Source organism: Vibrio sp. Evd11, assembly GCF_900382755.1.
In the GTDB taxonomy this organism is placed as follows: Bacteria; Pseudomonadota; Gammaproteobacteria; order Enterobacterales; family Vibrionaceae; genus Vibrio; species Vibrio lentus.
In genome coordinates, this window is record NZ_OSDX01000005.1 from 1 (window position 1) to 115,343 (window position 115,343).

General features: G+C 44.6%; 90 protein-coding genes and 8 tRNA genes. 60 read left to right on the forward strand and 38 right to left on the reverse strand.

What is annotated here, in order from left to right; genetic code table 11:
* Positions 1-155: 155 nt before the first annotated feature.
* Both pncC and recA read left to right on the forward strand, forming a co-directional pair.
* Positions 156-650, forward strand: a complete 495-nt coding sequence (gene pncC, locus ED652_RS02945; protein WP_029223239.1) for a nicotinamide-nucleotide amidase — start codon at positions 156-158, stop codon at positions 648-650.
* Between the two features lie 139 nt (positions 651-789).
* Positions 790-1,830 carry a recombinase RecA gene (gene recA / locus ED652_RS02950; protein WP_029223240.1) on the forward strand — a complete coding sequence of 347 codons (1,041 nt, stop codon included), beginning with the start codon at positions 790-792 and terminating at the stop codon, positions 1,828-1,830.
* A 149-nt stretch (positions 1,831-1,979) separates the two neighbouring features.
* On the opposite strand, the gene ED652_RS02955 is transcribed toward recA, so the two are convergent.
* Positions 1,980-2,960: a winged helix-turn-helix domain-containing protein gene (locus ED652_RS02955; RefSeq protein ID WP_254051678.1), complete on the reverse strand. Its 981-nt coding sequence runs from the start codon at positions 2,958-2,960 to the stop codon at positions 1,980-1,982.
* 179 nt (positions 2,961-3,139) lie between these two features.
* Between ED652_RS02955 and ED652_RS02960 the strand changes: the two genes are divergently transcribed.
* From ED652_RS02960 to luxS, 21 genes are all read left to right on the forward strand, one after another.
* Entirely contained in the window at positions 3,140-3,418 is a 279-nt protein-coding gene (locus ED652_RS02960) for a hypothetical protein (protein WP_017108701.1), read from the forward strand.
* Between the two features lie 170 nt (positions 3,419-3,588).
* Positions 3,589-4,095: a thiol peroxidase gene (gene tpx, locus ED652_RS02965; RefSeq protein WP_122053466.1), complete on the forward strand. Its 507-nt coding sequence runs from the start codon at positions 3,589-3,591 to the stop codon at positions 4,093-4,095.
* 184 nt (positions 4,096-4,279) lie between these two features.
* The gene (locus ED652_RS02970) at positions 4,280-4,768 is read left to right on the forward strand and encodes a hypothetical protein (RefSeq protein ID WP_122053467.1); all 489 of its coding nucleotides are present in this window, start codon (positions 4,280-4,282) and stop codon (positions 4,766-4,768) included.
* A gap of 230 nt (positions 4,769-4,998) precedes the next feature.
* The gene (gene alaS, locus ED652_RS02975) at positions 4,999-7,581 is read left to right on the forward strand and encodes an alanine--tRNA ligase (RefSeq protein WP_122053468.1); all 2,583 of its coding nucleotides are present in this window, start codon (positions 4,999-5,001) and stop codon (positions 7,579-7,581) included.
* Positions 7,582-7,801: 220 nt separating this feature from the next.
* Positions 7,802-8,983, forward strand: a complete 1,182-nt coding sequence (locus ED652_RS02980; RefSeq protein ID WP_080585220.1) for an aspartate kinase — start codon at positions 7,802-7,804, stop codon at positions 8,981-8,983.
* A 92-nt stretch (positions 8,984-9,075) separates the two neighbouring features.
* The gene (gene csrA / locus ED652_RS02985; protein ID WP_004415691.1) at positions 9,076-9,273 is read left to right on the forward strand and encodes a carbon storage regulator CsrA; all 198 of its coding nucleotides are present in this window, start codon (positions 9,076-9,078) and stop codon (positions 9,271-9,273) included.
* 476 nt (positions 9,274-9,749) lie between these two features.
* Positions 9,750-9,842: transfer RNA gene (locus ED652_RS02990), tRNA-Ser, on the forward strand.
* 46 nt (positions 9,843-9,888) lie between these two features.
* Positions 9,889-9,965: transfer RNA gene (locus ED652_RS02995), tRNA-Arg, on the forward strand.
* Positions 9,966-10,013: 48 nt separating this feature from the next.
* Positions 10,014-10,106: transfer RNA gene (locus tag ED652_RS03000), tRNA-Ser, on the forward strand.
* 85 nt (positions 10,107-10,191) lie between these two features.
* Positions 10,192-10,268: transfer RNA gene (locus ED652_RS03005), tRNA-Arg, on the forward strand.
* Between the two features lie 87 nt (positions 10,269-10,355).
* Positions 10,356-10,432 (forward strand) — tRNA-Arg (locus tag ED652_RS03010).
* Between the two features lie 88 nt (positions 10,433-10,520).
* Positions 10,521-10,597: transfer RNA gene (locus ED652_RS03015), tRNA-Arg, on the forward strand.
* Between the two features lie 375 nt (positions 10,598-10,972).
* On the forward strand, positions 10,973-11,230 hold the full coding sequence (locus ED652_RS03020) for an oxaloacetate decarboxylase subunit gamma (protein WP_010435831.1): 258 nt from the start codon (positions 10,973-10,975) through the stop codon (positions 11,228-11,230).
* Positions 11,231-11,261: 31 nt separating this feature from the next.
* Positions 11,262-13,046 carry a sodium-extruding oxaloacetate decarboxylase subunit alpha gene (oadA, locus tag ED652_RS03025; protein ID WP_122053469.1) on the forward strand — a complete coding sequence of 595 codons (1,785 nt, stop codon included), beginning with the start codon at positions 11,262-11,264 and terminating at the stop codon, positions 13,044-13,046.
* A 9-nt stretch (positions 13,047-13,055) separates the two neighbouring features.
* Positions 13,056-14,186 carry a sodium ion-translocating decarboxylase subunit beta gene (locus ED652_RS03030; protein WP_004735495.1) on the forward strand — a complete coding sequence of 377 codons (1,131 nt, stop codon included), beginning with the start codon at positions 13,056-13,058 and terminating at the stop codon, positions 14,184-14,186.
* A 170-nt stretch (positions 14,187-14,356) separates the two neighbouring features.
* A complete protein-coding gene (locus tag ED652_RS03035) occupies positions 14,357-15,310 on the forward strand; it encodes an NADP-dependent oxidoreductase (RefSeq protein WP_029224637.1) in 954 nt (317 codons plus the stop codon).
* Between the two features lie 6 nt (positions 15,311-15,316).
* Positions 15,317-15,778, forward strand: coding sequence for a YqaA family protein (locus tag ED652_RS03040; protein WP_004735497.1), 462 nt, complete (start codon positions 15,317-15,319; stop codon positions 15,776-15,778).
* A gap of 9 nt (positions 15,779-15,787) precedes the next feature.
* On the forward strand, positions 15,788-18,646 hold the full coding sequence (locus ED652_RS03045; RefSeq protein ID WP_122053470.1) for a pitrilysin family protein: 2,859 nt from the start codon (positions 15,788-15,790) through the stop codon (positions 18,644-18,646).
* 99 nt (positions 18,647-18,745) lie between these two features.
* The gene (gene gshA / locus ED652_RS03050) at positions 18,746-20,314 is read left to right on the forward strand and encodes a glutamate--cysteine ligase (RefSeq protein WP_122053471.1); all 1,569 of its coding nucleotides are present in this window, start codon (positions 18,746-18,748) and stop codon (positions 20,312-20,314) included.
* 10 nt (positions 20,315-20,324) lie between these two features.
* Complete coding sequence (locus ED652_RS03055; RefSeq protein WP_122053472.1) at positions 20,325-20,975, forward strand: hypothetical protein; 651 nt, start codon at positions 20,325-20,327, stop codon at positions 20,973-20,975.
* Between the two features lie 24 nt (positions 20,976-20,999).
* Entirely contained in the window at positions 21,000-21,518 is a 519-nt protein-coding gene (gene luxS / locus ED652_RS03060) for an S-ribosylhomocysteine lyase (protein WP_017079953.1), read from the forward strand.
* A 125-nt stretch (positions 21,519-21,643) separates the two neighbouring features.
* Here luxS and ED652_RS03065 read toward each other — a convergent pair whose 3' ends face one another.
* Both ED652_RS03065 and ED652_RS03070 read right to left on the reverse strand, forming a co-directional pair.
* Positions 21,644-22,915: an HlyC/CorC family transporter gene (locus tag ED652_RS03065; RefSeq protein ID WP_122053473.1), complete on the reverse strand. Its 1,272-nt coding sequence runs from the start codon at positions 22,913-22,915 to the stop codon at positions 21,644-21,646.
* Positions 22,916-23,042: 127 nt separating this feature from the next.
* On the reverse strand, positions 23,043-23,837 hold the full coding sequence (locus ED652_RS03070) for an inner membrane protein YpjD (protein ID WP_029223243.1): 795 nt from the start codon (positions 23,835-23,837) through the stop codon (positions 23,043-23,045).
* Between the two features lie 200 nt (positions 23,838-24,037).
* Here ED652_RS03070 and ffh point away from each other — a divergent pair, with 200 nt between their 5' ends.
* The 5 genes from ffh to rplS all read left to right on the forward strand — a co-directional run bounded on the left by ffh (position 24,038) and on the right by rplS (position 27,654).
* Positions 24,038-25,432: a signal recognition particle protein gene (gene ffh / locus ED652_RS03075; RefSeq protein WP_029223244.1), complete on the forward strand. Its 1,395-nt coding sequence runs from the start codon at positions 24,038-24,040 to the stop codon at positions 25,430-25,432.
* Positions 25,433-25,644: 212 nt separating this feature from the next.
* Entirely contained in the window at positions 25,645-25,893 is a 249-nt protein-coding gene (gene rpsP, locus ED652_RS03080) for a 30S ribosomal protein S16 (protein ID WP_004735508.1), read from the forward strand.
* A gap of 26 nt (positions 25,894-25,919) precedes the next feature.
* A complete protein-coding gene (rimM, locus tag ED652_RS03085; RefSeq protein WP_009847609.1) occupies positions 25,920-26,474 on the forward strand; it encodes a ribosome maturation factor RimM in 555 nt (184 codons plus the stop codon).
* Positions 26,475-26,500: 26 nt separating this feature from the next.
* The gene (gene trmD / locus ED652_RS03090; RefSeq protein WP_122053474.1) at positions 26,501-27,241 is read left to right on the forward strand and encodes a tRNA (guanosine(37)-N1)-methyltransferase TrmD; all 741 of its coding nucleotides are present in this window, start codon (positions 26,501-26,503) and stop codon (positions 27,239-27,241) included.
* A 59-nt stretch (positions 27,242-27,300) separates the two neighbouring features.
* On the forward strand, positions 27,301-27,654 hold the full coding sequence (gene rplS, locus ED652_RS03095; protein WP_009847607.1) for a 50S ribosomal protein L19: 354 nt from the start codon (positions 27,301-27,303) through the stop codon (positions 27,652-27,654).
* A gap of 466 nt (positions 27,655-28,120) precedes the next feature.
* Here the strand turns inward: rplS and yacG are convergent, their stop codons facing one another.
* The 8 genes from yacG to nadC all read right to left on the reverse strand — a co-directional run bounded on the left by yacG (position 28,121) and on the right by nadC (position 35,217).
* A complete protein-coding gene (gene yacG, locus ED652_RS03100; protein ID WP_017056605.1) occupies positions 28,121-28,318 on the reverse strand; it encodes a DNA gyrase inhibitor YacG in 198 nt (65 codons plus the stop codon).
* A gap of 81 nt (positions 28,319-28,399) precedes the next feature.
* Positions 28,400-29,140 carry a cell division protein ZapD gene (gene zapD / locus ED652_RS03105; RefSeq protein ID WP_017108712.1) on the reverse strand — a complete coding sequence of 247 codons (741 nt, stop codon included), beginning with the start codon at positions 29,138-29,140 and terminating at the stop codon, positions 28,400-28,402.
* A 26-nt stretch (positions 29,141-29,166) separates the two neighbouring features.
* Positions 29,167-29,781, reverse strand: a complete 615-nt coding sequence (gene coaE / locus ED652_RS03110) for a dephospho-CoA kinase (RefSeq protein WP_122053475.1) — start codon at positions 29,779-29,781, stop codon at positions 29,167-29,169.
* A 2-nt stretch (positions 29,782-29,783) separates the two neighbouring features.
* Positions 29,784-30,653: an A24 family peptidase gene (locus tag ED652_RS03115; protein ID WP_122053476.1), complete on the reverse strand. Its 870-nt coding sequence runs from the start codon at positions 30,651-30,653 to the stop codon at positions 29,784-29,786.
* A gap of 68 nt (positions 30,654-30,721) precedes the next feature.
* Entirely contained in the window at positions 30,722-31,951 is a 1,230-nt protein-coding gene (locus tag ED652_RS03120) for a type II secretion system F family protein (protein WP_102267283.1), read from the reverse strand.
* A 14-nt stretch (positions 31,952-31,965) separates the two neighbouring features.
* Entirely contained in the window at positions 31,966-33,651 is a 1,686-nt protein-coding gene (pilB, locus tag ED652_RS03125) for a type IV-A pilus assembly ATPase PilB (protein ID WP_122053515.1), read from the reverse strand.
* Positions 33,652-33,655: 4 nt separating this feature from the next.
* Positions 33,656-34,072 carry a type IV pilin protein gene (locus ED652_RS03130; protein ID WP_122053477.1) on the reverse strand — a complete coding sequence of 139 codons (417 nt, stop codon included), beginning with the start codon at positions 34,070-34,072 and terminating at the stop codon, positions 33,656-33,658.
* A 254-nt stretch (positions 34,073-34,326) separates the two neighbouring features.
* A complete protein-coding gene (nadC, locus tag ED652_RS03135; protein ID WP_017088708.1) occupies positions 34,327-35,217 on the reverse strand; it encodes a carboxylating nicotinate-nucleotide diphosphorylase in 891 nt (296 codons plus the stop codon).
* Between the two features lie 83 nt (positions 35,218-35,300).
* Here nadC and ampD point away from each other — a divergent pair, with 83 nt between their 5' ends.
* From ampD to lpdA, 5 genes are all read left to right on the forward strand, one after another.
* Positions 35,301-35,900 (forward strand): 1,6-anhydro-N-acetylmuramyl-L-alanine amidase AmpD, encoded by a 600-nt coding sequence (gene ampD / locus ED652_RS03140; protein ID WP_122053478.1) that lies wholly within the window; start codon positions 35,301-35,303, stop codon positions 35,898-35,900.
* 483 nt (positions 35,901-36,383) lie between these two features.
* A complete protein-coding gene (gene pdhR / locus ED652_RS03150) occupies positions 36,384-37,145 on the forward strand; it encodes a pyruvate dehydrogenase complex transcriptional repressor PdhR (RefSeq protein WP_009847596.1) in 762 nt (253 codons plus the stop codon).
* A gap of 62 nt (positions 37,146-37,207) precedes the next feature.
* Complete coding sequence (aceE, locus tag ED652_RS03155) at positions 37,208-39,871, forward strand: pyruvate dehydrogenase (acetyl-transferring), homodimeric type (RefSeq protein WP_017108719.1); 2,664 nt, start codon at positions 37,208-37,210, stop codon at positions 39,869-39,871.
* 26 nt (positions 39,872-39,897) lie between these two features.
* Entirely contained in the window at positions 39,898-41,793 is a 1,896-nt protein-coding gene (gene aceF / locus ED652_RS03160; protein ID WP_122053479.1) for a pyruvate dehydrogenase complex dihydrolipoyllysine-residue acetyltransferase, read from the forward strand.
* Between the two features lie 242 nt (positions 41,794-42,035).
* On the forward strand, positions 42,036-43,463 hold the full coding sequence (lpdA, locus tag ED652_RS03165; RefSeq protein WP_017106891.1) for a dihydrolipoyl dehydrogenase: 1,428 nt from the start codon (positions 42,036-42,038) through the stop codon (positions 43,461-43,463).
* Between the two features lie 289 nt (positions 43,464-43,752).
* Here the strand turns inward: lpdA and ED652_RS03175 are convergent, their stop codons facing one another.
* The gene (locus tag ED652_RS03175; RefSeq protein ID WP_017108721.1) at positions 43,753-44,358 is read right to left on the reverse strand and encodes a LuxR/HapR/OpaR family quorum-sensing transcriptional regulator; all 606 of its coding nucleotides are present in this window, start codon (positions 44,356-44,358) and stop codon (positions 43,753-43,755) included.
* Between the two features lie 335 nt (positions 44,359-44,693).
* On the opposite strand from ED652_RS03175, the gene hpt reads away from it, so the two are divergent.
* Positions 44,694-45,224, forward strand: coding sequence for a hypoxanthine phosphoribosyltransferase (gene hpt / locus ED652_RS03180; protein ID WP_010435974.1), 531 nt, complete (start codon positions 44,694-44,696; stop codon positions 45,222-45,224).
* Positions 45,225-45,319: 95 nt separating this feature from the next.
* Here hpt and can read toward each other — a convergent pair whose 3' ends face one another.
* Positions 45,320-45,979: a carbonate dehydratase gene (gene can / locus ED652_RS03185; protein ID WP_017108722.1), complete on the reverse strand. Its 660-nt coding sequence runs from the start codon at positions 45,977-45,979 to the stop codon at positions 45,320-45,322.
* A gap of 286 nt (positions 45,980-46,265) precedes the next feature.
* Here can and ED652_RS03190 point away from each other — a divergent pair, with 286 nt between their 5' ends.
* From ED652_RS03190 to ED652_RS03200, 3 genes are all read left to right on the forward strand, one after another.
* On the forward strand, positions 46,266-47,897 hold the full coding sequence (locus tag ED652_RS03190; protein ID WP_170960678.1) for a SulP family inorganic anion transporter: 1,632 nt from the start codon (positions 46,266-46,268) through the stop codon (positions 47,895-47,897).
* 320 nt (positions 47,898-48,217) lie between these two features.
* Positions 48,218-49,135, forward strand: coding sequence for an ABC transporter ATP-binding protein (locus ED652_RS03195; RefSeq protein WP_017108724.1), 918 nt, complete (start codon positions 48,218-48,220; stop codon positions 49,133-49,135).
* Between the two features lies 1 nt (position 49,136).
* Positions 49,137-49,907: an ABC transporter permease gene (locus tag ED652_RS03200; RefSeq protein WP_122053480.1), complete on the forward strand. Its 771-nt coding sequence runs from the start codon at positions 49,137-49,139 to the stop codon at positions 49,905-49,907.
* Between the two features lie 112 nt (positions 49,908-50,019).
* Here ED652_RS03200 and panC read toward each other — a convergent pair whose 3' ends face one another.
* From panC to sfsA, 7 genes are all read right to left on the reverse strand, one after another.
* Positions 50,020-50,910: a pantoate--beta-alanine ligase gene (panC, locus tag ED652_RS03205; RefSeq protein WP_017106898.1), complete on the reverse strand. Its 891-nt coding sequence runs from the start codon at positions 50,908-50,910 to the stop codon at positions 50,020-50,022.
* Between the two features lie 8 nt (positions 50,911-50,918).
* Positions 50,919-51,713, reverse strand: a complete 795-nt coding sequence (gene panB / locus ED652_RS03210; RefSeq protein ID WP_017106899.1) for a 3-methyl-2-oxobutanoate hydroxymethyltransferase — start codon at positions 51,711-51,713, stop codon at positions 50,919-50,921.
* A gap of 22 nt (positions 51,714-51,735) precedes the next feature.
* The gene (folK, locus tag ED652_RS03215; protein WP_017106900.1) at positions 51,736-52,221 is read right to left on the reverse strand and encodes a 2-amino-4-hydroxy-6-hydroxymethyldihydropteridine diphosphokinase; all 486 of its coding nucleotides are present in this window, start codon (positions 52,219-52,221) and stop codon (positions 51,736-51,738) included.
* Positions 52,218-53,573, reverse strand: a complete 1,356-nt coding sequence (gene pcnB / locus ED652_RS03220) for a polynucleotide adenylyltransferase PcnB (RefSeq protein WP_017106901.1) — start codon at positions 53,571-53,573, stop codon at positions 52,218-52,220. Before pcnB ends, folK begins: the two co-directional genes overlap by 4 nt.
* Positions 53,574-53,756: 183 nt before the next feature.
* The gene (gluQRS, locus tag ED652_RS03225; protein ID WP_065110812.1) at positions 53,757-54,632 is read right to left on the reverse strand and encodes a tRNA glutamyl-Q(34) synthetase GluQRS; all 876 of its coding nucleotides are present in this window, start codon (positions 54,630-54,632) and stop codon (positions 53,757-53,759) included.
* A gap of 147 nt (positions 54,633-54,779) precedes the next feature.
* The gene (gene dksA, locus ED652_RS03230; protein ID WP_017108728.1) at positions 54,780-55,226 is read right to left on the reverse strand and encodes an RNA polymerase-binding protein DksA; all 447 of its coding nucleotides are present in this window, start codon (positions 55,224-55,226) and stop codon (positions 54,780-54,782) included.
* 135 nt (positions 55,227-55,361) lie between these two features.
* Positions 55,362-56,105: a DNA/RNA nuclease SfsA gene (sfsA, locus tag ED652_RS03235; RefSeq protein WP_102513031.1), complete on the reverse strand. Its 744-nt coding sequence runs from the start codon at positions 56,103-56,105 to the stop codon at positions 55,362-55,364.
* A gap of 34 nt (positions 56,106-56,139) precedes the next feature.
* On the opposite strand from sfsA, the gene hrpB reads away from it, so the two are divergent.
* The 10 genes from hrpB (at position 56,140) to ED652_RS03285 (ending at position 72,879) form a co-directional block, all read left to right on the forward strand.
* On the forward strand, positions 56,140-58,638 hold the full coding sequence (gene hrpB, locus ED652_RS03240; protein ID WP_122053481.1) for an ATP-dependent helicase HrpB: 2,499 nt from the start codon (positions 56,140-56,142) through the stop codon (positions 58,636-58,638).
* Positions 58,635-61,034, forward strand: coding sequence for a penicillin-binding protein 1B (gene mrcB / locus ED652_RS03245; RefSeq protein WP_122053482.1), 2,400 nt, complete (start codon positions 58,635-58,637; stop codon positions 61,032-61,034). The genes hrpB and mrcB overlap by 4 nt, the downstream gene beginning before the upstream one ends.
* A gap of 38 nt (positions 61,035-61,072) precedes the next feature.
* On the forward strand, positions 61,073-63,406 hold the full coding sequence (locus ED652_RS03250; RefSeq protein WP_122053483.1) for a patatin-like phospholipase family protein: 2,334 nt from the start codon (positions 61,073-61,075) through the stop codon (positions 63,404-63,406).
* A 272-nt stretch (positions 63,407-63,678) separates the two neighbouring features.
* Positions 63,679-66,267, forward strand: a complete 2,589-nt coding sequence (gene acnB / locus ED652_RS03255) for a bifunctional aconitate hydratase 2/2-methylisocitrate dehydratase (RefSeq protein ID WP_122053484.1) — start codon at positions 63,679-63,681, stop codon at positions 66,265-66,267.
* A gap of 211 nt (positions 66,268-66,478) precedes the next feature.
* Positions 66,479-66,847 (forward strand): YacL family protein, encoded by a 369-nt coding sequence (locus tag ED652_RS03260; RefSeq protein WP_122053485.1) that lies wholly within the window; start codon positions 66,479-66,481, stop codon positions 66,845-66,847.
* A 226-nt stretch (positions 66,848-67,073) separates the two neighbouring features.
* The gene (gene glnK / locus ED652_RS03265) at positions 67,074-67,412 is read left to right on the forward strand and encodes a P-II family nitrogen regulator (RefSeq protein WP_004738200.1); all 339 of its coding nucleotides are present in this window, start codon (positions 67,074-67,076) and stop codon (positions 67,410-67,412) included.
* A 27-nt stretch (positions 67,413-67,439) separates the two neighbouring features.
* The gene (locus ED652_RS03270; protein WP_017106910.1) at positions 67,440-68,669 is read left to right on the forward strand and encodes an ammonium transporter; all 1,230 of its coding nucleotides are present in this window, start codon (positions 67,440-67,442) and stop codon (positions 68,667-68,669) included.
* A 296-nt stretch (positions 68,670-68,965) separates the two neighbouring features.
* Positions 68,966-69,979 (forward strand): Fe(3+) ABC transporter substrate-binding protein, encoded by a 1,014-nt coding sequence (locus ED652_RS03275; protein WP_017106911.1) that lies wholly within the window; start codon positions 68,966-68,968, stop codon positions 69,977-69,979.
* 246 nt (positions 69,980-70,225) lie between these two features.
* Positions 70,226-71,851: an iron ABC transporter permease gene (locus tag ED652_RS03280; protein WP_122053486.1), complete on the forward strand. Its 1,626-nt coding sequence runs from the start codon at positions 70,226-70,228 to the stop codon at positions 71,849-71,851.
* Positions 71,851-72,879: an ABC transporter ATP-binding protein gene (locus ED652_RS03285; RefSeq protein WP_122053487.1), complete on the forward strand. Its 1,029-nt coding sequence runs from the start codon at positions 71,851-71,853 to the stop codon at positions 72,877-72,879. Before ED652_RS03280 ends, ED652_RS03285 begins: the two co-directional genes overlap by 1 nt.
* A gap of 136 nt (positions 72,880-73,015) precedes the next feature.
* On the opposite strand, the gene ED652_RS03290 is transcribed toward ED652_RS03285, so the two are convergent.
* From ED652_RS03290 to hemL, 14 genes are all read right to left on the reverse strand, one after another.
* Positions 73,016-74,428: a phosphoglucomutase/phosphomannomutase family protein gene (locus tag ED652_RS03290; RefSeq protein ID WP_122053488.1), complete on the reverse strand. Its 1,413-nt coding sequence runs from the start codon at positions 74,426-74,428 to the stop codon at positions 73,016-73,018.
* Positions 74,429-74,502: 74 nt separating this feature from the next.
* On the reverse strand, positions 74,503-76,908 hold the full coding sequence (locus ED652_RS03295) for a N,N'-diacetylchitobiose phosphorylase (protein ID WP_122053489.1): 2,406 nt from the start codon (positions 76,906-76,908) through the stop codon (positions 74,503-74,505).
* Positions 76,909-77,036: 128 nt separating this feature from the next.
* On the reverse strand, positions 77,037-78,983 hold the full coding sequence (locus ED652_RS03300) for a beta-N-acetylhexosaminidase (protein ID WP_122053490.1): 1,947 nt from the start codon (positions 78,981-78,983) through the stop codon (positions 77,037-77,039).
* A 12-nt stretch (positions 78,984-78,995) separates the two neighbouring features.
* Complete coding sequence (locus ED652_RS03305; protein WP_122053491.1) at positions 78,996-79,880, reverse strand: N-acetylglucosamine kinase; 885 nt, start codon at positions 79,878-79,880, stop codon at positions 78,996-78,998.
* 2 nt (positions 79,881-79,882) lie between these two features.
* Positions 79,883-81,604, reverse strand: coding sequence for a glycoside hydrolase family 9 protein (locus ED652_RS03310; protein WP_122053492.1), 1,722 nt, complete (start codon positions 81,602-81,604; stop codon positions 79,883-79,885).
* Between the two features lie 97 nt (positions 81,605-81,701).
* A complete protein-coding gene (locus tag ED652_RS03315; protein WP_017108741.1) occupies positions 81,702-82,697 on the reverse strand; it encodes an ABC transporter ATP-binding protein in 996 nt (331 codons plus the stop codon).
* 87 nt (positions 82,698-82,784) lie between these two features.
* Complete coding sequence (locus ED652_RS03320) at positions 82,785-83,768, reverse strand: ABC transporter ATP-binding protein (RefSeq protein ID WP_122053493.1); 984 nt, start codon at positions 83,766-83,768, stop codon at positions 82,785-82,787.
* Positions 83,769-83,770: 2 nt separating this feature from the next.
* Positions 83,771-84,796: an ABC transporter permease gene (locus ED652_RS03325; RefSeq protein ID WP_122053494.1), complete on the reverse strand. Its 1,026-nt coding sequence runs from the start codon at positions 84,794-84,796 to the stop codon at positions 83,771-83,773.
* A gap of 2 nt (positions 84,797-84,798) precedes the next feature.
* The gene (locus tag ED652_RS03330; protein WP_004734532.1) at positions 84,799-85,785 is read right to left on the reverse strand and encodes an ABC transporter permease; all 987 of its coding nucleotides are present in this window, start codon (positions 85,783-85,785) and stop codon (positions 84,799-84,801) included.
* A gap of 169 nt (positions 85,786-85,954) precedes the next feature.
* Entirely contained in the window at positions 85,955-87,637 is a 1,683-nt protein-coding gene (locus ED652_RS03335) for an ABC transporter substrate-binding protein (protein ID WP_017106921.1), read from the reverse strand.
* Between the two features lie 709 nt (positions 87,638-88,346).
* Positions 88,347-91,736 carry a response regulator gene (locus ED652_RS03340; RefSeq protein WP_122053495.1) on the reverse strand — a complete coding sequence of 1,130 codons (3,390 nt, stop codon included), beginning with the start codon at positions 91,734-91,736 and terminating at the stop codon, positions 88,347-88,349.
* A 216-nt stretch (positions 91,737-91,952) separates the two neighbouring features.
* Positions 91,953-92,975 carry a 16S rRNA (guanine(1207)-N(2))-methyltransferase RsmC gene (rsmC, locus tag ED652_RS03345; protein ID WP_122053496.1) on the reverse strand — a complete coding sequence of 341 codons (1,023 nt, stop codon included), beginning with the start codon at positions 92,973-92,975 and terminating at the stop codon, positions 91,953-91,955.
* A gap of 376 nt (positions 92,976-93,351) precedes the next feature.
* Positions 93,352-94,437 carry an AI-2E family transporter gene (locus tag ED652_RS03355; RefSeq protein WP_017106924.1) on the reverse strand — a complete coding sequence of 362 codons (1,086 nt, stop codon included), beginning with the start codon at positions 94,435-94,437 and terminating at the stop codon, positions 93,352-93,354.
* Positions 94,438-94,757: 320 nt separating this feature from the next.
* Positions 94,758-96,065, reverse strand: a complete 1,308-nt coding sequence (gene hemL, locus ED652_RS03360) for a glutamate-1-semialdehyde 2,1-aminomutase (protein ID WP_122053497.1) — start codon at positions 96,063-96,065, stop codon at positions 94,758-94,760.
* A gap of 296 nt (positions 96,066-96,361) precedes the next feature.
* Between hemL and erpA the strand changes: the two genes are divergently transcribed.
* The 3 genes from erpA (at position 96,362) to ED652_RS03375 (ending at position 101,287) form a co-directional block, all read left to right on the forward strand.
* Positions 96,362-96,703, forward strand: a complete 342-nt coding sequence (erpA, locus tag ED652_RS03365) for an iron-sulfur cluster insertion protein ErpA (protein WP_004734539.1) — start codon at positions 96,362-96,364, stop codon at positions 96,701-96,703.
* Positions 96,704-97,038: 335 nt separating this feature from the next.
* The gene (locus ED652_RS03370; RefSeq protein WP_122053498.1) at positions 97,039-98,163 is read left to right on the forward strand and encodes an efflux RND transporter periplasmic adaptor subunit; all 1,125 of its coding nucleotides are present in this window, start codon (positions 97,039-97,041) and stop codon (positions 98,161-98,163) included.
* A gap of 10 nt (positions 98,164-98,173) precedes the next feature.
* Positions 98,174-101,287: an efflux RND transporter permease subunit gene (locus tag ED652_RS03375; protein WP_122053499.1), complete on the forward strand. Its 3,114-nt coding sequence runs from the start codon at positions 98,174-98,176 to the stop codon at positions 101,285-101,287.
* 89 nt (positions 101,288-101,376) lie between these two features.
* Here ED652_RS03375 and ED652_RS03380 read toward each other — a convergent pair whose 3' ends face one another.
* Positions 101,377-102,666: a peptidoglycan DD-metalloendopeptidase family protein gene (locus ED652_RS03380; RefSeq protein ID WP_122053500.1), complete on the reverse strand. Its 1,290-nt coding sequence runs from the start codon at positions 102,664-102,666 to the stop codon at positions 101,377-101,379.
* A gap of 129 nt (positions 102,667-102,795) precedes the next feature.
* On the opposite strand from ED652_RS03380, the gene tyrS reads away from it, so the two are divergent.
* Both tyrS and ED652_RS03395 read left to right on the forward strand, forming a co-directional pair.
* Positions 102,796-103,983, forward strand: a complete 1,188-nt coding sequence (tyrS, locus tag ED652_RS03385) for a tyrosine--tRNA ligase (protein WP_122053501.1) — start codon at positions 102,796-102,798, stop codon at positions 103,981-103,983.
* A gap of 425 nt (positions 103,984-104,408) precedes the next feature.
* Positions 104,409-105,254 carry a magnesium transporter gene (locus ED652_RS03395; RefSeq protein WP_102279534.1) on the forward strand — a complete coding sequence of 282 codons (846 nt, stop codon included), beginning with the start codon at positions 104,409-104,411 and terminating at the stop codon, positions 105,252-105,254.
* Positions 105,255-105,361: 107 nt separating this feature from the next.
* Here the strand turns inward: ED652_RS03395 and dacB are convergent, their stop codons facing one another.
* Together dacB and ED652_RS03405 are read right to left on the reverse strand one after the other, a co-directional pair.
* Positions 105,362-106,795: a serine-type D-Ala-D-Ala carboxypeptidase gene (gene dacB / locus ED652_RS03400; protein ID WP_122053503.1), complete on the reverse strand. Its 1,434-nt coding sequence runs from the start codon at positions 106,793-106,795 to the stop codon at positions 105,362-105,364.
* A gap of 112 nt (positions 106,796-106,907) precedes the next feature.
* Entirely contained in the window at positions 106,908-107,954 is a 1,047-nt protein-coding gene (locus ED652_RS03405) for a porin (RefSeq protein ID WP_122053504.1), read from the reverse strand.
* Positions 107,955-108,469: 515 nt separating this feature from the next.
* On the opposite strand from ED652_RS03405, the gene greA reads away from it, so the two are divergent.
* Positions 108,470-108,943 (forward strand): transcription elongation factor GreA, encoded by a 474-nt coding sequence (gene greA / locus ED652_RS03410; protein ID WP_009847549.1) that lies wholly within the window; start codon positions 108,470-108,472, stop codon positions 108,941-108,943.
* 125 nt (positions 108,944-109,068) lie between these two features.
* Here the strand turns inward: greA and yhbY are convergent, their stop codons facing one another.
* Positions 109,069-109,365 (reverse strand): ribosome assembly RNA-binding protein YhbY, encoded by a 297-nt coding sequence (gene yhbY / locus ED652_RS03415; protein ID WP_004734509.1) that lies wholly within the window; start codon positions 109,363-109,365, stop codon positions 109,069-109,071.
* 114 nt (positions 109,366-109,479) lie between these two features.
* On the opposite strand from yhbY, the gene rlmE reads away from it, so the two are divergent.
* The 7 genes from rlmE (at position 109,480) to ED652_RS03450 (ending at position 115,312) form a co-directional block, all read left to right on the forward strand.
* Positions 109,480-110,109 carry a 23S rRNA (uridine(2552)-2'-O)-methyltransferase RlmE gene (rlmE, locus tag ED652_RS03420; RefSeq protein ID WP_009847548.1) on the forward strand — a complete coding sequence of 210 codons (630 nt, stop codon included), beginning with the start codon at positions 109,480-109,482 and terminating at the stop codon, positions 110,107-110,109.
* A 107-nt stretch (positions 110,110-110,216) separates the two neighbouring features.
* Complete coding sequence (gene ftsH, locus ED652_RS03425) at positions 110,217-112,187, forward strand: ATP-dependent zinc metalloprotease FtsH (protein WP_122053505.1); 1,971 nt, start codon at positions 110,217-110,219, stop codon at positions 112,185-112,187.
* An 89-nt stretch (positions 112,188-112,276) separates the two neighbouring features.
* Positions 112,277-113,107 carry a dihydropteroate synthase gene (folP, locus tag ED652_RS03430; protein WP_122053506.1) on the forward strand — a complete coding sequence of 277 codons (831 nt, stop codon included), beginning with the start codon at positions 112,277-112,279 and terminating at the stop codon, positions 113,105-113,107.
* Positions 113,108-113,129: 22 nt separating this feature from the next.
* On the forward strand, positions 113,130-114,470 hold the full coding sequence (glmM, locus tag ED652_RS03435) for a phosphoglucosamine mutase (RefSeq protein ID WP_102279526.1): 1,341 nt from the start codon (positions 113,130-113,132) through the stop codon (positions 114,468-114,470).
* 278 nt (positions 114,471-114,748) lie between these two features.
* Positions 114,749-115,081 (forward strand): preprotein translocase subunit SecG, encoded by a 333-nt coding sequence (gene secG, locus ED652_RS03440; RefSeq protein WP_029223252.1) that lies wholly within the window; start codon positions 114,749-114,751, stop codon positions 115,079-115,081.
* Between the two features lie 16 nt (positions 115,082-115,097).
* Positions 115,098-115,182 (forward strand) — tRNA-Leu (locus tag ED652_RS03445).
* A 53-nt stretch (positions 115,183-115,235) separates the two neighbouring features.
* Positions 115,236-115,312, forward strand: a tRNA-Met gene (locus ED652_RS03450).
* The last annotated feature ends 31 nt before the right edge of the window (positions 115,313-115,343 follow it).

The window sequence follows — 115,343 nt, forward strand, 5'->3', positions numbered from 1 at the left end:
AATGAAGCCTTTTTTCTATCTAAATAAACCGCTTAGCCCTTAAGATCCTGTCTATGATTGCGGCTTAGGATACGTGAAAGCGTTTCGTGCGAAAAGCGACACATGCGAAAAGATGCAAATCCAAATGATATACATCTAGATAAGGGAAGCCAAAGATGCAGACGACTCAAGCTCTTAGTGAAAAACTCGGACACTTACTTGCGAAACATAAACATGTATTAGTGACGGCTGAATCTTGCACTGGCGGTGGCGTTGCTAGCGCGGTAACCGATATTGCGGGTAGCTCGGCTTGGTTTGACCGTGCTTTCGTGACCTACAGTAATGAAGCAAAACAAGAGATGATTGGTGTTCAGCTTGAAACCTTAGTTGAATTTGGCGCCGTAAGTGAGCCGGTGGTTATAGAAATGGCTCACGGGGCACTGCAACATTCAAACGGTACTATTTCTGTATCGATCAGCGGCATTGCTGGCCCAGGTGGTGGCACGGAAGATAAGCCGGTAGGGACCGTGTGTTTTGCTTGGAAGGCTACAAATGGATGGAATAAAGTAGGAACACATGTATTTACAGGCGATAGATCACAAGTACGCCAACAGGCCACGCACCATGCCCTGCAAGTTATTTATGATTACCTATCAATGGAAGACAAGTAACATTTGTACAAATTATTTTCATACAGGTATGGACACTGTATGAATCAACAGTATAATAAAAGCCAATTAGTCACCCCTTTGTGGGTTAGAAATAGATTCTAAGTCGCTTGTTGAGACAACCGATTATGTGGAGATAGAAATGGACGAGAATAAACAAAAAGCGTTAGCCGCAGCCCTTGGTCAGATTGAAAAGCAATTTGGTAAAGGTTCGATCATGCGTCTTGGTGATAACCGTACAATGGACGTAGAAACTATTTCTACTGGCTCTCTATCTCTAGATATCGCACTAGGTGCTGGTGGCCTACCGATGGGACGTATCGTTGAAGTTTACGGTCCAGAATCATCAGGTAAAACAACGCTAACGCTTGAGCTTATTGCTGCAGCGCAAAAAGTGGGCAAAACGTGTGCATTCGTTGATGCGGAACACGCACTTGACCCTATCTACGCTCAAAAGCTGGGTGTTGATATCGACGCTTTGCTTGTGTCTCAACCAGATACAGGTGAACAAGCTCTAGAAATTTGTGATGCACTGGCTCGTTCAGGTGCTATCGATGTTCTTGTTATTGACTCGGTTGCTGCACTAACACCTAAAGCTGAGATCGAAGGCGAAATGGGCGATAGCCACATGGGTCTGCAAGCACGTATGCTTTCTCAAGCAATGCGTAAGCTAACAGGTAACCTTAAGCAGTCTAACTGTATGGCTATCTTCATTAACCAAATTCGTATGAAAATTGGTGTAATGTTCGGTAACCCAGAAACAACAACAGGTGGTAATGCACTTAAGTTCTACGCATCTGTTCGTCTTGATATTCGCCGTACTGGTGCAATCAAAGATGGTGATGAAGTTGTTGGTAACGAGACTCGTATCAAGGTTGTTAAGAACAAGATTGCTGCACCATTCAAACAAGCTGAAACTCAAATCCTTTACGGCAAAGGCTTCAACCGAGAAGGTGAGCTTATCGATTTAGGTGTTAAGAATAAGCTAGTAGAGAAAGCGGGTGCTTGGTACAGCTACAAAGGCGATAAGATCGGCCAAGGTAAATCGAACTCTTGTAAGCACCTACGTGAAAATCCAGAGATCGCTCTGGAACTTGACACTAAGCTTCGTGAATTGCTACTGACTCCTGCTGTTCTTGAAGAGAAAGGCGCAGAGAAAGAAGAAGAAAACGAAGAGCTATAAGCTAACGTTTATAGAACGGATGTTTTAAAGAAACATTCGTTTTGAAAGAGTAGAAAGCCTCGCATATTTTATGTGGGGCTTTTTTTTTGGGGCTGATTTAGCCTTGAGTTGTATCGTGTGATTTCATTTCTCCATCCCCTAAACCCTAATCACTTTTGAGGCTTACCCTTACAGTAAAAAGAGTTCAGTAACGGTGTAATGATGGAGTGGTAGATATTGATGTTATCTAACTTCTGCTTAAATATGTTTTGGCTTTTTCTATTGTTGGTAAAGACAAAGGCATACATCGAAGCAATGTTGTCTCTGTATGCTGAATTACTCACTCGAATGTAGATACTTTTCACATTGCATTGTGCCAGTTCCAATCCATTTATATAGGCCTTCATTTCAGTTGAAGATACCTTCTGCGAATCGTCACTGAGATAAAGCGTCGCACTGCCGAATTGATAGGGTTGGTAGCTCTCTTTATTTAGGAATGGCGCTTGTTCATTGTTGTAGTGAATAAAGTAATAGGCGATCAGAATGATGCCAAACCATAGAGCGCATAAACTTATCGCAAATTGATGAGGGAACCTTGGGTTGGTTTGTTCTTCGTTGATTGGTTGTTGTGGGTGATAGGTGTTTCTCTCTGCTTCTGCTTCTGCTTCTGCTTCTACTTCAACCCCAACTCCTAATGCATCACCTAAAACACCATTCTCAGGCGTTGCTTCTGACACATCTCGGTTTTCAGTTTGAGGCGGCTTTGATGCTTGAGGTTGCTTATTTGGGGTGACTGAAAGTGAGTACCCTTTCTTGCATATTGTTTTGAGCTTTAACTCATCAGTGTCTAAATTTTTGATGACCTTTCTAATGTAACTAATGGTGTTGGTCAGGGACTGGTCGGTTACTAGTACACCTTGCCAACACTCTTCAAATAATTCGTCTCGAGATATGCACTGACCTTGGTGCTCTAACAGATATACAAGCACCTTAAACGGCAATGGGCGCATGCTGATCGTGGTATCAGATAGCGTCTGTGTGATCGTCCTCATTTTATTATTGATAACGATTTGGTCAGTGATATTGCTTTTGTGATTCATGGGCTTGTATGACGTTTTCATGTTGGCTTTTGCGGGCGGTACTTTAAGCATAGGAGGCCAGTCTGTAACTGTAAAACGTCATTGGTTATATAAAAATTACATTTAGTTATCTGGTTATATTTTTATTTGGCAATGGTTTGTAGCGAAAGCCAAAGGTGGTTGCTAACGTTATGCCGCCTCGAGTTTTGATGATAGCTCGATTACTAATCGTTGTTTTATAGGTAAATAGGATGCCCGAAATTAAACAGAAAAACTCGGAATCAGTGAAGACCCTGCTGGAAGAGTATAAAGAAGTGACCTCCGTTGAGTCTTTTCAATTGGATGTCGTTAAGTCTTTAATAAAGATTTTTACCGACACTGATAAAAGCCTTGAGCAAGGCGATAAGGTGACCTTAGTAAAGGTTGCACAACAATATATCGATGAAGAGATCGATTTTTCACTTTCTGTTGGTTTTGATGATGCCGTGCCTATCCTAACTTCAATCAGAAAAGTAATTGAGATTGTCTAAGCGTTGGATTTGGATTTGAAGATTGTCAGACATTTGCGCTGACTCTTGAGGTTCAATCTCTAAGTGAAATATAAATTAAAGATGTTCATGTTTGATTTGAATGTCTTTAGATAAAGGCAACACAGTCAGCTAGATCGGCAATATTATAATTACATTGAAAGGAAGAAATAATGAACACAGTGACATTTTTAGGCGACAAGATTGCACTAGCGGGTGATTTCCCACAAAAGGGCGAAGTACTGACAACACCTTCGATGACAACAGTATCGCTAGCTCCGTTAACTATCTCAGACAAAACGGCTGGGTTTAAACTGATTTACTTGTTCCCAAGTGTTGATACGCCAGTATGCTCAAGCAGTACTAAGGCGATCTCTGAATTATCGGAACTGAAATCAGATTCTGTAGATATCTACACGGTTTCAACAGACCTGCCATTCGCACTTGCTCGTTTCCAAGAGAAAGAAGCAGTGACAGGCGTTGAGCAGCTATCAGTATTTAAGAACCCTGAGCTATTAAAAGCATTTGGTACTCAATTTGAAGAGCATGCTCTGTCTGGTTTGTCAGCTCGTGCAATTATTTTGTTGGATGCAAACAATGTTGTTGTGCACAGTGAATTGGTTGCTGAAGTGACTGAAGAGCCAAACTACAGCGCTATCATTGAAGCTTTAAAGGCTTAATGATGATTTGAAACCTTGGTGAATTTTGGGCACCAAGGTTTCATTACTTTACGCATAACGATAACAAGTTGATTTCTTTTTTGAGAACCCAAGCTCAATTCGGTCTACGCTTATAATTCAGTTATTTGTAGAACAATCTCCAACGAGTGAATTGGATTATTGAATTAGATATCGGTGTTCTTCCTTGATAAAAGTAAAGTTAGCCATTTTTGTTACGGTTTCAACGATAGGGATGATTATTCTCGCCATCGTGTTGCTCACGCCTCCACTAGCTTTGCGAGGGAGTCAGTGGGCATGCAATTTCAAGCAAATGGGATTTGTCACACCATCGTATGCACAATACTCCGAATTAAATGAATTTATGCTGTATTCATTTAGCTCAGACGAAGATTTTTTTGTCAGCGATAGAATTCAAACCCTGAATCAACAGGGCGCAGTTGAAACGGCTGAAGTTGTATTTGTGGGGAAATATACGCTGAATGATAACCACCTAGAGATGGTTTTTAATGAAGTGAACTTCAGACATAAGCACCCTGATGACATGATTAATCGTAATCAGTCTTTGTATAAAGGGTTTACTATCCAATATGACATTGAGCTAGATGGTGATTTTCTTTATTTGTATTCATCCAGTAATAGTGAACAGTTCAATCACATTTGTACCAAGCGTTAACGGCAGTTATTTACCCTCCGTGTACCTTAGTCTTTAAGAACAACTCTCTCCTGTCTCATCCATTTTCTTTGTATGTTCTCTGCCTGAGCTAGTGGAATATTCTTCATTTTATCGAATTCCAACTAAAACCCTGCCCAAGGGTGTCTTTTCTACAAGAAAACTAGTCGAAGCCTTAACCATGATCTACAATACGGCAAAATTCTAACTCGACTATTTTCAGGAAGAGCTGCATGTACATGAGCACTGATGAGGTTCGCAACGCGTTCCTTAAGTTCTTTGAGAGCAAAGAACACCAAATCGTAGACAGTTCATCGTTAGTTCCACATAACGATCCAACCCTGCTATTTACTAACGCAGGTATGAACCAATTCAAAGATTGCTTCTTAGGCGCCGAAAAACGTGCCTACACTCGAGCAACTACGGCTCAGCGTTGTGTACGTGCGGGTGGTAAACACAATGACCTTGAAAACGTAGGTTTCACGGCTCGTCACCATACATTCTTCGAAATGCTAGGTAACTTCAGCTTTGGCGATTACTTCAAAGAAGAAGCGATTGGGTTTGCTTGGGAATTCCTGACTGAAACACTAGGTCTGCCAAAAGATCGCCTGTTAGTAACGGTTTACGAGACAGATGACGAAGCATTCGAAATCTGGAACAAGAAAGTGGGCATCCCAGCTGACAAGATTGTTCGCATCGGCGACAAAGAAGGCGGCAAGAAGTTTGAATCTGATAACTTCTGGACAATGGGTGACACAGGTCCTTGTGGTCCATGTACTGAAATCTTCTACGATCACGGTGAACACATCTGGGGCGGTCGTCCTGGTACACCTGAAGAAGATGGTGACCGTTTCATCGAGATTTGGAACAACGTATTCATGCAGTTCAACCGTCACGCTGACGGCACTATGGAACCGCTACCTAAGCCAGCTGTAGATACTGGTATGGGTATTGAGCGTATCTCTGCAATCATGCAGGGCGTTCACTCTAACTACGAAATTGATGTATTCCAAAAGCTAATCAAAGCGACAGCAGAAGTAGTGGGTCACGACGATCTATCTAACCAATCTCTACGCGTTATTGCTGACCACATCCGTTCTTGTTCATTCCTAATCGCTGATGGTGTAATGCCTTCAAACGAAGGTCGTGGCTACGTTCTACGTCGTATTATTCGTCGTGCAGTTCGTCACGGTAACAAGATTGGTGCACAAGGCGTGTTCTTCCACAAACTTGTGGGTGTTCTGGCTGAAGTGATGGGTTCTGCGGCTGAAGAGCTTAAGAAACAGCAAGAGCTTGTTGAAAAAGTACTTCGCATCGAAGAAGAGAACTTTGGTCGCACGCTAGAGCGTGGCATGGTTATCCTTAACGACGCATTAGACGCACTTGAAGGCAAAGAGCTTGACGGTGAAACAGTCTTCAAACTTTACGATACATACGGCTTCCCAGCTGACCTTACTAACGATGTAGCTCGTGAACGCGACTTTACTATCGATGAAGCAGGCTTTGAGAAGGCGATGGAAGCACAGCGTAAGCGTGCACGTGAAGCGGGTCAGTTCGGTACTGATTACAACGCAACGATCAAAGTAGACACGAACACTGAGTTCTGTGGTTACACAGGTACTGAAGGTGCGGGTGAGATTTCTGCGTTATTCGTTGACGGCGAAGAGGTATCTTCACTATCGGCTGGCGACAAAGCAATCATCATCCTTGAAGAGACACCATTCTACGCTGAGTCAGGCGGTCAATGTGGTGACGCTGGTACGCTAAGCACTGCGTCGGGTCTATTCAAAGTACAAGACACTCAGAAGCTAGGTAATGCATTTGCACACCACGGCGAGCTAGTTGAAGGCGTATTTGCTCAAGGCGATAAAGTAGAAGCGCGCGTTGATGCTGAGCGTCGTGCTGCTATCTCACTAAACCACTCTGCAACTCACTTACTTCACTCTGCATTGCGCGAAGTGCTAGGTGAGCACGTTGCTCAGAAAGGTTCTTTAGTTAAGCCAGACAACCTACGTTTTGACTTCTCTAACCTTGAAGCGGTAACACCTGCACAGATTAAAGAAGTAGAGCGTCTAGTTAACGCACAAGTTCGTAAGAATCATGTGATTGAAACGAACATCATGGACATCGAGTCAGCGAAAGAAAAAGGTGCGATGGCACTGTTTGGCGAGAAGTACGATGATGAAGTTCGCGTTCTGTCTATGGGCGATTTCTCTACTGAGCTTTGTGGTGGTATCCACGCGAGCAACACGGGTGATATCGGTCTATTTAAGATCACTTCTGAAGGTGGTATCGCTGCGGGTATTCGTCGTATTGAAGCGGTAACGGGTGAAGCTGCTCTAGATGCAGTTGATGCTCAGAATAACGCTTACGAAGAGAAATTGGCTGAATCAGCTAAGAAAGCGAAGTCGCTAGAGAAAGAAATCCAACTGCTCAAAGAAAAGATGGCTGCAGCTGAAGGCGAAAACATCATGGGTAAAGTGGAAGACATCTCTGGTACTAAAGTTCTGGTTGCTGCAATTGAAGGCGCAGACAACAAGAACCTACGTACTATGGTTGATAATGCTAAAAACCAAGTGGGTAGCGGCATCATCCTGATTGCGAACGTAGCAGACGGTAAAGTTGGCTTAATTGCTGGCGTAACCAAAGACCTTATCGGCAAAGTAAAAGCCGGTGACCTCGTTAAGATGGTTGCTGAGCAAGTTGGCGGTAAAGGCGGCGGTCGTCCAGATATGGCTCAAGCGGGTGGTACAGACGTTGAAGCACTACCTGAAGCGCTTAAATCGGTACGTATTTGGCTAGAAGAGCGTCTTTAAGCTTAAGTAATTGATACAAAGATGCCCAATCAACTGATTGGGCATCTTTTATTTTGCCTAATGCAAGAACGTCTGAAAAAGGTTTGATTGAGATTAACCAAGAAGTCTAATGGTAACGTTAGACTCCTTGGTTAATTTTTTATTGCTTCGCCATGACGCGGAGTATGTGTTTTTTTGTCATATATAGACATTGGTCTTGGGAAGGTGAGGAAGGGTGAAAATGCCTCTTATCGTGCAGAAATTTGGTGGAACGTCGGTGGGTTCAATAGAACGAATCCATCATGTAGCAGAAAAAATCATTGAAGCGAAAAATGAAGGGAACCAGATCCTAGTTGTCGTTTCTGCTATGTCAGGTGAAACAAATCGGTTAGTTAACTTAGCTTCACAAGTTGATAGCGTACCAAATGCTAGAGAGTTGGATGTGCTGTTAACGGCTGGAGAACAAGTTTCCATGGCTTTGTTAGCGATGACGTTGCACAAGTTGGGTTATGAAGCGACATCGATGACAGGCTATCAAGCCAAGATACACACCGATTCTAATCATAATAATGCGACGATTGAGCGTATTGATACTGCTCCTATTAAAGCGCTGTTAGATGATGACCAGATTGTCATTGTTGCAGGTTTTCAAGGCGTTAACGCGAAAGGTGATATCACAACCTTAGGGCGAGGTGGTTCAGATACCACGGCTGTTGCATTAGCGGGCGCGCTGCAAGCGAAAGAGTGTCAGATTTATACCGATGTTGATGGCGTATATTCCTGCGACCCTAGAGTCGTTAAGCAATCTAAGAAATTAGATACCTTAGACTTTCCTTCTATGGAAGAAATGGCTCGCAGAGGCGCTAAGGTTTTGCACCTTCCATGTGTTCAGCATGCGTGGCGACACAATGTACCATTGAGAGTGCTTTCGAGCTTTGAAGAAGGCGAGGGAACTCTTATCGCGGGTAATGACTGTTTGAATGATATTGCTGGGATAGCCATTGAAAGAGATATGGTTCGCATCGAGTGTTTGAATCAAGATTTACCGTCTCTCATGTCGCATTGTCAGTTGTTAGGGATCGAAGTCTGTAGTGTGATCGAGGAAACAGAACGGGCAGCGCTCATTATCAAACCGGACATAAGTGCTAAATTAAAACTAGTTTTTGCTGAAAAAATCCGTAATAGTGAATATGTTAGTTTGTTAACTGTGGTAGGAAGCCGAACACAAGAAATTGTGGTCAGTTCACATGGATTGTTGTCTGAAGGCGAAATTGATGTACAACATCACTTATTGCAGCAGCAGTCTTTAACTTTGGTGATATCACCAACGCAAGTCGATATGGCTGCTAACATATTACACAATGCATACATCGTAGCGCGTGAAACACAGGGTTATCTTAAAAAAGAAGTGCATTTTGGTTAAATAAACTCAATCGATAGTTTACGAAAATATAACTTTTGTTGGATAATGCTCTCGTAGCTAGATAAATTTAGAGATTACTCAAGGAGCAAAGAATGCTAATTTTGACTCGCCGTGTTGGCGAAACACTGATGATTGGTGATGAAGTAACAGTTACTGTACTAGGCGTTAAAGGTAACCAAGTACGTATTGGTGTTAACGCACCTAAAGAAGTATCTGTTCACCGTGAAGAGATCTACATGCGCATTCAAGCTGAAAAAGGTAATGGTAACGTTGCATCTGGCAACTACTAATACTTTTGCGTAGAAGAGGGGCTAGCATTGTTGCTAGCCTTTTTTGATCTTGGGAGAGCAAAATCACAACTTAGTGATTGGTTAGTTCAATAACTGGCTTGGTTCTAGATGCTAGGCTGAATGCTTGATATCGAAAAGCTACGCCGCCTGAGTTAACTCTTATTGAGGCATCGTGATATTTGTTTGCCATAGTTCAAGTTTTACTGACTTACCCTATGGTGAAATAGAGCATCCCGTAGTATGGTGCAAACAGCAGTGACACTTACTGCGAGATAAATTAGATAATTGTTTTCCGCTGTTAAATATTGCCAATCTTTCACCTTAATTTTTAAGGGAAAAAGCGCTAATTGGATGTTATAAGTTCAATTTGCAAGCGCTTTGATTAAATTGCAAACGGTTGAATGTTTTTGTCCGGTTTTTTTCAATAAAGTGTTTGACATATTTTCGGTAAAACGTAATATGTGCCTCCGCAAGACGGTGAGGTGGCCGAGAGGCCGAAGGCGCTCCCCTGCTAAGGGAGTATGTGGTTTGTAGCCGCATCGAGGGTTCGAATCCCTCCCTCACCGCCATTTCTTGCACGTTTGAATTTGCAAGCAAACACAGAAGTAACAATGTGCGCCCTTAGCTCAGCTGGATAGAGTACCTGGCTACGAACCAGGCGGTCGGAGGTTCGAATCCTCCAGGGCGCACCATTCTTTAGATTACTTTGTTAAGAAGTAATGGATAAGAATAATGAATTAGGTGAGGTGGCCGAGTGGCCGAAGGCGCTCCCCTGCTAAGGGAGTATGTGGTTTGTAGCCGCATCGAGGGTTCGAATCCCTCCCTCACCGCCATTCATTACAGGCCTATGGCCTTTTTTTTGTTTCGTAGAAACAAGAATGTGATATATTTCACAACTTCTTCACTTGAAGATACCGTGCGCCCTTAGCTCAGCTGGATAGAGTACCTGGCTACGAACCAGGCGGTCGGAGGTTCGAATCCTCCAGGGCGCACCACTATTTAGGGTTTTCATTAATCCTGATGTTGAATGTTTAGTTTAACTGCTTTATTGCGTTAACTAACAGCTCAATATCGAAACCGTTGCGCCCTTAGCTCAGCTGGATAGAGTACCTGGCTACGAACCAGGCGGTCGGAGGTTCGAATCCTCCAGGGCGCACCACTATTTAGGGTTTTCATTAATCCTGATGTTGAATGTTTAGTTTTAACTGCTTTATTGTCTTAACTAACAGCTCAATATCGAAACCGTTGCGCCCTTAGCTCAGCTGGATAGAGTACCTGGCTACGAACCAGGCGGTCGGAGGTTCGAATCCTCCAGGGCGCACCACATTATTAGAGAAAGCCTCGTTTTTACGAGGCTTTTTTTATGTCTGCTATAAATTTGTTGCAACAATGTTAAATTTAAGGTGTTTTTAACTTGTTGTATTTAAAGTAATTCTTGGTTGCTTCTTTGTTATTCCACCTTTCTCATATCATTTCCCAGAAAAGCCCCGTTTAAGTCACAGTTTAAATATCTAAAAATGACTCATTTGACAGATTTATGTGATCTGATAGGCGAATAATTAACCTTATGTGTGCGTTATCCGTAACAGAACCTTAAACAAAATTGACAAACTTTTACCAATCGAGATAATCCATGGGTCGGGATCACTATTCGCTGAAATCCTGCACCTATGTCAGGATGACGAAGAAAGGAAGCAACATGACTAATATTGGAAGCCTGCTAGGAGATGCAGCAACTCTAATGATAACGGGAATGTCCGTTGTCTTTATTTTCCTAACTATTCTAGTTTACCTCGTTCGGTTGATGTCAAAACTGGTACCAGAAGAAGTACCTGAACCGATCGCAGCACCTAAAAAAATTAAAAAATCACAATCAAACCCTTCTGCTGTTAGTCCACAGGTAGTGGCAGCAATTTCGGCCGCGGTTCACCAATACCGTGCGTCTACTGCTAAGTAGCATTTAAAGGATTAAAAAGGAGTTTATGAGCATGTCTAAACCACTAGCTATCACTGATGTGGTACTTCGTGACGCGCACCAGTCACTATTTGCTACACGTATGCGTATCGAAGATATGCTGCCTATTGCGGCAGAACTGGATAAAGTCGGTTACTGGTCTTTAGAGACTTGGGGTGGCGCGACGTTTGATTCGTGTATCCGTTTTCTTGGAGAAGATCCGTGGGAGCGTTTGCGTGAGCTGAAAAAAGCGATGCCAAACACACCAATGCAGATGCTACTGCGTGGTCAAAATTTATTAGGTTACCGCCACTACGCGGATGACGTAGTTGAAAAGTTTGTTGAACGTGCCCACAAGAACGGCATGGACGTATTCCGTATTTTTGATGCGATGAATGATGTTCGTAACTTTGAAACGGCCGTGAAAGCAACGATCGATGTTGGCGGCCACGCTCAAGGTACGTTGTCTTATACAACCAGCCCAGTACACAACTCAGATACGTGGGTTGATTTGGCTAAGCGCTTGGAAGACCTAGGCTGTCATTCACTATGTATCAAAGATATGTCAGGTTTATTAAAGCCTTATGAAGCGGAAGAGCTAATTACTCGCATCAAAGCGTCTTGTGATGTACCTCTAGCGCTGCATAGCCACGCGACAACGGGTCTATCAACCGCTACAGCCGTTAAAGCTGTTGAAGCTGGTATTGATATTCTAGACACCGCAATCTCTTCTATGAGCTGTACTTACGGCCATACACCAACCGAAACGGTTGTTGCTATGTTGGAAGGCACAGAGCGCGACACCAATCTTAAGCTTGATCAGATCGAACCCATCGCGGCTTACTTCCGTGATGTACGTAAAAAGTACGCGAAATGGGAAGGTCAGCTAAAAGGTGTCGATTCTCGCATCTTGATCGCTCAAGTTCCTGGCGGCATGTTAACCAACATGGAAGGTCAGCTTAAAGAGCAAGGCGCAGCCGATCGTATGGACGAAGTGCTTGAAGAGATCCCGCGCGTACGTAAAGAGTTGGGTTACATTCCTTTGGTAACACCTACTTCTCAAATCGTGGGCACTCAAGCAGTTATCAACGTCTTAACCGGTGAGCGCTATAAGAGCATCACTAAAGAGACTGCGGGTCTACTGAAAGGCGAATACGGTCAAGCTCCTGCTGAGGTTGATGCTGAACTGCAAGCGAAAGTATTAGATGGTGCTGAGCCAATCACGTGTCGTCCTGCTGATTTACTTAAGTCTGAAATGGATACGTTAACGACTGACCTTTTAGAAAAAGCGAAATCAGATGGCATTTCACTCGCTGAAGATACCGTTGATGATGTGCTGACATACGCACTCTTCCCACAAGTCGGCCTTAAGTTCCTTAAGAACCGTCGTAACCCTGAAGCATTTGAACCTGCACCAACTGCAGAAACGGCAGCTCCTGTTGCAGCTGCACCACAACCTGCTGCTGGCGGCATTGAAAGCTACAGCGTGAAGGTTGATGGTCAAGTTTATGATGTTGAAGTTGGCCCTCAAGGTGAACTGACATCGGTATCTCCATCAGCGAAACCTGCACAAGCGGCTCAAGCAGCACCTGCTGCGGCTTCTGATGCAGAAGCCGTTCCAGCTCCGTTAGCGGGCAACATCTTCAAAGTTATCGTTCAGCCGGGTGCTGAAGTGGCTGAAGGTGATGTGCTACTGATCTTGGAAGCGATGAAGATGGAAACCGAAGTTCGTGCTGCTCGTGGTGGTATCGTTCAAGAGTTGAATGTTAAAGAAGGCGATGCAGTTACTGTAGGCGCTCCACTACTAAGCTTAGCGTAAGGGAGTCCCATGGAAGGATTGATGACCTTATGGTCTGAAACAGGTATTGCTAACTTTGAGTTCGGCCAGATCTGTATGATGTTGGTCGGTTGCTTACTGTTGTTTTTGGCAATTCGCAAAGGATTTGAACCGTTACTTCTACTGCCGATTGGTTTTGGTGCCGTATTAGCAAACATTCCAAATGCTGGGTTTACTGATCCAGGTGGTTTGCTTTACTACGTTTACTACATTGGTATTGAAACGGGTATTTTCCCACTGCTGATCTTTATGGGTGTTGGTGCAATGACGGACTTCGGTGCGTTGATAGCTAACCCTAAAACGTTATGGCTAGGGGCTGCGGCTCAGTTTGGTATCTTCGCAACGCTATTTGGTGCGATCTTGCTGAACTATGTTCCAGGAATGGAATTCTCAATGGCCGATGCTTCGTCAATTGCGATCATTGGTGGTGCCGATGGCCCAACCGCGATCTTCTTGGCGAGTAAGTTATCTCCTGATTTATTAGGTGCCATTGCGGTAGCGGCTTATAGCTACATGGCGTTGGTTCCTATTATTCAGCCGCCAATCATGAAAGCGCTAACGACGCCGGAAGAACGCAAGATTAAAATGGCGCAGTTACGTCACGTAGGTAAAGCTGAGAAAATCCTTTTCCCGCTTGCTGTATTGCTGATGACGATTCTGTTCCTACCTTCAGCAACACCTCTAGTGGGTATGTTCTGTTTAGGTAACTTAATGCGTGAAGCGGGTGTGGTTGATCGTCTTTCAAAAACAGCTCAAAACGAACTGATTAACGTCGTGACTATTTTCTTAGGTCTAGGTGTTGGTTCTAAGCTTCAAGCGGATACGTTCTTGAACTTAGAGACACTGGGTATTTTAGGTTTAGGTGCGGTGGCGTTCAGTATCGGTACGGCGGGTGGCGTATTAATGGCTAAGCTACTTAATCGCTTCTCTAAAGAAGATATTAACCCATTGATTGGCGCAGCTGGTGTATCAGCGGTTCCGATGGCGGCTCGTGTTGTAAACAAGGTTGGTCTTGAGGCGAACCCTCAAAACTTCTTGTTGATGCATGCGATGGGCCCGAACGTGGCAGGTGTACTTGGTAGTGCGGTTGCCGCAGGTATTCTATTAGCTCTCGTGGGCTAATGAGTTACTAGGTCATGCTCGTTACGTTAATTGGTCGTCAATTTACGAATGAGCGGTTAACTTCGCCTTATTAAATGGTTTATAGTCAAAGGGATGCTTTCGCATCCCTTTCTTTTTATCAATTAGGGTGTTTGCTCACTAGGGCTTTTATCAATCAAGGAAATGTGGAAATGGAAAACAAACAGATTGCGATTACTCAATTCGGCGGCGTCGAAAACCTAAGTATTCAAACCAACGTTATTCCTAAGCCAAAGGCGGGAGAAGTGCTGGTCAAAGTTTCCTTTTCGGGCATTAATCCGATTGATGTCAAAACCCGTGCTGGCCTTGGTTGGGCTGCAGCTCAGAACAAAGATAACCTTCCTTGGGTGCCTGGTTACGACATTTCAGGGCAGATTGTCACGCTGGGCGAACAGGCAGAGCGTTTTACTGTTGGTGATAACGTGGCAGGCTTTATTGGCTTTCCATTGCAAGGTGGTGGTTACAGCCAATATGTGTGTGTTCCAGAAGCGGCATTAAGCATGGTTCCTGATTCGGTCACTCTAGAAGCAGCAGCCGCATTACCACTAGCCAGCCAAACGGCAGCACAGGCACTCAATAAAGCGGAAGTGAAAGAGGGCGATCGCGTACTCATCTTGGCGGGTGCTGGCGGCGTTGGTCATCTAGCGGTTCAAATCGCCGTGGCAGCGAAAGCCGAGGTTTATACAACGTGTAGTGAAGCGAATCTTGATTACTTAGCCACGCTAGGCGCTCATGCGATTAACTATAAATTTGCACCAGCATCAGAAAGAGTCTCCGATGTCGATGTGTTGATTGATTTAGTCGGTGGCGATACCGCTCTCGATGCATTGAAGTGTCTGAAAGATGGCGCAAGAGTCGTGACAGTCCCAACTTTATCTGCTGAATTGATCTGCGAAAAAGCAACATTATTAGGTTTTACTGCATCAGGTATGCTGGTTGAGCCAAACCCAGAGCAAATGGACACTATGCTGTACATGGTCAGTGTCGGATTGCTCAAAACAGAAATTCAAGGTATCTACCAGTTAGACGAAGCGCAATCAGCTCATCTGCAGGTTGAAACCGGACATACCAGAGGCAAGGTACTACTTAAAATGCAAGAAGGTTGATATGCAGTGCTAGAGTTTTTTAATTCTCTATTTGAAAACATAGCGCTGTGGTTCTCTGACTCGGCGCTGTGGGTACTCTTTATTAGTGGCTTCTTGAGCGCCACATTATTGCCCGGTGGTTCAGAAGCAAGCCTGGTTGCAGCCTTGAGCTTAGATCAGTTCTCAACATCATCGATCATTCTTCTGGCGACACTTGGTAATACCTTAGGCGGCCTGACCAACTATTGGATTGGTTTGTGGTTACCTAATCGAACTCAATCTGAAAAGCATGGTCATAAGGCTATGGCTTGGCTGAGCCGCTATGGTTACTGGACACTGTTATTCAGTTGGTTACCCATCATTGGTGACCCTTTGTGTCTGGCTGCCGGTTGGCTGAGAATGAAATTTATCCCTAGCGTTATTTTGATAGCGATTGGCAAAGCCGCTCGCTACAGCTTACTTGCTGCTATTTACTTCGGTTTTTTCTAAGGAGAACCTATGAAAAAGGTTTTACTTGGTACATTTTCTCTTATCGCCATTGCTGGCTGTTCTTACAATGTACCTAGCTCAACACCCTTCTTTTCTTCGCTACCTGAAGGTGTCACCTTATTAGAAGAAGTTAAGCCTTCTAAAGATAAAGTCGTGATCCCGTATGCGAAATATCAGCTTGAAAATGGCTTGACCGTTATTCTATCTCCTGATGATTCCGATCCATTGGTGCATGTTGATGTCACTTATCACGTAGGTTCTGCACGTGAGCAGGTTGGTAAGTCAGGCTTTGCTCACTTCTTTGAGCACATGATGTTCCAAGGCTCTGAAAACGTCGGTGACCAACAGCACTTTAAGATCATTACCGAGGCTGGTGGCTCGTTAAACGGCACCACCAACCGTGACCGTACCAACTATTTTGAAACCGTTCCTTCTAATCAACTAGAGAAAATGCTGTGGTTGGAATCGGACCGCATGGGCTTCTTGTTGGATGCGGTTTCTCAGAAGAAATTTGAAGTTCAAAGAGGCACGGTTAAGAACGAGCGAGCTCAAAGCTACGAAAATCGTCCTTATGGCTTAATGTGGGAGCGAATGGGTGAAGCGCTTTACCCTGAAGGGCACCCGTATTCGTGGCAACCAATCGGTTATGTTGAAGACTTAGACCGTGTGGATGTTAATGATCTTAAAGCCTTCTTCCTACGCTGGTATGGTCCCAATAATGCCGTGTTGACTATCGGTGGTGATATCGATGTTGATGACACGCTAGAGTGGGTTGACAAGTACTTTGGTCCAATCCCTCAAGGCCCTGAAGTTAAGGCCGCTGAGAAACAACCTGCAGTGCTGACTGAAGATAAGTACATCACCTTAAAAGATAATATTCGTCAGCCGATGGTACTGGTCGGTTGGCCAACGACGTATCGTGGTGAAGAAACACAAGCTTCGTTAAATGCACTGTCTAACGTTTTAGGTTCTGGTACCAACAGTTACCTATATCAAAACTTGGTTAAGACGCAAAAAGCGGTGAGTGCAGGTTCATTCCATGACTGTGCTGAATTGGCTTGTACCATGTATGTTTATGCGATGGGCGACTCTGGTAAAAAAGGTGATTTGACGGTTCTTAACAAAGAGTTGATGGATACCTTAGAACAGTTCTCGAAAGAGGGTGTTGAACAAGAGCGCTTAGACCAAATTACCGGTATGGCTGAAGCGGATGCGGTTTTCGCTCTGCAAAGTGTCAAAGGGAAAGTGTCACAACTGGCTTCGAATCAGACCTTCTATGGTCAACCGGATCGTATTGAATCACAACTCGATCAAATCCGAGCTGTTACCCCTGAAAGCGTAAGCAAGGCGTATCAAGATTTTATCGAAGGTAAGCACAAGGTTACCTTGAGTGTGGTTCCTAAGAAAAAACTCGACTTAGCGGTTCGCGAGGCTACATTTAGCACTCCGGCTCGTACCCTTCCTGAATACAGCAAAGTGACAGAAGAACAATTGGATTTCAGAAAGGCACCGAACACATTTGATCGCAGCGTGATGCCTGAAGTGAACTTTGGTGTTGAAGCGACCATGCCTGAGCTGTATCGCATGCATTTTGCTAATGGTACTGACTTGATTGGTACTGTGACTAGCGAAACGCCGACAGTGCAGCTACAAATTCAACTCCCTGCGGGTGAGCGCTATGTTGGTAAAGGTCAAGAGGGTTTGGCGAACCTAACTGCATCGATGATGGAAGAAGGTTCGACTAAACGAACGGTTGAAGAGTTACAGGCCACCTTAGATAAGCTTGGTAGTAGCGTTAGCATTAGTGCTGGCAGCTATACCACAGATATTTCAGTCTCGACGTTAGAGAAAAACCTGCCTCAAACCTTAGCGATCGTGCAAGAAGTTCTATTTGAGCCTAAGTTTGATGTTCAAGATTTCGAACGCGTTAAGAGTCAGATGTTAGAAGGCGTAGTCTACCAGCATCAACAACCGAGCTGGATGGCTTCTCAAGCAACCCGAGAAGTGTTGTTCGGTAGCAGTATTTTTGGTCGAGCGAGTGATGGCACTAAGGACTCTCTAGAATCGTTAACTCTAGACGATGTAAAACTGTTTTACAGTCAGCACTATACTCCTGAGGGAGCTAATATTGTTATTGTAGGGGACATCTCGAAGGAGGAGGTTGGAAAGCAGCTTCAGTTCTTTGAAGAATGGCAAGGTGACGCTGCACCACTCACTCGTCCACAGATCATCAAGGAGCTTTCGGGCCAGAACTTGTACTTAGTGGATAAGCCGGGAGCACCACAAAGTATTGTACGCTTAGTTCGTAAAGGGTTACCGTTTGATGCGACTGGTGAATTGTATTTAAGTCAATTGGCTAACTTTAATTTAGCCGGTAACTTCAATAGCCGTATCAACCAGAACCTGCGTGAAGACAAGGCCTACACTTACGGTGCAAGCGGTTACTTTGCGAGTACGCGTGAAACTGGTGCGGTAGTGTTTAGTGCTCAAGTTAGAGCCAATGCGACGGTTCCATCGATTCAGGAGTTTATTGCTGAGCTAAATGAATTTAGTCAGAGTGGATTAACTGACGAAGAGGTGAAATTTATGCGCCTTGCCGTCGGTCAACAAGATGCGCTTAAATACGAGACACCAAGTCAAAAGGCTGGATTGTTGAGTAATATTGTTACGCTGAGCCTTGATGAAGACTACCTACAGCAGCGCAACCAGATAGTAGAAACGGTTTCAAAAGAGACGTTAAATGAGCTCTCGAAGAAATGGTTTGACCCGAATGATTATCAAATAATTGTTGTTGGTGACGCGACTTCGCTGCGCCCTCAATTAGAAAAGTTAGATATTCCAATAGAAGAGCTTGAAATCATTCGTTAGAGTACACATTAAAAGGGGAGGGAAGAGATTCTACTTTTCTCCTCCAACCTAATTTATGATAGTTCTAATCAGAACAATATAAGATAAGTGAACAGAATTTTGACTGATTTTGCTGCGCGACTAAAGCAAGTTGCAACCAACCCTAAGACCTTCTCTCAATTTGGTCGTGGTGTTGAAAGGGAAACATTGCGCTACACGGAAGATGGGCATCTTGCTACTGGGCCGCACCCTAAGGCTTTAGGATCTGCGTTGATGAACGAATGGGTAACGACCGATTTCTCTGAGTCGCTACTGGAGTTTATCACGCCTGTTTCTAACGACGTTCCGACGCTTTTGAATCAGTTGTTTGATATCCATCACTTCACTCAAACCAAGTTAGACGGCGAAAAGCTGTGGCCACTCTCTATGCCTTGTTATGTGGGGAGTGAAGATTACATTCAGCTTGCGCAATACGGTACTTCTAACAACGGCAAGATGAAGACGCTATATCGTGAAGGCCTAAAGCGTCGCTACGGTAGTCTGATGCAGATTATTTCGGGTGTTCACTTCAACTTCTCTTTCCCAGAAAGCTTTTGGGACAGTCTGTTTGGAGAGCAAACCGAAGAAGCGCGTTGCGAAGCTAAATCAGATGCGTACTTCGGTTTGATTCGTAATTACTACCGCTTTGGTTGGTTAATCCCATACTTCTTCGGTGCTTCACCTGCGCTATGTTCTTCTTTTATCAAAGGAAGAGAAACCAACCTACCTTTTGAAAAGGTTGGAGAAACACTGTATCTACCCAAAGCAACGGCATTGCGCTTAAGTGACCTTGGTTACACCAACAGTGCGCAAAGTGTACTGAAGATTGGCTTCAACAGCCTAGACCAATACCTTGAAGGTTTGAATCAAGCGATTCGCACACCATCAGAAGAATTCGCTGAGATTGGCACTAAGGTTGATGGGGAATACCGTCAACTAAATAGCAACGTACTGCAAATTGAGAATGAGCTTTATGCTCCAATCCGTCCTAAGCGTGTGGCGAAAAGTGGTGAGAAGCCATCTGAAGCACTGGCTCGTGCTGGTGTTGAGTACATCGAGGTTCGTTCTTTAGACGTAAACCCATTCAGCTCAATTGGTATCAATGAGCAACAAGTTCGCTTCTTAGATTTATTCCTAACTTGGAGTGTGTTAACAGACTCTGCTGAGATGGATAACTGCGAACTTGAATGCTGGCGCGATAACTGGAACAAGGTGATCTTAGAAGGTCGTCAGGTTGGTCTAGAGCTGAAAATCGGTTGTGATGGCGAAAGACTGTCTCTGCAAGACTGGGCGAAGCGTGTCTTCAAAGATCTACGCTCTATTGCCGAAATGATGGACGCAGAGCAAGGTGGCCGTGCTTACCAAGAAACATGCGATACGCTTGAAGCTTGGATCGATAACCCAGAATTGACGATTTCAGGTCAGCTACTTGAAGAGACCAAGAGATTAGGTGGCTTGGGTAAAGTTGGTTGTGCGTTAGGAAAAACCTACGCTCAACAACACAAAGCGCACCAATATAAAGTTTACTCAGCCGAGTTGATGGAAGCGGAAGTACAACGCTCAATGATCGCTCAGCAACAAAGTGAAGAAGCAAGCACGCAAGATTTTGATAGTTTCTTAACGGATTATTTTTCGTATTTAAAAGCATAGCGAGACTTTGGTGGAAAGGAAGCAAGCCTTATTAGGCCTGTCCACTCGTGTAAGTGGAAAGTGGCTGCCCGTAGTGACTGTTGGTGTTGTCTCTAGCCTATTGGTTGGCTGTGCAACACCACCGCCTAAAGAGCAAAGTAACATCTGTAGTATCTTTAGAGAGCACCCTTCGTGGTACGAAGATGCGTTAGATATGCAAGAAGAGTGGGGAACGCCCATCAACGTAGCGATGGCTTTTGTTAAACAAGAGAGTAGCTTTCGTCATGATGCGCGCCCACCAAAAGATTATATTCTTGGCTTTATACCGTGGGGAAGAGTCAGTAGTGCCTACGGCTATGCACAAGCTCAAGATCCTGCTTGGGAAGATTTCCAAAAGGCAACCAACAATGGTGGTTCAAGAACCAACTTTGACGATGCACTGATGTTTATTGGCTGGTACACCAGCGAGACGCGTCGTCAGTTAGGGGTTTCACTTTGGGACCCATATAACCAGTACTTGGCTTATCATGAAGGTCGCGGTGGTTTTAAGCGTAAATCGTATAACAGCAAACCATCTTTGATTAAGGTGGCTCGCAAAGTCGAACAGCAAGCAAAAGATTATGGCTGGCAACTTAAACAGTGCCGCAAAGAACTAGAAGACAATCGAAGTTGGTTTTTCTAAAGCCAACCGTCATGGAGAATAGCAATGCCTTTATTAGATAGTTTTACTGTTGATCATACACGCATGAACGCCCCGGCAGTTCGTGTTGCGAAAACAATGCAAACCCCAAAAGGGGATACCATCACGGTATTTGACCTGCGTTTTACTGCACCAAACAAAGATATCCTATCTGAAAAAGGTATCCATACTCTAGAGCATCTATACGCTGGATTCATGCGTAATCAATTGAACGGTTCAGATGTGGAGATCATCGATATTTCACCGATGGGCTGTCGTACTGGTTTCTACATGAGCCTAATTGGTACGCCTTCAGAGCAGCAAGTGGCAGACGGTTGGTTAGCGGCTATGCAAGATGTACTGAAAGTTGAGAATCAAAATAAGATCCCTGAGTTGAACGAATACCAATGTGGTACTGCGGCAATGCACTCTTTGGATGAAGCGAAAGATATCGCCAACGCGATCATCGCTGCAGGTATCTCTGTAAACAAAAATGATGAACTGGCACTGCCAGAGTCAATGCTTCAAGAGCTTAAAATCGACTAATCATTGATAGCTCCCTAGATAGGGCGAGTTAGAGACTAAAAGGCCCGGTTCAATGAACCGGGCCTTTTGTTGTAGAAGGACTTAGTTGGTAACTCAGTGGGTTACTCTCATATAATGAGTCGCCTCTATCCGTTTACGATCTGCGGAAACACACGCACCAGCTTGATGCGATTCTCTTCGAGCTCAACAATTTCCATTGGATGACTGGCAACCTGAACACTCAGGTGACTCTCTGGAATATCTTCAAGATGCTCCAGTATCAAACCATTAAGTGTTCTTGGTCCATCGGTAGGTAGTGCCCACTGCAAACCTTTGTTGATATCTCGGATATTAGCGCTGCCTTCAATCAAGAAGCTACCATCACTTTGTGGTGTGATCTCTTCAGATAAGCTCGGTGCAATAGAAGTCGTAAATTCGCCCACGATCTCTTCAAGAATATCTTCTAGCGTGACCAAGCCGTTGATATCGCCATACTCATCGACGATCAAGCCAATACGCTGTTTGTTGCGTTGGAATTTAAGTAGTTGAATATTGAGTGGCGTCGCTTCAGGAATAAAGTAGATTTCATCTGCCGCACGCAGCAGTGTCTCTTTATTGAACTCGTTCTTTTCAAGCATCAAGCGATAAGCTTCACGCAGCCTCAGCATACCAACCACTTCATCTATCTGATCGCGGTATAGCACTACACGACCATGAGGAGAGTGGGTGAGCTGACGGACGATAGACTTCCAGTCATCATTGATGTCGATACCGGTGATCTCATTACGCGGCACCATGATGTCATTCACGGTGACGTGCTCTAAATCTAGAATAGACACCAACATATCTTGGTGACGCTGAGGTATCAGGGTTCCCGCTTCATTTACTACGGTTCTAAGCTCTTCTGAGCTCAAATGGTCGGTCGCATCATGGCTGGCTTTGACACCTAGGATACGTATGAAGCCGTTAGTAATAAAGTTAACCAAGATAACCAGTGGCGACAGCACCTTCATCAGTATCATTAATAGAATACTGCTGGCGTAAGACACTCGTTCTGGGAAAAGTGAGGCGATGGTTTTTGGGGTAACCTCAGCAAATACGAGGATCACTAGGGTTAGGGCTCCGGTTGCGATTGCAACACCGATATCCCCATAGATACGCATACCAAGAATCGTAGCGATCGCAGATGCAAGAATGTTGACGAGATTGTTGCCGATGAGAATGAGGCCGATCAATCTGTCTGGGCGACTCAGAAGTTTTTCTACGCGTTTGGCACCTTTATGGCCCGTACTGGCTAAATGCTTTAAACGGTAGCGGTTCAGGGACATCATGCCCGTTTCAGAACCAGAGAAATAACCAGAAATTACGATGAGACACGCGAGTAGCGCAAATAAGATACCCGTTGATATGTCGTCCAAAACTATTCTTTTCCTATTTGTGTATCTTGATTAATTTATGACCGAACATGGTCGAGATGTCAATTGAATCTAACGGACTCAATATTTTAAAGGCAAGGTGTGTGAGACCTTGCCTTTATTTTACAGACTAATTCAGGATAATTTCCTGAACGAAGCGGCTACCGAAGTAGGCTAATGTGAGCATGCTGGCACCCGCAAGGGCGAACCAAGTGACTTTCTGTCCACGCCAACCTTTTTGATAATGACCCCAAAGAAGGATGGAGTAGATAACCCAAGCAATAAAAGACAACACGGCTTTGTGCGCCTTTCCTTGAGCAAACATATCTTGTACGAAGATAAGGCCAGTTAATAAAGTACCTGTTAATAAGCCATTACCGATCAGAATGATCTTGAAAAGCTGTCTTTCCACCATCATTAATGGAGGTAGGTTAGGGTTTATTACTAACGCTTTTTTCTTTTTAAGTTTGTGATCGAGCCACGCGAGTTGCAGAGCGTATAGCGCACCGATAGTCAGTGTCGCGTATGAGAAGAGCGCCAAAGAGATGTGCACAAGCAGTTTTGGATCATTCTCTAGATGTTTGATGAAGGTGCTTGGAAGAAAAGTAGCAGCCATCAAGTTAAGCGCAGCGAAGCTATAAACGACGGGCAAGATGAACCACAATCGGGTTTTGAGCATAGCACCGCTCATCACCAAAGAGATGATTAAACTGATCAATGAAGCAACGTTCAAGATACTGAGGTTTTGGCCACTGGCATTAAAGATTAAATCGCCAAGCAACCAAGCATGGAAAGCTAAAGCAAGTAATGCGCTGATAAACACCGTTTTTACACGGATTCCTGTTTGGTGCACGAGACCTGGAATGATCGTGGAAATCGCCATTGTATAAAGAAAGGCTGCTGCGATCGCAATAAGACTGTCCATGGTATCCATTTAAATGATTACTAATTGACGAATTATACCTTGCATCGCTCTTTGGGGCTATGGTGAACCTCACTCAATTCCAAGGGAACAATGTCTCACATCACAAGCGTGGATGATTAACGCTCCACAACGGGTATGACTCTAATCCACGCTAATGTATACTCACAGTAATAGTCGCAGGATTGAGCGAAGAGAAAACTATGTTTGATAATTTAACGGATCGTCTATCCAAAACGCTGAAAAATATCAGCGGTAAAGGTCGCCTGACCGAAGACAATATTAAAGAGACGCTGCGTGAAGTACGTATGGCGCTACTTGAAGCCGACGTTGCACTGCCAGTTGTCCGTGATTTTGTTAAGCGCGTAAAAGAAGGCGCTGTGGGTGTTGAGGTATCTAAATCTCTAACACCTGGCCAAGAATTCATTAAGATCGTTCAAGCTGAACTTGAAGCTGTGATGGGCGAGTCCAACGAGGCTCTTGACCTAGCAGCACAACCGCCAGCCGTTATCTTAATGGCGGGTCTACAAGGTGCGGGTAAAACCACATCGGTAGGTAAGCTATCTAAGCTCCTGACTGAGCGTGACAAGAAGAAAGTTTTGGTTGTGTCTGCCGACGTTTACCGTCCTGCGGCGATCAAACAGCTTGAAACCTTAGCAAGCGATGTTGGTGTCGACTTCTTCCCATCTTCAGCTGACCAAAAGCCTCTTGATATTGCAAACGCTGCAATCGACCACGCGAAGAAGAAATTCTACGACGTACTAATTGTCGATACTGCCGGTCGTTTGGCTATCGATGAAGAGATGATGGGCGAGATCAAAGAGCTTCATACTGCAATTAATCCAGTAGAGACATTGTTCGTTGTTGATGCAATGACAGGTCAAGATGCTGCGAACACTGCAAAAGCCTTTGGCGATACGCTACCACTTACCGGTGTTATCTTAACGAAAGTGGACGGTGATGCGCGTGGTGGTGCTGCACTGTCTGTTCGTCATATCACAGGTAAACCGATTAAATTCTTGGGTGTTGGTGAGAAAACTGACGCACTAGAACCGTTCCACCCAGATCGTGTTGCTTCTCGTATCCTTGGTATGGGCGACGTACTGTCTCTTATTGAAGACCTACAGAAAAACGTTGATACCGAGAAAGCAGAGAAACTGGCTAAGAAGTTCAAAGAGAAGAAAGGCTTTGACCTTGAAGACTTCCGTGAACAGCTAGGACAAATGCAGAACATGGGCGGAATGATGGGCATGATGGATAAGCTTCCAGGCATGTCTCAGCTACCGGACAATGTAAAAGATAAAGTTGATGACAAGATGTTCAAGCAAATGGAAGCGATCATCAACTCTATGACAATGAAAGAGCGTCAGCGTCCTGACCTAATCAAAGGCTCACGCAAGAAGCGTATTGCTGCAGGTTCTGGCACTCAAGTACAAGATGTAAACCGTATGCTGAAACAGTTCACTCAAATGCAGAAGATGATGAAGAAAATGCAGAAGGGTGGAATGAAAGGCATGATGCGCAACATGCAGGGCATGATGGGCGGCGGTGGAGGTATGGGCGGAATGGGTGGTGGTTTTAACCCGTTTGGCCGATAATCTACAAATGTAAGCTTTAGCTACGTTACTTTTCATAGTGTTAGCCGTGTCACAGAAAGTGTACGGCGGCGATGTTGGTGAAAAAATAGCTAAAGCCCTTGCATTGCACCGGAATAAGAGTAAAATTCCGGGGCTTTAATTTGGCACGAGACCCCAAGCTATTTACTTATACTTGGGGTTAATTATTTTATTAAGAAAGCAAAGAGGACGACATGGTAACCATTCGTTTGGCACGTCACGGTGCAAAGAAGCGCCCATTTTATCAAATCGTAGTTGCGGATAGCCGTAACTCTGTAACTGGCCGTTTCATCGAGAAAGTAGGTTTCTTTAACCCTACTGCTCAAGGTCAAGAAGAAGGTCTACGTCTAGACCTAGATCGTGTTAACCACTGGGTTGGTCAAGGCGCATCTCTATCTGACCGCGTAGCTAAGCTAGTTAAAGACGCTCAAAAAGCGGCTTAATTCTTTTTTAAAAAGAGAAATAGCTTATGTCGATGAAGGGTAAAGAAACGATGAGCGAGCAAAACGAAAGAATTGTTATGGGTAAACTTGGGTCTACCTATGGTATTCGTGGCTGGCTTAAAGTGTTCTCCTACACAGACAATGCTGAAAGCATATTTGATTACAGTCCTTGGTATTTAAAGCTAAAGGGCGAGTGGGTTGAGTATAAAGTTGAAAGCTGGAAACGTCATGGCCAAGGCTATGTATGTAAGCTAGCGGGATTAGATGTACGTGAAGACGCGCAACTGATGACCAACTTTGAAATTGCTATTGACCCTGCTTCATTACCTGAATTGTCAGAAGATGAATTCTACTGGCGCGAATTGTTCGGTATGCAAGTTTTTACCACTAAAGGTTACAACCTTGGTGAGGTCACTGACCTATTAGAAACTGGCTCGAACGATGTTCTAGTAATCAAAGCAAATCTTAAAGATGCTTTTGGCCAAAAGGAACGGTTAATCCCGTACCTTGAAGAGCAAGTGATCAAGAAAGTTGATCGCGAAGCTCGCCGGATCGAAGTTGACTGGGATCCTGGATTCTAACTCCAAATTACAGAGCGAGAGAACACATGTGGGTTGGCGTAATTAGCCTGTTTCCTGAAATGTTCCGTTCTGTTACTGATTTCGGAGTAACAGGTCAAGCGGTTAAAAAAGGTCTTTTATCTATTGAGACATGGAATCCTCGTGATTTCACTCATGATAAACATCGCACTGTTGATGACAGACCTTACGGTGGTGGTCCTGGCATGTTAATGATGGTTCAGCCTTTGCGCGACGCTATCCAAACAGCCAAACAGGCAGCACCGGGAAAGACGAAGGTTATCTACCTTTCACCTCAAGGTCGTAAACTCGACCAGCAAGGTGTTGAAGAGCTGGCAACAAACGAGAACTTGCTTCTTATTTGTGGTCGCTATGAAGGGGTAGATGAGCGCATCATTCAATCTGAAGTCGACGAAGAATGGTCGATTGGAGATTTTGTGATGACGGGTGGCGAGTTGCCAGCCATGACGTTGATTGATTCAGTCTCTCGGTTTGTTCCGGGTGTACTTGGAGATTTCGCATCAGCAGAAGAAGATTCTTTTGCAAATGGTTTGCTAGATTGTCCCCATTATACGCGCCCTGAGGTGCTAGACGATAAAGATGTACCCTCGGTACTCAAGTCTGGAAACCATAAGGACATTCGTTGCTGGCGATTGAAACAATCGTTGGGCCGAACTTGGCTAAGAAGACCAGAACTCCTGGAAAACCTAGCTCTGACTGACGAACAGGAACAATTACTGGCTGAATTCATTAAAGAGCAACGCTCTTAACGAAAAGCAAGCAGTAACCTATTAAATTTAGTATCAGTTTATTCTAGGAATTTATACAAATGAGCAACATCATCAAGGCTCTTGAAGAAGAGCAACTAAAATCAGACCTTCCTAAATTCGCACCAGGTGACACTGTTGTAGTTAAGGTTAAGGTAAAAGAAGGTGACCGTGAGCGTCTACAGGCTTTCGAAGGCGTTGTAATCGCTATTCGTAACCGTGGTCTACACTCTGCATTCACAGTTCGTAAGATCTCGAACGGTGAAGGTGTAGAGCGTGCGTTCCAAACTCACTCTCCAATGGTTGATAGCATCGAAGTTAAACGCCGTGGTGCAGTACGTCGTGCCAAGTTGTACTACCTACGTGAGCGTTCTGGTAAGTCAGCTCGTATTAAAGAGAAGCTTACTAAGAAGTAATTCTTTTTGCATTCTATCGATAAAAGCGGAGCCATTTGGCTCCGCTTTTTTGTACCTATTATTTAGAGTTTTACAGGTAAGAGATCCCCAACTCGCTCGTTTCTCGCTCTTGGGGCGGATATCGAGAAGAGTGTCATGCGTGAGCATATCGTCGGAAATCTGCCCAGAGCTAGGTATATGATTTAGTTCGAAGTCATTAGATTCCCAACTCGTTCGTTCCTCACTCACTCTTGAGGATGACGAATGACAAGCCTTGATAGGCCGTCGAACCGCTGAGGGAGTTTGTGAATCAACCAGAGCTGTCATTCCCTAGACTGACGAAGGAAGGAGTAGGGAATCTCTAGTAGCGCCGTGTTATAGGCAACAAAAAAGGATTGACGTTAAACGCCAACCCTTCAAAAATTACTCGCTACTCGCTACTCGCTACTCGCTACTCGCTACTCGCTACTCGCTACTCGCTACTCGCTTAGTGCGGGTCTTCCGACCAACCATCGCTATCCGACATATCTGGTGCGCCAGCGATGCTGTTCTCTTCGTCTGCCCATTCACCGAAATCAATCATCTGACATTGCTTGCTGCAAAACGGGCGATGTGGGCTTTGTTCGCCCCATTCAACGTCGGTATTACATTGAGGGCATTTTACGATGGTGATTTTTTTCGACATAGTGATTCTTAATTTGAAGGTGTAATAATACTGAGTTTAGGCTCGAGTGAGGACTCAAGCCAAACTATAAAAGGAAATTAATTAGGTGCAGATAGCCAATTCAAATTCGATATCTTGAGTACAGGCTTGGCCGGTTTCAAAACTCATGAATTTAACAGCAAAACGGTTCTTATGGCCCGAGATCATCGGGTAGGCACCGTATTGCATTGGAATAGAAAGGCGAAGGATGTTTGCTTCATCAGCATCACTCTGGAAGAAGCCAGCACGAGCAATTTGCTCTTTAAAGTGACCAGTCTCTCTGGTGAGCTTTAACCACAGTGTCAGCGCTTCATACAGCGGTTGTAGGCTGTCCATCCATGCTTTGGCATCTCTCATTTTTTTATCGAGAGGCAGGTGCAGCCAATAATGCAGTGCGGGTAAATCAAAGCAGCACGAACCACCGGGTAAATTAAAGCGTTGACGAATCGCGCTCAGGAAGCGGTCTTCTTTTAGAGATTGCCCAAAACGTTCGGCCTGCATCAGTTCGCGATAGATGTTGCCAATATCATTGAGTAATGACGTTAACATCTCTTGATCGACACCTTCAACATCTAACCAACTCTTGTAGGTTACACGCTGTTTCTCAATGTCTTTCGCCAGTTCGCTCTTAAGCTGGATCTGTTCGAATATTTCAATCAGATCAAAGATTGAACGGAAAAAGAGTTGATACTGTTGAGCATCAGAAAATGTAGAAGACAGGTGGAGCTGCCTCAAGAGTGATTCAACTCTTAAGTAGATTCTTGTTTTCTCATTTAGAGGATGTTCAAATTTATGGGTGATCATCAAGCAAACCTTCATTCAACATAGTTCTATTCTGACCCATCTACTGTACTGATTGCCAGATACTTTTGATGTAAATCTGTGATTTGAGGCAAAAGTTCTTGGTTTTTAGTATGGTTTTTAATCACGTCATCTGCAACCGCTAAGCGCTGTTCTCTTGAAGCTTGTGATTTTAAAATTGCTGTAACCTGTTCTTTTGAAACATTGTCACGACTCATTGTGCGTTCTATTTGCACTTCTGTTGGCACATCAACGATTAAAACGCGATCGGCCATACCTTGCATTTGGTTTTCTACCAATAGCGGTGCGACTAATAAAGCATAAGGGGATGTGACTTTAGACAGGTCACTGTCAATTTTGTTGCGGATCATTGGGTGAAGCAGTTCATTGAGCCATTGTTTTTCTGTGGGATCAGTGAAGATCACTTCGCGCAGTTTAGCTCGGTTTAGCGCTCCATCGTCAAGCAATACCTCTTCACCAAAATGAGTCGCAATCTGTTTTAGACCTTCACTGCCCAATGCCACCACTTCGCGTGCCACGATATCAGCATCGACAATATCAATATTGAAATGCTCATGGAATAGGTTGGCTACCGTGGTTTTGCCACTGGCGATCCCACCACTTAATCCGATAATGATTGCCATGATTAAATCCCTAGCACAGAAGTGAAATACCAACCCATGATGTCATTGCCCCACAATAGGCTTACCCAACCAGCAATCGCGAGGTATGGGCCAAATGGGAAGGCTTTATCTATACCTTGTTGTTTCAAGCGAAGTTGAATCAAGCCGAAAACCAAACCGACCAGCGACGACAAAAGAATGATCATTGGTAGGTGTTGCCAGCCAAGCCATGCACCAAGCGCAGCCAGAAGTTTGAAATCACCATAACCCATGCCTTCTTTGCCTGTTAGTAGCTTGAACAGCCAATAAACCGACCACAAGGCTAGGTAGCCAACCATTGCACCAATCACTGAATCTTGAAGCGATACCGGACTGACGTTAAACAGAGCTAAAGCGATACCAGACCAAACTAAAGGTAAGGTGATTTGATCAGGCAGCAGCATGGTATCGAGATCGATAAAGGTTGCGGTAATCAATGCAAACGTGAAAAAGATCAGGGCGATAGCGTAGTAACTGAAACCAAAATGGCTAGCGACTGCGGTACAAAGGATTGCGGTAAGCAGTTCGACCAAAGGGTAGCGAGCACTGATTGGATTCGCACAACTGTGACATTTGCCTTTTAAGAACAACCAGCTCAATACCGGAATATTGTCGATTACCCTTAATTGGGTTTTGCATTTTGGGCAGGTCGAACGAGGAATGCTGAGATTAAACTTTCCCTCTGGCGCTGGAATTTTATATTGAGAGAAATACTCCGAGCACTCTTGTTGCCATTCTCGTTCCATCATAATCGGTAAACGGTGTATGACGACGTTGAGAAAACTGCCGATAAGAAGGCTAAAAATGAAAGCTAATACGGGGAATAGCCAAGGATAGTAGTGAAATACTTCCATAGTGTCCTTTTACCACTTGATCTATATGAGTAGAGATTGGCTACTCATGGGTGTTTAGTTGCTTTTGGCTATCCTAACACACTCATAAGATTAAAGATCGGTAAGTACATCGCGACAACAAGGCCACCAACAACCGTACCCAAAAAGACAATAATCAGTGGTTCGAGAATTTTACCTAGATTATCGACGGTGTTGTCTACTTCAAACTCGTAAATGGAAGCGACTTTATTGAGCATATCATCAAGGTTTCCGGACTCTTCTCCAATCATCACCATCTGTAAAACCATCTCCGGAAAGGCATTGGTATTGCGCATTGCAATGTACATCGGCATGCCTGCGGCAGTCTCACGGTGAACCTCGATGATTGCCGATTCATAATGCAGATTACCCGCCGTTTTCGCTGTGGTTTTTAGGCTCGTTAAGATGGGAATCCCAGAACTAAAACTGGTTGAGAGCGTCCGGCTGAACTTTGCAATTGATGCCTTAGTGATGACAGCACCCAAGATAGGAAAGCGTAAACCAAGACGACTGGTTGAAAGTCGAATTGAGTAAGATCGCTGACGCAGTTGCTGAATGGATAGGAATAATAAACCAATACCGATAGCAGTATAGAAACTGTAGGCCTGCATCCAGTGGGAAAGATAAAGCACTTGCTGAGTGAACCAAGGTAAGTCTGCGCCGAAACCAGAAAACATCGATTCAAATTCAGGGATGACCATGGTCAGCATTAAATAGGAAACGGTAAGTGCGACCGCAACAACCATAGCTGGGTAGATGAGAGCCTTTATAACCTTAGACTTTAGTTGCTCACTCTTTTCACGGTATGTCGCTAAACGTTCAAAGACTTGCGCTAAGTTACCTGAGAGTTCTCCCGTCGCAACTAAGTCGGTATACAGTTCATCAAAGTGACGGCTTGCGGTTCGCATGGCTTTTGAAATCGGAGTACCTGCTTCTACGCCTTTACAGATATGCGACAAGATAGACTTCATTTCAGCTTTACGATGGTTGTCTGAGACTAACTTGATGGCCTGCACGATAGGAACACCCGTTGCCAACATCGTCGCGAGTTGCCGAGTTAACACGGTAATGTCTTTGGCCTTAACTCGGTGCGTTAAACGAGTCAGTGCTGAGATGCTCTTCTTTTTGATTTTCTTAATCTGAATATGCTGGTCTTTGAGCTTTTCTCGTACCTCTAATTCCGTCAAGGCTAAGGTTTGCCCTGATACTTTCTTTCCGGAGCTGTTTATTCCCTTCCAATGGTAGTTTTTTAGTTGTGATTGTTTGTTTTTACTACTCATTTTCGCTCCGTGAATTATAGGTACAGAACACGTTGTAGTTCTTGATAGCTGGTGGTGCCTTCCAGCAATTTATCTAGCCCTGATTCTTGCAGTGTTCGCATGCCTTCTCGGCGCGCCAAGTTTTCAATGGCTAACGCGTTCGGTTTGTCTATTAGGCTGCTTTTCAGTTGGTCGCTAAACGGCATAACTTCATAGATGCCCACTCGCCCAGAGTATCCCTGGTTACACTCATTACACCCCTGAGGATTGGCTTTGTAGATCGTTTGGCTGTTAGGGATAGAGTGACGCAGAAATATGTCCGGAGAGTCGTCAGCGGCTTTACAGTGATTGCACAATCGTCTTGCCAGTCGTTGGGCGATAATCAAGCTTAATGATGAAGCAAGATTAAAGGGTTCAATCCCCATGTGAGCCAATCGAGTCACGGTTTCTGCGGCGGAGTTGGTGTGCAATGTCGAAAGGACTAAGTGACCGGTTTGCGATGCTTTGATCGCGATCTCTGCGGTTTCTAAATCGCGGATCTCCCCCACCATCACCACATCGGGATCTTGTCGTAAAAATGATCGCAATGCTTCAGCAAACCCAAAACCGATTTTGGGTGCGACTTGAACTTGATTGATACCACATAGATTGATCTCGACCGGATCTTCAGCTGTTGAGATGTTGCGCTCTGTGGTGTTAAGTACCCGAAGGCCAGTGTAGAGAGAAACGGTTTTACCACTGCCTGTTGGGCCTGTCATTAAGATCATCCCTTGCGGGCGTTTCAATGCATTGAGATAGAGTGCTTTTTGATCTTCGCTGTAACCGAGCTTATCGATATTGAGATTGGCAGCGCTGCTATCTAAAAGACGCAGTACGATCTTTTCTCCCCACAATGTTGGTAGGGTCGATACACGCATATCAATCGCGAGTTCGTCATTTAAACGTAACTTGATACGACCATCTTGCGGCAGGCGACGCTCAGCGATATCAAGTTTGGCGAGGATCTTTAAGCGAGCTGATAAACGGCGACTTAGATGAGAAGCGGGCTGTTGAATCTCAACAAGGATGCCATCGCAACGCAGGCGAACGCGGTAATGTTCTTCGTAGGGTTCGAAGTGGATATCGGAAGCACCTTTACGCACCGCATCAACCAGTATTTGATTGATAAAACGGCTGACAGGGGAGTCGTCTTGGCTGAGGTCTTCAATTGAAGTCATCTCATCGTCAGAGACTTCAACCAGGTTGGCGAGTTCATCTTGGGTGATCTCTTTGCGCTTGGAGTCTTGCCCAGAAATAGAGCGTCCATACAGTTTTCGTATTGCTGCTTCTAATTCGGAGTAGTTAGCGACAACTAATTCGATTTGTAATCCCGTGGCAAAGCGAAAATCGTCTTCAGCCTGTAAGTCGGTTGGGTCGGCCGAGGCGAGTGTGAGAGTTGAGCTCGAAACTGAAATTGGAATGGCGCGATACTTGGTGATCAGCTCACGAAGCCCTAACTGTTCGCATAAAGCTTCATAGTCCGTATTGCCAAGTTGTACCAACGGCAAGCCGAAAATGGCCTGAATGTTATGCGCGAGACTCTCGCCGTTGAAGATGTCTAGAACGAGCAAAGCTTCAGGCGTAGAAACACCTGAAGCATGTACATGTTCCGCAACGGTTTGTTCTTGAGTCAGGCTAAGGAATCCTGCCTGACGAAGAACGGTTGGGAGGTTGGTTAGCACTAAATTAGTCACAACCTTCTAAATCTATAGCGGTTAATGATGCGCCAGTGCGTGTGCATTCCCAGCCAGTTGACTCTCTAGCTATTGAAATAGAAGCACCAGACAATACACCGTCATCAAAGGTGAATTTTAATCCTGTAGAAACGGCAGAATCAATCGCTAACACACCTAAAGAATTTATATCTTCCTTGGTGCCTATATCGGCTAGGGATGTTGGGGTTCCTTCTTCTTGTATGTAAAGCTCAGCTTGAGTTATTGCTGTTTTAAGTGTTGCTAATGCTGAAGATGCTTGGCTTTTTGATACATAGTCTTTGTAAGCAGGAACAGCAATCGCTGATAAAGCACCAATAATCGCAACTACAATCATCAATTCAATTAGCGTAAAGCCTTTCTGGTTCGTTCTTTTGTTCTTGTTATTCATCATCTAATTCCATTCTTTAGTTTGTTTCAGTGCAGGCACTGGTTGATTGAGAGAATAGAAGTCGGAATAGGGAAGTGGAATGGTATTCAGGTGTGGTCGCGAGTGGTTTCGTATTTATTAGTGTGATGTTTCATATGGCACGCAAAATTATGCGACCAACTTAAATAAGTGATTGAAATACTGATAAATTAGGCAATAAAAAGGCACGGTAGTTAACCGTGCCTTTATGAATAAGTTATTTATATTTCAATAGATTAAGCTTTGAATCTCATTGATAAATCCATCGCTTTTAAGTGCTTAGTGAGTGCACCAACAGAGATGTAATCAACACCCGTCTCAGCGAACTCTGCGATAGTGTCGAGAGTGACGTTACCTGAGTTTTCTAGTGCAGCGCGACCTGCATTGATTTTAACCGCTTCACGCATCATGTCCGTGGTGAAGTTGTCTAGCATGATGATGTCTGCACCCGCGTTGATTGCTTGCTCTAGCTCTTCTAGGCTCTCAGTTTCAACTTCTACAGGCTTACCTGGATTAAGCTCTTTTGCTGTAGAGATAGCTTTCTCAATACCACCACATGCGATGATGTGGTTTTCTTTGATTAGGTAAGCATCAAAAACGCCAATACGGTGATTGAAACCGCCACCACAAGCAACAGCGTATTTTAGTGCGCTGCGCAGGCCTGGAATGGTTTTACGTGTGTCTAACAGGCGGCATTCTGTGTGCTTAACTTTGTCTGCGTAGATTGCAGTTGTAGTCGCACAACCCGATAGCGTTTGAATAAAGTTCATTGCATTGCGCTCACCGGTTAATAGTGCACGAGCTGGACCCGTTAATGAGCAAAGCGTTTGGTTTGGTTCAACTTTGTCGCCATCTTCTACGTTCCACTCGATAGTGACTTCACCGCCCAACTGTTTAAACACTTCATCAGCCCAAGCTTTACCGCAGAACACACCGTGCTCACGCGTAATGATGGTTGCGCTGTTGATTGCGTCTGCTGGGATTAGACTTGCCGTGATATCAGCCGCTGGATCTAACGTTCCGCCTAGATCTTCTTTGATGGTCTCAGCCACTGAGCGAGTGATCTCTAGCGGCAGTTGCTCTTTTAAGTAATCAAGGCGTTGGTGGCTGTTATGTGTGTTTTTCATCGCAAATCTAATCTTGAAAGGGAGTGGGAATGGAATGATACTCTTGCTTAACTTCAAATTAAAGAGGCTAGCGCGACTGCTCTATGGGCAAGGTCACATCTTATTGTGCTAGCAGAAAAGAAAGTGAGACTAAGATGACGATCAGCTCCAACGGATGGTATGACAACGCTCGGCATGTTCCTTCCCCTTATTTTGATGCAAGGTCAAAGGGTGACGATATCTCTTTGCTGGTGGTCCACAATATCAGTTTACCACCGGGTCAATTTGGTGGGCCTCACATCGAACAGTTTTTTACGGGAAAACTTGACCCCACTGAGCATCCGTTTTTTAAGGTGATTCACCAAATGGGCGTCTCGGCGCATTGCTTGATTCGTCGCGATGGGGAAGTGGTGCAGTTCGTTTCTTTCTTAGACCGAGCTTGGCATGCGGGTCAATCGAGCTTCGCTGGCCGTGAAAGATGTAATGACTACTCGATTGGCATTGAATTGGAAGGCTGTGACTTTGTTGCTTATACCGAGCTGCAATATCAATCTTTGACTCAATTGACGAATACATTGATGTCGAGGTTCCCGCAGATTACGCGTCAGCGTATCACTGGCCATCAATACATAGCCCCGCTACGAAAAACTGACCCCGGTTTGGTTTTTGATTGGAAGAAATATCAAGGTCAACTGAGCTTCTAAATTCGAATTCACAATAAGACTTTGCTCATTGAAGGGCTCTAGATAATCAATGATGAGCATAATTGTTTGTGAATTTTTGTTGTGCTTTTGTAAAGGAAGTGGTCGGGCGATGAGCATCAATAAATCGAGAGTGTGACGAGCTTATCAAACGCTCTAATGTTAAGACTTATGAACAGGATTTCTGCCTCTAGTGTGCACTTGGTTCGATTTTTAATCAAGTGGCGCTAATCTTTCTGAAACAATTCATTTTTATCCTGAAACTTTCTAGCACGAATACTCCCCAAAAGTATTACCCCTGTAAATGGTAAGACCAATTTGGTTGCTGTTTTAAATTTCATTTGTTAAATCGTGGTTAATTCACACTGCGTTCTATGATGCAGGTCAACTTTAGACTGGACAGTGGCGTTTTAATTATGTTAATTTCTGCCCAACTTAAAATTGGTATTACCAATTGTCAGCGAAGAAAAAGAAGAACAACAAACTATGGCTTATCAAAGGATTCGTCAGCCAAAGCTCTCGGACGTTATCGAACAAGAGTTAGAAAGGTTGATAGTGGAAGGAACACTGGCTCCAGGGCAGCAGCTGCCGCCTGAGCGCGAACTGGCGAAACAGTTCGATGTGTCTCGTCCTTCAATCCGAGAAGCGATACAACGTTTAGAAGCAAAACGCTTGCTTACTCGCCGTCAAGGTGGAGGTACGTTTGTTAGTGAAAATATCTGGAAAAGCTTTTCAGATCCTTTGCTTAATTTGTTGTCCTCCCATTCTGAAACCCAACTAGACTTGTTGGAATCGCGTCATGCGATGGAAGGGATTTCGGCTTACTTCGCGGCATTGCGTGGCACTGATGAAGACTTTGCTCGAATTCAAGCATGCCAAGAAAAAATTCGCGGTGCGCAAGATAAAGGTGATATTGAAGCCGAATCTGCAGCGGTGATGGCTTTTCTTATTGCTTTAACAGAGGCAGCACACAATGTGGTGTTATTGCACATTGTTCGTAGCTTGGCTCCGTTACTCGAACAAAACGTCTTAGAAAATTTAAAGCTGTTGCATCGTCGTAAAGACGTTGTGGAGAAAGTGAGTATACATCGAGCTAACATTGTGGATGCGATCGTTTCAGGACAGCCAGAACAGGCTCGTGAAATGTCACACTCTCATTTAGCTTACATCGAAGAAACATTGATGGATTTGACCAAAGAAGAATCGCGCCGCGAACGTTCTTTACGTCGAATCCAACAGGGTAAATAGCCGTAATACTTCGGCTTTTTACGTGTTTAGTAGAATCCAACTAACAAAAAGGATAGATCGCCATGTCTGACATGAAGCATGACGTTGATGCTCTGGAAACTCAAGATTGGTTAGAAGCTCTTGAGTCAGTAGTACGTGAAGAAGGTGTAGAACGTGCACAGTTTTTACTAGAACAAGTTCTAGATAAAGCGCGTTTAGATGGTGTTGATATGGCTACAGGCATCAACACGAACTACATCAACACAATTCCAGCAGCACAAGAGCCAGCTTACCCTGGTGACGTAACTCTTGAGCGTCGTATTCGTTCGATTATTCGCTGGAACGCAATCATGATCGTATTGCGTGCTTCTAAGAAAGACCTAGACCTTGGTGGTCACATGGCTTCTTACCAGTCAGCTGCAGCGTTCTACGAAGTATGTTTCAACCACTTCTTCCGTGCTCCAAATGAGACGGACGGTGGCGATCTAGTTTATTACCAAGGTCACATCTCTCCAGGTATCTACTCTCGTGCATTCGTTGAAGGTCGTCTAACTGAAGAACAGCTAGATAACTTCCGTCAAGAAGTTGATGGTAAAGGTATCCCTTCTTACCCGCACCCGAAACTGATGCCTGAGTTCTGGCAGTTCCCTACTGTATCTATGGGTCTTGGTCCAATCTCTGCGATCTACCAAGCGCGCTTCCTTAAGTACCTTGACGGCCGTGGCCTGAAAGAAACTTCAGCGCAACGCGTATACGCGTTCCTAGGTGACGGTGAGATGGATGAGCCAGAATCACGTGGTGCTATCTCTTTCGCTGCGCGTGAGAAGCTAGACAACCTATGTTTCCTAATCAACTGTAACCTACAGCGTCTAGATGGCCCTGTAATGGGTAACGGCAGCATCATTCAAGAACTTGAAGGCCTATTCAAAGGCGCAGGTTGGAACGTTGTTAAAGTTATCTGGGGTAGCAACTGGGATTCTCTACTGGCTAAAGACACGACTGGTAAGCTTCTTCAACTAATGAACGAAACTATCGATGGTGACTACCAGACATTCAAATCTAAAGATGGCGCATACGTACGTGAGCACTTCTTTGGTAAGTACCCAGAAACAGCTGCACTAGTTGCAGACATGACTGATGACGAAATCTTCGCTCTTAAGCGTGGTGGTCACGATTCTTCTAAACTGTTTGCTGCATTCAACAATGCAAAAGAAACAAACGGTAAGCCAACTGTAATCCTAGCTAAGACTGTTAAAGGTTACGGCATGGGTGACGCAGCTGAAGGTAAGAACATTGCACACGGTGTTAAGAAAATGGACATGACTCATGTTCAACACCTGCGTGATCGCCTAGGCCTAGAAGACCTACTATCAGATGAGAAAATTGCTGAACTTCCATACCTAAAACTGGAAGAAGGTTCTGCTGAATACGAATACATGCACGCTCGTCGTAACGCTCTACACGGTTACACACCTGCACGTCTTCCTAAGTTTACTCAAGAGTTCAAGGTTCCTGAGCTAGACGCATTCGCACCTCTACTAGGTGAGCAGAAGCGTGATATCTCTACAACTATGGCTTATGTACGTACGCTAAACATCCTTCTTAAAGATAAGAACATTGGTAAGAACATCGTTCCTATCATCTGTGATGAAGCTCGTACATTCGGTATGGAAGGTCTATTCCGTCAGGTTGGTATCTACAACCCACACGGTCAAGAATACACACCTGAAGATAAAGGCATCGTTTCTTACTACAAAGAAGCAACGTCTGGTCAAGTTCTTCAAGAAGGTATCAACGAACTAGGTTCTATGGCTTCATGGGTTGCTGCTGCAACTTCATACAGCACAAACGATCTACCGATGATCCCGTTCTACATCTACTACTCAATGTTCGGTTTCCAACGTATTGGCGACATGGCTTGGTTAGCAGGCGACCAACAAGCTCGTGGCTTCCTACTAGGTGCTACTGCAGGTCGTACAACACTGAATGGTGAAGGTCTACAGCACGAAGATGGTCACTCGCACATTCAAGCGAACACGATCCCTAACTGTATCTCTTACGACCCAACGTTTGCTTACGAGCTAGCTGTTATCATGCAAGACGGTATCCGTCGCATGTACGGTGAGAACCAAGAGAACGTTTACTACTACCTAACAGTAATGAACGAGAACTACGCAATGCCAGCTATGCCAGAAGGCGCTGAAGAAGGCATTCGTAAGGGTATCTACAAGCTTGAATCTCACGCTGGTGCTAAGGGCAAAGTTCAACTAATGAGCTCTGGTACTATCATGAACGAAGCGCGTAAAGCCGCTGAAATTCTAAGCGAAGAGTACGGCGTAGCATCTGACGTATTCTCTGTAACGTCGTTCAACGAACTAACTCGTGACGGCCAAGCGGTAGAGCGTGACAACATGCTTCACCCAGAAGCTGAAGAGAAAGTACCGTACATCACGACTGTTCTTGGTAAAGAACCTGCAATCGCAGTGACTGACTACATGAAGAACTACGCTGAGCAAGTACGTGCGTACATGCCAACTGAGTCTTACAAAGTACTTGGTACAGATGGTTTCGGCCGTTCTGACAGCCGTGCAAACCTACGTCGTCACTTCGAAGTTAACGCTGGCTACATCGTAGTTGCAGCTCTAACTGAACTGGCTAAACGTGGTGATATCGAGAAGTCTGTTGTTGCTGAAGCAATTGCTAAGTTCGATATCGACACTGAAAAAACTAACCCGCAATACGCATAAGACTGGCATTAAGGTAGGTAAATACAATGACAATCGAAATTAATGTACCAGACATCGGTGCTGACGAGGTTGAAGTAACTGAGATTCTTGTAAACGTTGGCGACAAGGTTGAAGAAGAGCAGTCACTGATCACTGTTGAAGGCGACAAAGCTTCAATGGAAGTTCCTGCGTCTCAAGCGGGTATCGTTAAAGAAATCAAGATTTCAGAAGGTGATTCTGTTTCTACTGGTTCTCTTATCATGATCTTCGAAGCGGAAGGTGCTGCAGCAGCACCGGCTGCGCCAGCAGTTGAAGCGGCGGCACCTGTTGCAGCTGCTCCTGCAGCGACGGCCCCTTCTGTTGCGAACGAACTGAAAGAAGTTCACGTTCCTGATATCGGCGGTGATGAAGTTGAAGTAACTGAAATCATGGTAGCTATCGGCGACGCAGTAGAAGAAGAGCAATCTCTTCTTACTGTTGAAGGTGATAAGGCTTCAATGGAAGTTCCTGCACCATTCGCTGGTATCGTTAAAGAAATCAAGATCGCTTCTGGTGATTCAGTATCTACTGGTTCTCTAGTGATGGTATTTGAAGTGGCAGGTTCTGGCGCTCCAGTTGCAGCAGCTCCTGCTCCAGCGGCGGCACCAGTTGCAGCGGCTCCAGCAGCATCTGCTGAGAAAGAAGTGAACGTTCCAGATATCGGCGGTGACGAAGTAGAAGTTACTGAAATCATGGTAGCGGTTGGCGATACAGTAGAAGAAGAGCAATCTCTAATTACTGTTGAAGGTGACAAAGCTTCAATGGAAGTGCCTGCACCATTCGCTGGTACAGTAAAAGAAATCAAGATTGCAGCTGGCGACAAAGTGTCAACAGGCTCTTCAATCATGACTTTCGTTGTTGAAGGCGCAGCTCCAGTAGCAGTAGCGGCTCCAGCACAAGCAGCAGCTCCGGCAGCAGCTCCTGCACCTAAAGCAGCAGCTCCAGCAGCTGGCGACTTCCAAGAGAACGGTGACTACGCGCACGCTTCTCCAGTTGTTCGTCGTCTTGCTCGCGAATTTGGCGTTAACCTTTCTAAGGTTAAAGGTACTGGTCGTAAGAGCCGTATCCTTAAAGAAGACGTTCAGTCTTACGTTAAAGATGCACTTAAGCGTCTTGAGTCTGGTGCTGCAGCATCTGGCAAAGGCGGCGACGGTTCTGCTCTTGGTCTACTACCATGGCCAAAAGTTGACTTCAGCAAGTTCGGCGAAACTGAAGTTCAGAAGCTTTCTAAGATTAAGAAAATCTCTGGCGCTAACCTGCACCGTAACTGGGTAATGATCCCGCACGTTACACAGTGGGACAATGCAGACATCACTGAGCTAGAAGCATTCCGTAAAGAACAGAACGCAATCGAAGCGAAGAAAGACACTGGCATGAAGATCACTCCACTTGTGTTTATCATGAAAGCTGTTGCTAAAGCGCTAGAAGCATTCCCTGCATTCAACTCGTCTCTATCTGACGATGGCGAAAGCATCATTCTTAAGAAGTACGTAAACGTGGGTATCGCAGTTGATACACCAAACGGCCTAGTTGTTCCTGTTTTCAAAGACGTGAACAAGAAAGGTATTTACGAGCTATCTGAAGAACTAATGGTTGTTTCTAAGAAAGCACGCTCTGGTAAGCTAACAGCGGCAGACATGCAAGGCGGTTGTTTCACAATCTCTAGCCTTGGTGGTATTGGCGGTACTGCATTTACTCCAATCGTAAATGCTCCAGAAGTAGGTATCCTAGGTGTATCTAAGTCTGAGATTAAGCCAGTTTGGAATGGTAAAGAGTTCCAACCACGTCTACAGCTTCCACTGTCTCTATCATACGATCACCGCGTGATCGATGGTGCTGAAGGTGCACGCTTCATTACTTTCCTAAACAGCGCACTATCTGACATTCGTCGTCTAGTACTGTAATTGAGAAAGTAATTATTAAGGTGACTTTCGGGTCACCTTAATTCTTTATATAAAGACTATTTTTAGAGAACAGTTTCCGGCATTTCTCATAAACTGCGGGGGAATTGTTGTCTAGCTCACAGGCTAACTTAAAGCTACTTTCACACTGTTAACATCTCTGTAAAATGTTTCCTGTTTGAAAGCCCAATAATTTTAAGAACATCTACTCAGCCTGTTAGGGATAATGACTACAAGAGGTCACAATGAGCAAAGAAATTAAAGCCCAAGTTGTTGTACTTGGTTCAGGTCCTGCTGGCTACTCAGCGGCATTCCGTTGTGCGGATTTAGGTCTAGAAACAGTACTAGTTGAACGTTACAGCACTCTTGGTGGTGTATGTCTAAACGTTGGTTGTATTCCATCAAAAGCACTTCTTCACGTATCTAAAGTAATTGAAGAAGCAAAAGCGATGGCAGAGCACGGCGTTGTATTCGGCGAGCCACAAACGGACATCAACAAAGTTCGTATCTGGAAAGACAAAGTAGTTGATCAACTGACTGGCGGTCTTGGCGGTATGGCTAAGATGCGTAATGTTACTGTTGTTAACGGTTTCGGTAAGTTTACTGGTCCTAACAGCATCGAAGTTGTTGGCGAAGAAACGACAACAATTAACTTTGATAATGCAATCATTGCAGCGGGTTCTCGCCCAATCAAACTTCCTTTCATCCCACATGAAGACCCACGTATTTGGGATTCTACGGATGCACTAGAACTAAACGAAGTACCAGAAAAACTGCTTATCATGGGCGGTGGTATCATCGGTCTTGAGATGGGTACGGTTTACCACTCTCTAGGTTCTAAAGTTGAAGTTGTTGAGATGTTCGATCAAGTTATCCCTGCTGCGGATAAAGACATCGTTAAAGTCTTCACTAAACGAATTAAGAACAAGTTCAAGCTAATGCTTGAAACTAAAGTGACTGCAGTTGAAGCGAAAGAAGACGGTATCTACGTTTCAATGGAAGGCAAAAAAGCACCAGCTGAAGCTGAGCGCTACGATGCTGTTCTTGTTGCTATCGGTCGTGTTCCAAACGGTGCACTTATCGACGCTGAAAAAGCGGGTATCGAAGTTGATGAGCGCGGTTTCATCAATGTTGATAAGCAAATGCGTACTAACGTTCCTCACATCCACGCGATCGGTGACGTTGTTGGTCAACCAATGCTTGCTCACAAAGGTGTGCATGAAGGTCACGTAGCTGCTGAAGTTATCTCTGGTAAGAAGCACTACTTCGATCCTAAAGTAATCCCATCAATTGCGTACACTGAGCCAGAAGTTGCTTGGGTAGGTAAGACTGAGAAAGAAGCGAAAGCGGAAGGCCTGAACTACGAAGTTGCTACTTTCCCTTGGGCTGCTTCTGGTCGTGCAATCGCTTCTGACTGTGCTGACGGTATGACTAAGATGATCTTTGATAAAGAGACTCATCGCGTAATCGGTGGTGCTGTTGTTGGTACTAACGGTGGTGAACTTCTTGGCGAAATCGGCCTAGCAATCGAAATGGGTTGTGATGCAGAAGATATCGCACTTACTATCCACGCTCACCCAACTCTACACGAGTCTGTTGGTCTTGCTGCGGAAGTATTCGAAGGTTCAATCACTGACCTTCCAAACAAAAAAGCAGTAAAAAAGAAGAAGTAATTCTTCTTTAGCCACTCGCTAATGTTTTTAAAAGCCGCTGATTCGTCAGCGGCTTTTTTATGTCTGAAGTAAGGAACAGGAACGTTTCACTCCGAGATGCGAGTACGCTGCGCTTCGGGATACGAAGAGCCATTCCATTCTACAAAAAAGGGTTGACCGCTTAGGCCAACCCTTAAATTATTTACTCGAATCTCGAATCTCGAATCTCGAATCTCGAATCTCGAATCTCGAATCTCGAATCTCGAATCTCGAATCTCGAATCTCGAATCTCGAATCTCGAATCTCGAATCTACTTATAAATGCACAACATGTTCAAGTAGCTATCCGTCAAGGTCGAAAGTTCTTCTTGCGTATCTACACGTTTCGCTTGGATGAATAGCGAGTAACAAATGCCGTGGAATAGGTTGGCAAGATGTTTAGGATCGTGATCGTCGCAAACTTCGCCGCGTTCAATCGCTTTGCTAAACATGTTTTGTACTAACATCTGGTTAGTGCGGTTAGTGGTTACAAACAGAGGCCACACTTCATCACGAGTCGAAGCGCTCCATTCAAACCATACGTTTAACCAATGGCTATCTTGAGCCACTAACGTCACCATTTCAGTCGCAATATTATGTAGGTTTTCTTTTGCGTGAATATCTAAGTCGATATTGTCTGAAAGGAAGTTAGAGAATTGGCGAACTACGTGATTAAGTACTTCATCAACCAAGTCCTCTCGGGTTGGGAAGTAGTTAAATACAGTTGCAACTGATACTTGAGCAATGTCTGCGATGTCTGCATGACCGCCACGGCCAATGCCACGACGAGAGAAAACTTCAAGAGCGATCTCCATCAATTGCAGTTTTCTTTTTAGGGGTGAAAGCCTAGTTCTAGGTCTCTTAGATATTGAGTCCATTTTATTTTCCTTGCCAACGAATTTTTATATTAATGATTTTATTATTATTTAAGCCAAGATGAGTGTAATGGTGCATATGCGAATGGTCAATCCTTTGAGCTTATTTTATAGGCAGTTACATCAAACTTGATCCATAAAGCGTGATCAGGATTGATGTGAAAGGAAGCGACTATTGAACAAGGCATCAGCGCACACTTCGTTGAGAATGTATGAGTAAATTCGAACCAGAAGGTGGTGTGGGTATTTGAGCAATGCTAGACTTACTCACAAAATTGAGCGGCACCAATGACAAACTGTCTACACTTGTCGCAATCACCAAATAAAATGAGAGCAGTATGAAGCATACAGTTGAAGTCATGATCTCCGAGCAAGAAGTTCAGGATCGAGTGAATGAACTAGGTAAACAGATCACGGAACATTACAACGGTAGTGAAGATCTAGTTCTAGTTGGCTTATTACGTGGATCTTTTGTCTTTATGGCGGATCTTGCTCGTGCTATCGATTTAACTCACCAAGTTGATTTCATGACCGCATCTAGCTACGGCAACGGCATGGAAAGTTCGCGTGACGTGCGTATTTTGAAAGACCTTGATGACGACATCCAAGGTAAAGACGTTCTACTTGTAGAAGACATTATCGATACAGGTAACACTCTGACTAAAGTGAAAGAGATTCTAAGCCTACGTGGTCCTAAATCTATCGAGATTTGTACTCTTTTAGACAAGCCTTCTCGCCGTGAAGTGATTGTTGATACTAAGTGGATTGGTTTTGAAATTCCTGACGAATTCGTTGTTGGTGTGGGCATCGATTACGCTCAAAAGTATCGTCACCTACCGTACATCGGTAAAGTTGTACCTCAAGAGTAATTATTACTCTGTTAAGACTGACAAACAAAAAGGCTCGCACAATGCGAGCCTTTCTTATATCTAGTGACTAAACGATAAGGTTTAAACCTTAATAATTAACCAAGAATTGGAGACGATAGGATTTTATCAAGCGCATCTAAGTGACTATTTTCTAACGTGTCATTACTTGAACAACGAACGCCAAGGTCTTGTAGCTTGCCATTACCAATACCATAAACCACACCGTGGATTTCAATATCTTGTCCGCGTTCCCATGCGCTTTGCATGATGGTTGAGTTACCAAGGTTGTAGACTTGTTCTGCAACGTTAATTTCGCATAACTTGTCACCCCATTGTTCACGAGGCAGAGATTCAATTTGCTTACGGTATTTTAGGTAATTATCACGGATGTGAAGTAACCAGTTATTGATTAGACCAAGTTTAGGGTTATCAATCGCCGCATTAACACCACCACAGCCGTAGTGGCCACAAACAATAATGTGTTTAACTTTGAGTACATCTACGGCGTACTGCACAACAGACAGGCAGTTTAGGTCGGTATGAACCACTTGGTTAGCGACATTTCGATGAACAAACAGTTCGCCAGAATACAAACCAGTGAGACGCTCGGCCGGTACACGGCTATCAGAGCAGCCGATCCATAGGAAACCAGGGTTTTGACCCTCTTCAAGCGTTGTAAAATACTCTGGTCTTTGAGATCGAATTTCTTCAGACCATTTAGAGTTGTTTTCAAAAAGCTGTTTAATCTCTGGCATTTTGCGTCTTACGTCCCTTAATTAAGAGTTATAACTATACACAATGTTACAAATTCAATCTCGTAAAAACTGTGTCAACTCGCACTCATCTGACGTGTTCTAGCTGTTAAAATCATTAACTTAGCGTAGAAGCTAGCATCTGGTTATAAGACATTAATAATGTGATTGAATTAACACTTTCTGTGTTACAGACTCATTTGTTAAAGTAATAAGGTTTGTCATTTCATCATCAGGAAGGTGTGTTTTGTTTGGAAGTCGTTTTGCGGATATCAATCTCAAAGGAGATATGTTTGGCGGTGTCACTACAGCCATCATCTCACTGCCTTTAGCGTTAGCATTTGGTGTTGCTTCTGGAGCGGGGGCGGAAGCGGGCTTATGGGGCGCCATTATGGTTGGCCTGTTTGCAGCATTATTTGGCGGTTCCAGCAGTTTGATCTCAGAGCCTACCGGACCAATGACGGTGATCATGACGGCGGTGATGACCAGCATGGTCGCTAAATATCCTGAAACTGGAATGGCAATGACCTTTACCGTCGTGATGATGGCGGGTGCATTCCAGATATTACTTGGGACATTAAAGCTCGGTAAATACGTTACTTTGATGCCATATAGCGTGATCTCCGGCTTTATGTCGGGTATTGGCGTTATTCTGATTATCTTGCAACTGTCTCCATTGTTAGGACACGCAGCTCCATCTGGTGGGGTGATGGGGACGCTTTCGGCGCTTCCCGATACGCTGGCAAATCTGAAATTCAGCGAGCTGTTTTTAGGGGTATTAACGCTCGGTATCCTTTTTGGTTTTCCTACTAAATACCGCAAGTATGTTCCTGCACAATTGGTTGCCCTAGTTGCTGTGACCTTATTATCGGTCATTATCTTCGATACGGATTCTATTCGTCGTATTGGTGAAATCCCGGCTGGCTTACCTTCTTTAGTTATTCCAACGATTAGCCCTGAACTGTTCACAACCATGGTAATCGATGCCTTGGTGCTGGGTACGTTAGGTTGTATCGATACGCTGCTTACCGCGGTGATAGGGGACTCATTAACCCGTAAAGAGCATGACTCTGATAAGGAACTTCGCGGACAGGGTATCGCCAATATGATTTCTGGCTTGTTCGGCGCTTTGCCGGGCGCAGGCGCTACCATGGGCACAGTAACGAATATCCAAGTAGGGGCTCGTTCACCGCTTTCTGGTGTTATTCGAGCGCTAGTTTTAGCGTTAGTTGTATTAGTCGCGGGTGGTTTGACCGAACCGATCCCAATGGCTGTGCTTGCGGGTATCGCCATGTATGTCGGCTTCAATATTCTAGATTGGAGTTTCATTCAGCGTGCTCACAAGGTGAGTTATGCAGGCATGGGTGTGATGTATGGCGTGATGCTCCTTACTGTATTTGTTGATTTGATAATTGCAGTTGGTCTTGGTGTCTTTATATCGAACATCCTGATTATTGAACGTTTGAGTCGTGAACAAGCCAGACAAGTAAAGTCCATCAGTGATGGTGATGACGAAGACGATATCCCGCTGACGGACAGCGAACGTCAGCTGCTAGATACCGCTAACGGTAAGGTGTTGTTCTTCTATCTTTCTGGACCGATGATTTTTAGTGTTTCGAAGGCGATATCGCGTCAGCACTCAAGCATCTCTGATTACGAAGCGATGATCTTAGATCTGACGGATGTGCCAATGATTGATGTGACGGTCGGCCTCGCGTTAGAAAACGCAATCAAAGATGCCCTCGATGCTGAATGTGAGGTTTATCTGTTGTGTCCAAACGAGAATACCCGTCAACAACTAGAGAAATTCCACGTGCTTGATCTTGTGCCGGAATCCAACACCTATCGATTCAGATATGAAGCCCTGACAGCTGCAACAAGCTATGTTGATAGAGATGAACATCAATTTGAGTCAGTTTAATTTTCAGCAATAATCTGACATGAATCAGTTATAGACGCCAAATCTAGTATTTGTGATTAATGCCGTTAAGTGAATAACTTAACGGCATTTTTATGTTTACTGAACACTGAATTGGTTTTCACATAGCTAATATCCTTGTTCGCTTTCGAAAGAAACTCTCACTCGGCATTTGTATTAATCGTTAATCAACGATAAACTTGCTTGCAAAATGGCCGAGTAAACAAGTTTTGAGTTAGGTTCAACTAGCTCGTTTTAAGTTTCACTCTCTTCCTCATACTCGGTCATCAACATCTATCTATCGCAAATGGCAGTCTATCTCTATGTATGCATTAGAAATTGAGCAATTAAGAAAAACTTATGCTGGGGGCTTTGAGGCTCTCAAAGGCATCAGTTTACAAGTAAAAAAAGGCGACTTTTACGCGCTTCTTGGTCCAAATGGTGCGGGTAAATCTACGACCATTGGCGTTATTTCTTCTCTGGTCAACAAAACATCCGGTAAGGTTAAGGTGTTCGGTTACGACATTGATACCGATCTGGAGTTAGCGAAACAGAACTTGGGCTTAGTACCGCAAGAGTTTAACTTTAACCCGTTCGAAACCGTTGAGCAGATTGTGCTGCAACAAGCGGGTTATTACGGCGTGACTAAAACTCTGGCTAAAGAACGCGCGAAAAAGTACCTATCTCAACTCGATTTGTGGGAAAAACGTGGCGAACGTGCGCGTAACTTGTCTGGTGGTATGAAGCGTCGTTTGATGATTGCTCGCGCACTGATGCATGAACCTCATTTGCTGATCCTTGATGAACCAACAGCGGGTGTTGATATTGAGCTGCGTCGTTCTATGTGGGAATTCCTGAAAGAGATCAACGAGAAGCAGGGCATTACCATTATCTTGACCACGCACTACCTAGAAGAAGCGGAAATGCTGTGTCGCAATATCGGTATTATTAACCGTGGCGAGTTGATTGAGAATACGACCATGAAATCGCTGCTGGGTAAGTTAAGTGCTGAGACGTTTATTCTTGATCTTGAAGAGGGCACTGCAGAGCCTAAGCTTGATGGCGTCAATAGCCAAGTAATGGTCAATGGTTCGCTAGAGATCGAAATCGACAAGAACCTAGGTTTGAACGCTATCTTTGCTCAACTGACAGAGCAACAGGTAAAAGTCCTTTCTATGCGTAATAAAGCGAACCGTCTAGAAGAGCTATTTGTGAGCATCGTGCGTGAGGGGAGCAAGTAATATGCATAAATTATATTGGACAGCCTTTTGTAGCTTGTTGACCAAAGAGGTGAACAGATTCACTCGAATTTGGGTGCAAACTCTGGTTCCACCTGCGATCACTATGACGCTTTACTTCATCATTTTCGGTAACCTAATTGGTGCTCGTATCGGTGAAATGAACGGCTTTAGTTACATGGAATATATTGTGCCGGGTTTGATCATGATGTCGGTGATCACCAACTCATACTCTAACGTCGCTTCGTCGTTTTTTAGTGCCAAATTCCAGAAGAACATTGAAGAGCTGCTTGTAGCGCCAGTTCCTAACTATGTGATTATTGCTGGTTTCGTGATGGGCGGTGTAGTGCGTGGCTTGTTAGTGGGTACCATAGTCACATTCGTATCGCTTTTCTTTGTCGACTTGCAAGTTGATCATTGGGGCGTGATTATTGCGACTGTATTTCTAACGTCGATTGTGTTCGCTCTGGGTGGCTTAATCAACGCTGTATTTGCACGCACGTTCGACGATATTTCTATTATCCCAACGTTTATTCTGACACCGTTAACATACCTTGGGGGGGTGTTTTACTCGATCAGTCTATTGCCTGAATTTTGGCAAGGTGTGTCGAAACTGAACCCAATTGTGTACATGGTTAACGCATTCAGATATGGCTTCTTGGGAGTGTCTGATGTTGGTATTGTGACGTCGTTTGCTGTATTGGGTGTGTTTATCGTAGCGCTGTATGGCGTTGCTCACTACCTAGTGACAAAGGGCATCGGCTTACGTAGCTAATGTCTTCCTTGTAAGTCTTGGAATGACAGGCAAAGAAAAAGGTCGATATTACATCGACCTTTTTTATGTTCTGCGTTTTGTGCTTTTGTTTCGCATTTCGAGAAGAGAGCGATTATTCCGCTGTTTCTTCTTTCACTTCTTCTTTCGTTTCCGTGACCAAATCGAGAACTTGGTTGTCGATAAGACGAGTCTTACCTAAGAAAGCTGACATCAAGATTACCGCTTGAGTCGATTCTGAAGTAATGGCTTGCAGCGTTTTAGCATCGCAAATGAAAATCTCATCAGGTTGCAGGTCTGCAGCACGAAGTTGGTCGGTTGCGTCTTCAATGACAGATGCGTAATCGTCACGGCCGCCACGAATAGCACTACTGATCCAACGCATAGTGCGAGCAAGCACAGGTGCGCGCTGGCGCTCGTCGATAGTCAGATTGCTATTGCGAGAGCTCATCGCAAGTCCATCCATCTCACGAACGGTTGGTACGCCGATAATTTGGATATCTAAAGCAAGATCCGTCGTCATATGACTTATGACCGCAAGCTGTTGGAAGTCTTTCTCGCCGAAGCATGCAAAGTCTGGCTGAACGATATTAAATAGCTTAGCAACAATCGTTGCCACACCACGGAAGTGGCCTGGACGAGATGCCCCTTCAAGCATGTGCGAAATGCCAGGTACTTCAACAAACGTCTGTTTGTCTAGTCCATCTGGGTACATCACTTCTGGCGTTGGAGTAAACACAAGCTCAACACCTTCGCCTGTTAGTTTGCTTAAATCAGCTTCTAACGTTCGAGGGTAATTGTTCAGGTCGTCCGCACGGTCAAACTGCATTGGGTTAACAAAAATGCTCACCACAACAATGTCTGCTAATTCACGCGCTTTTTTTACCAGCGTCAGGTGGCCTTCATGAAGGTTTCCCATTGTTGGTACAAAAGCAACGGTACGTCCGTCACGCTTAAACTGTTTAATCTGCTCGCGAAGAGCCGCTATTTCAGCAAAAGTTTGCATAGTAACTCCTAAGCTATTGTATGAGCTTCATCAGGGAAACGCGCGCTCTCTACTTCTTCTTTGTATAGAGCGACGGCTTTACGCATATCGCCTGTTTCAGCTAAGAAATTCTTAGAGAACTTTGGCATATAAGTCGCAGAGATACCGAACATGTCATGCATCACTAAGATCTGACCATCGGTAACGTTGCCTGCGCCAATACCAATCACTGGTACATCACAAGCTTCAGTGATGCGTTTGGCTAATGATGCCGGAACACATTCAAGTAATACGATTTGAGCGCCAGCATTTTGCAGAGCTAGAGCGTCAGCAACCATTTTGTCCGCTTGTTCGTCGTCACGGCCTTGAACTTTGTAACCACCAAAGATGTTCACTGATTGAGGTGTTAACCCCAAGTGAGCACAAACGGGAACCGCGCGCTCTGTTAGCATCTTCACGGTATCAACCAACCAGCTTCCGCCTTCGATTTTAACCATGTTTGCACCAGCACGCATTATGGTTGCAGCGCTCTCACAAGCTTGCTCAGGTGTGGCATAGCTCATGAACGGCATATCAGCCATAAGAAGACAGTTTGGGCTACCAGCACGCACTGAGCGAGTGTGGTAAGCAATTTCGTCGACTGTCACTGGCAATGTGTCAGTTTGGCCTTGTAAAACCATGCCTAGTGAATCACCGACAAGTAATACAGGGATCTCTTGGCTTTCGAATAATTGAGCAAAGCTCGCATCATAAGCTGTCGACGTCGCGAATTTACGGCCTTCTTGTTTGCACTTGATAAGGTCGTTAATGGTTACTTTTTTCATTGGGTTTCCTTAATGCGCTTGGCTATTGTTGCCAAACATTGAGCCCATTTTGATCGACTACTTTGAGTAGTTCGTTCAGCTCAGTCCCATCAGGGAGTTGTAAACTTGGTGCGATTTCAGCAAGCGGGTAGAGTACAAACTCTCGTTCTTTCATTCCATAATGAGGAACGGTTAAGCGCTCTGAATCGATCACCTCATTGCCGTATAGCACAATGTCGAGATCCAAGGTTCTTGGTCCCCAACGTTCGTCTTTACGGACACGCCCTTGCTCTAACTCGATTTTTTGAGTGCAATCAAGCAGTTCAATTGGCGTTAATTCGGTTTGGATTGCCACTACCGCGTTGATGTAGTCGGGTTGATTTTGCGGCCCCATCGGAGTGCTACTATATAGCTTGGAGGTCGCAATAAACGTTGATCGCGGTAGGCTTTTTAGTGTTTCGATAGCCAAATTTGCTTGGCTAACTGGGTCGGCAAGGTTGCTGCCGACCGCAATATAAGCCGTTATCATTCGGATTGCTTACTTTTTTTATTACGGTAAGTCTTACGGCGACGATGACCTGATTTTGATGGTGCGGCAACGTCATTAGCCATAGCTTGGCGCATATTGCGACCGGCTGTTTGATAACGCTCCCACCATTTTGCCAACTCTTTGGTTTCGCCACCTTCGATTTCGCCACGCATTTCTAGGAAATCGTAGCCTGCACGGAATTTGTTCAGTTCCATTAGGCGTACAGCACGTTTACCGTTGCGACGTGGAAGTCGAACTTGCAGCTGCCAAATTTCACGAATAGTCGCGGTGTGACGACGAGGAATAGCAATCGACTTTACTTGCTGATCAAGGATGATGTTACTTGCTTCCATGATTGCATCGTAGTGCGCCATGCCTTGTTCAGCGACTAGCTTGTCCGCTAGCTTATTCATTGGGTACCAAAGAATTGCAGCAAACATGAAGGCTGGGTTTACTCGCTTGCCATCGTCTATACGAAGGTCAGTTGAATCGAGTACTAAATCAAGCATCTGCTCGGTATGAGAATCATAACCTTCAGTGAAGTGCTCAGCCACGGCTGGGAACATCTGTTGGAATAGATTGTACTCACGCATTAAGTGGTAAGTTTCTAAACCGTGTCCTGATTGCAGCAACTTAAGTGATTCTTCGTAAAGGCGCGCAGCTGGGATATCTTTTAGAAGGTGTGCCAACTCTTCGATTGGGTCGGCAGTATCTTCTTCAATATCGAAATCCAGTTTAGCGGCGAAACGCATAGCACGTAGCATGCGTACTGGGTCTTCACGGTAACGAGTTTCAGGGTCGCCAATCAAGCGGATCAGCTTGTCTTCTAAATCTTCCACACCACCCGCGTAATCGTGAATGCTGTAGTCTGCAATGTTGTAGTACATCGCATTAATAGTGAAGTCACGACGCTCTGCATCTTCATCAACATTGCCGTACACGTTATCGCGTAGCAACATGCCTTCATCAGATTGCGCAGAAACGTTTTTCGATGGCTCTTGGTGGTGACCACGGAAAGTTGCAACTTCGATGATGTCGCGACCAAACATGATATGTGCCAAGCGGAAACGGCGGCCAATTAGGCGGCAGTTTCTAAACAGGTTTTTGATCTGTTCTGGCGTAGCGTTGGTTGCGATATCAAAATCTTTTGGTTGAGAACCCAATAAGATGTCGCGCACACCACCACCGACTAAAAATGCATCAAAACCCGCCCCATTTAGGCGATATAATACTTTTAGTGCGTTGTCGCTGATCTGCTTGCGTGAAATATTGTGCTCTTGACGAGTATAAATATTCAGTGCTAATTCGTGGAATCCGCGTTGTTCGCTTGGGGTATTGTCGTTTGTATTCATTAGTTTATAACAAAGTAGGTATCGCCAACTTTGTTTTTCTCTTAGTCCAAAGTGGTAGTGCAGAGTTTAATTGCGGCTAATAATAGCTTAGCGCGAGCCATTTGAGAACATCGTCTGCTTAACCACAGTTGTTGGTTATGGCATTTTTATGTGTCGTTTTTGCTATTTAGCTCTGAACTCGGGTTAATCACGGTGTTCTTTTTGTAAACTATCAGGTAATTGAGCAATGCTCCATTGCTGGCAGCCCCAAAACAAAATCTCGTCAATAGAAGCACTCAAAAGGGCTTCGGTGATATCAAAACCTAAGAATCGCATCGCGTTAATTAGCGTCGGTTTCGGATTGTCGAGATCTATCGCAGTTGCATGATTTTGTTTTGACAGTTTATTACCCAAGCCATCGGTTGCCAATGGTAAGTGCAAGTAACTGACGGTTTTTTGTTTGAGTGTTTTATATAAACTAATTTGACGGCCTGTTGGCTCAATCAAATCCGCTCCTCGCACAACCTCTGTAATGCCTTGGTCGATGTCATCAAGCACAACAGCCAAGTTGTAAGCAAACAAGCCATCTCTACGCTTAATGATGAAATCTTCTTCAGCCAGTGCTTTCGGTATATGAATGTCACCGTGGCGAATGTCGGTAAACGATTCAATAGGGTGCGCCATACGTAAGCGAACGGCTTGGTCACCTGAATCCATTAACGCAGCATTGCGGCAAGTCCCAGTATAAAAGCCGCCAAGGGCTTTGATCTGTTTACGGGTGCATTGGCAATAGTAGGCTTGGTTATCGGCTACCCATGCATCTATTTGAGCTTGGTACAAATCATGACGCTGGCTTTGATACACCACTTCACCATCCCAAAATAGATGATAAGCCTCAAGAGTTTTGAGAATGAGATCTGCGGCGCCAGCCATTTCTCTCGGTGGATCAAGATCTTCCATACGAACCAACCATTGTCCTTGGTTTGATTTCGCTTGAAAGTAGCTGCCGAGTGCGGCAACCAGTGAGCCAAAATGAAGAGGACCTGACGGTGATGGTGCAAAGCGCCCGATATAACTCATGAGTGAAAACCTAGTCTAGATAGAACAACAGTAACCGTTTGTTGGTATTGGTAGCTATTTGATGACAATGAGATAGCGCATGTTGAAAATAGCTTTCAATACAAACAAAAAAGGGAGCGAAAGCTCCCTTTTTTACATCAGCAAGAATTAACCTTGCATTTGTTTCTCTTTGATCTCTGCAAGTGTTTTACAGTCAATACAAAGGTCAGCTGTTGGACGAGCTTCAAGGCGACGAATGCCGATCTCAACACCACAAGAATCGCAGAAGCCAAAATCATCTTCTTCAATCTTATCTAGTGTCTTTTCAATCTTCTTGATAAGACGACGCTCACGGTCACGGTTACGTAACTCTAGGCTGAACTCTTCTTCTTGAGAAGCACGGTCAACTGGGTCTGGGAAATTCGCTGCTTCGTCCTGCATGTGGTGCACAGTACGATCAACTTCTTCCCTGAGCTGGTTGCGCCAAGCTGCTAAAATTTTTGTAAAATGTTCCGTTTGCTCAGGTGACATGTACTCTTCACCTGGCTTTTCTTGGTACGGTTCAACACCTGCGATGGCTAGGATGCCTAGCGCTTTTTTCTTAGATTCTGGCATACAGCATCTCCTATTTACACCTAGTCAACTGCAAAGCAGCTAATTTTAAGGCGGGTATCTATAGCAGAAAGATCTGGTTCTGGCAAATACTCTTATCCAAACTTGTAGTCAAAGTGATTACTTCATCATCTTTGTCTAGCTATTGATAAATTCAACAGCCTGTTTTAGTTGTATTTGAGTACTGCTGAGCTCTGCTTTATAGCAAAGCACTTCAACCCCAGCGTCTTGTGCTTGTTTTAGTAATAACGAATATTTGGCGTCTATATGGTGTGCTGCAGATACTTTTTCAATACCTGAATGTAAAACAGTGAATAAAAGTACGGCTCTATTTCCAGATTCTGCCATTTCTGTGAGTTCACGCAGGTGTTTTTGGCCTCTGGTGGTGACCGCATCAGGGAAAAAGCCTTGTCCTTTGGTTGAGGTATCTTGCTTAGTTGGCGTTTGTTGCTCATCAAGCAAAGTGACACTTTTTACTTCGATATAACAAGGTGGCTTTTCACTGTCTTCCAGCAGAATATCAATTCGACTATTCTCACTGCCATATTTCACTTCAGTTCGTAAAGCGTCATAGCCTAAGAGTTCAACTATAGTCTTATTTTCAATTGCTTCCACTGCCAGTTGGTTCGCTCGCGCAGTATTTACACAAATTCGATGACCTTTATCTGTTTCTGAGATCTCCCAACTGTTTGGGTATTTTCGCTTTGCATTATCTGAGGTTGAATACCAAACCGTGTTACCGGGTGTGGCGCAGCCAGTCATGGCTCCCGTGTTCGCACAATGGATCGTGCGCTCACTGTCGTCAGGCAATGTGATATCAGCAAGAAAACGTTTATAGCGTTTAATAAGAGTCGCTGGCTCTAAAGGGGGATTGAAGTGCATATTACTTATTTAGACAAGTGGGTTTTTATGTACAATGTTGCCAACATTACACCACAAGGTTCTCCCATTGCCACAACTGCCCATAGAAGCTGTGATGCCAGATCTGCTCACTGGCGTAGAAGCACATACTCAACTTATTCTAAAGGCTGCTCCCGGTGCGGGTAAGTCAACGTTTTTCCCTCTGCAGTTGGTTAAAACTAATGCTGTTAAAGGGAAAATTATCATGCTCGAACCAAGGCGTTTAGCGGCTAGGAATATTGCCACTTACTTAGCGAGTCAACTGGGAGAGAAGGTGGGAGAGAGCATTGGTTTTAGAGTTCGTGGTGAATCTAAAACCAGTAGTGCAACGCGTCTGGAAATCGTCACTGAAGGGATCATGACCAGAATGATCCAAAGCGACCCTGAATTGACAGGTGTGGACATGGTGATCTTTGATGAATTCCACGAACGCAGCATTCATGCCGATACTGCATTAGCGTTTAGTTTAGAGATCCAAGAAGCGCTGCGTGATGATCTAAAAGTGGTGGTGATGTCGGCGACGTTAGATCAACAAGCGCTGCAATCTTTGTTGCCTGATGCCAAGTATGTTGAATCACAAGGCCGTACTTTCCCTGTCGATTTCCGTTATCAGCCGTTAGGCTCTAATGAATATTTAGTACCTAAAATGGCAAAGGTGATTCAATCTCTGATAGAGAAGGAATCGGGCTCACTTTTGGCTTTCTTACCGGGTGTCTCGGCGATAAAACAAGTGGAATCACAGCTTGGACAACTTGCTAGTGGTATTGATGTGTGTCCGTTGTATGGCCAGTTGAGTTTTGAACAGCAACAGAGAGCCATTGCACCGTCAAAGCAAGGTCGCCGAAAAGTGGTGTTAGCCACCAATATCGCGGAAACTTCTTTGACGATTGAGGGTATTCGCTTAGTTGTTGATTCGGGATTGGAGCGAGTAGCAAAGTTCGATCTTAAAACTGGAATCACCAAACTTGAGCAAGTAAAAATCTCACAATCCTCAGCAGAACAAAGAGCGGGTCGTGCAGGGCGAATCGAAGAGGGCTTGTGTGTTCGCTTGTACAGTGAAACACAGTTGATGCAACAACCATCCGTTCCTGAACCTGAAATACTTCATTCTGATCTCTCTTCGTTGGTGGCTGAATTGACGCAATGGGGAGCAAGCTGTGCCGATGAGCTTCATTGGTTAGATGTTCCGCCACAGGCATCGATTGATCAAGCGACAGAACTGTTACAAGATCTTGATTTATTAGATAGTAATGGGCAATTTACTCCAGTCGGAAAGCAAGCCCAGCGCTTAGGTATTGAGCCACGGATCGCCAGTATGCTGATCAAAGCGCAACAAAACAGCCAAGCCTTGTTGAATGTCGCAATTGTCGCTGCCGCTTTGCTCGAAGAACCTGAACGTAACGTGACGGATATTCAACATTCGTTGCATCGACTGAAGCAAAGAAAACACTCGAAAAATAGCGTAGTGATGCAGCGAGCGAAAAGTCTCTCTAGCAAACTCAATCATCACTTAGATTTGTCACAAGCTGACGAATCATTGCTACCATTAGTGCTTTGTTTTGCCTTCCCTGACCGGATTGCACAAGTGAGAGGCGCGACCAGCAGTGCTTTCCTTCTGGCGAATGGCCACGGCGCTGAGGTTCGTGATGATGATCCCTTGGCGAACAATGATTATATCGTAGTGATTGATTTGATGCGCAGCACAGGGCGAGCCAGTAAAATTTTCTTAGCCACCGCGGTTGATATTGCGCAGCTAGAAGCTGAATTTACAAAATTGTTTGTGCGTTCCGATTACGCCGATTGGGATGAGAAACGTGGCCGTTTAGTTGCTGAGCAGCGAGTGTCTCTGGGCAAGTTGATTATCAGCACCAAAGCTTTACCCGATCCCGATGCGAATCAGGTAAACCAAGCGCTGCTCAATTATGTCGCTCGATGTGGATTGGATCGCTTACATTGGACACCTTCGGCTAAGCAGTTGGTTGAGCGTGTACGCTGTGCACAGCTTTGGATGCCTGAGCATGATTGGCCAGCGATGGATGACACGAGTTTGGTTGAACACCTTGATGAGTGGCTATCGCCGTATTTGAATGGCATTAAGTCGGCAAAAGGGCTCGCGAGCGTTTCGATTGAACAGGCATTGTCTGCTTATCTTGGCTGGCCTTTGAATCAAGAAATAGACCAATGGTTACCAACGCACTATGTGATGCCGACCGGCAGTAAGAAGGCCATTCGTTATCAATATCAGTCTGAACCAGTGATCTCAGTGCGAATGCAGGAAGTCTTTGGTGAACAAGACTCGCCATTGATCGCGCAAGAGCGTAAGAAAGTGGTGCTTGAGCTACTTTCTCCAGCACAGCGACCACTGCAAATTACTCAAGATTTAGCTGGCTTTTGGGCTGGCGCGTATAAAGAAGTACAAAAAGAGATGAAAGGCCGATACCCAAAACATCCTTGGCCGGATGACCCTGCTAACCATGTAGCAACCACTAAAACCAAACGACAGTTGAATCGATGATGACCAAAATGTTAACGCCAAAAAAGGCACCACCTAAAAAAGCGCCAGCAAAGAAGTCACCAGCCACCAAACCCAAGCCAAGAAAACCAAGAGCGGCTGCGAAAAAGACCAAACCTAAATCTAAGAAATCTGGCAAAAGAGGTTGGTTGAAGATCCTGTGGGGAATTTCTTGGAAAGCGGGCTTAGCGCTCGCGGCATTGCTGTTGTTCGTCGGTATTTATCTTGATTCTGTAGTCAAACAGCGCTTTGAAGGTCAGCTGTTTGATTTGCCAACCGTGGTTTATGCGCGAGTGCTAGACTTGTCTCCGGGAACTCCGGTGAGTTTGGTGCAGGTTAAGAATGAGCTCGATGTGCTTAATTATCGTAAGGTGAACGCACCTCGTCACCCGGGCGAATACTCCTCTTCTTCAACCAAGATTGAAATGATTCGTCGTCCGTTCGAGTTTGTCGATGGACCGGAAGCGGATCGTCATGTGATGCTGCATTTCAACGGTAACGAGTTAACTCGTATTCAGTCGCTAGAGAAGAAAGGCGATATGGGGTATCTGCGTGTTGAACCTAAAATGCTTGGCATGCTTGAGAAAAGTAACGACGAGCAGCGCTTGTTCTTAAAACGTAATCAATTCCCAGAAGTGATGGTTGATGCCTTATTAGCAACCGAAGACCGAAACTTCTATCAACATGACGGTGTGTCGCCACTGGCAATCGCTCGTGCAATGGTCGTTAACGTTAAAGCCGGGCGAACGGTACAAGGTGGCAGTACGCTGACCCAGCAGTTGGCAAAAAACCTATTCCTGTCCAGTGAACGTACATTGTGGCGTAAGGTTCGTGAAGCCTACATTGCGCTTATCTTGGATCATCGTTACAGCAAAGACCGTATCTTAGAAGCTTACTTAAACGAGGTATACCTCGGGCAAAATGGTGGGCAAGCGATTCATGGCTTCGGTTTAGCGTCTCGCTTGTACTTCGGTCAACCGATTCAAGAACTCCGTATCGATCAGCTCGCACTGCTTGTCGGTATGGTCAAAGGACCTTCGTATTACAACCCCGTTCGTTACCCTGAACGTGCTAAGACCCGACGAGACCTGGTTCTTCGCTTATTGATGCAACAAGACATATTAACCTCGCGACAATACGAAGAAGCGGCGAGTCGTGATTTGGATATTCAAGACAACCCACGAATAGCTAGCCGTCAGCCAGCTTATTTCCAGCAAGTAAACATTGAGCTTAAGAAGTATGTAGGCGACCGATTTGAAGCCCAGAAAGGCATTCGAGTTTTTACTTCTCTAGATCCGGTTTCTCAAGATAAGCTAGAGAAGTCGATTGCTCGCAAGGTACCTGATTTATCGAAAACAGCAGGCAACAAGCTCGAAGCTGCCGCGATTGCTGTGGATAGAAATACTGGTGAAATTCGTGCGATGGTCGGTGGTAAACGCACTGGCTACGACGGCTTTAATCGAGCCTTGAATGCCAGTCGTCCCATTGGCTCTTTGGTTAAACCAGCGATCTACTTAACAGCATTAGAACAACCCCAGAAGTACACACTGGCGACAACTTTGATGGATACACCACTGAGTTTGAAAGGTAGTAAAGGCAGTGTGTGGAGCCCGAGAAACTTTGACCGCAAGTTCCGCGGAGATGTCCCCTTGTATGTGGCGCTTTCTAAGTCTTATAACGTCCCCACCGTTCGTTTAGGGATGCAGTTAGGCATTGATAGCGTTTCGGATACGATAGGAAAGCTAGGGGTTGATAAAAATGAGATTCGCCCGGTACCGTCGATGTTTTTGGGTTCATTCTCATTGACACCGTTTCAGGTCGCTCAGATGTACCAAACCATTACCAACTCTGGCCGTATCGCACCTTTGTCCGCGCTTCGTTCGGTTATTGATAATGAGGGAGAGGTTCTGTATCAGTCGATTCCTCGTGTATCACAAAGCGTTGACCAGCAAGCGGCTTGGCTAACGACTTATGCAATGAAGCGTGGTGTGTCGGAAGGTACGGGACGTTTTCTACAAGGTCAGTTTGCATGGGCAGGATTAGCCGGTAAAACGGGTACCAGTAATGATAGCCGAGACAGTTGGTTTGTTGGCGTTGATGGCCGTGAAGTGACAACCATCTGGCTAGGGCGTGATGATAATAAGCCGACCAAATTAACCGGCTCTAGTGGGGCGTTACGTGTCTATGCCGATTATCTGAAGCATAGAACGCCAGAGCAGTTATTGTTGCCTTGGCCAACTGGAATCGTAACAGCCAGCTTTACTCGAACGCCTGAAGGGGCTTTAGAGTTAGACTGCGATGGTGCCGTTAAATTACCCGTATGGGATGAGAGTGGAAATATTAAAAAGGGCTGTGAAAGTCAACCAAAACAGTGGCTAAAAAAGCTTTTTCAGTGGTAAAGTCGTAACAGAAAAGAATGACAAGGATAGTTTAAAGAATGATTTCTCGTTGGATAGTGAGCGGCTTAGGTATTGTCGGTACTGTGATCAGTTTTCAGCTGTTTGCATCTACCGTGACACTGGTTGAACAATCTCAGCAAGCTGGACAAGCTCATAAAAGACCTACCGTAGCTGTCGTTCTTGCTGGTGGTGGTGCCAAAGGTGCAGCTCATATCGGTGTACTTAAAGCTTTAGAAGAGATGCAAATTCCGGTCGATTACATCACCGGTACGAGCATGGGTTCTTACGTTGGTGGGCTTTATGCGACAGGGATGAGTGCCGATGAGATTGAAAGCTTTATATATACGGTTGATTGGAATCGAGGTTACCGTGATCGTGTTAACCGTAGTGATCGCCGAGTGCGTGACAAAGAATATGAAGACCGTTACCAACTGAACACCGATCTCGGTTTAGGTTGGGGCGAAATCAAAGCTAGGAAAGGCGTGGTTCAAGGTCAGAATATGTTGCGTATTCTGCGTGAGACCACAGGTAACCTATCTCCACTCGATTCTTTTGACCATCTTGCTATTCCCTACCGTTCAGTCGCAACAGACATTATTGAGCTTGAAGAAGTGGTCATCGACCATGGTCACCTTGTTGATGCGATGATGGCCAGTATGTCAGTTCCCGGCGCGCTTCCCCCTTATGAATTAGATGGCCGAATGTTGGTTGATGGTGGTGTCACCAATAATATGCCAGTCGATGTTGCTAGAGCGATGGGCGCGGACATCGTCATTGCGGTGGATATCAGTACCAATTACAAAGGCAAAGAAGACTTCACGAATTTTCTAGCGGCAGCTGACCAACTCTCTAATTATCTGGTCCAACGCAGCACTCAAGAGCAAGCTGAAACACTGACGGATGATGATGTTTTCCTACGTCCTGATGTTGGGCAAATGGGGACAACTGACTTTGATAAAATGCCATCGGCTTTCCTCGCGGGCTATGAAGCCGCTAAGCAGCATACTGATGAGCTTTCTAAGCTATCGCTCTCAAATGCCGATTATCAGCATTATATCGAGGACAAACAAAAAGCACGCAGACAGCTGAAACATGGCGATAAGACTGTCGTCGATAGGGTCGTCATCAATAACAACACCCACTATTCAGATAAGTTGATCGAAAACCGCTTAAACCTTGATTCTGGTGAGGTTTTGAAAACCAGTGAAATCGAATCTAAAGTGAAAGATCTCTATGCACTGGATAGATTTGAATTGGTCACTTATGAGTTTGATAATGTTGATGGTGAAGATCAACTTCAAGTCGATGTGAACGAAAAGTCTTGGGGTCCAAACTACCTCAACTTTCGATTCTTTCTTGAAGATGATTTCTCGACTACCAGTCAGTACTCGATCGGTGTCTCAGCCAACTTTACCGATATTAATAAGCATGGTGCAGAGCTAAGAACTAACGTCGAGATGGGTACTGACAAACGAATTGAAGCGGAACTTTACTCGCCCTTCTTTTCGAGTCAAAAACTGTTCACTTCTGCATCGATTGTTTACAGTAAGGAAAACAGAAACTTGTCAGTGGTTGAGGGGGAGGTTGGAGAGCCGACATTAGAGGCGACTACAGACTATGTCCCACTGACTTATAGTGAATATGTCGGTGAATTGGCATTAGGCTATCAACCGACGTTGTGGCAAGAACTGAAATTTGGTGCTCGTTATACTGATGGGGGGTTGGAGGTTTCTTCGCTACCATCTTTTGGTAACGGAGCGTATACACGTATAGGCGGGTTTATTAGTTATCGACTCGATACTTTAGATAATTTTAGTTTGCCAACGGAAGGTTACTTTGTCGATTTAGAATATCTTGTTTCTCATGATGACTTTGAGGACAACACGTCTGGAGATACCCCGGATCTAGGGTCTGAAAGCGATACTGTTTATGAGTTTTCGGCTAATTTCATGGCAGCAAAGAGTATTGAGAAGCATACTTTAGTCGCAAAGCTTGATTACGGTATTGTAGAGAGTAAGAACTCGATTTTTCCTATTGATCCTAAAGAGCTTGGCGGTTTCTTAAACCTGTCAGGTATTCCAAGGAATAGTATGATAGGTCAGAACTTGGCCTACACCAGCCTTATCTATCGTTATAAGTGGTTTGAAAATGACTTCGGCCTCTTTAAATCACCGTTCTACGTAGGTGCATCCATAGAACATGGTGGTGTTTGGTCGAACAATGATTTAACCATTGATGAAGCACCAATGTACACCGCAGGTTCTGTTTTTGCAGGTGTCGATTCGCCAATAGGACCGATCATTTTAGCTTATGGCCGAACTGAAGATAACTATGATTCGGTCTATTTGATTGTCGGTACTTCCTACAAATAATCATGCGTAGAGTAGCCGTTTAACTGCGTAATTAGGCAAAAATAGTGGGACTTTCGTCTTAACTTGCTATGTTGGTCAAAATGATAAGATTTTAATTTAACGTTAAATTTGCTATTCTATCGCCCACAGTTTGGCCTCTATGACGCCGCTCATCAATACAAATTGAATGACAAAAATGGCAATGGAGAGCCAAGTTTCCAAGGATGTTCACTTCTTTATTTTACTAACAATTATGAAGGTAAGAAGTGAACCGCAATGAGAGGAAAAAAGTCGTGCTTGAAGCCTACCGTAAACACGTCGCAGAGCGTGCTGCCGAAGGAGTTGTTCCTAGACCATTAGATGCTGAACAAGTAGCAGGCCTAGTTGAACTTTTAAAGAACCCGCCCCAAGGTGAAGAAGCTGTTATTCTTGACCTACTAGAAAACCGTATTCCACCAGGTGTAGATGAAGCTGCTTACGTTAAAGCGGGCTTCCTAACAGCTATCACTAAAGGTGAAGTTGAATCTCCACTAGTAAGCAAAGCTAAAGCTGCGGAACTACTTGGCACAATGCAAGGTGGTTACAACATCGAATCTCTAGTTTCTTTACTGGATGATGCAGAGCTTGCTCCTATCGCTGTTAAAGCGCTTTCTCATACTCTATTGATGTTTGACGCATTCTACGACGTAGAAGAAAAAGCAAAAGCTGGCAATGCTTCTGCTCAGCAAGTTCTTCAGTCTTGGGCTGATGCTGAATGGTTTACAGCGAAAAACAAAGTAGCGGAAAAGATCACCGTTAAAGTATTTAAAGTTACCGGTGAAACTAACACTGATGACTTATCTCCAGCGCCTGATGCATGGTCACGTCCTGATATCCCAGTGCACGCGAAAGCGATGCTGAAGATGGAACGTGATGGCATTACTCCTGATGAGCAGGGTAGCGTTGGTCCAATCAATCAAATTGAAGAAATGCAAAAAGATGGCATTCCACTGGCTTACGTTGGTGATGTTGTTGGTACAGGTTCTTCACGTAAATCGGCAACCAACTCAGTACTTTGGTTCATGGGTGAAGATATCCCATTCGTACCAAACAAGCGTACTGGCGGTGTTTGTCTTGGTGGTAAAATTGCACCAATCTTCTACAACACAATGGAAGATTCAGGCGCACTACCAATTGAACTGAACGTACAAGACATGAACATGGGCGATATCATTGATATCTACCCGTACGAAGGTGTTGTTCACAAGAACGGTTCTGTAATTTCAAACTTTGAGCTAAGCAAAGTTCTTCTCGATGAAGTGCGTGCTGGTGGCCGTATTCCACTGATCATTGGTCGTGGCCTAACAGGTCGTGCTCGTGACGCTCTAGGTCTAGCTGAAACGGATCTGTTTGCTAAACCAATCGATCCATCTGCATCTGATAAAGGCTACACGCTAGCTCAGAAGATGGTAGGTAAAGCATGTGGTGTTGAAGGTGTGCGTGCTGGTCAGTACTGTGAACCTAAAATGACGACAGTCGGTTCTCAAGATACGACCGGTCCTATGACTCGTGATGAGCTTAAAGATCTGGCGTGTCTTGGTTTCTCAGCAGACCTTGTAATGCAGTCTTTCTGTCACACATCTGCATACCCGAAACCTGTTGATGTAAACACTCACCATACGCTACCTGATTTCATCATGAACCGTGCGGGTGTTTCACTTCGTCCGGGGGATGGCGTTATCCACTCATGGCTAAACCGTATGCTTCTTCCTGATACTGTAGGTACAGGTGGTGACTCGCATACTCGTTTCCCTCTAGGTATTTCATTCCCTGCGGGTTCTGGCTTGGTAGCATTTGCTGCCGCAACAGGCGTTATGCCTCTTGATATGCCTGAATCTATCTTGGTTCGCTTTAAAGGCGAAATGCAACCGGGTATCACGCTACGTGACCTAGTACATGCCATTCCTCTTTATGGTATCAAGCAAGGCCTACTAACCGTAGAAAAAGCTGGTAAGATCAATGAATTCTCTGGTCGTGTACTAGAGATTGAAGGTGTTGACCACCTGTCTGTTGAGCAAGCATTTGAACTTTCAGATGCATCGGCAGAGCGTTCAGCTGCTGGTTGTACTGTTAAGCTTTCTCAAGAGTCTATCGAAGAGTACTTGAACTCGAACGTCGTTATGCTTAAGTGGATGATCGCTGAAGGTTACGGTGATGTTCGTACTATCGAGCGTCGTATTACGGCAATGGAAGAGTGGCTAGCGAACCCTGAGTTACTTGCTGCTGATTCAGATGCTGAATACGCTCATGTTATCGAGATTGACCTTGCTGACATCGATCAGCCAATCCTATGTGCACCAAACGATCCAGATGATGCTCGTCTTCTTTCTGACGTTCAAGGTACTGAGATTCAAGAAGTGTTCATCGGTTCTTGTATGACTAACATCGGTCACTTCCGTGCAGCAGGTAAGATGCTTGAAGAGTTTAATGGTTCTTTGAATACTCGTCTATGGGTTGCTCCGCCAACTAAGATGGATAAAGACCAACTGACAGAAGAAGGCTACTACGGCATCTTCGGTCGTGCTGGGGTTCGTATTGAAACTCCGGGTTGTTCATTATGTATGGGTAACCAAGCTCGTGTTGCTGACGCTTCGACAGTTATGTCTACGTCTACTCGTAACTTCCCGAACCGTTTGGGTAATGGTGCGAACGTTTATCTAGCTTCTGCCGAGCTTTCTGCAGTTGGTGCGATTCTTGGTCGTATCCCAACTAAAGAAGAGTACTTAGCGTACGCAGAGAAGATTAATGCAACCGCTGCCGATACTTACCGTTACTTGAACTTCCATAAAATGGGTCAGTACACGGACAAAGCAGACACGGTTATCTTCCAAGAGCCAGCATAAGCGGTTAATGGAGTGCGATAAAGTGCTTACTGCGTTGCAGTAAAGTACTCGCTGCTAATACAACGCCTTCTCTTTGTGAGAAGGCGTTTTTGTTTCTGCGTTCTAATAGTTCGTTTGATGTTGAATGGAATCAAGCTCGATCTCCAATAGACTTCGCTATATACTCTCGCCTCATTTTTTACCCTATCTGTCATTAGTGCGCGGAGCCTTTATGGAATTTGAATTTACACGAAACACTTTAATGGGCGAGTACTATGTAAAGTGCAGCATGGGTCATGAAATTGTTGGCCGCTGGCTTCAAGAAGAGATCGGGAAAGATAAGCAGAAACTGGATCATGTGATGGCGTTGATTGATCAATCTCGACAAGATCTGAACAATGAAGTGACGCTACTAGGCAAAGAGATCAGCCTAGCGATCAATGAAGACGACGTAACCATTCAAGAAAATGTGCTCGGGCACGAGCAAGAGATGGAAGAGGGCAGTGAGTTCGATTTCTATAATTGTGAAAGCGAAGCAAGCTGCGGAATCGATGATTTCGAGTTGCTAATCGAACGTTGGATTGATTTTCTAGGTTACTAATTGCCAATGGTTTTGCATCATGAAAGTTTCGTTGCCCAAAACTAGAGCAACGACAGTGCAACGCATTAAGATAGTGAAAAGGCCGCACCATATTGGTGCGGCCTTTTTCATTTCTAAAACGGTATTGTTTCTATTTTATTTAAAATCAATGACTTAAATTTCTGGCACGCTACTTGGATTGTAATAAGAGTATTAACGGATTAAGTGAAGAATTTAAGGAAAGAATATGAAATTAATAAACGCCATAGTTAAACCATTTAAATTGGATGATGTTCGAGAAGCGCTCTCTGATGTTGGTATTGAAGGTATGACAGTTTCTGAAGTAAAAGGATTTGGTCGTCAAAAAGGACACACGGAGTTGTATCGTGGTGCAGAGTACCAAGTTGATTTCCTACCAAAGGTAAAGCTAGAGATTGCAACCCAAGCTGAAAATGTTGACCGAGTTGTTGAAGCGATTAGCCAAGCGGCACACACTGGAAAAATCGGCGATGGCAAAATTTTTGTGTATGACCTAAGCCAAGCCGTACGAATTCGTACCGGTGAAATGGATGCTGAAGCACTTTAAAGAATTACAAGGACTGGAGACTTTAATATGGAACTTACAACAACAGTAACGGAACTACGTTACGCACTAGACACTTTTTTCTTCCTCATTTCAGGTGCGTTGGTCATGTGGATGGCTGCAGGCTTCGCGATGTTAGAAGCTGGTCTCGTTCGTTCAAAGAACACCACAGAAATTTTAACTAAGAACATTTGTTTGTACGCAATTGCTTGTACGACTTTCTTAGTCGTTGGTTACAACATTATGTATGTCGATAACGGCGAGGGTGGCTGGTTACCGTCATTTGGTACTCTGATTGGTACTCAAGGTGAAGGTGCAGACCACTCATTAGAATCAGACTTCTTCTTCCAAGTAGTTTTCGTTGCAACAGCAATGTCTGTGGTATCAGGCGCGGTTGCTGAACGAATGAAACTTTGGTCATTCCTTATCTTCTCTGTCGTGCTAACAGCATTCATCTACCCAATGGAAGGTTACTGGACTTGGGGCGGTGGTTTCCTATCAGAAGCCGGTTTCAGTGACTTTGCTGGTTCAGGTATCGTACATATGGCTGGTGCTTCAGCAGCCTTAGCGGGTGTGCTTCTTCTGGGTGCTCGTAAAGGTAAATATGGTAAGAACGGGGAAATCTACCCGATTCCTGGCTCAAACATGCCACTGGCAACGCTAGGTACATTTATCCTTTGGTTTGGTTGGTTCGGTTTCAACGGTGGTTCTCAACTGATGGTTTCTGACTTTGAGAACGCGACAGCGGTTGGCCAAATCTTCCTTAACACCAACGCAGCAGCAGCAGCCGGCGCGATTGCAGCACTACTAGTATGTAAAACGACTTGGGGCAAAGCTGATTTAACAATGATTCTGAACGGTGCGTTAGCTGGCCTAGTAGCAATCACTGCAGATCCTTTATCTCCATCACCACTATTTTCAGTAGCGATTGGTTCTGTATCTGGTGCGTTGGTTGTATTCAGTATCATTGCCCTAGATAAAGCTAAGATTGATGATCCAGTGGGTGCTATATCTGTGCATGGTGTATGTGGTTTCTTCGGTCTAATGGCTGTTCCACTAAGCAATGCTGATGCAACATTTGGTGCTCAACTACTGGGTGCAGCCGTTATCTTTGCATGGGTATTCGGTGCTAGCTTAGCGGTATGGGCAGTGCTTAAAGCAACAATCGGTATTCGTGTCAGTGAAGATGAAGAACTTGAAGGTATGGACATGCACGATTGTGGTGTTGGTGCTTACCCTGAGTTTGTATCAGTAAAATAACCAACAGTAACCGCCTAATCTGAATGGGTTAGGCAGTATAAAGAAAACCCTGCAACGAATTGTTGTGGGGTTTTGTTGTATTTGGAGCAGAACATTGTAAGCGAGCTTGTCATGGTTACAGGAGCTATGTGAAAGCCTTATGACGAGCATAATTACTGAAATGCTTTGTTACAAAACTGAGAGTTTAAATGGTCTGAGTAGACGGATTTTTTGTCGGTCGTCATTGTAATTATGTTAATGATGAATATAATAACGCAACTGATAGACATTATCATTTCGATATAAAGGATTTTAAAATGAAGAAACTGCTAACACTTTCAGCTCTAGCGTGTGGCGTAATTGCCCCAACAGCAATGGCTGCGGAAGAAGTAAATGTATACTCTTACCGCCAACCTTTCCTTGTTGAGCCAATGTTCAAAGAGTTCACGAAAGAGACTGGCATTAAAGTAAACGTTAAGTTTGCTAAAAAAGGTTTAGCAGAGAAGTTAGCTCAAGAGGGTGAATACAGCCCTGCTGATGTTGTCTTAACTGTCGATATCAGCCGTTTATCTGAGCTAACTAAACAAGGTCTAGTTCAATCAGTTGAAAGCGATGTACTTGAAAAGAACATCCCTGCTCAGTACCAAGATACTGCTAACGAGTGGTTTGCTCTAACAACTCGTACACGTAGCGTTTATTCTTCACGTGACCGTGTTGGTCGTCTAGGTGAAGAGTTCACTTATGAAGATCTAACTAAGCCTGAGTTTAAAGGCAAAATCTGTACACGTAGCGGTAAGCACCCATACAATGTTTCTCTTGTTTCTTCGATGATTGCTCACAAAGGTGAAGCTGAAACGAAAGAGTGGCTAGAAGGCGTAAAAGCAAACCTAGCACGTAAGCCTCAAGGTAACGACCGCGCACAAGTTAAAGCGATTAAAGAAGGTCTATGTGATGTTGCTCTTGGTAACAGCTACTACCTAGGCAAAATGATTAATGATAAAGAGCAAAAAGCTTGGGCTGACTCTGTTTACATTAACTTCCCTAACCAAGAGACAACCGGTACTCACGTAAACATCTCTGGTATGGCGATGGCTAAATACTCTCCAAACGAAGAGAATGCCGTTAAGCTGATGGAATTCCTATCTGGTAATACTGCACAAAGCATGTACGCAGAAGTGAACTACGAATACCCAGTGAAAGCAGATGTTAAGCCTTCTGAGCTTGTTGCTTCATGGGGTGAGTTCAAAGCAGATACTATTTCTCTAGATGAAATTGCAAACCACCACGCGGCTGCAATCAAGCTATTAGATGAAGTTAAGTTCGATCTATAATTTATTATTGTAGGCTTCGGCCCGCATAAAATTACAACCTCAAGTTGCTACTTTTTGGCCACTTGGGGTTGTTTGTTTTTGGGAAATCACTTTTTGATACAAAGCTCTCTGTTGATCCCTTGAGTTATGTGCATCTCACCTTGAAGTCATTAGAGTATATGGGTATAAATAACCCCACCATTAAAAGGACATGAGATGTATTTGCAAATGCATATGTATTTCATTAAGCCTCGTTGTAGTTAGGCGATGAAAGAAAAGAATTATTTATGGAACACCAGTAGCGGCATAATCGCTGTACTACTCGTTTTACCAATCTTAGCGATATTCACGACTGCTGTTGGAGAAACCGATGAGCTATTTTCTCATCTGATGTCCACAGTAATGCCCACCTATGCCTACAATACGGTGGTTTTAGTCATAGGAACCATGTTCCTGTCTTTAATTTTTGGTATTCCATCTGCATGGATTATGGCAATGTGCCGTGTCCCTGGAGAGCGTGTTTTGCAATGGGCGCTCGTGCTGCCATTAGCAATGCCTGGTTATATCGTGGGTTATATCTTTACCGATTGGTTTGACTTTGCTGGCCCTGTTCAAATTCTCTTGCGAGATCTAACGGGCTGGGGGCCTGGTGAGTATTGGTTCCCTGATATTAGAACCTTGTCCGGTGCTATTATTGTTCTGTCTCTCGTTCTTTACCCTTATATTTATTTGCTCTGCCGTGCGGCATTCATGGAGCAAAACGTATCTCTATTACAATCCGCTCGCTTGTTAAAGTGCTCTCCTTGGGAAAGCTTTCGTCGTATTTCATTACCGCTCGTGCGCCCTTCGATGGCGGTCGGTTTGTCTCTTGTTGCGATGGAAACCATCGGTGACTTCGGTACCGTGAGTTACTTTGCTGTAAACACATTAACGACAGCGGTTTACGATACTTGGTTAGGCTATTCGAGCTTAACGGCCGCAGCAAAAATATCGGCAATCATGCTGGTTATCGTCATTCTATTATTGAGTACCGAGCGATACAGCCGTCGTAAGCAGAAATTATTTCAGAATCAGTTCAGTAGCCGTGAAGACTTTCGTTATGAGCTAATTGGTTGGAAGAAGTGGTTGGCACTATTTTGGTGTTGGGGATTGGTGTGTATTGCGTTCTTATTCCCTCTCGCGCAGTTGGTCATATATGCCTACAAGTATTTTGCCCAAAGCTGGACCCCAGAGTTCAGAGAGTATGCGCTTAATAGCCTCTACGTCTCTGTTGTTGCAGCGATTATTGGTGTGCTCGTTGCGTTGATTGTTAACTTTAATCAACGTGTTAGCCCAGGTAAGAAAAACCTAGCTTACATGAGATTCGCATCTATGGGCTATGCGGTTCCTGGAACCGTGTTGGCGATAGGTGTCATGGTGCCTGTACTGTTCATGGACCACTTAGTTAATGACATAGCGAAAGCGATGGAGTGGGGCAGACCTGGTTTGATCTTCTCTGGTTCTATGTTTGCGCTGATATTTGCCATGGTGGTGCGTTTTTCTGCTGTTGCTATTGGTAGTATCGAAAGTAGCTTAAGTAAGGTGTCACCGTCATTGGATATGGCATCTAAAACAATGGGTTGTAATACCAATCAGATGTTACGTCGTGTACATCTCCCTCTGATTAAGCGTGGTGCACTGATTGCAGGCTTATTGGTGTTTATCGAATCAATGAAAGAGTTGAATGCGGCATTGTTGCTGCGTCCTTTCAATTTCGAAACGCTCGCGACTTATGTTTATAACTATGCGTCAGATGAGCATCTTGAATTAGCAGCCATGCCTGCTGTGTTGTTAGTCTTGGTGGGTTTAATTCCGCTGATCATCGTAAACCGTTCCTTGGAGCAGAAACACTAATGAGTTGTGCATTATCAATTAAAGATCTGATTTGTAAGTACGAGTCCCAAACTATTTTGGAATCTCTTTCTTTAGAAGTTGAGCATGGTGAAATTGTTTGTCTGCTTGGTGCCAGTGGATGTGGTAAGACGACGCTGCTTAAAGCGATTGCAGGTCTGCTTCCATTGAGTAGTGGCGTTATGAGCTTGAATTGCCAAGTTATTGATGACGCTGCGAATTGGTTGCCGCCAGAGCAGCGTAACATTGGAATGATTTTCCAAGATTATGCTCTGTTTCCACACCTCACCGTGAATCAGAACGTGGCATTTGGTCTACGCGATATGTCTGAGCAAGATAAGACTGCGAAAGTTCAAGAGATGCTTGAGCTTGTTCATCTTGACCAATTTGGCGATCGTTATCCTCATCAGCTATCTGGTGGACAACAGCAACGTGTTGCGATTGCGCGTTCTTTGGCATATAAGCCAGACTTACTGCTATTGGATGAACCGTTTTCTAACATTGATACCCAAGTACGTCATGAGTTGATTTCTCAGATTCGTAAAATCTTTAAGAAGCAGGGTGTGACGGCTATTTTTGTGACTCACAGTCGTGAAGAAGCGTTTGCTTTTGCTGACAAGATGGCAGTAATGAATCATGGTGTCATCGAACAATACGGCTCGGCGTCAGAACTGTACTTCCACCCATCAAGCAAGTTTGTTGCTGATTTCTTGGGCGGCGGTAGTTATTTAGGTGCACAACGTATTTCTGAACATGAGTTTGAGACAAGCTTAGGTTTGATTGAAGCGAAAGCGCAGACTCAGATTGAAATTGGTGCTGAATGTGCGTTGTTGTTAAGACCTCAACACATTGTGGCGAGCCACGATGTCGACAGTAACCTTTCAGTATTAGAACAGCAGTTTATGGGTGACCACTGTCGTTACGTGATTGAAGCTAATGGCCAGAAATTATTGGCAACGTCTTCAGAAGCACTTGAGTTCGGTATGCCAGTAACGGTTAAAGTCGACACCAAAGGCGTATTGGCGTTCTAACAAAGCCCAACTCGAAATTATAGTGACAAAAAAGCCCAGCACTTTAATCAAGTACTGGGCAAGAGTTCTTCACTTATAGGCGTTAACAAGGCAGTGATTTGTTAAATCCTATACAAAACTGCTGCACTCTATAAGCCTATAGAGAGAGGAAGTCTTTCACTTTTTGAAGAACATGTTCTGCAGTGTCTTTATCTTCCATTTCTGCGAAGATTCGTAGCAATGGCTCAGTTCCTGAGAAACGAGCAATCACCCAGCCGCCATTCTTGAAGTAAACCTTAGCGCCATCTTCATAGCTGACTTTTTCAATTTCGTATTCAAATTCAGGCAGTTGTTTCTCTACGTAGATCTTGATGTAGAGCGCTTCTTTCTCTGAAGGTTTGAATTTGCAATCCCCTTCCGCCGTATACGCATAACCATACTTAGAGTAGATTTCATCAAGCAACTCAGAGAGCTTCTTACCTGTCACACTGATCATCTCAACCAATAAGCTTGATGCGAATACGCCATCCTTACCTTTGATGTGACCACGAATGGTTAAACCACCCGAACTTTCGCCACCAATCAGTGAGTCGTCGGCTTCCATTTGAGAACTGATATGCTTAAAGCCTACAGGAACCTCAAAGCTCTTTTCACCATGATCCGCAGCGACTTTATCAAGCAGGTGTGTGGTTGCGATGTTACGAACGACAGAGCCTTTCCAGCCCTTATATTCAAGCAAGTAGTAGTAAAGAAGTAGCAGCACTTCGTTAGGGTGAATGAAGTGACCTTTTTCGTCGATGATGCCCAAGCGGTCGGCATCGCCATCAGTACCAATACCAATGTCGTAACCTTCTGCCGCAACTAAGTGCTTCAAGCGATACAGCGTTGCTGCACTTGGAGAAGGCATCAAGCCGCCAAAGTCTGGGTTTTTACCATCATTGATTACATCAACATCACAGCGAGCGCTGATTAATACGGTTTGCAGTGCGTTTTTCGCTACACCAAACATTGGGTCGATCAGGACTCTTAGGTTGGCTTGTTTAATCGATTCGATATCAATAGCGTTAATGATCGAGTCAACAAAGGCGTTCATCGGATTGATGATTTCAATTTCTTTGTCGTTCAATGCTTGTTCAAAATCGACTCTGATGACATCTTCACTGGTTAAAGTCGAAATCTGTTGTTCGATCTTTTCTGTGATGATCTCGTCAGCATCACGGCCACCTTCAATGAAGATCTTTATGCCGTTATAGTCCGCTGGGTTGTGAGAAGCGGTAATACACGCAGAGTAAACACATCCCATTTCCTTCGCTTGGAACATCACGATAGGAGTCGGAACGAACTTGTCGATAAAGCTCACTTTGATGTTATTAGCGGCCAATACTTCAGCAAACCAGCACGCGGCTTTATCTGAAAGGAAGCGGCGGTCATATCCGATAACGAAGCCATTTTTCGCTGCATCTTCATTATTGATGATGTTAGAGAGTGCTTGTGCCACTAAGCGGACGTTTTCTCTGGTGAACTCTTCACCAATAAATGCGCGCCAGCCGCCAGTACCAAATTTAATCATTAGAAAATCCTTTTAGTCTCACTATCTCAAGCCAGTAAATGCTTGAGATAGGAGCTGTTCATCAAATTAAGTGATTAGCCGAGTACAACGATGACTTCGTTCACGCTGCCTTCTGCTTTTACTGGGATTGCGCCTTCAATCTGCTCACCGTTAATCGTGATAGAGGCAACGCCCTTACTTACTGAATTCGGGTTTTGAACTTTGATGTTGTAAGTCGCACCGCGCCATTGACGAGTTACCTCGAATTCTGGCCAATCAGTTGGGATACAAGGATCTACGGTTAAACCTTCAAAGCCTGTGCGAACACCAAGAATGAAGTTGGTTACCGCAAAGTAAGCCCAACCCGACGTACCTGTTAACCAAGGGTGGTTTGCACGGCCGTGGTCTTGGTGGTCTTTACCCATGATGAACTGCACGTACGAGTATGGTTCTGCGTAGCGTGTTTCAATCATGTCATTTTGGTTGTATGGGTTTAGAGCGTCGTAGAATTTCATCGCACGGTCACCACGGCCTAGCTTCGCTTCTGCTACCCAAGCCCATGGGTTTGGGTGAGAGAAGATAGCGCCGTTCTCTTTAACGCCTTGGTAAACGCGAGTCACAAAGCCGATATCATCGTTTGGTGTTGCGAATGAAGGAGAGTTTAGGTGTAAGCCGTATTCAGAGAAAAGGTTTTCATCAACAGCGTCCATCGCTTTCTCGCCACGCTCTTGAGAGACCGCGCCAGAGAGAACCGCTAGCGTGTTTGACTCAAGGTGTACACGACCTTCAGCTTGTTGTGCTGTACCGATCTTGTCGCCATTTTTAGTCAGACCACGGATGTACCAGCCACCTTCGTCATCCCAAAGGTGCGTTTCACACGCTTCACGAACGTTAGCTGCCATTTCTGTATATTTAGCGACATCAGCGTCGTTATTACGGAACTTAGCAAGATCTAGGAATTCTTGTAGCGCCCAGAAGTGTAGGAATGAAACCATTGAAGATTCACCGCCACCTAGGTTCAAACAGTCATTCCAGTCTGCGCGAAGACCCTTACAGATACCCGTTTGACCAACATATTCTGCAGAGAAGTTCAGTGCGGCTTTCATGTGTTCGTAAACGGTCGCTTCGCCACCGTCTGCGTATGGAATCACTTCGTCAAAGAAATCGTGTTCACCCGTTTCCATCACGTACTTGATGATGGTTGGTACGATCCACAAGTGATCATCAGAACAGGTATCGTCAATGCCGTGGATCTTGTCGTCGTCTGACGGCGTTGGAACAACCGTTGGTGATTTTGAAGGCTCAACGTCGGCTTTCTCTGGATCGAACCAGTCAGGATCGAACAAGTGTAGCCCGTAGCCCGCTTTCACTTGGCCGCGAAGCAGGTCGATAATACGTTTCTTGGTCATTTGTGGGTTGGCATGAGGCACTGAAATCGCATCTTGCGCAGTATCACGGTAACCAAGACCTGTACGACCGCCAACTTCAATGAAGGATGCAAAGCGCGACCAAACTACACAAGTTTCTGCTTGGTATAGTGTCCACGTGTTGATCATGGTGTCTAAGCCTTCGTTTGGAGACTTAACTTGGAACTTGTTGCAGCGTTCATCCCAGTGATCTTTGATACCTTGGAAAGCCGCATCTACGTTGGCTGTGTCTTGGTACTTCTTACGTAGGCGCTCACCGTTGCCTTTGCCGATACCTAGTACGTACGCAAAGCGAACCTCTTCACCCGGTTGAATTGTAAATTGCTTATGCAGAGAACCACAGTGGTTGTAACAGGTTTGAGCGCTGTTAGAACACTTGCCATTTTCAACCGCGATTGGGTTTGCTTCGTCACGGTACATGCCAAGGAAGTTGTCACGTTGTCCGTCGTAGCTGTCTGGCGAAAAGGTAGATGCTAGGTAGTAGAAGCCTTCAAAGTCGTTGGTGTTGTAGTACAGGTCGTATTCCAGAACTCCTTCTTGGTAAGACGTACCCGCAGAGTACAGAGACATCTGATGGTTCTGGTTATCTGATTGAATATGACTGAAAGAGAACTCAACAAATGAGAAAGTGCTGATGGTTCTTGGCTTGTCAGTGTTGTTCTTTAGTACTACATCCCAAACTTCCGCATCTTCGCCCTTAGGTACGAATAGCGTTTTAGTTGCCGTAATACCGCTGTATTCACATTTGAACTTTGAGTATGACAGACCATGACGAACTTCGTAGTTCGCTTCATCTAGGCTTTTTGCCACTGGCTGCCAAGAGATAGACCAGTAATCACCGGTCTCATCATCACGCAGGTAAACATAGTGCCCTGGACGGTCGAATGTGCCGTTTGGACGGAACTTAGTAACACGGTTGTATTCCGGAGAATTGTAGAACGAGTAACCGCCCGCATTGTGCGAAATCACGGTACAAAACTTTTCAGTACCTAGGTAGTTGGTCCAAGGTGCTGGTACATCAGGGCGAGTGATGACGTATTCGCGATTGTCGTTATCGAAATAGCCGTATTTCATTGTCATTTCCTTTTTAACAAACTGCATCTATGCAGCTAATTTTTAAATAGTGATGCTGAGTCTTATCTGACTGAGCACCTTAATTTGAGTCAGCACCCACTCGATATGAGTGTCGCTTTGGTTTTGTTTTATTGAGCTTTCCAAGGGTTGCGATAATCAACATTGAGTCTGTCGAGTAATGGCAGGTGGCCCTTTAGGCGAGATAGATAATCTAGCCAGTTTCGGTTGTTTTTATGTGTCCAACATCCTTCAGCTAAAGCGCTAATTCTTGGAAATACCATGTAATCCATACGCTTTTGATTGGTGACGATCTCACACCATAGAGCACACTGAATTCCGCGGATCCGCTTACGAATTGGGTCGGTGTCGGATATTTCAGCAAGCGCTTCGTAGGTATAAGCTTGTTCTAATGGGATGACGGCAGCCCAATCGACGCCCGGCTCTTCCGGTGCATAATCTTGGGTCATGTCGAGATAGGTAAACTGTGCTGGTTGCAGCACCACATCAAAGCCTTGGCGAGCGCAATTCACTGCTGCTTCTTCACTGAGCCACGAGTAGATGATGGTCTCTTTACTGACTTTGTTGCCGTGTTGTGCTTCTTCCCAGCCCACCATGCGCTTGCCTAACTGCTTAAGCTTGTTCTCGGCATAGCGGAATAGGTGGCCTTGTAGGTCTTTGCTGTCTTGATATTGATGTTCCTTCATCAAAGCTTGAGCGGCAGGGCTGTTGGTCCACACGCCCGGTGGTACTTCATCTGCGCCCATGTGAATCAATTCGCTAGGGAATAGCTCTGCGACTTCTTCAATCACAGCATCTAGGAACTGATAAGTACCTGGCAAGCCTGGGTTTAGCACGTTGTCGTTGTAGTGCTGAATACTCTTGTATTGTGTGGTGTCTGCTTGCTCTACCAACATCTTAGGCAGTGATTTGATCGCGGCGCGGCAGTGTCCTGGGATATCGATTTCAGGGATCACCGTGATGCTGCGTTGTTCTGCGTATTCAATCACTTCACGAATCTGTTGCTGTGTGTAGAAGCCGCCGTAGTTTTCAGCAAGGTGCGTGTATTGTGGCTCTAATGCATGATCAGGACCGCGCCAAGCGCCGATTTCAGTCAGCTGAGGCAGGCTCTTAATCTCAATTCTCCAACCTTCATCGTCAGTTAGGTGCCAATGAAATACGTTGAACTTGTAGTGCGCCAATTGGTTGATTAGACGCTTCACTTGCTCTACCGAGTGGAAGTGACGAGCGCAGTCCAACATCATACCGCGGTACTTGAAACGAGGTTGATCGGCGATTTTGCAACATGGTACAGAGAAGATCTCGGCGTCCAGTTGCTGTACCAATTGAATCAAGCTTGCCACGGCGTGTGTGAAGCCCGACTGGCTGCCTGATTCAACCATTATCTGTTGTGTCGTGATGGTGAGCTTGTACTCGGCTTCATCTAAAGTCGGATTGCTGCGAAATAGAATGTCGCCGCTTTCGCCTTTTGAAAGTTCAGTTGAAAGCTCATTCGAAAGAGATATTTCAAAGGTAGAGAGCAATTCTTGTTGCAGCCAAGACACTGCTTTATCAGCAAGGTGAGATTGAATTTCAACGTTGCATTCGCTGCTTAGCGCGAAATTACCTTGCTGAAATTCGATCTGATTTGGTTGAGGAATTAATGCCACTTCAGCTGCGCTCACTTCAGGAATTTGATTGCGTTCACGATATGGCGAAGCTAAAACAATCGGTGATATAGCAACAGGCAGTACCGATGTTTCTCCTTGGTGATGTGATTGGATAAAGGCATCATTCAAGCCATCCGAATAGAAGCGGAATGGGGCGCTTTGAATACTGAATTCAAGGTAGTAATGGTTATTGGCCTTTAATACTGAAGAACTTGGTTTGAACGAGCAAAAGCTGCCAACTTGAGTCAGTTCTCCTTGCGACAAACTCTCTGGAAGGATGAATCGGTCAAAGGCAAAATGCAGTGACCAATCTTTTACGTCGAGGTCACTTAAGTTATGTACCGTAAGGCCAAATCGGCAGTTATTTTTTTGTTCAGAAAGAACAGCTAAGTCGATGCGATAATTCATATAACTTCCCTGCTAAGCCTGTTGATACAAGTTGTGTTGTGGTTTTCCGGCAAACATCAATGCGCCTTCGATAGCGTCAAATTGAGGTTTAACGATCCATTGCTGTACCGGAGGTGATAACCAATTGAGAATGCGTTCAGCAATGCTTCCCATTAAGCACACCTTGTCAGCGCCTTTTCGATGAAGTGCCAAGACAAACATTTCGATGTCTGCTGCGGTTTGCTTGAGCATCTCAATCGCCAGTTCATCGCCTTCATTTGCTAGTTGAAAAATGACTGGTGAGAATTGCCCGTAATCCTTTGGAATTGCGCCTTTCGACCATGCCACGATCGCATCAACATCATTATTGAAATGATTCATAACGTGTTTGGTCAAAGGAGTCTTGTTACGAATACCATCTTCAGCGAGTAGAACTTGCTGAATTAAACGAAGGCCCATCACTGCGCCGCCGCCTTGGTCTGAAATTGGGAATTCACGACCGCCAACCACATGTTGCTCGCCGTTGTTTAAGTAGATGCCGCACGAACCGGTGCCACCGATCATGATTGCACCGTCTTGGCCATTATGAGCACCAATGCAAGCGCCGTAAGCGTCGGTATTTAGTGTCATGCTTGCGAAAGGGTGTGTCTGTGCCATGAAGTCGAGCCATGCCGACTTTTGCTCTGCACCAGCCAATGCTAACCCTACATGCATGTTTGACAAATGATTTGAGTCGAGTTGTCCTTGCTGAGCAGCTTGGGTAATTGCATCAACGATAGAGTTCATCGCAACATCAACACCCAATAAAATGTTGGCACTGCCACTCTTTGCTTCACCAATGAATTTGCCTTGGGCATCTCGAATTCGAGCCCGACAAGATGTACCGCCTCCATCAATACCTACGTAGTAAAGAGTCATGATTATTGCTCCTTACTTTGCGCGAGGAAGTTGAATTGCGCAGCCGTTGCCAATAGGAACCAAGCGCCGTGAGGGATCCATTGCTCACCCCAGCGCCAGTTTTGAAGCATGTCGTCTTTCTGTGCTGGTGGGTTGAATGCGATGTCTTGTTCATCGTCAAAGCCTGCTGTGATGCCGTTGCAGACCCCCCCTTTTGCATTGAAGAAACCAAGCTGTGGTAGGTAATCTGGGTTGTTATGGCCGTGACCATCGAGCATACACATGTGATATGGGTTGAGCCCCAAGATCCAATCAAGGCTGTTTTGTGAAAGCTGAATTAGGCGCTTCTGAAGATCTGCGTCCTTAATGTGTGGTTGCACCATGTACGCCATGGTCGCAATTGAGCTAAGACGTGCGTTTTCACCTTGCCACCAGTAACCGGTTTCGTTTTGTTGAGCGACGAAAAATGCGTCGCGCTTATCACCATCAACAGATTTAACGTACTGTCTTGGGTAGCCGAATGGGTTGGTGACTTTGTCGGTAATGTTGATTTCGAACTGACAAGCTTGTTCAACCACAACTCGTGCTTGTTCTTTTAACTTGAGGTCAATTTCATTGTCGATGTATTCACACAACGCAATCACCGGAAGACCAGCTTCTGCTGCATGGAAATAAGGGCGAGATCCATCAGAATTTGCCGACCAAAAATGTGTAAACGAGTCATCGGATCGCTGACGAGAGATCAAGCGATTAGCCCAAGATCTTGCTTCTGATAGATATTGAGAATCTTGCGTAACTCGATATAACTCATTGGCAGCGAGCAGGGCGCAATACTCATCGATGATGTTTTCTTCACCATCGTTTAGGTACTGCAGGTTGTATTCTTTTAGATGCCAGTAACCTTTCGCAGCTGTATCAAGATAGGTTTGGCTAGAGTAACTGCCAGAAGTTTCAAGTTCAGAAGCTGCGGCCAATGCTGCAATAGCAACACCTGCACCTTGTCGGTAGCCCGCCTGTAAGTCCGTTGATTTATGACCTTCTTGAGTGGCGTATGCGCAGATGTCGCGCTGATTGATATCTTTGCTCCACTTATCGAATACTGTCATATAGAAGTATCCAGCCGCGTCTTGCATGCGCACTAGGAAATCTGCGCCGAATAGGGCTTCTTCCGTCAAACGGGTCATGGAGAATTTCGGGAAGTCTGGGTTATTGCAGGTTAAGCGCACGCTTTTAAGCATGTTCCAAACAACCATCGGAATCTGTTGAGGATTGAGGTAGTTACCATAAGATAGGTGGCTAAAGTACTTACTTACATCACCCGATGCGTCGTACCAACCGCCATGAACATCGACGTATCTGTCGGTACCTAGAATCTGTGCTTGTCGATCTTTTTTGTCGAAAGTACCGCCACAACGTTGTGACTTAAAGTAATGAAGCACATCAGAAAACGTTTGGTTCATTAATAGGTTACTACCAATCTCAAATACTTCAGAGCGTAGGTTGTCAAAACGTAGATAGTAGCGACCAGCTTCTGTGAATGAACTGAAATCAATAGTGAAGAATTGCCCTTGATGCCAATTTGCTACGCGGCCTTGCTTTACAACATCGAAGTTACCCACGGTAATATGGTTGTCGGCACACACCAAAAGTGCAGTCGTACTTGATAAGCGAGCTTTCTTTGTTTGCAGGATAGCTTGCTTTGGAGCCGTGGATTCGTAGCCAATATGGTTGGTCAATAACAGCATCAATGTTCTCCAAAAGTCCTAGTTTCTTATGGCTAGGTACCTGAAATTTTTTAGGATAAATAGTTAGGGTCCGCAGACCCTAACGGGCATTTATTGCTTAGCTTTCGTGTAGGTAACAACGCACAAAGTGGTTATCTGCGAGTTGAGTGACACCCGGTAATTGCTCTTTACACTTGTCCATTGCGTGAGTACAACGGCCTGCAAATGGGCAACCTGCTGATACTGGTGTCCAAAGAGGGATCTCGCCTTTGTTACCTGCTAGTTGGTCGTGGATAGACTTCTTAGGGTCTGGAACCGCAGAAACAAGCAGTTGGGTGTAAGGGTGTTGAGGGTTCGCAATCACGTCATCGGTATCGCCCCATTCCACCATGTGTCCAACGTACATTACGGAAATATCTTCAGCGATGTAGCGAGCCGTTGCGATATCGTGAGTGATGTAAAGCAGAGACATTTGCTTCTCAAACTTCATCTCTTCCATCAGGTTCAAAACACCAGCACGAATGGATACATCAAGCATCGATGTTGGTTCATCGGCTAATACAACCTCTGCACCTACCGCGATATTACGGGCTAGGTTGACACGTTGACGTTGACCACCTGAAAGTTGGTGAGGGTATTTTTCTGCTGTTGCTTGCGGCGGTACTAGGCCCACTTGCTCTAGAAGATCGTACACACGTTCCTGTAACTCTTTCTTGTTGCCTGGAGATACTTTTTTGTGGATCAACAATGGGCGAGCAATGTGGTGGAAGATGTTATGTGTCGGGTTCAGGGAACCAAACGGGTCTTGCCATACCATCTGCACGCCTTCACGGTAATGCATAAGATCTTTTCTGCTTGAGATCTCTTGGATATCACGACCTTTGTATTCGATCGTGCCGCCCGAAGGCGCGTACATTTTTGCGATCATTTTTGCTGTTGTTGATTTGCCTGAACCAGACTCACCAACCACAGCTAGACCGCGGCTTTTGTACATCTTGAATGACACGTCGTTAATCGCACGCATCATTGGGGTTTGAATGGTGGTACTGCTTATTGGGAAGTCTTTTACGACATTCTTGCCTTCTACCAATAATTGACCGAAATCTTTGCTCATAATTGTCTCCAGAATCCTTATTCGCTTTGCTTGCATTTCGGCGGTCAAGCCGCCTTATTCGTTATTCACGCTGAATCAGCGTGCAAGCTATAGCTTCCTTTGTACTATTGGGTCACCGTACAGGTGGCAGTTAGACAAATGTCCCGGGTCGATAGAACGCAGCTTAGTTGGCACCTTGGTACAAGTTTCATGTACACGATCACAACGAGCTTGGAAACGACACCCTTCAGGAATCTCTAATAAGTTCAGAGGGTTGCCTGGAATGCCGGTTAGTTTTGTCTTTGGCCCTGTTAGTGGAGGAAAAGAACTACCCAGCCCTTTGGTGTAAGGGTGGTAAGGGTTTTCTAGAATATCTTGTGAGTTAGCGACTTCGATCAGTTCACCTGAGTACATGATGCCGATGCGGTCAGAGAACTCGACCATCAACGACAAGTCGTGGGTGATGAACAGAATCGAGAAACCAAACTCTTCTTTTAGCGCATAGATCTTTTGTAGGATTTCGCGTTGTACAACCACATCGAGTGCTGTTGTTGGCTCATCCATGATGATCAGTTTTGGATTCAGTGCTAACGCGATAGCAATAACTAGGCGTTGACGCATACCACCAGAGAATTGGTGAGGGTAGTCACTCAAACGGCTAGGGTGGATATCTACAATTTCAAGTAGGCCTTCTGCGCGCTTTTTAGCTTGCTCACGAGTCATGTTAGTGTGACGCATGATTACGTCACAAAACTGCTCTTCCATTGGTAATACTGGGTTGAGTGCGTTCATCGCACTCTGGAATACCATCGACATCTCACTCCAACGGAACGCTTGCATACGGTCATCACTGTATTCAAGAATGTTTTCACCATTGAAGATAACCTCACCACCACTGATGTAAGCGGGCGGCTTATGAAGACGCATTAGCGAGAAAGCAACGGTTGATTTACCACAACCCGATTCACCGGCTAGACCAAATACTTCACCAGGTGCGATATCGAAGCTAACGTTGTTACACGCACGCACATCGCCTGACTCTGTGATGTAATCCACGCATAAGTTGCGGATAGAAATTAGTGGTTCAGACATGATTATTTATCTCCGCTCCAAAGTACATTTTGTGGTGGTTGTTCTGGTTCGCGTTCTTGTTTGTCCTGAGCTGCAAGCTTCTTCCAGCGCTTCATACCTTTGTGAGAGCGCAGTTGTGGATTGGCAATCTCATCGACAGCGAAGTTAAGTAGTGCAAGGCCAGTTACCAATAGTGTCAGTGCGATACAAGGAGCCAACAGTTCCCACCAAGCGCCAATCAACATTGATGAAGAGGTTTGAACGTTGTACAGCATGATGCCCCAGCTGATTGTGTTCGGGTCACCAAGACCTAGGAACGAAATCGTAGCTTCCATCATGATTGCGTACATCACCGAACCGATGAAGCTCGCACCAACGATAGAGATAAGGTTTGGCAGAATCTCTACGAAGATGATACGGAATGAAGATTCACCCAAAACTTCAGCGGCTTTTACAAACTCTTTTTCACGCAGTGCCAAGGTTTGGGAACGAACAACACGCGCGCCCCAAGCCCAGGACATAAAGCCGATAACTAAGGTTATGGTGAGTGGCCCTGCCTCACCTATAAAAGCTGCAACGACGAACAGCAATGGGTATTGAGGAATAACCAGCATGATGTTCATTGCGGCTGTCAAAATGTCATCGACACGGCCGCCAAAGTAGCCTGCAGAAACACCGATAACCGTTGCTAGTAAACATACGGTAAGGCCCGCACCAAAACCTACAGCCAGAGATACGCGTGCGCCGTATACCACTTGTGACCAAACGTCACGACCCATACGAGTTGTCCCTAGTACGTGGTCTGCCTTCTTAGACATGATAAGTGTGCGGCGGTCGTCTGCTAGGTTTTGAGCAACCCAGCTATCCGGGTTCGTTTGTGCAGATTTAACGACAAAGCCAGGGTATTCGTGTGGATTACCGGTACGCTTGTCTGGTACATGTTTGGTGATCAATGGAGCAGCAATAGCACCAAGAATAAAAATACTTAGGATGATGACACCGGTTAGGGCCATCGGGTTACGCCAAATGAGTTTTAGAATATCTTTCATGATTATTTACCACCCTTACGAAGACGAGGGTCAAGAACAACGTAAAGCATGTCTGCAACTAGGTTAAAGAACAGCATGAATAGCGTCATGATAAGCAGTTGGCCTTGTAATACTTGGTAGTCACGAGCGTTAATTGCGTTGAAAAGTACGCTGCCAAGACCTGGGTAGTTAAAGATGATTTCGATAATTAACTGACCACCGATTGCCATACCTAAAGACATTGAAAGGGCTGTCACACTTGGTAGCATCGCGTTGCGAGCTGCGTAATTGAATACCACTCGGTTTTCGCTAAGGCCTTTGCCTTTCGCCATGGTGATGTAGTCTTCTGCGAGTAGGTTGATCATGTTGTTACGCATGTTGACTAGGAAGCCACCAATTTGAACAACCGAAGCACATACCAAAGGTAAGAAAGCGTGGTAAGCAACGTCTTTGATGAATGCCCAACTTGTCCAGTCAGGTATCGTACCTGCGGTATAGGCGTAGCCGGTTGGGAACCACTTCAAACCAATTGCGAAGGTAAATAGCGCAAGCATGGCAATAACAACTTGAGGTACGGCTTGTAGAATAAGCATCCCTGGAGTTACAAAGGCATCGTATTTGCTGCCACGTTTCCATGCTGCAAAAATACCTAGGATTGAACCAATAGAGAAAGAAAGAATAACTGCGGTGCCAGCTAAGAAAAGCGACCAACCGAATGCGCCACCTAACAGTGTGTTTACTGAAAGTGGGTAGAACTGGATTGATGTACCAAGCTCCCAGCTTAGAATGTTCTTCATGTATGCGCCGTATTGAACCAGTAAGCCGCCATCAACGAAGCCTAATAGTTCTTTCATTGCAGCAATACGCTCAGGAGTAACTTGTACAGAAGCGTTCGCAAACATCATGGTAACTGGGTCACCAGGCATTGCTCTTGGAATAATAAAGTTTAACGTCGCTGCAACTAATAGCGCGACAAAATAAAATGACAAACGTCTTAAAAAATAACCCATAACTCACACCTTACTCACCCAGATTGTTTCCCTGTTTCTGGATTCAGGTCGCTCCTAGCGAAATTTGGAACGAAAAATCCCCTGACGACTAGCGCCATACTTTCAATTGAGAGTGTGGGGATTTTTATAAGCGGCGTAAGAAGTTACGCCGCAAAGATTGAACGATTACTTATTTAACTGGTTTTAGGTCCAGTACATGAAGTAGACGCTCTGGAATACCAGCCCAAATGTTTGGACGGCCTTTTGGATTTTCTTCGTTCCACCAACCAGTGAAGCGAGTTGTGTTGTATTGGTACATGTAAGCACCAGACATCACAGGGATCGTCACTTGGTCTGCAGCAATGATTTGCTGAATACCGTGTGCGATATCTAGCTGTTCGTTCTTGTCAGCTGTTTTGTAGAAGCTGTTTAGAAGACCATCTAGCTTGTCGTTTTGGTAGAAGTGCATCGCGAAACGAGGCATACCATCACCAGATTGAAGTGATGAGTTGTAAGCACTGTTCCAGTACGTGTATGGATCCGCACCGTGGAAGTAGTTTGTGTAAGCTACGTCGTATGTACCTTCAAGCATGGCTTGGTTGTACACAGAGAAGTCAGGCGTACGAGCTTTCGCTTTAATGCCGATTTCGTTTAGCTGTTCTACCGCTAGTTGAACTGTGTTGTTGAAGTCAGTCCAGCCATTTGGCGATTGGATCATTAGTTCGAAAGACTTACCAGATGGAGTATCAACAAAACCATCTTTGTTTACATCTTTGAAGCCAGCGTCAGCAAGAAGCTTCTTCGCACCTTCAGCGTTGTAAGTGTTGAAGCCTTTGTACTTGTCGTGAGTTTTTTCATCAGACCAAGCTTCAAATGCGTAGCCAAGACCTGATGCGAAATCGTTCACAGTACCGCCACCGTAGAATGCGATGTCGATGATAGTTTGACGGTCAAGAGCCATAGAGAAAGCACGACGGAATTCAACGTTGCTCAATGCTTCATGCTTCGCAGCATCAGGGTGCTTGAAGTTAACGATGAATGCTTGTGTACCTGCTGGCGGGTACCAGTAGTGGTGTTTAGGGCTAGCTGCCGCGTATGTACGATCGATATCTGGAACGAAAGAAGACGTCCAGTCCATTTCACTGTTTACAACTTTACCTAGGAACTGGTCGTTGTTCGCAATTTGTGGAACACGTAGACAGTCAACATCTAGGTTGTCTGCATCCCAGTAGTTCGGGTTAGCACACTGGATGTATAGTTGCGCTGTAAACGTATCGATTTCTGTAAACGGACCAGAACCTACTGGGTTCTCATTGGTAAACGTTGATGGATCTTTAACGTCTTTCCAGATGTGCTTAGGTACTACTGGTACTTTAGCAATCTCGTAAGGTACGTTCGAGTTAGCTTCTGTTAGGCTGAACTTAACTTGGTAGTCGTTCAGTTTTTCTACAGAAGTTACCCAAGAGTTGATACCAGATTGGTCAAGCTCTGGCTTCTCTTTTACAAGGTTGAAAGAAAAAACAACATCATCAGCAGAGAAAGCTTCTCCGTCAGACCATTTAACACCCTTACGAATGTCGAAAACTACGCTCATCAGGTCATCTGACATTGTGAAGTTTTCAGCTAGACGGAACACTGGAGTGTTACCGTGCATTTCGTTAAATACTACTAGCGGCTCATAAAGGAAGTCGGTTGTAGTATGTAGGTTAGTAGCACCAAGGTACGGGTTAAAGTTACGTACGAAGGTAGTGTACTCTTTCGGGTGAATAGTCAACTCACTGCGTTCTGCAGCTGTTGCTACTGATGCAAAACCTGTTGTAGCAGTTGCAATAATTGCTGTTGCTATTGCTGTTTTTTTTATATTGGCAAGCATAGCTGTTCCTTACTATTTGCTTTCATTTCACTAATGGATTGAATGTTATCTGTCGCTAATTAGTTAGTAGATACACACTCTAGTTAAAGGCCTACCTCTTCTTCGTTGCTCCAGATTTGTTGCTTCTTCTGAGAAGTGGTAAGAGTGGCCTGTAGGCCTTTGGCAGGAGTAAGAAAACACCTTATCGATGAATTAATCAAACTCGTTTCCCGTCAAAAACGTTAAAAACACATAACCACACGTCATTAACGTCAAAAATGGCCAGTTTGGTGTTTTTTTGCGCGTAATTGTTAAGGTGATGTGACTCGCATTTGATTTTTCAAGGACGCTTTGGTGTTAGTGTTCACTTACGTTTTGGGCTTTTTATTATAAGGCCTTAACGTGTATTGGTGTAATTGTAGATCTCGGTCACTTGCCAGTTTTACGTTAAATTTCCCTAGAAAATTAAATCTGCCGTTCTGTTGTGACTCGCTTCTCAAACTGCAACAAAGAGTCAGAGGAATGTGAAATTCAGCCAAGAATAAGCTTTCAAATAGCGATTGAACTGATGATTGTTTAAGCTTGAGTAACGTGTCATTTCGCTTGTTTAACACAGTGAAATAAGTGTATTTGAATAGACATTATTGTGCTTTGTTCGTGAATGATATTCACAAAAAAGCCCACGCTAGGTGGGCTCCATTATTTACAGTATCGTGATTTTACTTCAGGGTTAGCTGGTCAGTAGTTTCTGTAGTTTATCTCTTAGCATCTCAATATGAGTTCTTTCTGGTGTTTGTTCTTTACAGTGCTCAAGTATGAATTCGATAGAGCTCAATACCGTTCGCCAGCGAGGCGTTTTAGGTAAGGTTTCAAAGCGTAGGTATTTATCTAAGGTGCGAGTTTGCAGCGTACTTCGGTCTAAATAAACACGCCACAAGCCACTCTTCTCTGCGAAAGCAAACTTTGTTTCACCAGTGACTGACTCCCAATAAATGATCGCATTGGTCATCGCCTCAACTAACACTTCACGCATTAGCTCTTGTTTGTTTTTACCTTCACCTGTTGCCTTATCAGCAAGGCGAGTAAATTCTCCACCGAGTTCTTTCAGTTGTTGCAGTTTATCTTTATCACCTTCAAAGGCGTAGCTTGAAAGCGCCTCAACCGCCGTTTCAAGGTTATTGATACGGTTTGAGTTAATGCCACCACCAACATTGAAGATATACATGGTATCGAGCCCTGAGCCTTCAGGTAGTTTAAGAATATCACTTGGTATGCGCTGACGTGTGTCATCAATATAGATATCGATGTCACCACAATAGTGTGCTTGTTCCACCTTAAGGTATTTAGGTGCAATGATTTCATCGGCCATTGAACGCTTAAGTTGCTCTTGCCCGCGCCTAAACAGCTTGGCAGCAGCTTCGTTGGCAAAGCGAATACGTTGGTCTTCTCTAATACAGATGATGGCTTCTGGTGCTGACTCTAATTGTTCTAGCAAGCGTCCTTGAGTTTCTAGTAAGTTCGCTTCAACCATAGCCCGGTGTTTGAGCTCCAGTTGCAGCTGGTCATTCTCAAGGCGTCTCTGCTCAGCTTTACTTGCGGATAAGTGCGCTGTGATTCGAGCTGCCAGTTCCTGTTTGTTAAACGGCTTGGACAAGTAATCATTGGCACCTGCTTCAAAGCCACGAACACGGTCTTCTGCTTGATTAAGAGCTGTGAGCATGATGATTGGCAATTGTGCATGATCGTATTGCTTACGCAGTGCTTCACAAACCTGATAGCCGCTCATACCTGGCATCATGATGTCGAGTAGAAGCAGTTCTGGTTTCTCTTTCTCAATCAACTCGATGGTTTCTGGGCCGTCACATGCGGTGCGCACTCGATAACCTTCCAATTTCAAGAAGCTGTCTAGCACTCGTAAGTTCACCGGCTCATCATCAGCAATGACTAACAGCGGGCCATTCGGGTCTTCACTGATAGCGCTATTTTCTTGCTGAGTGTTATCAATCAAATCAGGCGCTTGGAAATGTGAGTAGCTCCCTGATTCATTGTAACTATCCAATTCTTCTTGGGTAGCTAAAGGTAATGTAAAGCTGAAGGTTGTTCCAAGCATAGGTTGGCTACTTACATACAGTGAGCCACCCATTAGCTCGATCAGCTGACGACTAATGGACAAGCCAAGTCCTGCCCCTTGGCGATAGTTACTTGAGTCTTGTCCTGCTTGAATCAGTGGTTCAAAGATGTGTTCTAGGTATTCTGCTGGGATACCTTGTCCTGTATCGACAACTTGTACTCGAATGTTGTCGTCGATAACGCTGGCTGAGATAACAATCTTACCTTCGGATGTGTACTTAATAGCATTGCCGACCAAGTTATACATCACTTGTTCAAGTCGTTGTGGATCAGACGAGACTAACCCTAAATCACTTGGCACTTGGTTGATAATGCGGATTGGTTTGTTGCCTAGCAGGTGATGAGATAACTCAAGCACTAAGCTGGTGGCCGCAGACAAATCCACGGCTGATTTCTTAATATCTAAGCTGCCATAGCGCATCTTGTGGTAATCGAGCAGGTCATCAACCAAGGTTGCCAATCTCTGACCGCTATTGATGATGATATCCAATTGGTACTTCTGGTTGGCTGGAATAGGGCCGTTCGCACCAGATATTAGTGCCTCTGCAATACCAACCATGCCATGCAGTGGGGTTCTGAGTTCATGTGAAGTCGTTGCCAAGAATTCATCTTTCAGTTTATTGGCAAGCTGCAACTCTTCGTTTTGTTTTTGAATCGTTTTGAGGTTGTCCTCTAACTCATCATTTTGACTTTTAATCAGTAGCATTTTTTCACGAATAGAACGCTGCATCCTTTCAAAGCTGACCGCTAGGCGACCTATTTCGTCTTTACGTTCGGTATTGATCATTGTTTCATCAAGATCGCCCGCGGAGACCTTCTCGGCAGCCCAAGTGAGTTTTAACAATGGCGAGGTGATGAAGTTCGATAAGTAGTGCGATGCAACGACCACAAGAATGATCGCCGTTAGCATCACAATCACGAAGATCTTTTCTAATTGATGAATACGAGCAAACGCCTCTTTTTCTGGAAGCTCAACGACGAGAGCCCAAGTAGCGTACTTCAATTCAATCGGGGTGTAAGCGGCGATGATAGCCTGATCGAGAGTGTTATCAAATGTGCCTACTGCTGTTTCACCAGCCAGGGCTTTGTCGACAACATCTAAGCTCAGGTTAATCGATTCTTGAGAGTGAGCTAGGCTGCGAGGTAAGTGGTCACTACCAACAAGAAGTGTTTGAATATTAGAGCTCTTGTTTAGATCCGCAATAAGCTTGGTAATGCCGTTGATAGGCAGCCGAAACATGGCATAGCTGTGCAGATAGCCTTGTTGAACAATTGGCGCACCTAACCATGCAGTCTGTTTACCGTTTTCGTCTTTAAAGTCTGAAACGATAACTGGTGTATAGTCTTCATTAGATTTACGTTTTTCTCTTACGTCTTTTGCTAGTCGTTGAAAGGTAAGGCCTAGATTTGAATCTTTGTATTTACCTGTTACTAAGTTGGTACCGTAATCATCACGTTTAAATACGGAATAAGCGACGTTACCATTTATGTCGACCAGTAGAATATCATCGAAATCTGAACGCTTAAGCAGTTCTTGATATGAGTTATGGTAGCGCTTATGCAGCAAGCGATAGCGTTCACTTCCAATGAAACTACTCGATTCAGGTAGGATAGATGTTTTGATTTGATCGCCTGAGCCTTGAATGTAGCGCTGTTGAGCATTGCTGCGCGCTTCATCAATATCTAAGCCGAGTCGTTGAAAGGCATTGATTAAACCGTAGAAACGCCCACCACTGGCATTGGCTAGCTCAGAGCGAACGAAGCCCATCACTTGCGACTCTTGCGCCTGTAGGTAATCGACGATTTGCTGCTGCTTAGTATCACGGACTGAAACAAGGTGCGAAGTACTTTGTTCCTGAAGATCCTGACTGTGCGATTGGAGGAAAAAGATCGCGATAAGTGTCACTGGGGTAATACTGAGGACGAGAAACGCCAACATTAAGGTATTTTGAAGGCGCTTAAACTTCTGCTTTCGATAGAATCTAAACATAAATTGGGTACTACTTTCCTTTGATGTACTGCTAAAAGGGGCGAAAACAAGTACAGAGAATAGAATTAATGGGTTCCAATTTAACGAAATTAACGAGTTTTTTTACTTTGACAAGTAAGTGGTATTTAAAGCGTGTGCAAAAGCTCATTTTTATAGAGTTTTGATAGAAATATGAACAGACAGCGCAGAATATGACCCTGCGCTGTGTTAGATGGGTTATTTGTTTGCGTGGTATATCGCGAATTTAGTGGTCTTATTTAGAGTCGCGCATTTTCCAAACGCTTGTTCAATAATAGGTATGTATTTTAAGAAGCTGTTTGCAACAATAATCATCTCACCAGAGCGCTTCAGGTGCTTTGGTGCCTGCGCTAGCAGAGTTTCCGTTGCGCTGTAGCTTGTGTCTAATCCTGAGTGGAAAGGCGGGTTACTGATGATGAACTGATAGTCTTTAGACGTATCAGAATAAACATCAGAAGCGAAAACTTTGCCCGTTAGACCATTGGCTTCGAGGGTTGCTTGGCTTGATGCGACTGCGAACGCGCTGATATCACACATTTCTAGCTCGATATCAGGGTTACGAGATGCCATAACCGCACCTAACACGCCTGCACCACAACCAAAATCCAGTACTTTGCCTTTTAGTTTTGGCAGAGTATCCAGCAGAAGTTGACTACCGACATCGAATGCACCGTGGCTAAATACGCCAGGAAGGCTTTTAACGGTAAGTGATTGCTCGTCAATACTAACTGTGTAGGTTTTAAACCAATCTTGTAGGTTGAAAGCTTGCGGTTGCTCGAAGCACTGACCCCAGTAGAAAGAACAACGGCGCGCTGAGTCGTATTTTACGACCTTGCCATAAGGGGTAAACATCTTCTCAATGCTTTTCACGCCTGAGCGGTTTTCACCAACGACAACGATTTCAGTATCTTTACCTAATTTTGCAAACAACATCGCGAGTAAGAACTCAGCTTCCGCTTTTGCTTTTGGCCAATACAGCATCACCAAGTCAGCTTTGGTTTCTTCGGTAAACTCTGCACCGTAAAAACGTTGAATAGAGCTGCAGTTATCCAATTGGCGGTAATAGCTGTAATTAGACGTATACACGGTGACAGATTCACAATGTTTGGCTAACTCAACAGGGAATAAGTCTTCTGCCTCACCAGCAACTAAAACATGTTTGCCTTCAAAGTAGGCGAGTTGACGCTGAGCAATCTGGCTTGGGGCAATGTAGGCGGACATAGGACACTCTATTGAATCGTTAGCAAAAAATGAGGGCGGATTTTCGCATAATCCGCCCAAAGCTTGAAGTGTTTAATACTCGTTCGCCAACCAAGTTACTAGGGTCTGTTGATCTTTCGCGGTTAAATTTTGTTCGAGGTGGAATAGTTTTAAGCGCGGCAAGAAGTATGTAGCTTAGTTATTCTAAGTAAATACTTCTTAACAAAGCATAAAACGATTCTAACCGAACCCTTCGGGCAGCCTTTGTGGTTCATTTCTACTGCGTTATCGGTTTCTCATGTAGGCTAGCTACACATCAAACCCTCTGCCTTGTAGAAATTTCCCACAAAGTGCTGCAAAAATCACCTCGAAAGTTCAACAGACCCTAATGAGTCGGTTAACTCTTGTCTTGCTGGTTCAAAAAGTCTTTAAACTCTTCATCGTAAATATTGAAAAGGACGATCGTAATAGCAAAGATCAGTGGACCATAGATCAGGCCGATTAAGCCAAACAGTTGAATACCACCCAGTAATGAGAAGAAGATCATAAGGGTGTTCATGCCAGCGCTGCCCTGCATTAATAGCGGGCGCAGTAGGTTATCAATCGAGCCCACAATCGCAATGCAGTATACCGTTAGGAAAATAGCCCAAGTAGTATCGCCTGTTAGGAACAAGTACGTAGCTGCTGGAATCCAGATAAGCGCAGTACCAACCACGGGAATGAAGGATGCGAAGCCCATCATCGTGCCCCAGAATAGACCAGGGAAGCCTGCAATCCACATACCTAAACCACCCGCAAAACCTTGCGCTATTGCGGTTAAAAATGAACCCATCACGGCTGATTTAGAAACCTGCTCAATCTCGGTTAGCAGTTTGTCTTCTTGGCTACGAGATAGAGGTAAAATATGACGAACAACGCTGATGATTTTGTCGTGATCTCTCAATAAGAAGAACAAGACAAACAGCATTAAGAAAAAGTCCATTAAAAAGTTAGTCGCATCACCGAGGATCTTCGCGCTAATACCCACAAGTTTTGAACCAAAGCTGGTGGCAAATTCTGCGACTTTTTGGGCTATTGCTTTCGGTTCGATATTGTCAAAAGGTAGATAATTGTTCACGAACGATAAAGCTTTCACGACTAAAGGATGCTCAAACAAGGTTTGAATGCCGCCGTGTGTTACCCATTGATAAGTGTTTTGCGAGAATAACGAGCCTTGCTGCACGATGGCTGCAAATACCGCCAATAAAGGGATGACGATAATGAAAGTGAGGATCACACAAGAAAGTAGAGAGACTACGTTCTCTTTATTCGGTATCTTCTTTTCAAGCCACTCGTGAATTGGAAACATCAGTAACGAGATGATGAATGCCATTACTATGGAATTTACATAAGGCTCGATAAGTAAGAAACAAGCATAAGCCGCCGCGAGTAGGGCAATGATGATTACCCAGTGGCTTGTATTGATTTTGAGTTTTTCTGACACAGTAACGGTCTCTATATTGGCGTTCTGAGTTTATAATGGCTGCAAAACAGAGAGTTAGCAATGAGGAGTTTGCATTATGGGATGTTGTGGTAAAGATAAGAAATGCCAAGATGAAGAACAGCAAACAAAAAAAGAGATCCCTTGGTTTCGAATGTTTCTAGGCACCATTATGTTGCTGGTTTTTCTTTTTTGGGAACGTTAACGACTTTTTAGTACAGGGCTAGCTTGTGTCGTTGAGGTATTTACTTTGAACACAAGGGCTCAAATACTAAAAAGGGCTGCAGTAATGCAGCCCTAAATTCAAACGCTTAGCTAAATTGTTAGCTGTTTGATTCGTTGCTTTCAGCAGCGATAATAGCGAAACAGCGATCGGCTGCTTCTAATGTTGCATCAATCTCTTTTGAACCGTGTGCAAGAGACGTAAAGCTTGCTTCGAATGCTGATGGTGCAAGGTAAACACCGTGTTTTAGCATTAGGTGGAAGAAGCGCTTGAAGCGTTCTACATCACACTTGGTTACATCTTCGTAGCACGTTACTGTTTCTTGATCCGTAAAGAAGAAACCGAACATACCACCAACTTGGTGCACGAGCATTGGGATGCCGTGTTTATCCGCTAGATGTTTGAAACCGCTTGCTAGCTGTTTAGTTTTCGCAGCAAGACGCTTCTCGTTGCCTTCTTCTCTTAATAGCTTCAGACATGCGTAGCCAGCTGCCATTGCAACAGGGTTACCAGAAAGCGTACCTGCTTGGTAAACCGGACCGGTTGGTGCGATGTATTGCATCACATCTTTACGACCACCAAAAGCACCCACTGGCATACCGCCACCGATCACTTTACCAAGACACGTTAGGTCTGGCTTGATGTTGTAGTAAGCTTGAGCACAACCTTCTGCAACGCGGAAACCTGTCATTACTTCATCAAAGATCAGCAACGCGCCTTCTTGGTCACAGATTTCACGAAGACCTTCATGGAAGCCTTCTACTGGCGGGATGCAGTTCATGTTGCCTGCTACTGGCTCAACGATGATACATGCGATTTCGCCTTTATTTGCCGCGAAGATTTCACGTACAGAATCTAGGTTATTGAACGTTGCCGTTAGTGTCAGCTTAGCAAAATCAGCAGGAACACCTGGAGAGCTTGGTTGACCTAAAGTCAGTGCGCCAGAGCCTGCTTTTACAAGTAGGCTGTCTGCGTGACCGTGGTAACAGCCTTCAAACTTAAGGATCTTGTCACGACCAGTGAAGCCACGAGCTAGACGAATCGCACTCATTGTTGCTTCTGTACCTGAGCTAACCATACGCAGCTGTTCCATTGATGGAACCATTTCAGATACTAGCTCAGCCATTTTGATTTCAGTTTCAGTGGGAGCTCCGAAACTCAGACCACGTTGTGCCGCATCAATAACAGCTTCACGAATAACCGCGTGGTTGTGACCTAGGATCATTGGACCCCAAGAGCCAACGTAATCGATATATGCTTTACCATCAGCATCAAAAAGAAGTGGGCCGTCAGCTCGCTCAACGAAAATTGGAGAACCACCTACACCGTTAAAAGCGCGCACTGGAGAGTTAACGCCACCTGGAATAGTTTGCTGTGCCTTTTGATACAGTTCTGCTGATTTGGTCATTGATATATCCTCTTTTGACTGTCGGACCAATTGGCTCGCATTGTACCTATCCCGAATCCAACTAGGAATGCTTTCGCCGATATAATCCCCCGAATCTGGTTGTTTTGTGTGGTTACACGCTTTAATTGTCAGATTCTGGCGAGTTTACAACAGTAAAAGGACCGATCCTGTGGTGAATACTTGAACGTTTCAGTCAGGTATTAGATAATCACCAGAATATAAGAAAATACTCAACAACTATGGTCTCGAATTAGATTTGTATCATGTTGTTTTTGACACAGGTAAGAGAGGTTGTCGTGAGCGAAGTAAACATCCCATTGTCTTTTTCTGATGCAGCAGCTACCCGCGTACAAACGCTAATTGCTGAAGAAGAAAATCCAGAACTAAAACTACGTGTATACATTACAGGTGGTGGTTGTAGTGGTTTCCAATACGGCTTCACATTTGATGAAAAAGTAAATGATGGCGACACTACCATTGTAAACAGCGGTGTAACACTGGTTGTTGACCCAATGAGCCTGCAATACTTAATGGGCGGTATGGTTGATTACACAGAAGGCCTTGAAGGCGCACGTTTCTTTGTAAATAACCCGAATGCAACAACAACATGTGGTTGTGGTGCATCATTTAGCGTCTAACGTGAATTGAAAGGTAGCTTGAACTTAGGGCTACATTAGAAATATTTTAAACGCCGAGCCTATGCTCGGCGTTTTTTGTTTTTAAGAAACACACCAGATAAAACAGTCAGTCGATCTATTTTTGCCATATACGCTAAGGGTTATTCAGGGTATTTATATGTAATCTTTGCTCCATCTGCGTGGCTTATAGTAAACGCCATATTTTTTAAACTGTCGATAGCGTCCAACTTCGTAGGATGTGGGTCTGTTAAGGTTACCTCTGTGCACAGGATGTTGCATATGACAGTATTAAATTAATTAGCGTGCCTTAATAACACCGAACAGAAGGATTTGTTATGCCTACTCTATTTTCGAACTCACCACTTTTTCAGAAACTTAAGCAGCCCTGGCTAGTTTCTCTGATTTTGGTTGTGTTGCTGTCGATTTGGCTTGGTTTAGGAGTAGGACAAGCGGAAGAGTCGCCTGAAAAAAAAGCGACAGAAATTCCGTTGGCCAAGGTTTCCTTTCAAACATTTACTTCATCACCGACCTTTAAAACGATTGATCTCTATGGTCGAACTGCGCCAGATAGACATGCTCGTCTAGGGGCTGAAGTGGCAGGTAAAGTGGTTAAATTAAACGTCGTTAAAGGTGATATGGTCAAAGTAGGGCAGGCCATTGCTCAGATCGACAAAGGCGACTTAGAGATTCAACTAGAGCGAGCCTCGGCGTTATATCGCTTGAAGCAGAAAGAGTTCAAAGCGGCGCAGTCACTGAAGAAAAGAGGGCTGCAAGGTGAGATCGCTTACACCACCGCTGAGGCATCCTTAACGGAAGCAAAGGCCATGAAGCGCAATGCGGAATTGGCTTTAAAGAATACTGTGATTACTTCGCCTTTTTCGGGAGTGGTTCAAGATTTGATGGTGGAGCTCGGTGATTTCGTTGGTGTTGGCGATCCTGTTGCTGGCGTGATTGACCTCGATCCTTTGGTTATTGAGGCCGATGTCAGTGAGCGTCATATCCAGCATTTGCTAGTCAATCAATCCGCGTTGGTTCGCTTGTTAGGGCGAGAAGAAGTAGAAGGTCGTCTGCGTTATGTTTCTCGAATCTCTTCTGCCTCAACCAATACCTTCCCAATTGAGATTGAAATCGATAACTCCGATGGCCTGTTACCTGCTGGGGTCAGTGCCGAAGTAACCCTCAATCTAGAAACGAGAGACGCTATCAAAGTGACACCTGCCATGTTGGCATTAGATGAGGCGGGCAATCTTGGAGTCAAAACTTTGGTTTCAATTGATGACTCACCAATCGTGAAATTTGTCGGTATTCAGCTAGTGAAAGCTGAGCAAGACGGAGTGTGGCTCACGGGGTTAGGTCAGCGTGTCGATATCATCACTGTGGGGCAAGGTTTTGTTCGTGATGGTGACTCGGTGATTGCTGTTGAGCAAGGTGCTGAACTCTCTAACGTAACTGCAGAGTAGGAGATAGCCGATGTATTCAATTATTGATGCAGCCTTGTCTCGCGCTCGAACAATGCTCTCCCTTTTGGCACTCATCTTGGTCGCAGGTGTGATTACCTATATCACGATACCCAAAGAATCGAGCCCAGATATCACCATTCCGATTATCTACGTTTCAGTCGGGCATCAAGGGATCTCACCAACCGATGCGGAGCGTTTATTGGTGCGACCTATCGAGCAAGAACTTAGGTCAATTGAAGGCGTAAAAGAGATGACGGCAACTTCAGCAGAAGGGCACGCCTCTGTTGTGTTGGAGTTTAACGTTGGCGTCGACCTAACCAAAGCGATGGCGGATGTTCGTGACGCCGTTGATTTGGCCAAGCCTAAATTGCCTGAAGACAGTGATGAGCCGACCGTGAATGAGGTGACGCTCGCGTCTGAGCAGCCAGTGTTGTCAGTTGTTCTGTTTGGTACCGTTCCTGAGCGCACCATAGTGCAAATTGCTCGAGAACTTGGGGATAAGCTCGAAAGCTATCGCCAAATTCTAGAGGTCGATATTGCAGGCGATCGCGATGACATTGTTGAAATCATCGTTGATCCGTTATTGATGGAAAGCTACAGCCTAGATCAAGCGGATATCTATAACTTGATCGCTCTGAATAACCGAGTGGTTGCGGCAGGTTTTGTAGATACGGGCTACGGGCGTTTCTCGGTTAAAGTTCCTTCGGTGTTTAACTCTTTAAAAGACGTGCTTGAGCTGCCGATCAAAGTCGATGGTAAGCAAGTAGTGACCTTTGGCGATGTCGCTACGGTTCGCCGAGCGTTTCGAGATCCAGAGAGTTTTGCTCGTTTAGATGGTAAATCAGCGGTTGTCTTGGACATCAAAAAGCGTGCCGGTGAGAACATCATCGAAACCGTTGAGCTAGTCAAGGCAGTAATGGCAGGTGCTCAGCAGCAAGCTGAATGGCCAAATAACCTATTGGTCAAATACACCTGGGATGAGTCTAAAGATGTGAAGATCATGCTCAATGATCTTCAAAATAATATCTTATCCGCCATTATTTTAGTGGTGATCGTTATCATCGCCATTCTTGGTGTTCGAACCGCATTATTGGTCGGAATTTCAATTCCTGGATCATTCCTAACGGGGTTGTTAGTTCTGTCTGTATTCGGGTTAACCGTTAATATCGTGGTGCTGTTCTCTTTGATTATGGCGGTGGGGATGTTGGTTGATGGGGCAATTGTGGTCACCGAGTTTGCCGACAGACGAATGCAAGAAGGGGAAGGGCGTAAAGCTGCTTACCGAGATGCAGCGAAACGGATGGCGTGGCCAATAACAGCATCTACTGCAACAACATTGGCGGCATTTGCTCCGTTACTGTTTTGGCCGGATGTGACGGGCGAATTCATGAAGTTCCTGCCATTAACGTTGATTGCTACCTTAACCGCTTCATTGATTATGGCGCTGTTGTTTGTGCCAGTATTAGGTGGTTTGATTGGTAAACCTCAATACGTATCGCCCAAAAGCCAAGCGCGAATGGTGGCACTGCACAACGGTGATTTCTCACAGGCGACTGGCTTAACCAAGGCTTACTACCACACGCTTTCGCTTGCGATTAAACACCCATTTAAGATTCTCTTCAGTGCGATATTACTCGCGGTTGCAGTTGGTTTTACTTATTCAAAAGCGGGTCTAGGTGCTGAGTTCTTCCCAGAAGTTGATCCGCCATTCTTTAACGTCAAAGTTCGTTCTCATGGTGATCTGTCTATCCAAGAGAAAGATGTCATCATGCGCGATATTGAACAGATGATGCTAAATCATGATGAGTTCGATACTGTTTACACTCGAACGGGTGGTGACGACCAAATTGGTTTGATCTCGATCACTCCTGTGGATTGGCAATACCGTCGCAGTGTTAAGGCGATCATTGATGAGTTAAAGGTACAAACTGATCAATACGCTGGGGTCGAGATTGAATATAAGTTTCCAGATGCAGGACCTCCGGTTGAAAATGACTTAGTGATTGAGCTATCTGCCAAAACGCCTGAGCAGCTCAATCAGGCGGCTAAGATCGTAAGAGGTTGGGCGGATGGTAATCAAGCACTGACTAATATCAGTGATACTGCGAGCAAAGACGGCATCGATTGGAAGGTGGATATTCGCCGAGACGATGCCGCGCGTTTTGCAGCAGACGCCACCTTGGTGGGTAATACCGTCCAATTCGTGACTAACGGGTTAAAGATTGGTGATTACCTCCCTGATGATTCATCAGAAGAGGTCGATATCTTGGTGCGTTACCCGAATGACAAGAGAGACATTGGTCGCTTTGACCAGTTAAGAGTCAAAACACCGGCAGGCTTGGTGCCGATCACTAACTTTGCTCAGATAGTACCAGACCATAAGCAAGACACGATTAAGCGCCTTGATGGAAAGCGTGTAGTGAACATCATGGCGGATATGGAAGAGGGCTATAACCTTGCACTCGAACTGCCAAAGATCGAGCAAGCGTTAAGCGAGTTGAGCCTACCGAGTAGCGTGGAGTTTCGTATCCGAGGTCAAAATGAAGAGCAAGAAAACTCTTCGGCCTTCTTGCAAAGTGCTTTCTTAGTTGCTCTGGCGGTAATGGCTTTGATTTTGATTACTCAATTCAATAGCTTCTATCAAGCGTTCTTGATTCTTAGTGCGGTGTTGTTTTCAACGGTTGGTGTGTTTGTCGGTTTACTTATCTTCCAGCGTCCGTTTGGCATTGTGATGTCAGGTATTGGGGTGATAGCACTGGCTGGTATCGTCGTTAACAACAATATCGTGCTGATCGATACCTATAATCAGTTGATTAAACGCGGCTTGGATAAGCAAGATGCGATTCTAAGAACCGGTGTTCAGCGTTTAAGGCCAGTGATGCTGACCACGGTTACTACCATATTAGGCTTGATGCCGATGGTGTTAGAGATGAACATCGATCTGATTAATCAAAAAATAGAGTTTGGTGCCCCGAGTACCCAATGGTGGTCGCAACTCGCTACGGCGATTGCTGGAGGTTTGGCATTTGCGACGGTACTAACCTTGGTGCTGACGCCTTGCTTACTGATGCTAGGGCGAGACAAGAAACCCGATATGATCCAAAGCAACGACGATGAACAATAAATACTAGTTCGACGGAAATAAAAAGAGCGCCTTGATGGACGCTCTTTTTGTTGGCTGTTAGGGTTCTAGCCTAATTGGTTGCTAGCAACCTAATTAGTCGCGAGTAACTGGCCGTATCGCTCAAGGTTATTCAGTCTAATCTCAGAGTTCGCAATGAAGGTTGCTTTTGCTTTACCTGTTAACGACTTCGATTGTGGCAATTTCACGGTACGCGCATTCTTATGTACGCCATTAACTAAGAATTCATAGTGTAAGTGCGGGCCAGTAACTCGACCTGTGCCACCCAAAGTACCAATGGTTTGGCCTTGTTTAACTCGCTGACCTGTTTTCACCATACGTCGCTTCATATGCAGGTATTTGGTGATATAGGTGTTGCTATGGCGAATGAACACGTAGTTACCATTGAATTGGTTGTAACCCGACTTCTGAACGATACCGTCACCTGCCGCCCAGATAGGTGTACCAACAGGGGCTGCGTAGTCGGTGCCTCGGTGAGCTCGAACCTTGCCTGTCACTGGGTGTTTTCTGCGTGGGTTAAAGTTCGATGTCACACGACGGAAATCAATAGGAGAACGTAAGAAAGCTTTTTTCATCGCTCGGCCATTCTCATCGAAGTAATTGCCGCTTCTATCATCCAATACCGCAGTAAACGAATCACCTTGGTTTTTAAACACAGCTGCCATGATCTTACCGCGACCAATCACTTCGCCTTCAACCACTTTCTCTTGGTACAAGATTTTGAAGCTGTCGTTCTTACGAATATCTAGCGCAAAGTCGATATCCCAACCGAAGATACCGGCTAGTTCCATAATTTGGTTTGCGGTTAAACCTGCGCTAACGCCTGCATTCCAGAAGTTAGACGTGATGTTGGCTTCAGCGTAATTGTATTGGTAGGCAACTTCTTTTTTGTCGAAACTTGATGAGAAAGAATCGCCAGACTTAGTGATCTTGAAGCTTTCAAACGCACTAAGTTGTCGTTTTAACTGAATAAGGTCGTTGTTCTCATCGAAGCCGAACTGCAATACATCGCCAGGTCTTAGGTTAGACAGCTGCTTCTTAATATCGTTATTGGTATTGAGTAGCGTGATCAGCAAGCGGTATGAGAGGCCAATACGTTCAAATAAGACAGAGGTGCTTTCGCCAGAACGAACGGTGTATTTCTCCCAATTAAGCACAGCCGTCGGCGGTGCGTCACTCGAGCTAACAAGTGCAGATGCATTGATAGTCAGTGGGTAATGTTTCCCCACCACTAAAGCGCCCGTATCGTCACGTAAACTGCTGACATCGGGGAGTAAGAAGATCGCGACGAAAATTACGGCACTAAAAAATGCGATAAAAGCCCGGTGCAAAATAGGAAGGCGTGCAAAAATAGACAACATGTTCCGGTTCGTTCTGTAAATATTATGAAAATCGACGACGGAATAGTGTAACTGGTTTCAAAATACATCGCTATTCAAGTAAGATGTCTAATTATTATATTTTTGCCAAATCTGTGGGAGTGAACAAGAATGGCGAGTATTGAAGCTGCATTAGCCGAGATCAAACGTGGCGTAGAAGAACTGATTCCAGAAGACGAACTGATTGCTAAATTAAAAGAAGGTCGTCCTTTACGCATTAAGCTGGGTGCCGATCCAACTGCTCCAGATATCCACCTAGGCCATACGGTTATCTTTAACAAGCTTCGTGCTTTCCAAGAGCTTGGTCATGAAGTGACATTCCTTATTGGTGATTTCACTGCAATGGTTGGTGATCCATCAGGTAAGAACTCAACGCGTCCACCGCTAAGCCGTGAAGACGTATTGAAGAATGCTGAAACTTACAAAGAGCAAGTATTCAAGATTCTAGATCCTGCGAAAACGCAAATTCGTTTTAACTCTGAGTGGTTATCTGAGCTTGGTGCTGAAGGTATGATTCGTCTTGCTTCTAACCAAACTGTTGCTCGTATGCTTGAGCGTGATGACTTTAAAAAGCGTTACTCTGGTGGTCAACCGATCGCTATTCACGAATTCATGTATCCACTTCTTCAAGGTCACGACTCTGTTGCACTCGAGAGCGATGTTGAGCTTGGTGGTACTGACCAGAAGTTTAACCTTTTAATGGGTCGTGAACTGCAAAAAGCTGCAGGTCAAAAACCACAAGCGGTACTAATGATGCCACTACTTGTTGGTTTAGACGGCGTTAAGAAGATGTCTAAGTCTGCGCATAACTACATCGGTATTAGCGAAGCACCAAGCGAGATGTTTGGTAAGATCATGTCTATCTCTGACGATCTAATGTGGAGCTACTACGAGCTACTGTCTTTCCGTCCACTTGAAGAAGTTGCGGAACTGAAAGCTGGCGTTGATGCAGGTAAGAACCCGCGTGACGTTAAAGTGCTACTGGCTAAAGAGATCATTGCTCGTTTCCACAGTGAAGCCGATGCTGAAGCAGCTGAGCAAGAGTTCGTTAACCGTTTTGCTAAGAACCAAGTGCCAGATGAAATGCCTGAATTCGAATTCGAAGCAGGTCTACCAATCGCTAACGTTCTAAAAGAAGCAGGTCTTGTAAACTCTACTTCTGATGCGATGCGTATGATCAAGCAAGGCGCGGCTAAGCTTGAAGGCGAGAAGATTGAAGACAGCAGATTCGTACCTGAAGCAGGTACTGCAGTTTACCAAGTAGGTAAGCGTAAGTTTGCTCGTATTACTATTAAGTAATAACGCACATCAATAATTGAACAAAAGGCATCCACGGATGCCTTTTTTATTGACACAAAGTTGACGAAGTTTTTGAGTGTGCATTGCTACACTGTGCGCGCTGTCATATTGACAGTAATTCTGGAGATTTTTATGAACAATACCGACCATCCTCCTAGTTTGAATGGAGAAGAATAACCTGTCTCGGTATTGATCTATTGTCCTGCCATTCAGGTAGGGTATCTTTGTTTTTCCCCCTCATTCTTTTCCACACACTAGATTCTAACAAGTAGACACATTAGCGCTTTAAGCTATTGATATATTAGCTTTAAGCTTTTGGTGCGCCTAGCTATACGCTCTTGATATACGAGTTATATGTTCTTGGTGTACTCGCTATAGGCTATTTGTTTTGATGGTCGTTACCTTTGCCAATCGGGAGATTCGCCATGACGGTAATGAACAACACTTTTTTATCTATTGAAGCTCTGTACTCAGAGAAAGACATCCAAGCTGTATCTAATGCCTTTCAACAGTACGGACGTGAGCAACAAATTAACCTTTTGAACCGTATGCCACTTGAAGATGCGGTGTTAGTGCTTGGGCAATGTTCTCTTAGTACGATTCAGACTTTACTTAGTGAGTTAGAAGAGCAGGGCTTTGAGAAGCGCTCTCGACATCTAGCTCACCAACTAGGGCTGATCTACTCAGAGGTTGAACCGCAACAAGGTTACCTTTCGACTGGAGTGCTAAGCCATGTAAGGCAACGTATCGGTTGGATTATTGCCTTGGCGTTGCTGGGTATTGTCTCTGGGCTTATCATTGCTCAGTATGAAGACATCCTTAGCCAACTAGTACTTCTTGCGATTTATATGCCGGTAATCGCCGCTGCGGGTGGCAACACAGGAACACAAGCTGCGACTTTGGTCATCAGGGCCTTAGCCACGGGCGAGTTGAAGAAGCGCCAATGGGCGAACGTTTTATGGAAAGAACTTAGAGTTGCTATCTGTTTAGCTCTTGCGATCGCCTTAGTGATGATTGGCCGCATCTTACTGTTCAGTGACAATCAATCAACGGGTGGTTACGACATTAATATGATTGCTTACGCGATTGCTGTTGCTCTGTTTATTCAAGTGACAATATCAACCGTGCTAGGCGCTGGGTTACCGATTGTTGCTCGGTTATTTAAGTTAGATCCTGCGGTGTTGGTGAGCCCTGTACTGGCTTCGATAGTGGATATTTCAGGGATGTGGATTTACTTCACGGTAGTGAATTCATTCCTCGGTATCGCTTAGCTCCTATAAAAATAACTAAAATACACCTGATAAACAAAAATGGCGCTGAAGATTTAAGATCTTCAGCGCCATTTTTTTTTAATTGACCGCTTACAAGAAGCTAGCCGCTACTGAGATTTGCTCTGTGTTTGGCTGAACTCGACAACATCTTTATAGAAAGCACGTTCAAACTGGGTAATTGGTGCTTCTACTGGTTTGTCTGGATCTGACTTGTCAGGGAAGTAATCACGTACAAACTGCACAAATAGAGAGTTTGGTCTTCCCGCCTTATCTAAACCAAAACCCGCCATGTTATAGCTACCGTACAACGAACCACTCTTTGCAATAATATTGCCTTGGATCGGTACCTTTCTCATGCTTTGACGGTATTTGAGCGTGCCATCAGTGCCTGATGTTGGCATTGCCTCAATTAGGTTGAGCTGTTGATCATTATCCCAGATGTAACGCAGAACCTGAGCCATGGTTTGCGAGGTCATGCGATTATTTCTCGATAATCCAGAGCCATCTACCAACTGTGCTTTGTTTAGGTCAATGTTTGCCTTGGTCAGTAATATTTGCTTTATCGCTTCGGTGCCATTATTGAAACTACCAGGCTGGACATAAAACGTTGCACCCAGTGTTTTGGTCAGGTTGTCTGCTATTAGATTGTCTGATTTCTTTAGCATGGTATCGAGCAGTTCAGGAAGCTTTTCAGAATGATGGCTCGCAACTAACGTAGTTTTGTCTGCTTTAGCTTTTCTACCAACAATTACATCGCCTTTAACTTGGATTTTCAGCTCTTTAAGAAGCGATGTCACGACTTGGTAGGTATAAAGCTCTGGATTTTGAATCGCGAACTTGAGCGGCAGTGGCTTCTTACGCTCCACTAAGCAACCAGAGAGCTTGTAAGCGTTGTCTGGAGTAGTAATGAGCTCTAAGTCGCATTGTGTGGCCTTCTGACCTGAGCGAGTTACTGTAGCTGCTGTGGTTGTCACGTCTATTGGGTAATGAGCCGGGAGATAGATATGAGTACTACCATTATCTTTTGTATAAATAGAAGCTTGTGCGCAGTTACTGTCTAACGTCATGGCGCTAGAAGGCGCGCTGTAACAAACGCCTAGAATGTCCCAAGGCCAACCAACCGCTCGTTGATAGCCGGTATAAGCCGAGTTATCAAGGTATAAGTTGCCTTTGATGGTTCTAGATTGCGACTTAGCATATTGAGCTAAAAGGCTTTTTAGGTGTTCTCGTTGTAGCGTAGGGTCACCGCTGAATGAGATCACAACATCTTTATTAGAACGAGCTATGCTGGTTGTGTAGTGAAAGTCATCCCCTAGCTCCAATTTAGCTGCCAAAGCCGTAACCAGTTTTAAAGTGCTAGCTGGTGGATAAAAGCCATCAGTGTCGGTGTTCATTTTATTTGAATCGCCACTCAGTGACTGCAAGATTAAACTTGTGCTACTGCCATCGGGCAGTTTATTTAAAGGGGCGTAGGCGAAAGCGGTAAGTGAGTAACTACCAAGTGATAAGCCACATAGAAGTAGAGTGGATAGAAGGCGCATAGAAGATTTTCTTGGATGGCTGATGTTTTCAGTATACAGATATAAAAAACGCCCGCTAGATAGCGGGCGTTTTGATTCTCAATTAACTAATTAAACAATTAGATAATCAGAATTAGAAGTCGTAACGCATACCTAGAGCTAGCTCATCCTCAGCTTGAGCTGAAGTTGCTGGAAGGTTTCCGCCAGCTGTACCGAATTGGTCACCTTTAGAGATTAGGTTGAAGTTGTACGATACGTAGCCGCGGAAGTTAGGCTTGAAGTAGTACGTTGCGTCGATTGCGATGTTGTCTGCAGACGTTTCGTTGTTAGTTTCCGCGTTGTTGTACGTAGTTGTGAATACAGTTTGACCTAGAGTGTAAGCACCTGCTAGTTCGTAACCTGTGTAGTCGCCATCGTTTTTAGCAACTTGACCATCTGTGAATACACCAGCGAAGTATAGGTCGCCCATAGTGTAAGAACCAGAAAGCATGTATTCGTCTTGAGCTTCGTCACCAGAGTATTGGCTAGCGTAACCAGCACCTAGCTTAACGCCAGTTTCACCGATTGCGTAGATACCTGATAGAGAGTAACCATCAGCGCTGTTGTCGCTGTAAGAAGCAACAGCATCGCCTTCGCCAGCTGGAGTACCGTCAGCTTTTAGTTCTGTACGGTCAGCAAAACGGTAGCTTGCTTTAACGCTTAGGTCTTGGAATTGACCTTTGTAAGAAAGCATGTTGTCAGCACGGTCAGCAGCATTGATTTTCATTGCCGCAGAGTTACCGTGGTAAGCCATGATATCGGTAAAGTCAGTGATTACGCCAAGAGCGCCGTCGTTTTTACCGTAAGTTACTTCACCGAATGTACCGCCAAGTCCAGCGTAAGCGTAACGGTTAGTTAGGCTATCGCTGTTTTTGTCTGTACCTTCGCCGTTTTCAGCTGTAGTGAATTCACCTTCGTAGAAACCAACGCCGTAAAGGCCGTCTTGGATTTCAACTTGACCTAGGAAGTTAAGACGGATACGAGAGTTATCTTGTACGTTGCCATCTTTGATAGATAGGCGAGCTTCAGCACGGCCGCCCATGTCTAGAGAAGTGCCGTCTTGGTTGTATAGTTCTGAAGCGTTAGCGCCAGTAGCAAGAGCTGCAGCAGATACAGCAAGCGCGATCATAGTCTTGTTCATGTTATTAATTCCTAATTACTGTCCATAAAGGTATTTATCAAGGATTTGAATCCTTTTTGTGTATTGCTCGTATTAATCAAGCTTCATAATCATGCTTAGAACAAAAGCGTGAAACTTGCCAGAGCAATCCGTGGGGTACTTTTTAACCCTAAAGTTCCACCATCAGGTAGTAAAATGATATCAATAAAAATTATGCACACTGTTTTATTGAGTTTGTCTCTATCTAAATTGTTGATTTTATGTGGTTTTTATAAAAGTGTGATCTGTGTTTATTTGGTTTATTTTTGTTTTTTTTAGATATTTCATCGCCAACTTATTGATGGTGAGGTTATTATTCATTTTTGTGATGTCTGTAATTTAGACCTAGATAAAGCTTTTATAACGCAAAGTGGAATAAAGGTGATTTAGCCATAAAGTTTGTTTACACTAAGCCAAATCGTTTTGTTTCTATCACCCAATAAGTATGTTGGGTGGATTTATGTTGGCCAAAGAAAGCTTTGGCATAGAGGTAAAAAATGGAAAAGGTTCCAATGACAGTACGTGGCGCTCAGCAGCTACGTGACGAATTAGATCGCCTACTTAAGCTACGTCCTATTATTTCAGCAGCTATTGGTGAAGCTCGTGAACTCGGTGACTTGAAAGAGAACGCTGAATACCACGCAGCTCGTGAAGAGCAGGGTATCTGTGAAGCTCAAATTCGAGATATTGAATATAAGCTATCACTGGCTCAGATCATCGATGTAACGCAGATGGATAACACAGGTAAGATTATCTTTGGCACGACAGTGACTTTGATTGACGTAGATACGGATGAAGAATTCCGCTACCAAATCGTTTCTGAAGATGAAGCCGATATCAAAACGGGTCGCATTTCTGTGAAATCCCCAATTGCACGTGGTCTTATCGGTAAGATGGAAGGCGATGAAGTACTGATCTCTACCCCTGGTGGTGACAAGGACTTCGAAATCGACAAAGTAGAATATATCTAATTGAATTTTCTTTGTTTCTGATAAGTAAAAAGGTCGCTAATGCGACCTTTTTCGTTTCTCACGCTACACTAAAAGATAAGCACAGTGGCTTTCTTATTGTGGAGCTAGCTTGATGTCAAACTAGCTTATTTACGTGGAATCTCGATTTTACGTGCTTCCGACTGACGGAACAGTACTAGAACTTTACCGATAGTCTGTACTTTCTCAGCTTTAGATTCGCGTACAATTGCATCGATAATCAGTTGCTTAGTCTCACGGTCTTCTGATGCAACTTTAATCTTGATCAGTTCGTGGTGGTCTAGAGCTAATTCGATTTCCGCTAGAACAGCTTCAGTAAGTCCATTTGCGCCCATTAGCACTACAGGTTTTAAACTGTGAGCTAGGCCCTTTAGATGCTGCTTTTGTTTGGTACTTAGGTTCATTACGCGGCCAATTTTATTTAGTATTAGGGTTGAAAAAACCTATTTTAACGCCATCTAAAGCTGAAGACTATAATTTATTCAGCAATTAGTACTTTCCTCCAATTTAGGTATCCAATGAGTAAACAGAAACACTCGGCCAGTTCAGGCCGTTGGTTGAAGGAACACTTCGACGACAAGTATGCAAACGAAGCAAGAAAAAAGGGCTATCGTTCGCGTGCTTATTTCAAAATGGAAGAGATTCAAACGAAAGACAAATTGCTGACTCCAGGGATGACCATTGTGGATTTGGGTGCAGCGCCTGGCGGTTGGTCTCAATATGCTGCTAAGATTATCGGAGACAACGGTCAAATCATTGCTTGTGACTTGTTACCTATGGATCCGATTGCTGGAGTGAGCTTTTTACAAGGCGATTTCCGAGAAGAAGCTGTGCTGGATGCCTTGTTGGAACGTATACAACCAAACATGGTTGATGTGGTGATGTCTGATATGGCGCCTAATATAGCAGGCAACAATTCTGTGGATCAGCCAAGAGCTATGTATTTAGTTGAATTAGCTTTGGATATGTGTCGACAAGTTCTAGCTACCAATGGTAGTTTTGTTGTAAAAGTATTCCAAGGCGAAGGGTTTGATCAATATGTTAAGGACGTCCGTGAGATGTTTAAAACAGTCAAAGTTAGAAAACCCGACTCTTCTCGAGCTCGCTCTCGTGAAGTGTTTATCGTAGCAACTGGTTACAAAGGTTAACGATTCTCTTCCAAGAGTGAGAGTTAACAACATGGCTACAGGTTACAAACTGTAGTACCCTACCTTTAATTACAATTAGTTATCGAGAGGCTTACACCTTGAGTGACATGGCAAAAAATTTAATTCTGTGGCTTGTTATCGCGGTAGTGTTGATGTCGGTATTCCAGAGCTTCGGCCCTGGGGAAAGTAACGGCAGAGCAATAGATTACACCACGTTTGTACAGGAAGTTGGCCAAGGCCAGATTCAAGACGCACAGTTCAATAACAGCGAAATCACTTTCACACGTCGTGGTGGTGGTTCTAAGTATGTAACTTACATGCCTGTTTATGATCAAAAGCTACTTGATGACTTAATTAATCAAAACGTAAAAGTTCAGGGTACACCACCTGAAGAGCAGAGCCTGCTTGGCACTATCTTCATCTCGTGGTTCCCAATGATCTTACTGATTGGTGTGTGGATTTTCTTCATGCGTCAAATGCAAGGCGGCGGCGGCGGTAAAGGCGCGATGTCTTTTGGTAAGAGCAAAGCTCGAATGATGAGCGAAGAACAAATCAAAACGATGTTTGCTGATGTTGCTGGTTGTGACGAAGCAAAAGAAGACGTGAAAGAGCTTGTAGATTACCTTCGTGACCCAAGCCGTTTCCAAAAACTGGGTGGTAAGATCCCGACAGGTATCCTGTTGGTCGGTCCTCCTGGTACTGGTAAGACATTGCTTGCAAAAGCAATTGCTGGTGAAGCGAAAGTACCGTTCTTTACTATCTCAGGTTCTGATTTCGTTGAAATGTTTGTTGGTGTTGGTGCATCTCGTGTACGTGACATGTTCGAGCAAGCGAAGAAAGCAGCACCTTGTATCATCTTTATCGATGAAATCGATGCTGTAGGTCGTCAACGTGGCGCTGGTGTTGGTGGTGGTCACGATGAACGTGAGCAGACACTTAACCAAATGCTGGTTGAGATGGATGGTTTCGAAGGTAACGAAGGTATTATTGTTATCGCTGCGACTAACCGTCCAGACGTACTAGACCCTGCATTACTTCGTCCTGGTCGTTTTGACCGTCAAGTTGTGGTCGGTCTACCTGATGTACGTGGTCGTGAACAGATTCTTAAAGTACACATGCGTAAAGTGCCACTATCAGGTGATGTTGAACCATCTCTGATTGCTCGTGGTACTCCAGGTTTCTCTGGTGCAGATCTAGCGAACCTTGTGAACGAAGCAGCACTATTTGCAGCTCGTGGTAACAAGCGTAATGTATCGATGGTTGAGTTTGAACTTGCGAAAGATAAGATCATGATGGGTGCAGAGCGCCGTTCAATGGTGATGTCTGAAGAAGTGAAAGAGTCAACAGCTTACCACGAAGCAGGCCACGCAATTGTTGGTCGTTTGGTACCTGAACACGATCCAGTGTACAAGGTATCAATCATCCCACGTGGTCGTGCACTTGGTGTGACTATGTATCTACCAGAGCAAGATCGCGTAAGCATGTCTCGCCAACATCTAGAGTCAATGATTTCTAGCTTGTACGGTGGTCGTCTTGCTGAAGAGCTTATCTACGGCAAAGACAAAGTTTCGACTGGTGCGTCTAACGATATCGAACGTGCAACAGATATTGCCCGTAAGATGGTTACGCAATGGGGCTTCTCTGAGAAATTGGGTCCTCTTCTTTATGCTGAAGAAGAAGGCGAAGTTTTCCTAGGTCGCGGCATGAGCCAAGCGAAGCATGTTTCTGACGATACAACTAGACTTATCGATGAAGAAATTCGTATTCTTATCGACCGCAACTACGCTCGAGCTAAGCAAATCCTAGAAGATAATATGGATTTGATGCACTCGATGAAAGATGCGCTTATGAAGTACGAAACGATCGATGCGGGTCAGATTGATGACCTCATGGAACGTAAGACTGATATTCGTGAGCCTGCTGGTTGGGGGGACCAGGCAAAAGCAGAACCTGCAAAGGAAGAAGCTAAGCCTGAAGCTGAGGTTAAACCTGAAGCTAAAGCCGAACCAAAAGCTGAAGAGTCGAAAGTTGAAGAAGCTAAATCTGAATCAGATGACGCTCAAAACAAAGATTCTTAATCGCTAAGCTGTTAATTAAAACCCTGAGTACGCTCAGGGTTTTTCTGTTTATAGCGCAAAGTGTTTTAACCTTTTAAGACCTGCCTTCCATGATATTACAAGCCAACAACAAAACACTCCTTTTAGACCGTCCGCATGTGATGGGTATCCTCAATGTAACTCCCGACTCATTTTCTGATGGTGGTCAATTCAGCTCATTAGAGAAAGCATTACAGCAAGCTGAGCGTATGATCCAAGCTGGTGTCAGTATTATTGATATCGGTGGTGAATCTACCCGCCCGGGAGCGCCTGAAGTTACATTGGAAGATGAACTATCAAGGGTTATCCCTGCAATTAAAGCGATTCGAGCTAATTTTGATGTGTGGATCTCTATTGATACCAGCAAAGCGGAAGTGATGCGTCAAGCCGTTGAAGCGGGCGCTGACTTGATCAATGATGTGCGAGCTCTGCAAGAGCCGGGCGCTTTAGAGGCTGCTGCTCAAGCTCAAGTTCCAGTTTGTTTGATGCACATGAAAGGCCAGCCAAGAACCATGCAAGCTAACCCTAGCTATGACGATGTTTTCACTGATGTTGAAGACTTTTTAAAAGAAAGGGTTGAGGCTTGTGAGTCCGTAGGTATACCTAAAGAACAACTTATTTTAGATCCTGGCTTTGGCTTTGGTAAAACCATAGAGCATAATTACCACCTATTAGCGCACCTTGAAAAATTTCATACGCTTGGCTTGCCAATCTTAGCGGGTATCTCGAGAAAATCGATGATCTTTAAGCTGCTAGATAAAGCACCAGCAGATTGCATGGTAGGAAGTGTTACTTGCGCCACCATTGCTGCGATGAAAGGTGCTCAAATTATTCGCGTTCACGATGTAGAAGATACATTGGAAGCGATGAAGATAATTGAAGTGATGAACAACAATCACTAAATAATAATTAAGGAAAATCAATATGTCTGATAAAAGACGTTACTTCGGAACAGATGGCGTACGTGGCAAAGTGGGTCAGTACCCAATTACACCTGATTTTGTTTTGAAGCTTGGCTGGGCTGCGGGTCGTGTTTTAGCAAAGCAGGGTACAAAGAAAGTGATTATCGGTAAAGATACTCGTATTTCTGGTTACATGCTTGAGTCTGCTTTAGAAGCTGGCTTAGCTGCTGCGGGCCTACAGGCAACGTTTACAGGGCCAATGCCGACACCGGCTGTTGCTTACCTAACACAAACTTTCCGTGCTGAGGCGGGGATTGTTATCTCTGCATCGCACAACCCATATTACGATAACGGTATTAAGTTCTTCTCTTCTGAAGGGACTAAATTGTCGGATGAAATTGAGTTGGCAATCGAAGCTGAACTAGACAAAGATATCGAGTGCGTGGAATCTTCAGTACTAGGTAAAGCAGTACGCTTAAATGATGCCGCTGGTCGTTATATTGAATTTTGTAAAAGTACATTCCCGCACAAAATGACGTTAGCCGGAATGAAAATTGTGGTTGATTGCGCGCACGGTGCAACTTACCACATCGCGCCAGCTGTGTTTAAAGAGTTGGGTGCTGAAGTCATCGCAATGGGCGTTGAGCCAAATGGTACCAACATTAACCATGAAGTGGGAGCTACGGATGTGCGTGCTCTGCAAGCTAAAGTGGTTGAAGAGAAAGCAGCACTAGGTCTTGGCTTTGATGGCGACGGTGACCGTATCATTATGGTTGATGAGCTAGGCAACAAGGTTGATGGCGACCAAATCGCTTACATCATTGCTCGTGATGCGCTACGTCGTGGTGAACTAAAAGGCGGGGTTGTTGGTACATTGATGACGAACCTTGGTATGGAAAATGGACTTAAGCAATTAGGTATTCCATTTGTACGTGCTGCTGTAGGTGACCGTTATGTAATGGAGCAGCTTCTTGCTAAAGGCTGGAAGATTGGTGCAGAAAACTCTGGCCATGTGATTCTATTAGATAAAGTAACGACGGGTGATGCCATCGTTGCTGCACTGCAAGTGTTGGCTTCAGTGGTTGATAGCGAAATGACACTGAATGAACTTTCTCAAGGTATGACATTATACCCTCAGGTTCTAGAAAATGTTCGTTTCAGCGGCGACTCAAACCCATTAGAAGCAGAGGCGGTTAAAACGGCAGTTGTGGAAGTGGAAGCTGAACTTGGTGAGAAAGGCCGCGTATTGCTGCGTAAGTCAGGTACAGAGCCACTATTACGAGTGATGGTTGAAGGTGAAGATGCTGATCTTGTTCAGAAATCTGCACTTAAGATTGCTGACGCTGTAAAAGCGAATTGCTAATTAAATAGTTTATCGCTGTGGCGTACATCATCATGCCCGTGATTAGGTCTGTTTAACTTATGCCTTGATGAAAAGCGACATAAACGAGTTTTATGTCGCTTTTGCCCTTTTTTTAACCACTCGTTTGTTAAAGGCTTATTTTTTAGCAAATTCCCCTTGTCAGTCATCGTCGCATTCGCTAGTATTGCTCGGCCTTCAGTTAGGAGGTCGCTAGCCTTGTTCTTAAAAATAGTTTTTTGAACGGCGCTGGCTCAACAATTAGGAACATAGGTGGAAAAATGTTTACAGTTCTACTTGTGATTTACCTGTTGGCAGCGCTTGGTGTAATTGGCCTAGTGTTGATTCAACAAGGTAAAGGCGCAGATATGGGAGCCTCATTCGGTGCTGGCGCTTCAAACACTGTGTTTGGTGCTGGTGGCTCAGGAAATTTCCTTACCCGAATGACTGCAATTTTTGCAACTACATTTTTTATCCTTAGCTTAGTGCTTGGTAATATGTCTACACATAAAACTGAGTCACAATGGATTAACCCGACTGAAGGTCAGGTAATTCAGCAAGCTGAAGATGCAGTGAGTGAAGTTCCGGCGCAAGGCGACGAGATTCCACAATAATCTGCAAAGATTTGATGCCGAGATGGTGAAATTGGTAGACACGCTAGCATGAGGTGCTAGTGCCTTAGGGTGTGAGGGTTCGAGTCCCTCTCTCGGCACCATGTTTACAAACTTGTAAAACATCTTGTTGGGCGTATAATGCTCACAAGTCGGACGCGGGATGGAGCAGTTTGGTAGCTCGTCGGGCTCATAACCCGAAGGTCGTCGGTTCAAATCCGGCTCCCGCAACCAATTTCAATGCTATTATATAGCATGTATTGGT

Excerpts from the sequence above, each read along its gene's own strand:
- ED652_RS03395 (WP_102279534.1), top strand. The coding sequence starts at position 104,409 with ATGACGGTAATGAACAACACTTTTTTATCTATTGAAGCTCTGTACTCA.
- hrpB (WP_122053481.1), top strand. The coding sequence starts at position 56,140 with ATGTTGCCAACATTACACCACAAGGTTCTCCCATTGCCACAACTGCCC.
- lpdA (WP_017106891.1), top strand. The coding sequence starts at position 42,036 with ATGAGCAAAGAAATTAAAGCCCAAGTTGTTGTACTTGGTTCAGGTCCT.
- glnK (WP_004738200.1), top strand. The coding sequence starts at position 67,074 with ATGAAATTAATAAACGCCATAGTTAAACCATTTAAATTGGATGATGTT.
- nadC (WP_017088708.1), bottom strand. The coding sequence starts at position 35,217 with ATGAAAAACACACATAACAGCCACCAACGCCTTGATTACTTAAAAGAG.
- ED652_RS03335 (WP_017106921.1), bottom strand. The coding sequence starts at position 87,637 with ATGCTTGCCAATATAAAAAAAACAGCAATAGCAACAGCAATTATTGCA.
- ED652_RS03070 (WP_029223243.1), bottom strand. The coding sequence starts at position 23,837 with ATGGACAGTCTTATTGCGATCGCAGCAGCCTTTCTTTATACAATGGCG.
- sfsA (WP_102513031.1), bottom strand. The coding sequence starts at position 56,105 with ATGCACTTCAATCCCCCTTTAGAGCCAGCGACTCTTATTAAACGCTAT.
- ED652_RS03290 (WP_122053488.1), bottom strand. The coding sequence starts at position 74,428 with ATGATTAAATTTGGTACTGGCGGCTGGCGCGCATTTATTGGTGAAGAG.
- ED652_RS03325 (WP_122053494.1), bottom strand. The coding sequence starts at position 84,796 with ATGAAAGATATTCTAAAACTCATTTGGCGTAACCCGATGGCCCTAACC.
- yhbY (WP_004734509.1), bottom strand. The coding sequence starts at position 109,365 with ATGAACCTAAGTACCAAACAAAAGCAGCATCTAAAGGGCCTAGCTCAC.
- ED652_RS03405 (WP_122053504.1), bottom strand. The coding sequence starts at position 107,954 with ATGAACAAGACTATGATCGCGCTTGCTGTATCTGCTGCAGCTCTTGCT.
- ED652_RS03120 (WP_102267283.1), bottom strand. The coding sequence starts at position 31,951 with ATGAGTAGTAAAAACAAACAATCACAACTAAAAAACTACCATTGGAAG.
- dacB (WP_122053503.1), bottom strand. The coding sequence starts at position 106,795 with ATGCGCCTTCTATCCACTCTACTTCTATGTGGCTTATCACTTGGTAGT.
- ED652_RS03380 (WP_122053500.1), bottom strand. The coding sequence starts at position 102,666 with ATGTTGTCTATTTTTGCACGCCTTCCTATTTTGCACCGGGCTTTTATC.
- ED652_RS03340 (WP_122053495.1), bottom strand. The coding sequence starts at position 91,736 with ATGTTTAGATTCTATCGAAAGCAGAAGTTTAAGCGCCTTCAAAATACC.
- ED652_RS03320 (WP_122053493.1), bottom strand. The coding sequence starts at position 83,768 with ATGTCTGAACCACTAATTTCTATCCGCAACTTATGCGTGGATTACATC.
- ED652_RS03285 (WP_122053487.1), top strand. The coding sequence starts at position 71,851 with ATGAGTTGTGCATTATCAATTAAAGATCTGATTTGTAAGTACGAGTCC.
- rplS (WP_009847607.1), top strand. The coding sequence starts at position 27,301 with ATGAGCAACATCATCAAGGCTCTTGAAGAAGAGCAACTAAAATCAGAC.
- pncC (WP_029223239.1), top strand. The coding sequence starts at position 156 with ATGCAGACGACTCAAGCTCTTAGTGAAAAACTCGGACACTTACTTGCG.
- panC (WP_017106898.1), bottom strand. The coding sequence starts at position 50,910 with ATGCAAACTTTTGCTGAAATAGCGGCTCTTCGCGAGCAGATTAAACAG.
- ED652_RS03020 (WP_010435831.1), top strand. The coding sequence starts at position 10,973 with ATGACTAATATTGGAAGCCTGCTAGGAGATGCAGCAACTCTAATGATA.
- luxS (WP_017079953.1), top strand. The coding sequence starts at position 21,000 with ATGCCTTTATTAGATAGTTTTACTGTTGATCATACACGCATGAACGCC.
- ED652_RS03250 (WP_122053483.1), top strand. The coding sequence starts at position 61,073 with ATGATTTCTCGTTGGATAGTGAGCGGCTTAGGTATTGTCGGTACTGTG.
- ampD (WP_122053478.1), top strand. The coding sequence starts at position 35,301 with ATGGGCAAGGTCACATCTTATTGTGCTAGCAGAAAAGAAAGTGAGACT.
- panB (WP_017106899.1), bottom strand. The coding sequence starts at position 51,713 with ATGAAAAAAGTAACCATTAACGACCTTATCAAGTGCAAACAAGAAGGC.
- ED652_RS03330 (WP_004734532.1), bottom strand. The coding sequence starts at position 85,785 with ATGGGTTATTTTTTAAGACGTTTGTCATTTTATTTTGTCGCGCTATTA.
- rimM (WP_009847609.1), top strand. The coding sequence starts at position 25,920 with ATGTCGATGAAGGGTAAAGAAACGATGAGCGAGCAAAACGAAAGAATT.
- ED652_RS03375 (WP_122053499.1), top strand. The coding sequence starts at position 98,174 with ATGTATTCAATTATTGATGCAGCCTTGTCTCGCGCTCGAACAATGCTC.
- mrcB (WP_122053482.1), top strand. The coding sequence starts at position 58,635 with ATGATGACCAAAATGTTAACGCCAAAAAAGGCACCACCTAAAAAAGCG.
- ftsH (WP_122053505.1), top strand. The coding sequence starts at position 110,217 with ATGGCAAAAAATTTAATTCTGTGGCTTGTTATCGCGGTAGTGTTGATG.
- recA (WP_029223240.1), top strand. The coding sequence starts at position 790 with ATGGACGAGAATAAACAAAAAGCGTTAGCCGCAGCCCTTGGTCAGATT.
- ED652_RS03195 (WP_017108724.1), top strand. The coding sequence starts at position 48,218 with ATGTATGCATTAGAAATTGAGCAATTAAGAAAAACTTATGCTGGGGGC.
- ED652_RS03030 (WP_004735495.1), top strand. The coding sequence starts at position 13,056 with ATGGAAGGATTGATGACCTTATGGTCTGAAACAGGTATTGCTAACTTT.
- ffh (WP_029223244.1), top strand. The coding sequence starts at position 24,038 with ATGTTTGATAATTTAACGGATCGTCTATCCAAAACGCTGAAAAATATC.
- ED652_RS03260 (WP_122053485.1), top strand. The coding sequence starts at position 66,479 with ATGGAATTTGAATTTACACGAAACACTTTAATGGGCGAGTACTATGTA.
- rlmE (WP_009847548.1), top strand. The coding sequence starts at position 109,480 with ATGAGTAAACAGAAACACTCGGCCAGTTCAGGCCGTTGGTTGAAGGAA.
- pdhR (WP_009847596.1), top strand. The coding sequence starts at position 36,384 with ATGGCTTATCAAAGGATTCGTCAGCCAAAGCTCTCGGACGTTATCGAA.
- oadA (WP_122053469.1), top strand. The coding sequence starts at position 11,262 with ATGTCTAAACCACTAGCTATCACTGATGTGGTACTTCGTGACGCGCAC.
- trmD (WP_122053474.1), top strand. The coding sequence starts at position 26,501 with ATGTGGGTTGGCGTAATTAGCCTGTTTCCTGAAATGTTCCGTTCTGTT.
- gluQRS (WP_065110812.1), bottom strand. The coding sequence starts at position 54,632 with ATGAGTTATATCGGGCGCTTTGCACCATCACCGTCAGGTCCTCTTCAT.
- ED652_RS03175 (WP_017108721.1), bottom strand. The coding sequence starts at position 44,358 with ATGGACTCAATATCTAAGAGACCTAGAACTAGGCTTTCACCCCTAAAA.
- greA (WP_009847549.1), top strand. The coding sequence starts at position 108,470 with ATGGAAAAGGTTCCAATGACAGTACGTGGCGCTCAGCAGCTACGTGAC.
- ED652_RS03315 (WP_017108741.1), bottom strand. The coding sequence starts at position 82,697 with ATGAGCAAAGATTTCGGTCAATTATTGGTAGAAGGCAAGAATGTCGTA.
- rsmC (WP_122053496.1), bottom strand. The coding sequence starts at position 92,975 with ATGTCCGCCTACATTGCCCCAAGCCAGATTGCTCAGCGTCAACTCGCC.
- ED652_RS03190 (WP_170960678.1), top strand. The coding sequence starts at position 46,266 with ATGTTTGGCGGTGTCACTACAGCCATCATCTCACTGCCTTTAGCGTTA.
- alaS (WP_122053468.1), top strand. The coding sequence starts at position 4,999 with ATGTACATGAGCACTGATGAGGTTCGCAACGCGTTCCTTAAGTTCTTT.
- aceF (WP_122053479.1), top strand. The coding sequence starts at position 39,898 with ATGACAATCGAAATTAATGTACCAGACATCGGTGCTGACGAGGTTGAA.
- folP (WP_122053506.1), top strand. The coding sequence starts at position 112,277 with ATGATATTACAAGCCAACAACAAAACACTCCTTTTAGACCGTCCGCAT.
- ED652_RS03280 (WP_122053486.1), top strand. The coding sequence starts at position 70,226 with ATGAAAGAAAAGAATTATTTATGGAACACCAGTAGCGGCATAATCGCT.
- csrA (WP_004415691.1), top strand. The coding sequence starts at position 9,076 with ATGCTAATTTTGACTCGCCGTGTTGGCGAAACACTGATGATTGGTGAT.
- ED652_RS02955 (WP_254051678.1), bottom strand. The coding sequence starts at position 2,960 with ATGCTTAAAGTACCGCCCGCAAAAGCCAACATGAAAACGTCATACAAG.
- coaE (WP_122053475.1), bottom strand. The coding sequence starts at position 29,781 with ATGGCAATCATTATCGGATTAAGTGGTGGGATCGCCAGTGGCAAAACC.
- tyrS (WP_122053501.1), top strand. The coding sequence starts at position 102,796 with ATGGCGAGTATTGAAGCTGCATTAGCCGAGATCAAACGTGGCGTAGAA.
- ED652_RS03300 (WP_122053490.1), bottom strand. The coding sequence starts at position 78,983 with ATGAATTATCGCATCGACTTAGCTGTTCTTTCTGAACAAAAAAATAAC.
- tpx (WP_122053466.1), top strand. The coding sequence starts at position 3,589 with ATGAACACAGTGACATTTTTAGGCGACAAGATTGCACTAGCGGGTGAT.
- ED652_RS03115 (WP_122053476.1), bottom strand. The coding sequence starts at position 30,653 with ATGGAAGTATTTCACTACTATCCTTGGCTATTCCCCGTATTAGCTTTC.
- ED652_RS03370 (WP_122053498.1), top strand. The coding sequence starts at position 97,039 with ATGCCTACTCTATTTTCGAACTCACCACTTTTTCAGAAACTTAAGCAG.
- ED652_RS03310 (WP_122053492.1), bottom strand. The coding sequence starts at position 81,604 with ATGCTGTTATTGACCAACCATATTGGCTACGAATCCACGGCTCCAAAG.
- folK (WP_017106900.1), bottom strand. The coding sequence starts at position 52,221 with ATGATAACGGCTTATATTGCGGTCGGCAGCAACCTTGCCGACCCAGTT.
- aceE (WP_017108719.1), top strand. The coding sequence starts at position 37,208 with ATGTCTGACATGAAGCATGACGTTGATGCTCTGGAAACTCAAGATTGG.
- ED652_RS02960 (WP_017108701.1), top strand. The coding sequence starts at position 3,140 with ATGCCCGAAATTAAACAGAAAAACTCGGAATCAGTGAAGACCCTGCTG.
- hemL (WP_122053497.1), bottom strand. The coding sequence starts at position 96,065 with ATGACCAAATCAGCAGAACTGTATCAAAAGGCACAGCAAACTATTCCA.
- ED652_RS02980 (WP_080585220.1), top strand. The coding sequence starts at position 7,802 with ATGCCTCTTATCGTGCAGAAATTTGGTGGAACGTCGGTGGGTTCAATA.
- zapD (WP_017108712.1), bottom strand. The coding sequence starts at position 29,140 with ATGATCACCCATAAATTTGAACATCCTCTAAATGAGAAAACAAGAATC.
- yacG (WP_017056605.1), bottom strand. The coding sequence starts at position 28,318 with ATGTCGAAAAAAATCACCATCGTAAAATGCCCTCAATGTAATACCGAC.
- rpsP (WP_004735508.1), top strand. The coding sequence starts at position 25,645 with ATGGTAACCATTCGTTTGGCACGTCACGGTGCAAAGAAGCGCCCATTT.
- pcnB (WP_017106901.1), bottom strand. The coding sequence starts at position 53,573 with ATGAATACAAACGACAATACCCCAAGCGAACAACGCGGATTCCACGAA.
- ED652_RS03305 (WP_122053491.1), bottom strand. The coding sequence starts at position 79,880 with ATGACTCTTTACTACGTAGGTATTGATGGAGGCGGTACATCTTGTCGG.
- can (WP_017108722.1), bottom strand. The coding sequence starts at position 45,979 with ATGCCAGAGATTAAACAGCTTTTTGAAAACAACTCTAAATGGTCTGAA.
- dksA (WP_017108728.1), bottom strand. The coding sequence starts at position 55,226 with ATGCCAGAATCTAAGAAAAAAGCGCTAGGCATCCTAGCCATCGCAGGT.
- ED652_RS03045 (WP_122053470.1), top strand. The coding sequence starts at position 15,788 with ATGAAAAAGGTTTTACTTGGTACATTTTCTCTTATCGCCATTGCTGGC.
- ED652_RS03295 (WP_122053489.1), bottom strand. The coding sequence starts at position 76,908 with ATGAAATACGGCTATTTCGATAACGACAATCGCGAATACGTCATCACT.
- ED652_RS03200 (WP_122053480.1), top strand. The coding sequence starts at position 49,137 with ATGCATAAATTATATTGGACAGCCTTTTGTAGCTTGTTGACCAAAGAG.
- hpt (WP_010435974.1), top strand. The coding sequence starts at position 44,694 with ATGAAGCATACAGTTGAAGTCATGATCTCCGAGCAAGAAGTTCAGGAT.
- ED652_RS03275 (WP_017106911.1), top strand. The coding sequence starts at position 68,966 with ATGAAGAAACTGCTAACACTTTCAGCTCTAGCGTGTGGCGTAATTGCC.
- glmM (WP_102279526.1), top strand. The coding sequence starts at position 113,130 with ATGTCTGATAAAAGACGTTACTTCGGAACAGATGGCGTACGTGGCAAA.
- ED652_RS03035 (WP_029224637.1), top strand. The coding sequence starts at position 14,357 with ATGGAAAACAAACAGATTGCGATTACTCAATTCGGCGGCGTCGAAAAC.
- ED652_RS03130 (WP_122053477.1), bottom strand. The coding sequence starts at position 34,072 with ATGAATAACAAGAACAAAAGAACGAACCAGAAAGGCTTTACGCTAATT.
- ED652_RS03270 (WP_017106910.1), top strand. The coding sequence starts at position 67,440 with ATGGAACTTACAACAACAGTAACGGAACTACGTTACGCACTAGACACT.
- secG (WP_029223252.1), top strand. The coding sequence starts at position 114,749 with ATGTTTACAGTTCTACTTGTGATTTACCTGTTGGCAGCGCTTGGTGTA.